Origin of the sequence: Amycolatopsis sp. lyj-112 (assembly GCF_046549055.1) — a bacterium.
In the GTDB taxonomy this organism is placed as follows: domain Bacteria; phylum Actinomycetota; class Actinomycetes; order Mycobacteriales; family Pseudonocardiaceae; genus Amycolatopsis.
In genome coordinates this window covers 1-111,068 of the sequence record NZ_JAJPWS010000006.1, presented here as the reverse complement: position 1 = coordinate 111,068, position 111,068 = coordinate 1, and the positions used below count along the sequence as shown (strand labels likewise).

Annotated in this window: 117 protein-coding genes, 1 tRNA gene and 1 pseudogene (1 of these 119 running past the window's edge); 78 read left to right on the top strand and 41 right to left on the bottom strand. The window is 68.5% G+C overall.

The features are described from left to right. The 4 genes in view from ACLJRL_RS21675 to ACLJRL_RS21660 are tightly spaced (at most 2 nt apart) and all read left to right on the top strand, a layout consistent with a single transcriptional unit that may run on beyond the window. Positions 1–708, top strand: the 3' portion of a protein-coding gene (locus ACLJRL_RS21675; protein WP_410658062.1) for a GNAT family N-acetyltransferase. It extends 330 nt beyond the left edge of the window; the window shows 708 of its 1,038 coding nt (coding positions 331–1,038); its start codon lies off the left edge, out of view; the stop codon is at positions 706–708. Between the two features lie 2 nt (positions 709–710). Then, entirely contained in the window at positions 711–1,808 is a 1,098-nt protein-coding gene (locus ACLJRL_RS21670; RefSeq protein WP_410658061.1) for a hypothetical protein, read from the top strand. Further along, complete coding sequence (locus ACLJRL_RS21665) at positions 1,805–2,848, top strand: GNAT family N-acetyltransferase (protein ID WP_410658060.1); 1,044 nt, start codon at positions 1,805–1,807, stop codon at positions 2,846–2,848. The genes ACLJRL_RS21670 and ACLJRL_RS21665 overlap by 4 nt, the downstream gene beginning before the upstream one ends. Next, on the top strand, positions 2,842–3,864 hold the full coding sequence (locus ACLJRL_RS21660; RefSeq protein WP_410658059.1) for a GNAT family N-acetyltransferase: 1,023 nt from the start codon (positions 2,842–2,844) through the stop codon (positions 3,862–3,864). The genes ACLJRL_RS21665 and ACLJRL_RS21660 overlap by 7 nt, the downstream gene beginning before the upstream one ends. A 211-nt stretch (positions 3,865–4,075) precedes the next feature. Here the strand turns inward: ACLJRL_RS21660 and ACLJRL_RS21655 are convergent, their stop codons facing one another. Continuing rightward, positions 4,076–4,750 (bottom strand): TetR/AcrR family transcriptional regulator, encoded by a 675-nt coding sequence (locus ACLJRL_RS21655; RefSeq protein ID WP_410658058.1) that lies wholly within the window; start codon positions 4,748–4,750, stop codon positions 4,076–4,078. Positions 4,751–4,860: 110 nt separating this feature from the next. Between ACLJRL_RS21655 and ACLJRL_RS21650 the strand changes: the two genes are divergently transcribed. From ACLJRL_RS21650 to ACLJRL_RS21630, 5 genes are all read left to right on the top strand, one after another. Further along, the gene (locus ACLJRL_RS21650) at positions 4,861–5,271 is read left to right on the top strand and encodes an SgcJ/EcaC family oxidoreductase (protein ID WP_410658057.1); all 411 of its coding nucleotides are present in this window, start codon (positions 4,861–4,863) and stop codon (positions 5,269–5,271) included. Between the two features lie 5 nt (positions 5,272–5,276). Then, positions 5,277–5,624, top strand: coding sequence for a hypothetical protein (locus ACLJRL_RS21645; protein WP_410658056.1), 348 nt, complete (start codon positions 5,277–5,279; stop codon positions 5,622–5,624). Between the two features lie 36 nt (positions 5,625–5,660). Next, positions 5,661–6,461, top strand: a complete 801-nt coding sequence (locus ACLJRL_RS21640) for a siderophore-interacting protein (protein WP_410658055.1) — start codon at positions 5,661–5,663, stop codon at positions 6,459–6,461. Between the two features lie 10 nt (positions 6,462–6,471). After that, the gene (locus ACLJRL_RS21635; protein WP_410658054.1) at positions 6,472–7,707 is read left to right on the top strand and encodes a serine hydrolase domain-containing protein; all 1,236 of its coding nucleotides are present in this window, start codon (positions 6,472–6,474) and stop codon (positions 7,705–7,707) included. Positions 7,708–7,802: 95 nt separating this feature from the next. After that, a complete protein-coding gene (locus tag ACLJRL_RS21630) occupies positions 7,803–9,032 on the top strand; it encodes a styrene monooxygenase/indole monooxygenase family protein (RefSeq protein WP_410658053.1) in 1,230 nt (409 codons plus the stop codon). Here the strand turns inward: ACLJRL_RS21630 and ACLJRL_RS21625 are convergent. Next, positions 9,008–10,483: an alpha/beta hydrolase gene (locus tag ACLJRL_RS21625; protein WP_410658052.1), complete on the bottom strand. Its 1,476-nt coding sequence runs from the start codon at positions 10,481–10,483 to the stop codon at positions 9,008–9,010. The two genes, ACLJRL_RS21630 and ACLJRL_RS21625, sit on opposite strands and share 25 nt — an antisense overlap. Positions 10,484–10,658: 175 nt before the next feature. Here ACLJRL_RS21625 and ACLJRL_RS21620 point away from each other — a divergent pair, with 175 nt between their 5' ends. Next, positions 10,659–12,173, top strand: coding sequence for an FAD-dependent monooxygenase (locus ACLJRL_RS21620; RefSeq protein WP_410658051.1), 1,515 nt, complete (start codon positions 10,659–10,661; stop codon positions 12,171–12,173). Positions 12,174–12,240: 67 nt separating this feature from the next. On the opposite strand, the gene ACLJRL_RS21615 is transcribed toward ACLJRL_RS21620, so the two are convergent. The 4 genes from ACLJRL_RS21615 to ACLJRL_RS21600 are packed head-to-tail and all read right to left on the bottom strand — an operon-like array spanning position 12,241 to position 17,005. Continuing rightward, complete coding sequence (locus ACLJRL_RS21615) at positions 12,241–13,230, bottom strand: TIGR03842 family LLM class F420-dependent oxidoreductase (protein ID WP_410658050.1); 990 nt, start codon at positions 13,228–13,230, stop codon at positions 12,241–12,243. A gap of 10 nt (positions 13,231–13,240) precedes the next feature. Further along, entirely contained in the window at positions 13,241–14,626 is a 1,386-nt protein-coding gene (gene hydA / locus ACLJRL_RS21610; protein WP_410658049.1) for a dihydropyrimidinase, read from the bottom strand. Then, positions 14,626–15,468, bottom strand: a complete 843-nt coding sequence (locus ACLJRL_RS21605) for a nitrilase-related carbon-nitrogen hydrolase (RefSeq protein WP_184901468.1) — start codon at positions 15,466–15,468, stop codon at positions 14,626–14,628. The genes hydA and ACLJRL_RS21605 overlap by 1 nt, the downstream gene beginning before the upstream one ends. Beyond that, complete coding sequence (locus ACLJRL_RS21600; RefSeq protein WP_410658048.1) at positions 15,461–17,005, bottom strand: NCS1 family nucleobase:cation symporter-1; 1,545 nt, start codon at positions 17,003–17,005, stop codon at positions 15,461–15,463. Before ACLJRL_RS21600 ends, ACLJRL_RS21605 begins: the two co-directional genes overlap by 8 nt. A gap of 241 nt (positions 17,006–17,246) precedes the next feature. Here ACLJRL_RS21600 and ACLJRL_RS21595 point away from each other — a divergent pair, with 241 nt between their 5' ends. The 3 genes from ACLJRL_RS21595 to ACLJRL_RS21585 all read left to right on the top strand — a co-directional run bounded on the left by ACLJRL_RS21595 (position 17,247) and on the right by ACLJRL_RS21585 (position 20,643). After that, positions 17,247–17,930 carry a response regulator transcription factor gene (locus ACLJRL_RS21595; protein ID WP_410658290.1) on the top strand — a complete coding sequence of 228 codons (684 nt, stop codon included), beginning with the start codon at positions 17,247–17,249 and terminating at the stop codon, positions 17,928–17,930. Next, on the top strand, positions 17,927–18,973 hold the full coding sequence (locus tag ACLJRL_RS21590; protein WP_410658047.1) for an ATP-binding protein: 1,047 nt from the start codon (positions 17,927–17,929) through the stop codon (positions 18,971–18,973). Before ACLJRL_RS21595 ends, ACLJRL_RS21590 begins: the two co-directional genes overlap by 4 nt. A gap of 74 nt (positions 18,974–19,047) precedes the next feature. Continuing rightward, entirely contained in the window at positions 19,048–20,643 is a 1,596-nt protein-coding gene (locus tag ACLJRL_RS21585; RefSeq protein WP_410658046.1) for a DUF4153 domain-containing protein, read from the top strand. Positions 20,644–20,762: 119 nt separating this feature from the next. Here the strand turns inward: ACLJRL_RS21585 and ACLJRL_RS21580 are convergent, their stop codons facing one another. Both ACLJRL_RS21580 and ACLJRL_RS21575 read right to left on the bottom strand, forming a co-directional pair. Continuing rightward, positions 20,763–21,128 carry an SSI family serine proteinase inhibitor gene (locus ACLJRL_RS21580; RefSeq protein ID WP_410658045.1) on the bottom strand — a complete coding sequence of 122 codons (366 nt, stop codon included), beginning with the start codon at positions 21,126–21,128 and terminating at the stop codon, positions 20,763–20,765. Positions 21,129–21,187: 59 nt separating this feature from the next. Then, entirely contained in the window at positions 21,188–22,810 is a 1,623-nt protein-coding gene (locus ACLJRL_RS21575; RefSeq protein WP_410658044.1) for a PucR family transcriptional regulator, read from the bottom strand. Between the two features lie 138 nt (positions 22,811–22,948). Between ACLJRL_RS21575 and ACLJRL_RS21570 the strand changes: the two genes are divergently transcribed. The 22 genes from ACLJRL_RS21570 (at position 22,949) to ACLJRL_RS21465 (ending at position 41,407) form a co-directional block, all read left to right on the top strand. Beyond that, entirely contained in the window at positions 22,949–24,457 is a 1,509-nt protein-coding gene (locus ACLJRL_RS21570; protein WP_410658043.1) for a CoA-acylating methylmalonate-semialdehyde dehydrogenase, read from the top strand. Between the two features lie 236 nt (positions 24,458–24,693). Continuing rightward, a complete protein-coding gene (locus ACLJRL_RS21565) occupies positions 24,694–25,557 on the top strand; it encodes an aldo/keto reductase (RefSeq protein WP_410658042.1) in 864 nt (287 codons plus the stop codon). A gap of 67 nt (positions 25,558–25,624) precedes the next feature. After that, positions 25,625–26,650, top strand: a complete 1,026-nt coding sequence (gene hrcA / locus ACLJRL_RS21560; protein ID WP_410658041.1) for a heat-inducible transcriptional repressor HrcA — start codon at positions 25,625–25,627, stop codon at positions 26,648–26,650. Positions 26,651–26,692: 42 nt separating this feature from the next. Continuing rightward, a complete protein-coding gene (gene dnaJ, locus ACLJRL_RS21555; RefSeq protein ID WP_410658040.1) occupies positions 26,693–27,862 on the top strand; it encodes a molecular chaperone DnaJ in 1,170 nt (389 codons plus the stop codon). Between the two features lie 2 nt (positions 27,863–27,864). Beyond that, positions 27,865–28,617, top strand: a complete 753-nt coding sequence (locus ACLJRL_RS21550; RefSeq protein WP_410658039.1) for a 16S rRNA (uracil(1498)-N(3))-methyltransferase — start codon at positions 27,865–27,867, stop codon at positions 28,615–28,617. A 616-nt stretch (positions 28,618–29,233) separates the two neighbouring features. Further along, on the top strand, positions 29,234–29,584 hold the full coding sequence (locus ACLJRL_RS21545) for a histidine triad nucleotide-binding protein (protein ID WP_410658038.1): 351 nt from the start codon (positions 29,234–29,236) through the stop codon (positions 29,582–29,584). A gap of 112 nt (positions 29,585–29,696) precedes the next feature. Beyond that, positions 29,697–30,782: a PhoH family protein gene (locus ACLJRL_RS21540; RefSeq protein ID WP_410658037.1), complete on the top strand. Its 1,086-nt coding sequence runs from the start codon at positions 29,697–29,699 to the stop codon at positions 30,780–30,782. Then, positions 30,779–31,333: an rRNA maturation RNase YbeY gene (gene ybeY, locus ACLJRL_RS21535; protein ID WP_410658036.1), complete on the top strand. Its 555-nt coding sequence runs from the start codon at positions 30,779–30,781 to the stop codon at positions 31,331–31,333. Before ACLJRL_RS21540 ends, ybeY begins: the two co-directional genes overlap by 4 nt. A 14-nt stretch (positions 31,334–31,347) precedes the next feature. Continuing rightward, positions 31,348–32,700: a hemolysin family protein gene (locus ACLJRL_RS21530; protein ID WP_410658035.1), complete on the top strand. Its 1,353-nt coding sequence runs from the start codon at positions 31,348–31,350 to the stop codon at positions 32,698–32,700. Further along, positions 32,693–33,019, top strand: a complete 327-nt coding sequence (locus ACLJRL_RS21525) for a cytidine deaminase (protein WP_410658034.1) — start codon at positions 32,693–32,695, stop codon at positions 33,017–33,019. The genes ACLJRL_RS21530 and ACLJRL_RS21525 overlap by 8 nt, the downstream gene beginning before the upstream one ends. Further along, positions 33,019–33,918 (top strand): GTPase Era, encoded by a 900-nt coding sequence (era, locus tag ACLJRL_RS21520; protein WP_410658033.1) that lies wholly within the window; start codon positions 33,019–33,021, stop codon positions 33,916–33,918. Before ACLJRL_RS21525 ends, era begins: the two co-directional genes overlap by 1 nt. A gap of 157 nt (positions 33,919–34,075) precedes the next feature. Then, positions 34,076–34,414 carry a CD225/dispanin family protein gene (locus ACLJRL_RS21515; protein WP_410658032.1) on the top strand — a complete coding sequence of 113 codons (339 nt, stop codon included), beginning with the start codon at positions 34,076–34,078 and terminating at the stop codon, positions 34,412–34,414. A 25-nt stretch (positions 34,415–34,439) separates the two neighbouring features. After that, on the top strand, positions 34,440–34,790 hold the full coding sequence (locus ACLJRL_RS21510; protein ID WP_410658031.1) for a CD225/dispanin family protein: 351 nt from the start codon (positions 34,440–34,442) through the stop codon (positions 34,788–34,790). After that, entirely contained in the window at positions 34,787–35,236 is a 450-nt protein-coding gene (locus ACLJRL_RS21505) for a DUF2752 domain-containing protein (RefSeq protein WP_410658030.1), read from the top strand. Before ACLJRL_RS21510 ends, ACLJRL_RS21505 begins: the two co-directional genes overlap by 4 nt. A 146-nt stretch (positions 35,237–35,382) precedes the next feature. Then, positions 35,383–36,495 (top strand): RDD family protein, encoded by a 1,113-nt coding sequence (locus ACLJRL_RS21500; RefSeq protein ID WP_410658029.1) that lies wholly within the window; start codon positions 35,383–35,385, stop codon positions 36,493–36,495. Positions 36,496–36,549: 54 nt separating this feature from the next. Next, positions 36,550–37,047, top strand: a complete 498-nt coding sequence (locus tag ACLJRL_RS21495; RefSeq protein ID WP_410658028.1) for a CD225/dispanin family protein — start codon at positions 36,550–36,552, stop codon at positions 37,045–37,047. Between the two features lie 38 nt (positions 37,048–37,085). Beyond that, positions 37,086–37,529 carry a CD225/dispanin family protein gene (locus ACLJRL_RS21490; RefSeq protein WP_410658027.1) on the top strand — a complete coding sequence of 148 codons (444 nt, stop codon included), beginning with the start codon at positions 37,086–37,088 and terminating at the stop codon, positions 37,527–37,529. Between the two features lie 49 nt (positions 37,530–37,578). After that, on the top strand, positions 37,579–38,340 hold the full coding sequence (gene recO, locus ACLJRL_RS21485; protein ID WP_410658026.1) for a DNA repair protein RecO: 762 nt from the start codon (positions 37,579–37,581) through the stop codon (positions 38,338–38,340). Positions 38,341–38,381: 41 nt separating this feature from the next. After that, on the top strand, positions 38,382–39,203 hold the full coding sequence (locus ACLJRL_RS21480) for an isoprenyl transferase (RefSeq protein ID WP_410658025.1): 822 nt from the start codon (positions 38,382–38,384) through the stop codon (positions 39,201–39,203). Then, the gene (locus tag ACLJRL_RS21475) at positions 39,200–39,622 is read left to right on the top strand and encodes a hypothetical protein (protein WP_410658024.1); all 423 of its coding nucleotides are present in this window, start codon (positions 39,200–39,202) and stop codon (positions 39,620–39,622) included. Before ACLJRL_RS21480 ends, ACLJRL_RS21475 begins: the two co-directional genes overlap by 4 nt. Before the next feature lie 37 nt (positions 39,623–39,659). Beyond that, positions 39,660–40,676 (top strand): permease, encoded by a 1,017-nt coding sequence (locus ACLJRL_RS21470; protein WP_410658023.1) that lies wholly within the window; start codon positions 39,660–39,662, stop codon positions 40,674–40,676. Then, complete coding sequence (locus tag ACLJRL_RS21465; protein ID WP_410658022.1) at positions 40,673–41,407, top strand: TIGR03943 family putative permease subunit; 735 nt, start codon at positions 40,673–40,675, stop codon at positions 41,405–41,407. Before ACLJRL_RS21470 ends, ACLJRL_RS21465 begins: the two co-directional genes overlap by 4 nt. 67 nt (positions 41,408–41,474) lie before the next feature. On the opposite strand, the gene ACLJRL_RS21460 is transcribed toward ACLJRL_RS21465, so the two are convergent. Together ACLJRL_RS21460 and ACLJRL_RS21455 are read right to left on the bottom strand one after the other, a co-directional pair. Continuing rightward, positions 41,475–41,888: a Fur family transcriptional regulator gene (locus tag ACLJRL_RS21460; protein ID WP_410658021.1), complete on the bottom strand. Its 414-nt coding sequence runs from the start codon at positions 41,886–41,888 to the stop codon at positions 41,475–41,477. 2 nt (positions 41,889–41,890) lie between these two features. After that, positions 41,891–42,274 (bottom strand): ArsR/SmtB family transcription factor, encoded by a 384-nt coding sequence (locus ACLJRL_RS21455; RefSeq protein WP_410658020.1) that lies wholly within the window; start codon positions 42,272–42,274, stop codon positions 41,891–41,893. A 268-nt stretch (positions 42,275–42,542) separates the two neighbouring features. Between ACLJRL_RS21455 and ACLJRL_RS21450 the strand changes: the two genes are divergently transcribed. The 13 genes from ACLJRL_RS21450 to ACLJRL_RS21390 all read left to right on the top strand — a co-directional run bounded on the left by ACLJRL_RS21450 (position 42,543) and on the right by ACLJRL_RS21390 (position 56,067). Further along, entirely contained in the window at positions 42,543–43,613 is a 1,071-nt protein-coding gene (locus ACLJRL_RS21450; RefSeq protein ID WP_410658019.1) for a hypothetical protein, read from the top strand. Between the two features lie 6 nt (positions 43,614–43,619). Next, complete coding sequence (locus tag ACLJRL_RS21445; RefSeq protein ID WP_410658018.1) at positions 43,620–44,249, top strand: class F sortase; 630 nt, start codon at positions 43,620–43,622, stop codon at positions 44,247–44,249. A 165-nt stretch (positions 44,250–44,414) separates the two neighbouring features. Further along, complete coding sequence (locus ACLJRL_RS21440) at positions 44,415–45,089, top strand: class F sortase (protein ID WP_410658017.1); 675 nt, start codon at positions 44,415–44,417, stop codon at positions 45,087–45,089. 92 nt (positions 45,090–45,181) lie between these two features. Beyond that, complete coding sequence (locus ACLJRL_RS21435; protein WP_410658016.1) at positions 45,182–46,570, top strand: glycine--tRNA ligase; 1,389 nt, start codon at positions 45,182–45,184, stop codon at positions 46,568–46,570. 158 nt (positions 46,571–46,728) lie between these two features. Further along, positions 46,729–47,652 (top strand): ABC transporter ATP-binding protein, encoded by a 924-nt coding sequence (locus ACLJRL_RS21430; RefSeq protein ID WP_410658015.1) that lies wholly within the window; start codon positions 46,729–46,731, stop codon positions 47,650–47,652. Beyond that, positions 47,649–48,377 (top strand): ABC transporter permease, encoded by a 729-nt coding sequence (locus tag ACLJRL_RS21425; RefSeq protein ID WP_410658014.1) that lies wholly within the window; start codon positions 47,649–47,651, stop codon positions 48,375–48,377. Before ACLJRL_RS21430 ends, ACLJRL_RS21425 begins: the two co-directional genes overlap by 4 nt. A 13-nt stretch (positions 48,378–48,390) precedes the next feature. Continuing rightward, the gene (locus ACLJRL_RS21420) at positions 48,391–49,584 is read left to right on the top strand and encodes a sensor histidine kinase (RefSeq protein WP_410658013.1); all 1,194 of its coding nucleotides are present in this window, start codon (positions 48,391–48,393) and stop codon (positions 49,582–49,584) included. After that, the gene (locus ACLJRL_RS21415; protein ID WP_410658012.1) at positions 49,581–50,186 is read left to right on the top strand and encodes a response regulator; all 606 of its coding nucleotides are present in this window, start codon (positions 49,581–49,583) and stop codon (positions 50,184–50,186) included. Before ACLJRL_RS21420 ends, ACLJRL_RS21415 begins: the two co-directional genes overlap by 4 nt. A gap of 32 nt (positions 50,187–50,218) precedes the next feature. After that, positions 50,219–50,854 (top strand): YdcF family protein, encoded by a 636-nt coding sequence (locus ACLJRL_RS21410; protein WP_410658011.1) that lies wholly within the window; start codon positions 50,219–50,221, stop codon positions 50,852–50,854. A gap of 45 nt (positions 50,855–50,899) precedes the next feature. Next, positions 50,900–52,171 carry a deoxyguanosinetriphosphate triphosphohydrolase gene (locus tag ACLJRL_RS21405; RefSeq protein ID WP_410658010.1) on the top strand — a complete coding sequence of 424 codons (1,272 nt, stop codon included), beginning with the start codon at positions 50,900–50,902 and terminating at the stop codon, positions 52,169–52,171. A 54-nt stretch (positions 52,172–52,225) separates the two neighbouring features. Continuing rightward, positions 52,226–53,302, top strand: a complete 1,077-nt coding sequence (locus ACLJRL_RS21400) for a serpin family protein (protein WP_410658009.1) — start codon at positions 52,226–52,228, stop codon at positions 53,300–53,302. 9 nt (positions 53,303–53,311) lie between these two features. Next, positions 53,312–55,114, top strand: a complete 1,803-nt coding sequence (locus ACLJRL_RS21395; RefSeq protein WP_410658008.1) for a glycosyl transferase — start codon at positions 53,312–53,314, stop codon at positions 55,112–55,114. A 386-nt stretch (positions 55,115–55,500) separates the two neighbouring features. Then, on the top strand, positions 55,501–56,067 hold the full coding sequence (locus ACLJRL_RS21390; RefSeq protein ID WP_410658007.1) for a carboxymuconolactone decarboxylase family protein: 567 nt from the start codon (positions 55,501–55,503) through the stop codon (positions 56,065–56,067). 69 nt (positions 56,068–56,136) lie between these two features. Here ACLJRL_RS21390 and ACLJRL_RS21385 read toward each other — a convergent pair whose 3' ends face one another. Next, a complete protein-coding gene (locus tag ACLJRL_RS21385) occupies positions 56,137–57,075 on the bottom strand; it encodes a sigma-70 family RNA polymerase sigma factor (protein WP_410658006.1) in 939 nt (312 codons plus the stop codon). 218 nt (positions 57,076–57,293) lie between these two features. Between ACLJRL_RS21385 and dnaG the strand changes: the two genes are divergently transcribed. Genes dnaG through ACLJRL_RS21370 form a run of 3 tightly spaced genes read left to right on the top strand, consistent with a single transcriptional unit; the run spans position 57,294 to position 60,519 of the window. Next, a complete protein-coding gene (dnaG, locus tag ACLJRL_RS21380; protein ID WP_410658005.1) occupies positions 57,294–59,192 on the top strand; it encodes a DNA primase in 1,899 nt (632 codons plus the stop codon). Positions 59,193–59,198: 6 nt separating this feature from the next. Continuing rightward, positions 59,199–59,720, top strand: a complete 522-nt coding sequence (locus tag ACLJRL_RS21375; protein WP_410658004.1) for a hypothetical protein — start codon at positions 59,199–59,201, stop codon at positions 59,718–59,720. Between the two features lie 34 nt (positions 59,721–59,754). Further along, positions 59,755–60,519 (top strand): trans-aconitate 2-methyltransferase, encoded by a 765-nt coding sequence (locus ACLJRL_RS21370; RefSeq protein WP_410658003.1) that lies wholly within the window; start codon positions 59,755–59,757, stop codon positions 60,517–60,519. 68 nt (positions 60,520–60,587) lie between these two features. On the opposite strand, the gene ACLJRL_RS21365 is transcribed toward ACLJRL_RS21370, so the two are convergent. After that, on the bottom strand, positions 60,588–60,767 hold the full coding sequence (locus tag ACLJRL_RS21365) for a hypothetical protein (protein WP_410658002.1): 180 nt from the start codon (positions 60,765–60,767) through the stop codon (positions 60,588–60,590). Positions 60,768–60,928: 161 nt separating this feature from the next. On the opposite strand from ACLJRL_RS21365, the gene ACLJRL_RS21360 reads away from it, so the two are divergent. Further along, positions 60,929–61,001 (top strand) — tRNA-Asn (locus tag ACLJRL_RS21360). A gap of 967 nt (positions 61,002–61,968) precedes the next feature. On the opposite strand, the gene ACLJRL_RS21355 is transcribed toward ACLJRL_RS21360, so the two are convergent. Then, entirely contained in the window at positions 61,969–63,015 is a 1,047-nt protein-coding gene (locus tag ACLJRL_RS21355) for a hypothetical protein (protein WP_410658001.1), read from the bottom strand. Between the two features lie 118 nt (positions 63,016–63,133). On the opposite strand from ACLJRL_RS21355, the gene ACLJRL_RS21350 reads away from it, so the two are divergent. Genes ACLJRL_RS21350 through ACLJRL_RS21335 form a run of 4 tightly spaced genes read left to right on the top strand, consistent with a single transcriptional unit; the run spans position 63,134 to position 64,889 of the window. Next, positions 63,134–63,793, top strand: a complete 660-nt coding sequence (locus ACLJRL_RS21350; protein WP_410658000.1) for a TetR/AcrR family transcriptional regulator — start codon at positions 63,134–63,136, stop codon at positions 63,791–63,793. After that, the gene (locus ACLJRL_RS21345) at positions 63,790–64,014 is read left to right on the top strand and encodes a hypothetical protein (RefSeq protein ID WP_410657999.1); all 225 of its coding nucleotides are present in this window, start codon (positions 63,790–63,792) and stop codon (positions 64,012–64,014) included. The genes ACLJRL_RS21350 and ACLJRL_RS21345 overlap by 4 nt, the downstream gene beginning before the upstream one ends. Positions 64,015–64,044: 30 nt before the next feature. Further along, positions 64,045–64,356 (top strand): cupin domain-containing protein, encoded by a 312-nt coding sequence (locus ACLJRL_RS21340; RefSeq protein WP_410657998.1) that lies wholly within the window; start codon positions 64,045–64,047, stop codon positions 64,354–64,356. After that, entirely contained in the window at positions 64,353–64,889 is a 537-nt protein-coding gene (locus ACLJRL_RS21335) for a cupin domain-containing protein (RefSeq protein WP_410657997.1), read from the top strand. Before ACLJRL_RS21340 ends, ACLJRL_RS21335 begins: the two co-directional genes overlap by 4 nt. Positions 64,890–65,035: 146 nt before the next feature. Here ACLJRL_RS21335 and ACLJRL_RS21330 read toward each other — a convergent pair whose 3' ends face one another. After that, positions 65,036–66,208: a serine hydrolase domain-containing protein gene (locus tag ACLJRL_RS21330; protein ID WP_410657996.1), complete on the bottom strand. Its 1,173-nt coding sequence runs from the start codon at positions 66,206–66,208 to the stop codon at positions 65,036–65,038. A gap of 152 nt (positions 66,209–66,360) precedes the next feature. Between ACLJRL_RS21330 and ACLJRL_RS21325 the strand changes: the two genes are divergently transcribed. The 3 genes from ACLJRL_RS21325 (at position 66,361) to ACLJRL_RS21315 (ending at position 70,472) form a co-directional block, all read left to right on the top strand. Further along, positions 66,361–69,507, top strand: coding sequence for a BTAD domain-containing putative transcriptional regulator (locus ACLJRL_RS21325; RefSeq protein ID WP_410657995.1), 3,147 nt, complete (start codon positions 66,361–66,363; stop codon positions 69,505–69,507). Between the two features lie 397 nt (positions 69,508–69,904). Then, positions 69,905–70,255 carry a hypothetical protein gene (locus ACLJRL_RS21320; RefSeq protein WP_410657994.1) on the top strand — a complete coding sequence of 117 codons (351 nt, stop codon included), beginning with the start codon at positions 69,905–69,907 and terminating at the stop codon, positions 70,253–70,255. Further along, a complete protein-coding gene (locus ACLJRL_RS21315; RefSeq protein ID WP_410657993.1) occupies positions 70,221–70,472 on the top strand; it encodes a DUF742 domain-containing protein in 252 nt (83 codons plus the stop codon). Before ACLJRL_RS21320 ends, ACLJRL_RS21315 begins: the two co-directional genes overlap by 35 nt. A 391-nt stretch (positions 70,473–70,863) precedes the next feature. Here ACLJRL_RS21315 and ACLJRL_RS21310 read toward each other — a convergent pair whose 3' ends face one another. The 4 genes from ACLJRL_RS21310 to ACLJRL_RS21295 all read right to left on the bottom strand — a co-directional run bounded on the left by ACLJRL_RS21310 (position 70,864) and on the right by ACLJRL_RS21295 (position 73,920). Beyond that, positions 70,864–71,337, bottom strand: coding sequence for a hypothetical protein (locus ACLJRL_RS21310; protein WP_410657992.1), 474 nt, complete (start codon positions 71,335–71,337; stop codon positions 70,864–70,866). Positions 71,338–71,407: 70 nt separating this feature from the next. Next, entirely contained in the window at positions 71,408–71,653 is a 246-nt protein-coding gene (locus ACLJRL_RS21305; RefSeq protein WP_410657991.1) for a hypothetical protein, read from the bottom strand. Positions 71,654–72,022: 369 nt separating this feature from the next. After that, positions 72,023–72,739, bottom strand: a complete 717-nt coding sequence (locus tag ACLJRL_RS21300) for a response regulator (protein ID WP_410657990.1) — start codon at positions 72,737–72,739, stop codon at positions 72,023–72,025. Continuing rightward, a complete protein-coding gene (locus ACLJRL_RS21295; RefSeq protein WP_410657989.1) occupies positions 72,736–73,920 on the bottom strand; it encodes a sensor histidine kinase in 1,185 nt (394 codons plus the stop codon). The genes ACLJRL_RS21300 and ACLJRL_RS21295 overlap by 4 nt, the downstream gene beginning before the upstream one ends. Before the next feature lie 202 nt (positions 73,921–74,122). Here ACLJRL_RS21295 and ACLJRL_RS21290 point away from each other — a divergent pair, with 202 nt between their 5' ends. Further along, the gene (locus tag ACLJRL_RS21290; protein WP_410657988.1) at positions 74,123–74,701 is read left to right on the top strand and encodes a hypothetical protein; all 579 of its coding nucleotides are present in this window, start codon (positions 74,123–74,125) and stop codon (positions 74,699–74,701) included. Positions 74,702–74,785: 84 nt separating this feature from the next. Here the strand turns inward: ACLJRL_RS21290 and ACLJRL_RS21285 are convergent, their stop codons facing one another. The 5 genes from ACLJRL_RS21285 to ACLJRL_RS21265 all read right to left on the bottom strand — a co-directional run bounded on the left by ACLJRL_RS21285 (position 74,786) and on the right by ACLJRL_RS21265 (position 78,879). Continuing rightward, positions 74,786–75,217, bottom strand: coding sequence for a CocE/NonD family hydrolase (locus ACLJRL_RS21285; RefSeq protein WP_410657987.1), 432 nt, complete (start codon positions 75,215–75,217; stop codon positions 74,786–74,788). Positions 75,218–75,709: 492 nt separating this feature from the next. Further along, positions 75,710–76,207 (bottom strand): NUDIX hydrolase, encoded by a 498-nt coding sequence (locus ACLJRL_RS21280; RefSeq protein WP_410657986.1) that lies wholly within the window; start codon positions 76,205–76,207, stop codon positions 75,710–75,712. Between the two features lie 70 nt (positions 76,208–76,277). Further along, a complete protein-coding gene (locus tag ACLJRL_RS21275) occupies positions 76,278–77,117 on the bottom strand; it encodes an endonuclease/exonuclease/phosphatase family protein (protein ID WP_410657985.1) in 840 nt (279 codons plus the stop codon). Beyond that, positions 77,108–77,764 carry a dTMP kinase gene (gene tmk / locus ACLJRL_RS21270; RefSeq protein WP_410657984.1) on the bottom strand — a complete coding sequence of 219 codons (657 nt, stop codon included), beginning with the start codon at positions 77,762–77,764 and terminating at the stop codon, positions 77,108–77,110. Before tmk ends, ACLJRL_RS21275 begins: the two co-directional genes overlap by 10 nt. Continuing rightward, positions 77,761–78,879 (bottom strand): radical SAM protein, encoded by a 1,119-nt coding sequence (locus ACLJRL_RS21265; RefSeq protein WP_410657983.1) that lies wholly within the window; start codon positions 78,877–78,879, stop codon positions 77,761–77,763. The genes tmk and ACLJRL_RS21265 overlap by 4 nt, the downstream gene beginning before the upstream one ends. A gap of 221 nt (positions 78,880–79,100) precedes the next feature. Here ACLJRL_RS21265 and ACLJRL_RS21260 point away from each other — a divergent pair, with 221 nt between their 5' ends. Next, positions 79,101–80,159 carry a LysR family transcriptional regulator gene (locus ACLJRL_RS21260; protein WP_410657982.1) on the top strand — a complete coding sequence of 353 codons (1,059 nt, stop codon included), beginning with the start codon at positions 79,101–79,103 and terminating at the stop codon, positions 80,157–80,159. A gap of 365 nt (positions 80,160–80,524) precedes the next feature. Here the strand turns inward: ACLJRL_RS21260 and ACLJRL_RS21255 are convergent, their stop codons facing one another. From ACLJRL_RS21255 to ACLJRL_RS21245, 3 genes are all read right to left on the bottom strand, one after another. Further along, the gene (locus ACLJRL_RS21255; protein ID WP_410657981.1) at positions 80,525–80,758 is read right to left on the bottom strand and encodes a hypothetical protein; all 234 of its coding nucleotides are present in this window, start codon (positions 80,756–80,758) and stop codon (positions 80,525–80,527) included. A gap of 713 nt (positions 80,759–81,471) precedes the next feature. Further along, positions 81,472–81,687, bottom strand: coding sequence for a DUF397 domain-containing protein (locus tag ACLJRL_RS21250; RefSeq protein WP_410657980.1), 216 nt, complete (start codon positions 81,685–81,687; stop codon positions 81,472–81,474). Continuing rightward, a complete protein-coding gene (locus ACLJRL_RS21245; RefSeq protein WP_410657979.1) occupies positions 81,684–82,547 on the bottom strand; it encodes a helix-turn-helix domain-containing protein in 864 nt (287 codons plus the stop codon). Before ACLJRL_RS21245 ends, ACLJRL_RS21250 begins: the two co-directional genes overlap by 4 nt. A gap of 176 nt (positions 82,548–82,723) precedes the next feature. Here ACLJRL_RS21245 and ACLJRL_RS21240 point away from each other — a divergent pair, with 176 nt between their 5' ends. After that, positions 82,724–83,500 carry a hypothetical protein gene (locus ACLJRL_RS21240; RefSeq protein WP_410657978.1) on the top strand — a complete coding sequence of 259 codons (777 nt, stop codon included), beginning with the start codon at positions 82,724–82,726 and terminating at the stop codon, positions 83,498–83,500. A gap of 103 nt (positions 83,501–83,603) precedes the next feature. Beyond that, positions 83,604–83,798 (top strand): hypothetical protein, encoded by a 195-nt coding sequence (locus ACLJRL_RS21235; protein WP_410657977.1) that lies wholly within the window; start codon positions 83,604–83,606, stop codon positions 83,796–83,798. Here the strand turns inward: ACLJRL_RS21235 and ACLJRL_RS21230 are convergent, their stop codons facing one another. The 3 genes from ACLJRL_RS21230 to ACLJRL_RS21220 all read right to left on the bottom strand — a co-directional run bounded on the left by ACLJRL_RS21230 (position 83,799) and on the right by ACLJRL_RS21220 (position 84,618). Then, complete coding sequence (locus ACLJRL_RS21230; protein ID WP_410658289.1) at positions 83,799–83,882, bottom strand: hypothetical protein; 84 nt, start codon at positions 83,880–83,882, stop codon at positions 83,799–83,801. Between the two features lie 25 nt (positions 83,883–83,907). Then, positions 83,908–84,216: a GAF domain-containing protein gene (locus tag ACLJRL_RS21225; protein ID WP_410658288.1), complete on the bottom strand. Its 309-nt coding sequence runs from the start codon at positions 84,214–84,216 to the stop codon at positions 83,908–83,910. Positions 84,217–84,327: 111 nt separating this feature from the next. Further along, on the bottom strand, positions 84,328–84,618 hold the full coding sequence (locus tag ACLJRL_RS21220; RefSeq protein ID WP_410657976.1) for an iron-sulfur cluster biosynthesis protein: 291 nt from the start codon (positions 84,616–84,618) through the stop codon (positions 84,328–84,330). A gap of 322 nt (positions 84,619–84,940) precedes the next feature. Here ACLJRL_RS21220 and ACLJRL_RS21215 point away from each other — a divergent pair, with 322 nt between their 5' ends. Together ACLJRL_RS21215 and ACLJRL_RS21210 are read left to right on the top strand one after the other, a co-directional pair. After that, positions 84,941–85,996: a fatty acid desaturase family protein gene (locus tag ACLJRL_RS21215; RefSeq protein ID WP_410657975.1), complete on the top strand. Its 1,056-nt coding sequence runs from the start codon at positions 84,941–84,943 to the stop codon at positions 85,994–85,996. Between the two features lie 165 nt (positions 85,997–86,161). Then, positions 86,162–86,707 carry a DUF5994 family protein gene (locus tag ACLJRL_RS21210; RefSeq protein WP_410657974.1) on the top strand — a complete coding sequence of 182 codons (546 nt, stop codon included), beginning with the start codon at positions 86,162–86,164 and terminating at the stop codon, positions 86,705–86,707. Positions 86,708–86,833: 126 nt separating this feature from the next. On the opposite strand, the gene ACLJRL_RS21205 is transcribed toward ACLJRL_RS21210, so the two are convergent. After that, positions 86,834–87,664 carry a helix-turn-helix domain-containing protein gene (locus ACLJRL_RS21205; protein ID WP_410657973.1) on the bottom strand — a complete coding sequence of 277 codons (831 nt, stop codon included), beginning with the start codon at positions 87,662–87,664 and terminating at the stop codon, positions 86,834–86,836. 119 nt (positions 87,665–87,783) lie between these two features. Between ACLJRL_RS21205 and ACLJRL_RS21200 the strand changes: the two genes are divergently transcribed. After that, the gene (locus ACLJRL_RS21200) at positions 87,784–88,470 is read left to right on the top strand and encodes an SDR family NAD(P)-dependent oxidoreductase (RefSeq protein ID WP_410657972.1); all 687 of its coding nucleotides are present in this window, start codon (positions 87,784–87,786) and stop codon (positions 88,468–88,470) included. Between the two features lie 102 nt (positions 88,471–88,572). Here ACLJRL_RS21200 and ACLJRL_RS21195 read toward each other — a convergent pair whose 3' ends face one another. Further along, positions 88,573–89,322, bottom strand: coding sequence for an SGNH/GDSL hydrolase family protein (locus ACLJRL_RS21195; protein WP_410657971.1), 750 nt, complete (start codon positions 89,320–89,322; stop codon positions 88,573–88,575). A 111-nt stretch (positions 89,323–89,433) separates the two neighbouring features. Between ACLJRL_RS21195 and ACLJRL_RS21190 the strand changes: the two genes are divergently transcribed. Genes ACLJRL_RS21190 through ACLJRL_RS21180 form a run of 3 tightly spaced genes read left to right on the top strand, consistent with a single transcriptional unit; the run spans position 89,434 to position 91,984 of the window. Continuing rightward, positions 89,434–90,108 carry a response regulator gene (locus ACLJRL_RS21190; RefSeq protein ID WP_410657970.1) on the top strand — a complete coding sequence of 225 codons (675 nt, stop codon included), beginning with the start codon at positions 89,434–89,436 and terminating at the stop codon, positions 90,106–90,108. Further along, positions 90,105–91,514: a sensor histidine kinase gene (locus ACLJRL_RS21185; RefSeq protein ID WP_410657969.1), complete on the top strand. Its 1,410-nt coding sequence runs from the start codon at positions 90,105–90,107 to the stop codon at positions 91,512–91,514. Before ACLJRL_RS21190 ends, ACLJRL_RS21185 begins: the two co-directional genes overlap by 4 nt. After that, entirely contained in the window at positions 91,511–91,984 is a 474-nt protein-coding gene (locus ACLJRL_RS21180) for a hypothetical protein (protein WP_410657968.1), read from the top strand. The genes ACLJRL_RS21185 and ACLJRL_RS21180 overlap by 4 nt, the downstream gene beginning before the upstream one ends. Before the next feature lie 16 nt (positions 91,985–92,000). Here ACLJRL_RS21180 and ACLJRL_RS21175 read toward each other — a convergent pair whose 3' ends face one another. From ACLJRL_RS21175 to ACLJRL_RS21145, 7 genes are all read right to left on the bottom strand, one after another. Further along, positions 92,001–93,215 carry an acyltransferase family protein gene (locus ACLJRL_RS21175; protein ID WP_410657967.1) on the bottom strand — a complete coding sequence of 405 codons (1,215 nt, stop codon included), beginning with the start codon at positions 93,213–93,215 and terminating at the stop codon, positions 92,001–92,003. Positions 93,216–93,294: 79 nt separating this feature from the next. Further along, complete coding sequence (locus tag ACLJRL_RS21170; RefSeq protein ID WP_410657966.1) at positions 93,295–94,569, bottom strand: APC family permease; 1,275 nt, start codon at positions 94,567–94,569, stop codon at positions 93,295–93,297. Further along, the gene (locus ACLJRL_RS21165; protein ID WP_410657965.1) at positions 94,566–94,946 is read right to left on the bottom strand and encodes a VOC family protein; all 381 of its coding nucleotides are present in this window, start codon (positions 94,944–94,946) and stop codon (positions 94,566–94,568) included. Before ACLJRL_RS21165 ends, ACLJRL_RS21170 begins: the two co-directional genes overlap by 4 nt. Continuing rightward, positions 94,943–95,716: an ArsR family transcriptional regulator gene (locus ACLJRL_RS21160; RefSeq protein WP_410657964.1), complete on the bottom strand. Its 774-nt coding sequence runs from the start codon at positions 95,714–95,716 to the stop codon at positions 94,943–94,945. Before ACLJRL_RS21160 ends, ACLJRL_RS21165 begins: the two co-directional genes overlap by 4 nt. Before the next feature lie 76 nt (positions 95,717–95,792). Next, entirely contained in the window at positions 95,793–96,137 is a 345-nt protein-coding gene (locus tag ACLJRL_RS21155; RefSeq protein WP_410657963.1) for a hypothetical protein, read from the bottom strand. 101 nt (positions 96,138–96,238) lie between these two features. Beyond that, positions 96,239–97,225 carry a hypothetical protein gene (locus tag ACLJRL_RS21150; protein WP_410657962.1) on the bottom strand — a complete coding sequence of 329 codons (987 nt, stop codon included), beginning with the start codon at positions 97,223–97,225 and terminating at the stop codon, positions 96,239–96,241. 199 nt (positions 97,226–97,424) lie between these two features. Beyond that, complete coding sequence (locus ACLJRL_RS21145; protein ID WP_410657961.1) at positions 97,425–97,835, bottom strand: ATP-binding protein; 411 nt, start codon at positions 97,833–97,835, stop codon at positions 97,425–97,427. Positions 97,836–97,951: 116 nt separating this feature from the next. Here ACLJRL_RS21145 and ACLJRL_RS21140 point away from each other — a divergent pair, with 116 nt between their 5' ends. From ACLJRL_RS21140 to fahA, 3 genes are all read left to right on the top strand, one after another. Next, positions 97,952–98,485: a MarR family winged helix-turn-helix transcriptional regulator gene (locus ACLJRL_RS21140; RefSeq protein ID WP_410657960.1), complete on the top strand. Its 534-nt coding sequence runs from the start codon at positions 97,952–97,954 to the stop codon at positions 98,483–98,485. Between the two features lie 79 nt (positions 98,486–98,564). After that, positions 98,565–99,404 (top strand): hypothetical protein, encoded by an 840-nt coding sequence (locus ACLJRL_RS21135; RefSeq protein WP_410657959.1) that lies wholly within the window; start codon positions 98,565–98,567, stop codon positions 99,402–99,404. Next, on the top strand, positions 99,401–100,576 hold the full coding sequence (gene fahA, locus ACLJRL_RS21130) for a fumarylacetoacetase (protein WP_410657958.1): 1,176 nt from the start codon (positions 99,401–99,403) through the stop codon (positions 100,574–100,576). Before ACLJRL_RS21135 ends, fahA begins: the two co-directional genes overlap by 4 nt. Positions 100,577–100,632: 56 nt before the next feature. Here fahA and ACLJRL_RS21125 read toward each other — a convergent pair whose 3' ends face one another. Continuing rightward, positions 100,633–101,391, bottom strand: a complete 759-nt coding sequence (locus tag ACLJRL_RS21125; protein WP_410657957.1) for a nucleotidyltransferase domain-containing protein — start codon at positions 101,389–101,391, stop codon at positions 100,633–100,635. Positions 101,392–101,618: 227 nt separating this feature from the next. On the opposite strand from ACLJRL_RS21125, the gene ACLJRL_RS21120 reads away from it, so the two are divergent. After that, complete coding sequence (locus ACLJRL_RS21120) at positions 101,619–102,095, top strand: TspO/MBR family protein (protein WP_410657956.1); 477 nt, start codon at positions 101,619–101,621, stop codon at positions 102,093–102,095. 31 nt (positions 102,096–102,126) lie between these two features. On the opposite strand, the gene ACLJRL_RS21115 is transcribed toward ACLJRL_RS21120, so the two are convergent. Further along, positions 102,127–102,819, bottom strand: coding sequence for a hypothetical protein (locus tag ACLJRL_RS21115; RefSeq protein WP_410657955.1), 693 nt, complete (start codon positions 102,817–102,819; stop codon positions 102,127–102,129). 59 nt (positions 102,820–102,878) lie between these two features. Further along, positions 102,879–104,183, bottom strand: coding sequence for a type VII secretion protein EccE (locus ACLJRL_RS21110; RefSeq protein WP_410657954.1), 1,305 nt, complete (start codon positions 104,181–104,183; stop codon positions 102,879–102,881). Between the two features lie 179 nt (positions 104,184–104,362). On the opposite strand from ACLJRL_RS21110, the gene ACLJRL_RS21105 reads away from it, so the two are divergent. The 5 genes and pseudogenes from ACLJRL_RS21105 to ACLJRL_RS21085 all read left to right on the top strand — a co-directional run. Continuing rightward, entirely contained in the window at positions 104,363–106,495 is a 2,133-nt protein-coding gene (locus ACLJRL_RS21105; protein ID WP_410657953.1) for a fibronectin type III domain-containing protein, read from the top strand. After that, the gene (locus ACLJRL_RS21100) at positions 106,492–107,445 is read left to right on the top strand and encodes an AAA family ATPase (protein ID WP_410657952.1); all 954 of its coding nucleotides are present in this window, start codon (positions 106,492–106,494) and stop codon (positions 107,443–107,445) included. The genes ACLJRL_RS21105 and ACLJRL_RS21100 overlap by 4 nt, the downstream gene beginning before the upstream one ends. A gap of 2 nt (positions 107,446–107,447) precedes the next feature. Next, complete coding sequence (locus ACLJRL_RS21095; protein ID WP_410657951.1) at positions 107,448–108,575, top strand: DUF58 domain-containing protein; 1,128 nt, start codon at positions 107,448–107,450, stop codon at positions 108,573–108,575. Continuing rightward, a complete protein-coding gene (locus ACLJRL_RS21090) occupies positions 108,572–110,740 on the top strand; it encodes a DUF3488 and DUF4129 domain-containing transglutaminase family protein (RefSeq protein WP_410657950.1) in 2,169 nt (722 codons plus the stop codon). Before ACLJRL_RS21095 ends, ACLJRL_RS21090 begins: the two co-directional genes overlap by 4 nt. Positions 110,741–110,848: 108 nt before the next feature. Beyond that, positions 110,849–111,068, top strand: a pseudogene (locus ACLJRL_RS21085) (HNH endonuclease); the annotation flags it as partial.

Genomic DNA, 111,068 nt, shown 5'->3' with positions numbered 1-111,068 from the left:
GAACGTCGTGCCGTGCTCCGGGAATTCGAACGCTCCCTGCGGCCGAGGCTCGGCCCCGGGCTGCTCGGTGTCCTGTACCGGGCGCTCGGGGAAGACCTCGCCCGGGATCTCCGCGGCCGCGGCAGGCTGGTGAAACTCGTCGACACGGTCGCGGTGCTGGACAACTGCTTCGGCTCGGAAGACGAGTGGATCGCTTCCCTGGGCAAGTCCCGGCGTGGCGGGCTGCGACGGCAGCGGCGCAGGCTGGCCGACGATCCGGACGTCGTGGTCAAAGGCGGTCCGGGACGCGACGACCTCGACAGCGCCGAGGTCGCGACGCTCCTCCAAGCGCACCGGGAACGGCACGGCGTCCTCGCGCTCGACACCCGCACGATGCCGACGGCGGCGTTCCTGCACAGGTTCCTGCGGCGGCCGGACGTGCACACGCTGACCTACACCGACGCCGGCGGCAGGCTGCTCGCGGTGAACACCCTGCTGGATCATCCGGACAGCCCGGTCAAACAGCATTGGGGCACTTTGCCGGAGAGCGAAGGCGGGAAGCAGGGGCTGCTCTTCGACTCCTACATCCGTGCCATGCGCTACGCCACCCGCCGCGGTGTCAAGGAACTCACGGCCGGACGAGGTCTGCCCGAACTCAAGGCGACGCTGGGATTCCGGGCGCGCCCGGTGTACTCCGCGGCCGTGCCGAGACCGGTACTGGGAGGGTGACGATGAGCGTGACCGAGGTGCCGGTGACCGCGTTCGAGGTCGAGGTGCTCGATCCGAGGAGCGCGGCCGAACCCGCGGGCTGGCGGGAATTCCTGCATCGGGCGAGGTTGTTGCCGGTCTGGGACTATGAGGTCCTGCGCCGGGAAGCCTGGCTGGCGAAGAACCCCGCGGTACTCGCGGTGCTCCGCAGAGGCGAGCAGGTCGTCGGCGCGTTCACCGTGATGGTGTGCCGGAGCTGGCGGGCGGACGACTTCGCGCCGCTGTCCGTCCTCGGTGGACGGTTCCGCCCGCGCTGGGCCGAGGCCTATCTCTGGCAGCTCAGCGGCTATCCCGCCGGGGTGCTCGACGAGCGGCTGGACGCCGTCGAGCGGAGGGAAGTGGTCCGCCGGTTCGAACGGGCACTGTGCGCTCACCTCGGCCCTGGGCTGCTGGGCGTGATCTACCGTGCGATGAACCCGGAACTCCTCCCGGCGTTGGCAGGCCGAGGCCGGATCTCCCGGAAGATCGACCCGGCCGCCGTGCTGCCCAACGACTATTCCACTGTGGACGACTGGGAACGGTCACTCGGCGACGAGATCCGGAAGACACTGCGCGACCTGCGCGAGGACGGGGACCTGCGCACCGAGGCGGCCCCCGCCCGCCAGGACCTGGACTGCCACGAACTCGCCGTCCTGCTCAACGCCCACCGCGCCAGGCAGGACGAACGGGCTTGGGCCGGGGGGCAGCGGTCGCGCTTCGGCGGGCTGCACATGGACACCCGGAGCCCGATCGCACCGTCCTACCTGGACGCACTCGTGCGTCGCCCGGACGTCATCACCCGTACCTACCGTGACGGATCCGGGCGGCTGCTGGGATTCGGCACGCTGTTCGATTCCTTCGGCGAATGCGTGCTGCACCAGTGGGCCGCGCTGCCGAGTGCGGGCGGTGGGCGGAAAAGCCTCTATGTCGACTTCTACGCCAGGGGAGTGGAGCACATGATCACGCACGGGCGCCGCGAACTGACGGCCGGCCGGGCGATGCTGGAGAACAAGACCGCGCTCGGCTTCGGCACCAGGTCCCTGGTCTCGGTCGCCGTGCCGAGACCGGTGCTGGGCCGATGACCTGGGAAGTGCGGGTGCTCGACCCGCGAACCGATGCCGAACCCGAGGGCTGGGCCGCGTTCCTCGCCGCCCAGCAGGCGCCGGTCCCGTGGGACTACGGGTTGCTCCGGGTGGAATCGCGGTTCTCCCGCAGCCCCAACGTCCTGACCGTGATCAGTGACGGGGGAGAGATCGTCGCCGCGGTGCTGGCGATGCTGTGCGCACCGGTGTCCCCGGACGGGCCCGGCGCGGTGCGCGGTGTCGCGCGGCTGGGACCGCGCTGGGTCGAGGTGCAGCATGCGTGGCTTTCCGGATATCCGCCGTGGTTGTTCGCGGACGAGGTCGACGCCGCCGCCCGACGGGAGATCATGCGCCGGTTCGAGCGGGCCGTCTGCCGCTTCACCGGTCCCGGCTGCCTCGGCGTCGTTTACCGCACTGTAGAGCCGGAATCGATCCACATGCTGTCCGGGCGGGGACGGCCCGTTCTCGACACGCAGCCGACATCGGTGCTGGAGAACAGGTTCGTCGATGTCGAAGGATGGCTGGCGTCCTTGCGCCGCAGCAGGCGGCTGAGCCTGCGCGGGCAGGTGAAGAAGGTCGCCGCGGACCCGGGAGTGGTCGTTCGCACCGAAGCCGCCCGCACCGACCTCGACGCACTGGAGCTGGCCACGCTGCTGCGGGTGCACCGCGAGCGGATGGGGCCGGTGAAGTTCGACCGGCGTGGTCCGGTCACCGCCGAGTACCTTGCCGAACTCGTGCGCAGGCCGGACGTGATCACCTCGACCTACCACGACGCCGACGGCAGACTGCTCGCGTTCGGCACCGTGCTCGATCACCCGGTGGCGGCACTGCACCAGCATTGGGCCGCGGTGGCGCCGGAAGAGGGACGGCCGAAGCATCTCTACTTCGAGACTGTCGTCCGTAACGTGCGCTACATGATCGAGGGCAACCGGAAGTCCCTCTCGATGGGGCGGGGGCTGACCGACCTGAAGGCGACGCTCGGTTTCCAGCCGGTCCCGCTGCTCGGGGTCATCGTGCCGAGGCCGGTGACCCGATGGTGATCGAGGTGCTGGACCCCCGGCGCGATCCGGAGCCCGCGTACTGGAAACCGTTGCGGGCCAAAGCCGGTCTGCGCGCGGACTGGAGCTGGGAGGTGCTCACCACCCAGGCGTGGGCGGCGCGCACCCCGCAGCCGGTCACGGTTCTGCTCGAGGACGGGGAGCCGCGTGGCGTGGTCAGCTCCGCGTGGGTCACCGGACTGACGCGGCGGCACCGGTTCGCCCGCCCGGGGAGGCGTGGCTGGTTAGGTGGGCTCGACGTCCGTGCCCCCGGTTCGTCCTCGATGCCGGGCTGGTGGTTCGACGACGAGGACGGTGACGGTGGCGTCGGCAGGTTGCTGGACCAGTTCGTCCCCGCCATGCGCGAGGAACTCGGCTTCGGCCTGCGCGGACTGCTGGTGCGCCAGATCGGTGAGTCCGGAGTGGACAGTGTCCGCGGCGGGCTGAAGACGGTGCGCCGGACCGAGGACCTCGCCGTCCTCGACGTCACGCCGTTCTCGAGCCGGGACGACTGGGTGAACTCACTGGCCAAGAAACGGAAATACAACCTGCGCAAGATCTTCCGCACCTTCGAGGCCGATCCTTCGATCGAGGCGCGGGTCGTGCCCGGTATCGACGCCGATCCGGTCGAGATCGCGGAATTGTTGCGGCACAACGAATCCAAACACCACGATGTGCCGATCGTGCCGCTTCCGGCGTTCGTGGGCTACTGGAGTGCCCTTCTGCGGCAGCCCGACGTGCACCTCATCACCTACCGCGAGACCGCCACCGGCCGGGCGATCGCCATCACGACCCTTCTCGATCACCCGACCCTGCCGATCGTCCGCAACTGGGCGGCGCTCCCGCCGGAGCTGGGCGGACGTACCAACCTGTATTTCCACTTCTACGGCGAAGTGGTGCGTTGGGCGTTGGAGACCGGGCGGCCTCGGGTGATGTTCGGCAAGAAGATGGCGGAGACGAAGGTGTCCCTGGGGGCGCGGCTGGTGCCGCAATACGCGGCCGCGGTCGCTCTGCTCTGAAGTAAGCCGCAGCACTGTGTGGATTTTGGGACGTCAGATGATGCTGTTGGCGAATTCGTGGCCACGCGAAAGGATCCCCCTGGTTGTCGCGTGATCTTAGGGAGGACACGCGTGACTGGAGGGAGATCACGCGTGTCCAGCCGGAGAACTTGCGTGAATGGACGCGGAACACGCGGTGGAACTTGCGACGCGAGACTAACGACTCGCGACACTAGGTTTTCAGCTGTGCCAGACCGGTCAGGAACAGGTCGATGGCGAACTCGAAGCGTTCCTGCGCGGTCTCTTCGTTGAAGAACTCGCCCGAGGCCAGCAGGTTCGGGAAGGTGCCCGGCGGGAACGACGTCATGTATTCGACCATCTGCTTGCCGCGCTTCTCCTGCTCGGCCAGGTCGATGTCGCCGTGCTGCCAGCCGGCGCCCTCATAGGCGAAAGCCTTGGCGTAGAGCCATAACGCGTCGGCGGCGAAGAGTGCCCGCTTCTGGTCCAGACCGCCCGCCCGCAGCACCGCGAGCATCCCCTCCGCCTGGTTCAGCGCGTTCGCGCCGACCGGAACAGGGATGCCCCAAGCGATCTTCGCGATGCCAGGGACCGCAGTCAGCGCGCGCACGTTCCCGCGCAGCAGTTCCTTCGCCTGCTCCACCCACCGGTCCGGGTCCGGTTCGGGGACCGGGCTGAAGTCCAGCACGTGGTCGACCATCAGCTCGTGGAGCTCTTCCTTGTTCGCGACATGGGCGTAGAGCGACGCCGGGCCGGTCTCCAGCGCCTGAGCCACCCGCCGCATGCTCACCGCCTCCAGTCCCTCGGCGGCGAGGAGGTCCAGTGCCGTCTTCACCACGAGCTCCTGGGACAGCACGGGTTTCTCGGCGCGACGCCGGGGCCTGCTCACTGGTTCGCCTCCTGATCCGGGATTCGAGCGCACTCTACTTGACGCGAACGCCGTTCGCCTGTAGAACGGTGTTCGTCAAACGAACACCGTTCGTCTAGCTGGAGGAAGTCATGAGCATCGAACGCCAGAACGAGGTCCTGTCCGTGCTGAGCCGCCTCACCGACGCGTGGAACGACGGCGATGCCGCCGCCTACGCGCGGCTGTTCACCGAGGACGCCGACTACGTGACGTTCTTCGGGATGAACATGCCGGGCCGCGTGGTCATCGAAAATGCCCACCGAGCCCTGTTCGAAGGCCCGCTGAAGGGGTCGAAGCTGGTGGGCGGCGGGAGCGAGCCCAAAGTCCGGTTCGTCCGGCCGGATGTCGCGATCGTGGTGATCGGCGGCGGCTCCTCGCTGAACGGTGACCAGCCCGAACCGGGCCGGACGTCGACGCTGACCTACGTGCTCGTCGAGGAATCCGGTGGCTGGCGCGTCGCGTCGTTCCAGAACACCCGGGTGAGCGATCCGGCCGCGGCGTGAAACCGATGGTCGAGGTGTCCGGCGTGGTCCCCGCGCCGGCCGCCGAGGTCTTCGCCCGGCTCGCGGCGAGTCTGGAAGCGCAGCAGTACAACCCCGGCTTCGAGGTCGACCCGGAGCGGCGCATGGTCGCCCAACAGGGTGGCTGGTGGTATCGCGGCGAATACCTCGTCGAGGATGATCAAGGGGGAGCCCGGGTGATCCACCGGGTGTACAACGTCGCTTCCCGTGGACGCTGGGCCGTACCGCTGGCCAACCGGTTCTTCATCGGGTTCCCGGCGAAGGTCCAGGAGGCCTTTGATCGGATGATGGGAGACCTCCACCGGTCAACCGGCGAGAGGCGTAGGCTCGATTAGGTTCACCTAACTTAGACTTTTCGAGAGGAGCCGCGGATGGCCGAGGCGCGAAAGGCGGCGTCGGCGACCCGGTTGCGGGTGCTGCGCACCGAGCGGATCACCCCGCATATGGTCCGCATCGTCGCAGGCGGCGAGGAGATCGCCTCGTTCCAGCCCAACGGATTCACCGACGCCTACGTGAAGGTGCACTTCCGGGTGCCCGGCGTCGCCTATCCGGAGCCCTTCGATCTGGCGCAGGTCCGCGAAGAACTGCCGCGCGAGCAGTGGCCGCGGATGCGTTCCTACACCGTCCGCGCTTTCGACCGGCATCTCGGCGAACTCGTGCTCGACTTCGTCCACCACGGTGACGAGGGCATCGCCGGTCCGTGGGCCGCATCCGCGAAACCGGGCGACGAGGTGCTGATCTCCGGTCCTGGCGGGGCGTACGCGCCGGGCGAAGAGGCCGACTGGCATCTGCTCGCCGGGGACGAGAGCGCCTTGCCGGCGATCGCCGCCTCGCTCGAGGCGATGCCGGCGGGGGTTCCCGCGCACGCGGTCATCCTCGTCGAGGACGCCGCCGAGGAGCAGACGCTGACCACCAAGGCCGAAGCGCGGATCACCTGGCTGCACCGCAGCCGGGGTGACGACCTGGCGGCCGCAGTCCGCGCGCTCGACTGGCACGACGGCGTCGTCCAGGCCTTCGTGCACGGTGAAGCCGCGTTCGTCCGCGACCTGCGACGTTATCTGCTCGACGAGCGGGGGATGCGGCGCGATCTGCTTTCCATCTCCGGATACTGGCGCGCCGGGAAGTCCGACGAGGCTTGGCGAGAAGAGAAAAGGGCCGAGCGGAACGCGTAGCCTCGGGCTCATGATCGAGCTGAAGGTGGACGTCGACCCGGCCGAAGTGGGATTCGACGCGGAACGGCTGCGACGGATCGATCGGCATTTCGACCGCTATCTGGAGAAGAACCTGCTCCCCGGGTATCTGGCCGTGGTGACCAGGAACGGGAAGGTCGCGCACGTCGCGGCGAACGGGCAGCGGGACATCGAGGCCGGGCTGCCGGTGGAGACCGACACGATCTGGCGCATCTTCTCGATGACGAAGCCGGTCACCTCGGTCGCCGCGATGATGCTCGTCGAAGAGGGGCTCATCGACCTCAACGATCCGATCGCCCGCTGGCTGCCCGAGTTCGCCGAGCCCCGCGTCTTCACCGGGGGCTCGTTCGTCCGGATGGCGACCGAGGCCGCGACGGAGCCGATCCGGCTCTGGCATCTGCTCAGTCACACCGCGGGCCTGACCTACGGTTTCCACCGCACGCACCCGGTCGACGCGGTCTACCGCGAGGCCGGGTTCGACTGGAGCACGCCGCCGGGCCTCGACCTCGCGAGTGTCTCCGAGGCGGTCGCGCGGCAGCCGCTGTTGTTCCAGCCCGGGACGGAATGGAACTACTCGGTCGCGACGGACGTCCTCGGCAGGCTCGTCGAGGTCGTGTCCGGTCAGTCGCTGGACACCTTCTTCGCCGAACGCATCTTCACTCCGCTCGGCATGAACGAAACCGGTTTCCAGGCAGGCTCCGACGTCCTCGACAGGCTCGCCGCGCTGTATGTCCCCCATCCTCGGACGAAGGCGCCGTTGCGGCACGACGAGATGGGCAGCGTCGGCCGCGTGGTGCCGTCGTGCTTCTCGGGTGGCGGGGGCTTGGTCTCGACGGCGGGCGACTATCACCGGTTCACCCAGATGCTGCTCCGCGGCGGCGAACTCGACGGCGTCCGGCTGCTGAGCCCGCGCACGGTGCAGCTCATGGCGAGCAACCACCTGCCGGGTGGTGTGGACCTGGAGGAGTACGGGCGGGGCTCGTTCTCCGAGGCGCCGTACCACGGCTTCGGCTTCGGGCTGGGCTTTTCCGTGCTGCAGGACCCGGTCAAGGCGAAAACTCCGGCCAGCGAGGGAGAATTCGCCTGGGGCGGCGCGGCGAGCACCGCGTTCTGGGTCGATCCGGACGAGGACATCACGGTGCTGTTCTTCACGCAGTTGCTGCCGTCGTCGTCTTATCCGATCCGCGTCGAACTGCGCCAACTGGTCTACCAAGCGCTCGTCGGCTGACGCCCCTTGGGGCAGCTCATCAGGCGATTCCTTTGCCCCGCAGCGAAAATCCGGCGAGACTGAACCGTCGGGAAAGCTCGGGGGAAGGGGAATCCATGCGTCGCATCGTGGTGGCCGGGGCCGGTCAGGCCGGACTGGTCCTGGCGCTGGGACTGCAGAAGCGCGGATACGCCGTCACCGTGGTCACCGACCGCGACGCCGGGACGATCCGCGCGGGCAGGCTCATCTCGAACCAATGCGTGTTCGAACCCGCGCTGCGGCGGGAACGCGCGCTGGGCATCAACTTCTGGGACGGCCACGCGCCCCGGATCCTCGGCGCTTCGTTCGGTCTCGCCGGGGATTCGGCGGAACCCGCGATCTCGTGGGAGGCGAGGTTCGACCATCCCGCGCAGTCGGTCGATCAGCGCGTCAAGGTCTCCGACTGGCTGACCGCGTTCGCCGAGCGCGGGGGAGAGGTGCGGATCGGCAAGGTCACGCCCGAACTGCTCGACGGCTATGCCCGCGAGTTCGACCTGGTGCTCGTCGCCGCCGGCCGCGGTCCGCAGTTCGACAGCCTGTTCCCGCGCGACGACCGGCACTCGCGGTATCGCGAGCCGCAGCGGACCATCGGGATCACGTACCTGGTCTCCGGTCGGGACGAGCCGCTTCCGGTCTACCCGGGCCTGACGTTCGGGCTCTCCCCGGCCGGTGAACTGTTCGGGCTGCCGATCCAGTCCGTACGCGGCCCCGTCTTCGGTCTCGGGTTCTTCGGCGTGCCGGGCGGCTCCTTGGACGTCTGGGACGACGTCACCGATCCCGGCGAGCATTTCGAACTCGCCATGACGTTGCTCCGCAAGCAGTTCCCCTGGGTCGCGGAATCCCTCGCCGATGCCCGGCCGAGCGGGCCGCTGGACGTCCTGCGCGGCCGGGTCCTGCCGATCGTGCGCGAACCGGTCGGGACACTGCCGTCGGGAGCGAAGGTGCTGGCGATGGGGGACGCCGCGGTGACGAACGACCCGGTCGCCGGGCAGGGCGCGAATATGGCGGCTCACGCGGCCGCGGTCTACGAGCAGAGCATCCTCGACCACGGCGACCGGCCGTTCGACGAGGAGTTCCAGCGCCGTACTTTCGCGGAATACTGGGAAAAGGCACAGCACGCGACCCGGCTGAGCAACGATTTCCTCGCGCCGCCGCCGGATCACGTACTGGCCACTTTGGAAGCCGCGCAAACGGTGCCCGAGGTGGCGCACCGGTTCGCGCATATCTTCGAGAATCCCGCCGACTACGCCGCGTGGCTCACCGACGAGAAGGTTTCACTGGACTACCTGGCGTCGAAGGGTTCGTGATCGGGGGCGCAGACGGTGTCGCGCGCCGGAAGACGTCCGTAGGTCAGGTAGCCGTCCAGCGCCGCGTTGACGCAGGCACTGCGGTTCGCGGCGCCGTGCCCCCACGCGTCCAGCGTCAGGAGGCGGGCATTACCGAGGATGCGCTCTGTCCGCTTCGCTCCGGCGTACGGCGTCTCGGGATCGCCCTTACCGTTGGCCAGCAACAGGATCGGTGCGGTCGGGCGGTTCCACGGCCCGGCGTAGCGCGCCGAGCCGGAGGCAGGCCAGAAGGCACACGGCAGGGAAAGGTAGGTGTCATAGGAACCGAAGCCGCGTCCTTCCCGGTCGGCTTCGCGCGCGGCCTTCGACCAGGCGGCCGGATCGCGCGGGTTCGTCGTGTCGGCGCACAGGGTTCCGCCGCCGCCCAGTGCGGAGTCGTACGGTGTCACGATGGCCTTTGAGGACACTGTCGCCGGTTTCGCCGCGGCCTGAAGGAACTCCGCCAGTGCGGGGGAGTTGGCTTCGTCGGTCAGCGCGTTGTGCGTGCGCCGGATGACGTCCTGGTAGGTGATCGCGCCCGGCGAGGCTTCGAGCCGGTCGAGGATGGCGTCGTACTTGGCCCGCAGATCCGTGCCGGGTTCACGGAACACGCACCGGACGTCGGCGGCGCACGTGTCGAGGAATGCCTGCAGGGCGCGATCCGCGTCCCGGAAGCTGCCGAGCCTGGTGCTGAACGGGACGTTCGCGTCCTCCGGACGGTAACCCGTGGACCAGGCGATGGGATCGTCGACGGCGTCGAGTGCCAAGGCGCCGACGCGGTGCGGGAACAAATTGGCGTACGTCTCGCCGAGGTACGTGCCGTACGAAAGGCCGTAGTACCGCAGGCGGGGCTCGCCGGCGGCCTCGCGGAGCCGGTCGAGATCGCGGGCGACGTTCGCGGTCGGCAAGTGCTCCAGCAGAGGTCCGGCGTTGCGGCCGCAGGAAGCGGCGACCTCGCGGACGTCGGCGACGTGTCGTGTCTCCTGCTCGGCGGTGATCGGGAACTGGCCGAGGATTCGCTTGAGCGGTTCGATTTCCGCGTCGTTCGCGAAGCAGCGGACCGGAGTGCTGGCCCCGACCCCACGCGGGTCGAAGCCGACGATGTCGAACTGCTGGTGCAGTGAAGGGGTCTGGAACTTGGTGAAGCGGCCCGGGTTTCCGGGGCCGCCCGGGTTGGTGAAGATCGTGCCGCGCTTGTGTTTCCGGTCCGCCGCGGGGAGACGGCCGAGCGCGATGGTGAGCTTCGGTCCCCGTGGATCCTGATACGACAAGGGGACCTCGAGTTCGGCGCAGTCGTAGCCGGGTGGTGATCCTTCCGGACAGGGACCCCAGGCGATGCCCTTCGGCGCGGCCGAGACCGCGGGCGCGATCGTGACGGCGGCGAGAGCGGTGAGGGTGATCAAAGCAGCGGTGCGGACTCTGATGGTGTTCACCCGGTCCAGCGTTCCGTCTCGCGATCACGCGGTCCCTGGTGCGCGTACCCGGAACGATGGTGGGGCACGCCCCTCCATGTTCAACATATAGCGCACCCGGGGGCTTGCGGCAAGACCCCGGTGATGCCGCAGAATCCTCCGCCGTAGCCAAAAACAGGGAAACAGGGGTGACGATTTGTCGGACGTCGACGTGATCATCGTGGGTGCGGGCCCGACCGGGCTGATGCTGGCCGGGGAACTTCGCCTGGCCGGTGTGCGACCGCTGGTCCTGGAACGGCGGCCGGAACAGGGAAAGACGCCGAAGGCCCACGGCCTCAGCGGGCAGATCCTGGACCTGCTGAGTTACCGGGGCCTGCTGGAGCGGGTGCAGGAGGCCGTCACGGACCCCGTCCCCGTCGACCGGTTCCCGTTCGGCGGGGTGCACGTGGACCTCACCCGGTTCGACGAGCCGCCGCTGAAGGCGGTGCCGCTGCGCCAGCCGCTGCTGGAGCGCCTGCTGGAGGACCACGCCGTCGAACTCGGCGCGGAACTGCGCCGCGGGCACGAGGTCGTCGGGCTGACCCAGGACGCCACCTCCGTGACGGCTCAGGTTCGCGGGCCGGACGGGACCTACGAGGTGACCGCGCCGTACCTGGTGGGCTGCGACGGCGGCCGCAGCCCGATCCGCGGGCTGGCCGGGATCGGGTTCCCCGGCACCACCTATCCCGAGGTCAACCGGATCGGGCAGGTCAGTGTCCCGGACGGGCTGACCGTGCACGAGAACGGCGACATCGAGACCCCCGAGCTGGGCCGGGTCAAAGCGGGCTTCACGCGCACGGACGGCGGGGTGTTCGCCCTCGGCTCGCTGACCCCCGGGATCCTGTTCATCCAGACCACCGAAGAGGATCCCGGCGAGGTCGACGACGACGTGCCGATGACCCTGACCGAACTCGGCGACAGCATCCGCCGTGTGCTCGGCGGGGACGTCCCGCTGGGCGACCCGGTCCGGCTTTCGCGCTACCAGTTCTCCGCCCGGCAGGCCGAGCGCTACCGGGACGGACGTGTCCTGCTGGCGGGTGACGCGGCCCATCTGCTGCCGTCCACGGGCACGGCGATCAACGTCGGGATGTCCGACGCGGTGAACCTCGCCTGGAAGCTCGCGGCCGATCTCCAGGGTCGGGCGCCGGAGGGACTTCTGGACACCTACCACGGCGAACGCCACGCCGCGGGGGCCCGCGCGTTGCTGCAGTCCCAGGCTCAGGTCGCGCTGCGACGAGGGCAAGACCCGGCCGCCGAGGCGCTGCGGGCGGTGTTCGAGGAACTGCTCGGCGACGAGCAGCCCGCGAAACGGCTGGCCGCCCACATCGCCGGGACGGACCTCCGCTATCCGATGCCCGGCGGCGGTGACCACGCTCTGACCGGCACCTTCGTTCCGGACTTCGCGTTGGAGACCGATCAGGGCACGACGAGTGTCGGGGAACTGCTGCGCCTCGCGCGGCCGGTGCTGCTCGACCTCGCCGACCGTCCCGAACTGCGGGAACTCGCGCAAGGAGGTCTCGTCGACGTCCATCTCGCCAAGGCCAAGGCCGAGGACCGGCCCGCCGACGTCCTCCTGATCCGTCCGGACGGGTACATCGCCTTCGCGGCGAGCGCCGAAGACACCGCCGCGGACGGTCTGCGAGAAGCCCTTTCCGCCTGGTTCGGCGGCTGACCTGACGCGTTTCGTCCTCTCCTTGCGGTAGTTGCGTGTGCATGGACCGCAAGGAGAGGACGAAACGCTACTTGCCGATGACTTCGGACCCGTACCGCTTCAGCGTTTCCTCCCGCTGATCGTGCATCAGGTAGAGCGCGAACTGGTCCACGCCCAGCGAAGCCAGTTCCGCCAGCCGGTCCACATGCGCCGACGACGGCCCCACGAGGCAGAACCGGTCCACGATCTCGTCCGGCACGAAGTCGGTCGACGGATTCCCCGCCCGCCCGTGGTGCGAGTAGTCGTAACCCTGCCGCTCACGGATGTAATCGGTCAGTTCGTGCGGCACCGGCCCGGAATCGCCGTACCGCGACACGAGATCCGCGACATGGTTGCCGACCATCCCGCCGAACCAGCGCAGCTGTTCCCGTTGGTGCGCCAGGTCGTCGCCGACGTAGGCCGGGGCCGCGAGACAGATCGTGATCCCGCCCGGATCCCGGCCCGCCGCCCGGGCCGCCTCGCGGACCGCGCCGATGGTCCACCGGGCGATCGCCGGATCCGCGCACTGCAGGATGAAGCCGTCGGCGTGCTCACCGACCGTCTTCAGGGCCTTGGGCCCGTACCCGGCCATCCACATTTCGAGCCGCCCGTTGCGGATCCACGGGATCTGGACGGGCTTGTCCCGCAACAGGACTTCCCGGCCCTCGGCCAGTTCCTTGACCACGTGCATGCAGTCGCGCACGGTGGCCAAAGTGGACGGTGCCATGCCGACGACCCGGTGCGCCGAATCGCCCCGGCCGATCCCGCACACCGTCCGGTTGCCGTACATGTCGTTGAGCGTGGCGAAGGTCGACGCCATCACCGACCAGTCCCGGGTGGCCGGGCTGGTCACCATCGGGCCCACGATCATCGACGACGTCGCGGCGAGGATCTGCGAGTAGATGACGAACGGTTCCTGCCACAGCACGCACGAATCGAACGTCCAGCCGTAGCGGAAACCCTGGTCCTCGGCGGCCTTCATCAGCCGCACGAGGTCGCGCGCGGGCGGGTCGGTCTGGAGAACTATCCCGAAATCCACGGCCCCCGCCTCAATTCAGGTACTGGTTCAGGTCGCGCGAGAGGAATTTCCCGTGCGTCGTACTGCCCGAGAAGCCCGACGGCGACACCACCACGCGGCCGCGCGAGAGCACGGTCTCGACCTTGCCGGTGATCTCCAGGCCTTCGTAGGCCGAGTAGTCCACGTTCATGTGGTGCGTCTCGACCGACAGGGTCTGTTTCGCGGCCGGGTCGTAGATCACGATGTCCGCGTCCGAACCCGCCGCGATGACACCCTTGCGCGGGTACAGCCCGAACATCCGCGCCGGGGTGGTCGAACAGGTCTCGACCCAGCGGCCGAGCGTCAGCTCACCGGCGACGACACCCTGGTGCAGCAGGTCCATCCGATGCTCGACACCGGGGATCCCGTTGGGGATCGCGCGGAAGTCGCCGCGGCCGAGTTCCTTCTGGTCCTTGAAGCAGAACGGGCAGTGATCGGTCGACACCACCGAGAGGTCGTTGGTGCGCAGCCCTCGCCACAGGTCCGCCTGATGCGATTTCTCGCGCAGCGGGGGAGAGGCGATGTACTTCGCGCCTTCGAAATCCGGTTTCGCCAAGTCCTCGATGGACAGATAGAGGTACTGAGGACAGGTCTCCGCGAAGACGTTCTGGCCGTCGTCGCGCGCCTCCGCGACCGCTGCCAGCGCTTGCGACGCGGAGAGGTGCACGATGTACAGCGGCGCCCCGGTCACCTTCGCCAGCTGGATCGCGCGCGACGTCGCCTCGCCTTCCAGCTCCGGCGGCCGGGTGAGCCCGTGCTGGACCGGGTCGATCTTCCCGGCGGCGAACGCCTGCGCGGCCAGCTGGTCGATCGCGATGCCGTTCTCCGCGTGCATCATGATCGTGGCGCCGATCTCGCGCGCCTTCTGCATGGCCAGCAGGATTTCGCCGTCGGTGGAGTAGAACACCCCCGGGTACGCCATGAACATCTTGAAGCTGCCGACCCCGCCGTCCACACAGGCCTGCATCTCCTTCAACGACGAATCGTTGACGTCGGAGACGATCATGTGGAAGCCGTAGTCGATGGCGCAGTTGCCGTCGGCCTTCTCATGCCACTTGTCCATAGTGGACAGCAGGGAGGTGCCCTTGGCCTGGACGGCGAAGTCGATGATCGTGGTCGTGCCGCCCCACGCCGCCGCCGTCGTCCCGGTGCCGAACGAGTCGACGGAATGCGTGCCGCCGAACGGCATCTCCATATGGGTGTGCGCGTCGATCCCGCCGGGCAGCACGTACTTCCCGGTGGCGTCGAGGGTCTCGTCGGCCGGTCCGAGGGTGCCCGGTGCGCCGACCGCCACGATCGTCTCGCCGTCGACGAGGACGTCCGCCACGGACGCGCCGGCCGTGGACAGCACCTGCCCGCCGCTGATGAGGGTGGTCATCACGCCTCCGCGAGGGGTCCGTAGCTGTCGGGACGGCGGTCTCGGTAGAAGGCCCACAGGTCACGGACCTCGGCGAGCTGCGCCATGTCGAGGTCGCGGATGACGATCTCCTCCTCGGTGTCGGAAGCGGCCTCGCCGATCAGCTGGCCACGCGGGTCCGCGAAGTAGGACTGACCGTAGAAGTCGTTGTCGCCCAGTGGTTCCACGCCGACGCGGTTGATCGTGCCGACGAAGTACTCGTTCGCGACGGCGGCCGCGGGCTGCTCCAGCCGCCACAGGTACTCCGACAGGCCGCGGCTGGTCGCCGACGGGTTGAACACGATCTTCGCCCCGGCCAGGCCCAGCGCGCGCCAGCCTTCCGGGAAGTGCCGCTCGTAACAGATGTAGACGCCGATGCGGCCGACGGCGGTGTCGAACACCGGGTAGCCCATGTTGCCGGGCCGGAAGTAGAACTTCTCCCAGAAGCCCTTCACCTGCGGGATGTGGTTCTTGCGGTGCTTGCCGAGGTAGGTCCCGTCGGCGTCGATCACCGCGGCGGTGTTGTAGTACACGCCGGGCTGTTCGACCTCGTACATCGGGACGACGAGCACGACGCCGTGGCGTTCGGCCACTTCCTGCATGAGCTTCGTCGTCGGCCCGTCGGGGATGCCCTCGGTGTAGGAGTAGTAGTCGGTGTCCTGCACCTGGCAGAAATAGGGGCCGTAGAACAACTCCTGGAGGCAGATGACCTGGGCCCCCTGCGAAGCGGCCTTCCCGATGGCCTCGACCGCTCCCGCGATCATCGACTCCTTGTCACCCGTCCACCGCTGCTGGATCAATCCGGCTCGGACCAGGTCACTCACTCGCGTACTCCTTGCTTTCGACGGTGCCGGTATCGGCGGTGCGGTTGCGCGCGGTCTTGGTCAGCAGCAGGAAGACGACGAAGGCGCCCGCCAGTCCGACGACCCAGTTGTAGTCGTAGAGCGGTTTCAGGAACGGGATCAGCCCGTCGGCGGGGAATGGCCCGCCGTATGCGCCGCCGACCGACAGCACGGCGCCGACCAGCGTCGCGACCAGCGCGCGCCAGTTCCAGCCGCCGTTGAACCAGTAGACGCCGCGTTCGGTGTAGAGGTCCCGCAGGTTCAGTTCGGTGCGGTTGACCACCCAGTAGCCGGCGACGAGTACTCCGGCGACGGCGCCCAGGAGCCCGCCGTAGAAACCGAGCCACGCGAAGATGTAGATGTTCGGGTCGGAGTAGAGCCGCCACGGCTGGATGGCGATACCGATGATCCCGGTGATCAGCCCGCCGACGGCGAAGGTGATCTTCTTCGGGAACGCGTTGGAGAAGTCGTAGGACGGGCTGACCACGTTGGCCGCGAGGTTCGCCGACACCGTCGCCAGCACCAGCGCGATCAGCGCGACCACGACGACGACCGGGGAGTCGAACCGGTCGGCCAGTTTCGCCGGGTCCCAGATCTGCTCGCCGTAGAGGACGCTGCCTCCTGAGGTGGTCAGGATCGCCACGATCGCGATGAAGGTCATCGTGGTCGGCAGGCCGAGGAGCTGACCGCGGACCTGCTTGCCCTGGCTGCCGCCGAAGCGGGTGAAGTCCGGCATGTTGAGCGAAAGCGTCGACCAGAACGCGATCATCGCCATCAACGCCGGCGCGAACACCTTCCAGAAGTCCGGGCCCCAGCCGAGTTTCCCGGGCTCGGACAGGATCGGGCCGAGCCCGCCCGCCTTGACCAGCACGTAGCCCAGCAGGATCAGGAAACCGACCGACACCAGCGGCGCCGTCCAGTTCTCGAACTTCCGGACCGCTTCCATGCCGCGCCAGATGATGAGCATCTGGAACAGCCAGAACAGGCCGAACGAAAGCCACAGCGTCCAGTGCTGGCCGAGGACGATCGTGGAGTCCTTCCAGGCGGAGCCCGTCAGCCGTCCGACGATGATGTAGACGGCCTCGCCACCGACCCAGGTCTGGATGCCGAACCAGCCGCAGGCGATGAACGCCCGGAGCAGCGCCGCCAGGTTCGCGCCGCGCATCCCGAAGAAGGCGCGGGCGAACACCGGGAACGGGATGCCGTACTTCGTCCCGGCGTGGCTGTTGAGCAGCATCGGGACGAGCACGATCAGGTTGCCGATGGTGATCGTGAGCAGCGCCTGCACCCAGTCCATACCGAGGGCGATCAGCGACGCGGCGAGCGCGTACGAGGGGATGTTGTGCGCCATCCCCATCCACAGCGCGAAGTAGTTGTAGGTGGTCCAGGTCCGTTTTTCCACCGGGACCGGGGCGAGTTCCTCGTTGAAGAAGCGGCTGTCCTTGAGGGACTCGACCTCGCCGAGTTCGACCCGGCCATCGGGATGCACGAGCTGTGTTCCGCGTGCCGTCGGCTCCATTGCGGAATCGTGCTCGTCCTCGCCGCGCGGGTGGGACTGGCAGACTGTTCACCGTTGGTCGCGTCGGAACGCACACTGTCGATTGCGTTCGGCGGCCCCTGGTGCATGACCTGCGTCACACACACGGTCGTAGCAATCCGGCAAATTGGCTGAAACATCTCCACAAGATCTCCACAGCTCACCCGAATGGTCTCCACGCCCGGTGCTTAAAGTCATCGCCATGGAACTGGGAGGACGCCGGGTGCTCGTCGTCGAGGACGACGTGACGATCGCCGAAGCCCTCGCCGCGCGCTTGCGGGCCGAGGGCTTCACCGTGGACCTGGCGCACGACGGCCCGACGGGGGTCGAAGCCGCCGTCGCGCAGGAGCCGGACCTCGTGGTGCTGGACGTGATGCTGCCGGGGTTCGACGGGCTCGAGGTCTGCCGCCGGATCCAGGCGCGCCGCCCGGTCCCGGTGCTGATGCTGACCGCCCGTTCGGACGAGACGGACATGCTGATCGGGCTCGGCGTCGGCGCCGACGACTACCTCACCAAGCCGTTCTCCATGCGGGTGCTCTCGGCCAGGGTGCACGCGCTGCTGCGTCGCGTCGAGCGCTCCGCCCGGGCCGACGTGACCGACGCGGGTACGAAGATCGTGCTCGGCGACCTCGAGATCGACATCGAACAGCGGCGGGTCTCGCGGGCGGGCATCCCGGCCCAGCTGACGCCGATCGAGTTCGATCTGCTCGTCCACTTCGCGAAGCGCCCGAGGGCGGTGCAGCCGCGGGAACGGCTGCTGAGCGAGGTCTGGGACTGGGACGTCGCGGGCACCGGCTCGGGCACCCGCGCCGTCGACAGTCACATCAAGGCGCTGCGCCGCAAGCTGGGGGCGGACCTCATCCGCACCGTGCACGGCGTCGGCTATGCCCTGGAGGTGGGATCGTGAAGCTGCGCCCGCTGCTCGGCCGGATCATCGACGCGCTCCCGAGACCGCTCGACCCGGTCCGCTCCATCAAGCTCAAGCTCGCGATCCTGCTGGTGTCCTCGGGCGGTATCGCGTTCGCCTTCTTCAACTGGCAGATCGGCTGGCTACCGCCGCGCACCACGATCGCCGCGATGGTGCTCGCCGTGGTCACCTCGCAGATCCTGGCGCACGGGATGACCAGGCCGCTGCGCGAGATGACCGCCGCCGCCCGCGCGATGGCCAAGGGCGACTACACCCGCCGGGTCCGCGCGACCGCGCGGGACGAGGTCGGCGAGCTTTCCCACGCCTTCAACCAGATGGCCGCCGACCTCGACGCCTCCGACCAGCGGCGGCGCGAGCTGATCGCGAACGTCTCCCACGAACTCCGCACGCCGATCACCGCCTTGAACGGGGTGCTGGAGAACCTGGTCGACGGGGTCGCGAAACCCGATCCGGCGACGCTGAAGACCGCGCTGCAGCAGACCGAACGGCTCGGCAAGCTGGTCTCGGAACTGCTCGACCTGTCCCGGATCGACGCCGGCGCGTTCCCGCTGCAGCTGGAGGAGTTCGACCTCGAACTGCTCCTGGACGAGGTCGCCGCCGAGGCGGGGGTGACCTCCGCCGCGACCGGCCGCGGCGTGCGGTTCGCCGTCGACGTCCAGCCGCCCGGCGCGATGGCCGTCGCCGACCGCGGCCGGCTCTACCAGGTCGTGGTGAACCTCCTCGACAATGCCGTCCGCCACGGACCGTCCGGTGGCGAGGTCCGGGTGCGGGCTGTTCGCCGGGAGGGCGAGGACGGCGCTGTCGTCATCGAGGTCGAAGACGAAGGACCCGGGATCCCGCCGGGGGAGCGGGACAGCGTGTTCGAGCGGTTCACCCGCGGCGAGCGGGCGGGGGGCGGGGGCACCGGCCTCGGCCTCGCGATCGCCCGATGGGTGGTCGACCTGCACGACGGCAGCATCGCCGTGGTCACCCCGGAAGAGCAGCCGGGCTGCGTCATCCGCGTCGTCATCCCCGTGCCCTAACGCCGCTTCGGTCTTCTTCGGCGGCTCCCCACACCCTGCGCTATGTGCATTCGCAAACGTACTGAGAGGAAATCATGAGCGAAGAAGAAGAGGAAAAGCAGGCGCACGCCACGCCGCCCGCGACCACGTCAACGACCACCCTGCCGACTGCGCCGACTGCACCGCCGGTGCCGTCAGCGACGCGGGCGCAGGTGCCGGTGCTGATGCGGCCGGTGGCGCCGCCGAAGTCGGCGATCGTCCCGCTGCCCGGTTCGGTGCTGCCCGCGGCGGTCGCGGCCGGGCTGATCACCGCCGTCGCGCTGCCGCTGGACCGGCCCGGCGTCGGCTGGTTCGTGGCCGGGCTGGCCTTCGCGGTGGCCGTCTACTTCGCCGACAGGCGGGCCCGCTGCGATGCCGAACCGCACTTCGGCGTGGGCAGCGCGTTGTGGGCGGCGGCCGCGCTCGGGCTGCTCGCGGTCGGCATGATCCGCGGGTCGCTGTGGCTGAACGTGTTGTGCGTCCTGGCCGCCTGCGTCGCGGGTTCCCTCGCCGTGGTCGGGAAACGCACCATGAACACGATCATCTACGACGTCTTCGCGGTCCCGATCGAAGCGATGCTCTCGATCCCGTGGATCGGACGCGGTGTCGCGAAACTCGGCAAGAAGCCGGGGAACCGTTCGAAGCCGAGGTTTCTGGTCCCCGTGCTGGCGAGCGCGGTCTTGCTGCTGGTGTTCGTCCCGCTGCTGCGCGGTGCGGACGCCGCGTTCGCGAGCGTCGTCGACGCGGTGATCCCCGACCTGAACCCGGATACCTTCGTGCGCTGGGGTTTCCTCTTCACCGTGGCCGCGTTCGCCGTCGCCGGGGCCTGCTACCTGCTGGCGGCGCCGCCGCTGCCCGCGGACGACGAGGTGCCCCGCAAACGGCTCGCGCACCGGCTGGAATGGGCACTGCCGCTGGGGGTGCTCGTCCTGCTGTTCGCGAGTTTCGTCGCGGTCCGCCTGGTCGTGTTGTTCGGTGGTACCGAATACGTCCTGAAGACGAGCGGCCTGACCGCGGCCGAATACGCCAGGAGCGGGTTCTGGCAGCTGTCCGCCATCACCGTGCTGACCCTGCTGCTGGTCGCGGCGGCGCTGCGATGGGCGCCGAAGTCCTCGGCGGCCGATCGCGGATGGCAGCGCGGACTGCTCGGCGTGCTGAGCGTGCTCAGCCTGGTGCTGGTCGCGTCCGCGTTGAGTCGCATGTGGACATACCAGCAGGCGTACGGGTTCACCGTGCTGCGGCTGCTGGTCGAGGTCTGTGAACTCTGGATCGGCGCGATCTTCTCGCTGGTCCTGGCTTCGCTGATCCCGTTGCGTTCGGCATGGCTGCCGCGCGCGGCCATCGGTGCCGCCGTCGTGGCCCTGCTGGGGCTGGCCGTGCTCGACCCGGAACGGTTCATCGCCGACCGCAACATCGACCGGCTCACGGCGGGCCGGACGCTCGATACCGACTACCTGTCAGGGTTTTCCACCGACGTCGTACCGGCGGCGGACCGGCTCCCGGAGCCGCTGCGGTCGTGTGTGCTCGGGCCGGTCGTGATGAGGATCTCCGAAGATGATTGGCGTGAATGGAACCTGAGCCGGTCCCTCGCGCGTCAGAGCCCCGTTGCCACAGCGGACGGGGCGAGGTGTTCCTTCCCGGCCCGTCGCTGAGCCGCGGCACCACTGCCTTGATCGCCCTCCTGGGGGTGAGGGCGATCAAGGCGGTGGTCGAGTGCGGCGGCGACCGCCGGGCCACCGAGGGGGAGGCCCGGCGGCCGCGTCAGGGCCGGTCAGAAGGTGAAGACGCCGTCCGACTCGGTGTCGGCGACGCAGCGGTTCGCGTAGGACGTGCGGTAGGTGACCGGTTCCCCACGCCACTTGCCGACGGCGGAGACGTCCACCGGGGCGTATTCCAGCGTGCAGGCCCGCGGCTCCCCACGGAGCCGGTCGAATTCTCCGTCCACTTTGGACAGACTGTCGCAGGCGTCGCCGCGCTTCGGGTGCGAGCCCCCGAGAGGCTGGCAGCTGAGCGAGACGGTGCCGGTCCGGCCGCTGGGCTCGTGGCTGGTCAGCTGAAACGTGGACTCGGCGGGCTGTGCCGGGGTGAGGCAGGCCAGCGCGAGCATGCAGGCGCCGATCGGTTCGAAGAAAGCCATACCAACGCTATCGGCTGACATGACCCGGTGACTGTGTTCCACGCTTGGGTGAGATTTGCTCACCCGGACGTGTGGTCGTCGTCCGCTCGAATGTCGTGTGCGAGCAAGGCGACGTAGAGGGAGAGCATCGATTCCGGGTCTTCCAGCCGCACCCCGAGCACCTGCTCGATCCGGGCCAGCTGCTGGTAGTAGGCGGTGCGGGAGGTGTGCGCGGCCGCCGCCGCGGCCGATTTGTTGCCCCCGTGCTCGCAGTAGTGACGCAGCGCTTGCACCAGCCGGCTGCCCTGCGCGGCGTCCCGGCTCAGCAGCGGGCCGAGCTCCCGCGCGGCGAACGCGGTGATCCGCTCGTCCCCGGCCAGCAGATGCAGCAGCCCGCGCAACCGGACGTCATCGAGGCGGTGGACCACCCGGTCCTTGTGCTCGGTGAGCGCGGCGGCCGCGACCTGGGCGGCTTCGACGAGTGTCCGGCGCGCCTCGGCGGGCCCGGTGCCCGTGGTCCCCGCCGCGACCACGGCGGGCGCACTGGAACGGGCTTCGTGGACGTCGGTGGCCAGCCGCTGCAGCACCGTGTCGACCCCCGCCTCCGGCGACAACGCGATCAGCGCGCGCACCAGGGTGTCGTCGGCGGCCACCAGCGCGGACACCTTGGCCCGCCGCGCGGCGAGCGCGGTCGCCTCGGCGAGCTCCCGCAACAGCACCGGCGTCGACAGCGCGGTCCTGGAGGTCGCGGTGATCCGGGGCCGCACGGCGACGCCCACCAGAAGCCGTCCCGTCAGCGGGACGCCCAACGCGGAGGCCCGCGCGGTCAGTTCGGCGGGCGGCACCGGGTTCGCCAGCAGTTCGGTCAGGATCGCGCGGTGTGCCTGGCGTTCGAGGCTGTCGGTGTCCTTGGCGACCAGCCGGTGGACCGCGAGCGCGGACGCGGCGCGTTCGGCGACCACCACGTGCCGGTGCGGTGGCGGATCCCCGCACACCACGATCAGCCGTCCCCAGTCGTGCCCGCGCGCGCCGACCACGGTGACCAGCCAGCCCGCGCCCGCGTGGAACCCGGTCCGCTCGCCGACCTGCACCGGTCGTGACCGGGACGGCCAGCCGGGCAGCAGTTCGCCGGCGTCGGTGCCCGCCGTGTCGTAGGCCAGTACTTCGTGCGAGAGCGTCTCCAGCACGACGGGATGTTCGGTGAGCCGGGCGACCTCGCGCAGGATGTCGCCGGGTTCGGCGCCGGCGACCGTCAGCGCGGTGAAGGTCTCGTGGACCCGTTCCGCCGCCCGGAGTTCAGCGACCTGGGCGTCGACGATCAGCCCGTTCACCGCTTCGGTGACCGACACGAAGCGCGTTTCCCGCGAAAGGGTCACCAAGGGGACTCCGTGGTGGTCCGCGGCGTCGACGAGCGCGGACGGCAGCTTGTCACTCCAATGACGGACGAGTTCGACCACGAGCCCGGCCACCCCGACCCCGGCGAGATCGGCGACGTAGCGGGCGAGCGCGGCGCCGTCATCGGGCAGCGCGACCCCGGTGGTCAGCACGAGTTCCCCGCCCCGCAGCAGATGGGCGATGTCCGCGACCTCGGCGACGTGCGCCCAGCGGACCGGCGTGTCCAGCCCCGCCGCACCCGCCACCACATGGGGCCTGCCCTGGCGCAGCACCGGCAGCGCGAGCACCTCGGCGACGGTCGGGTACATCGGCCTCCCACCTGGTCGGAACGCAGGAGACAGACTGTACGGCCGGGAACGCGAGTCCGTACACGTTGCCGATGGCGTCGGTGTGGCGTGCGCACCCAGACTCGACCGGAGCAGTCATCCCGGACCAGGAGGGCACCCGTGACCGACCGCACCACCGAACGCATCAACCACTGGATAGACGGCAAACCGTTCGAAGGCGTGAGCGAACGATCCGGTGACGTGTTCGATCCGGCCACCGGACAGGTTCGGGCGAAGGTCTCCTTCGCCGGCCAGGACGACGTCGAAACCGCCGTCGCGGCCGCTTCCCGGGCACTCCCGGGCTGGCGCGGGACGTCGCTGGCCGGGCGGACGCGCGTGCTGTTCGCCTTCCGCGAGCTGCTGACGGCCCGGCGCGACGAGCTGACGAAGATCGTCACCAGCGAGCACGGCAAGGTCGAATCCGACGCCGCCGGCGAGATCGCCCGGGCCATCGAGAACGTCGAGTACGCCTGCGGCGCGGCGCAACTGCTCAAGGGCGGCTTCAGCGAGAACGCCTCCACCGGCGTCGACGTCTACTCGATCGCGCAGCCGCTGGGCGTGGTCGGCGTGATCTCGCCGTTCAACTTCCCGGCCATGGTCCCGTTGTGGTTCGTGCCGAACGCGCTCGCCTGCGGCAACACCGTCGTGCTCAAGCCGAGCGAGAAGGACCCGTCCGCGGCGGTGTTCATCGCGGAACTGTTCGCCGAGGCGGGCCTGCCCGACGGCGTCCTCAACGTCCTGCACGGTGACAAGGTCGCCGTCGACGGCCTGCTGGAACACCGCGACGTCAAGGCGATCTCGTTCGTCGGGTCGACGCCGATCGCGAAGTACGTCTACGAAACCGGGACCAGGAACGGAAAGCGCGTCCAGGCGCTCGGCGGGGCGAAGAACCACATGGTCGTGCTCCCGGACGCCGACCTCGATCTCGCCGCCGACGCGGCCGTCTCCGCGGGCTTCGGCTCGGCGGGGGAGCGGTGCATGGCGGTGTCGGTCGTGGTCGCGGTCGACCCGGTCGGCGACGAACTGGTGGCGAAGATCGCCGAACGGATCACCCGGCTCCGCGTCGGCGACGGCAGGCGGCCCACGTCGGAAATGGGCCCGCTGGTCACCGCCGCGCACCACGAACGCGTCGAGTCCTATGTGGACGCCGGTGTCGAGGCGGGCGCGAGGCTCGTCGTCGACGGCCGCGGTGTCGAGGTCGACGGCGAGGACGGTGGGTTCTGGCTCGGCCCGACACTGTTCGACCACGTGACCCCGGAGATGTCCGTCTACACCGACGAGATCTTCGGCCCCGTGCTCACCGTCGCGCGCGCCGAGGGCTACGACGCGGCGCTGGACCTGATCAACGCCAACCCCTACGGCAACGGGACCGCGATCTTCACCAACGACGGCCGGGCCGCGCGGCGGTTCCAGAACGAGGTCGAGGTCGGGATGGTCGGCGTCAACGTGCCGATCCCGGTGCCGGTCGCCTACTACTCGTTCGGCGGATGGAAGGACTCACTGTTCGGGGACAGCCACGCCTACGGTCCGGAAGGGTTCCACTTCTTCACGCGGACGAAGGTCGTCACTTCACGGTGGCCGGACCCTTCGCAGGGCGGAGTGAACCTCGGATTCCCGCGCAACAGCTGAAGTCGCGCTTCCGGCCGAGTGTTCCGAGTCCGTGAAGGCCTCCTTGAGGGACTCAGAGTCCCTCAAGGAGGCCTTCACGGACTCGCGGTACCGACCCAGCTCGACGTGCCTCCGCGCAACAGTCTGAAGTCGCGTGAGGGCCACCCGCAGGGACTCAGAGTCCCTGAGGGTGGCCCTCACACGCGTTCGGGAGGCAGGGTGGACGGAGTCAGCCGACGCAAGCTTCAGGAGGCGCCATGTCCGCACAGCCCGCACGCAGCTCCGGAACGTTCGCACTCGGCGGTGACCTGCCCGTCGTCCGGCTGGGTTACGGGACGATGCAGCTCACCGGCTCCGGGGTCTGGGGCGACCCGAAGGACCCTGACGAGGCCGTACGCGTCCTTCGCCGCGCAGTCGAGCTCGGGGTCACGCTGATCGACACCGCCGACTCCTACGGCCCGTTCGTCACCGACCACCTCATCAAAAAGGCACTTCACCCGTACGCCGACGACGTCGTCATCGCCACCAAGGCCGGCTTCACCCGGCAAGGACCCGGCCAGTGGACCGTGGTCGGCAGGCCGGAGTACCTGCGCCAGCAGGTCGAGCTGAACCTCCGCCACCTCGGCGTCGAGCGCATCGACCTGCTTCAGCTGCACCGCATCGACCCGCAGGTGCCGGTCGCCGATCAGCTCGGAGTGCTCGCCGACCTGCGGAAAGAGGGCAAGATCCGGCACATCGGGCTGTCCGAGGTCAGCGTCGCCGACGTGGCCGAGGCGCAGAAGACGGCGCCGATCGTGTCCGTGCAGAACCTGTTCAACCTGGGCGACCGCGGCGCCGAGGCGCTGCTCGACCACTCCACCGAGCACGACATCGCGTTCATCCCCTGGTTCCCGCTGGCCACCGGCGAGCTCGCGGGGAAGGACAGCCCGCTCACCGCGCTGGCGAAGGAACACGGCGCCTCGCCGTCGCAGCTCGCGCTGGCTTGGCTGCTGAAGCGTTCGCCGGTCGTCCTGCCCATCCCGGGGACGTCGTCGGTCGCGCACCTGGAGGACAACGTCGCCGCCGCCGAGATCGAGCTGACCGACGCCGAGTTCGAGGCCCTTTCCGCGGCCGTGAGCTGAAGGGGACCATCCTCGGGCACCATGCCTTCCGTAAACTCGTTGTGAGGACGAGCCGAGGGAGGTGCGGGTGGCCAACGCGGAAGAGCGCCGCTTCGAAGTGCTGCGCGCGATCGTCGCCGATTACGTGTCGAATCAGGAGCCCGTCGGTTCCAAGGCGATCGTCGACAGGCACAACCTCGGTGTGTCCAGCGCCACCGTGCGCAACGACATGGCGGCGCTGGAAGAAGAGGGCTACATCACACAGCCGCATACCAGCGCGGGCCGGATCCCCACCGACAAGGGGTACCGGCTCTTCGTCGACCGCATCGCCGAGGTCAAACCGCTGAGCACGGCCGAACGCCGGGCCATCACGATGTTCCTCGACAGCGGCACCGACGTCGACGACGTCCTGCGCCGGTCCGTGCGGCTGCTCGCGCAGCTGACCAGGCAGGTCGCCGTCATCCAGTACCCGATGATGACGAACTCCGCGGTGCGTCACCTGGAAGTGGTACCGCTCACCCCTGCCCGGCTGATGCTGGTGCTGATCACCGACTCCGGCCGCGTCGACCAGCGCACGGTCGACCTCGGCGACGTCATCACCGAGGAGAACGTCGGCAGGCTGCGCACGGTGCTGAACGGCGCGCTCGCCGGCCGCCGTCTGACCGAGGCAGCGGCCTCGGTCGCCGAACTGCCCGAAAAGGCACCCGGCGAACTGCGCGACAACCTCACCCGGGTCTGTACCGTGCTGGTGGAATCACTGGTGGAGCACCCCGAAGAGCGGCTGGTGCTGGGCGGCACCGCGAACCTCACCCGCAACGTCTCGGACTTCCCCGGATCATTGCGTCAGGTGCTGGAGGCGCTCGAGGAGCAGGTCATCGTGCTCAAGCTTCTCGCGGCCGCCCGCAACCCCGGTGCGATCACCGTGCGCATCGGTGAGGAAAATGAGGACGAGCAGATGCGCAGCACCTCGGTGGTGTCCATCGGCTACGGCATGGACGACATGCTGCTGGGCGGAATGGGTGTCGTCGGACCGACCAGGATGGACTACCCGAACACCATCGCCGCGGTGCGCGCGGTGGCGAACTACGTGGGGCAGATCCTCTCCGGCCGCTGAGCGCGGCGGTGAGGTCGAAGTCAGAAGGAGAAGGCGAAGACGGTGGCGAGGGACTATTACGGCATTCTCGGGGTGGCGAAGAACGCGTCTGATCAGGAGATCAAGCGCGCCTACCGCAAGATGGCCCGAGAACTGCACCCCGACGTCAACCCGTCGGAGGACGCCCAGCACCGCTTCGGTGAGGTGACCACCGCCTACGAGGTGCTGTCGGATCCGCAGAAGCGCAAGATCGTCGACCTCGGCGGCGACCCGATGGACAGCGGTGCCGGACGCGGAAGCGGCAGCGGAGACCCGTTCGCCGGCTTCGGCGGTCTCGGCGACATCATGGACGCCTTCTTCGGCGCCGCGGGCGGCGGTGGCGGCCGCGGCCGTGGACCGCGCAGCCGCGTACAGCCCGGTTCGGACGCGCTCATCCGCCTCGGCCTGACACTCGAGGACTGCGCCACCGGTGTCGACCGCGAGATCACCGTCGACACCGCCATCGTCTGCGACCTGTGCCGCGGCGCCGGCGCGACCGAAGGCACCAGCACCTCGACCTGCGACACCTGCGGCGGCGCCGGCGAGGTCCAGTCCGTGCAACGGTCGTTCCTCGGCCAGGTCGTCACCGCCCGCCCCTGCCCGGTCTGCCGCGGCTTCGGCGAGGTCATCGCCGACCCCTGCCGCCAGTGCGGCGGCGACGGCCGCGTCCGCGCACGCCGCAACGTCACCGCGAAGATCCCGCCGGGCGTCGGCGACGGCATGCGGATCCGGCTCTCCGGCCAGGGCGAGGTCGGCCCCGGCGGCGGCCCGGCAGGCGACCTGTACGTCGAGATCGACGAGACACCGCACGAAGTGTTCGTCCGGCAGGGCAACGACCTGCACTGCAACTTCCGCATCCCGATGACCACCGCCGCCCTCGGCGCCACAGTGCCCATCGAGACCCTCATCGACGGCGACTACGAACTCGACATCGAGCCGGGCACCCAGCCCGCGACCGAACTCGTCCTCACCGGCAAGGGCATGCCGCGCCTGCGCTCCTCCGGCCGCGTCGACGGCCGCGGCGACCTGCACGTCCACATCGACGTCGTCGTCCCGACCAAACTCGACGACGCGCAGCGCGACCTCCTCATCGACCTCGCCCAGCAGCGCGGCGAGGACGTGCCCTCACTGTCGTCCAACGGAGCCAAGCCAGGCGGGCTGTTCTCCAAGCTGCGCACCAAGAACCACCGGTAACCATGCCCGACACGACGCTGCCGGTCTTCCTCACCGACACCCTGCCCGGCTCCGGGCACACCACGCTCGACGGTGAGGAAGCCCGGCACGCCGCCACCGTCCGGCGCCTGCGCGTCGGAGAACGCCTCGTGCTCTCCGACGGCGAAGGCGGCATGGCACGCTGCGTCGTCGAAGCCGTCCAGACAGGCCGCGACGCCACCCTCACCCTCACCATCGAAGAACACTGGACCGAGGAACCCCCCGCACTACGCGTCCTCATCGCCCAAGCCCTCGCCAAAGGCGACCGCGGCGAACTCGCCGTCGAACTCGCCACCGAAGCCGGCGCCGACGCGATCATCCCCTGGCGCGCCACCCGCAGCATCGCCCGCTGGGAAGAAGGCACCCGCGGCGACAAAGCCCTCGCCCGCTGGCGCGCCACCGCCCGCTCCGCCGCCAAACAAGCCCGCCGCGCCCACACCCCCGAAGTCACCGAACCCGCGAACACCCGCGAACTCGCCGGACTCATCCAGACCGTTTCCCGCGCCCTCGTACTCGAATCCGGCATCACCACCCGCCTCACCGAGATCGAAATCCCGCCACAAGGCGACATCCTCCTCATCGTCGGCCCCGAAGGCGGCATAACCGACGACGAACTCGCCACCCTCACCGACGCCGGCGCAACCGCCATCCGGTTGGGCCCCACCGTTTTACGCACCTCCACCGCCGCCGCCGTAGCCCTCGGCGCACTAGGAGTTCTCACAGACCGCTGGAAGTGAAAAAACACCCCACAATTTTGCGGCGAGTTATGGCGCGATCACACAAACAGCCGTTACTCTCGTTAACTGACGCGCAACACACGGTTTCGGTGCGCCACTGGGGAGAACAACACCGGTCGGCGCGCGTGAATCCCCGCCGGGCACCTCCCCCCTCGGTCCGGCGGAGCCGCGGCGACGGTGGAGCGACCCCCAGGCTCCACCGCGCCGCGGCGTCTTCATTTGGGGGCTTCGCATACTTCGCTTCGCTACGTTGCTGCGCCCCAAATTTCGCGCCGCGGCGCGGTTCCGCGTATCTCCCGGGGGGCCGAGCCCCCCGGACCCCCACGGTGCGTCCGGCGGCGGTTGGCAGGTGGCGAACGGCGTAGGGCCTGGCGGCCCTCGCCTCCGAAGCGAAGCGTAGGGCCTGGCGGCCCTCGCCTGGTGAGTGGTCGGTCCGGTCCGTCTTCCGCGGTCGCCCCTACTCCGGCGCTGTGCGCCGTCGTGGGCTCGTGAGTGGGGCGGTCGACTCTCGCAAGTAGTCCTCTAATGGCGGTGGTGCGTAGTGCGAACGAACGCCATTAGAGGACTACTTGCGGCGGTGCAAGTCGTCCTCTGGTGGCGGGGATAGGGTGGGGGGATGAGTGACGCGGAGACGTTGTTCGAGCGGATCATCGCGGGCGAGATCCCGTCCGAGAAGGTGTACGAGGACGCGACGACGTTCGCGTTCCGGGATATCGCGCCGCAGGCGCGGGTGCATGTGCTCGTGGTGCCGAAGAAGCGGTACCGGAACTTGGCGGAGGTGGCCGCGGGGGACCCGCAGGTGCTGGCCGATATCGCCTTCAGCGCTCGCAAGGTCGCGGAGATCGAGGGGATCGCCGAGACCGGGTACCGGGTGGTGTTCAACACCGACGGTGACGCGGGACAGACCGTGTTCCACGTGCACGCGCACGTGCTCGGCGGCGAGCAGCTGGGTCATTTCGGCCGCTGAAGGTCACGGCCAGGAGAAACCGGACTGCGTGCCGACACCCGCAACCAGTAGCATCGGCTTTGTCAGAGTCGTTGAAAATCGCAGCGTAAGCAGGAAGAAGGCCCGACGCCACGTGGCCGGTACCGTACCGGGTGAAGCCGCCCGTCCCGACGTTCCCGAGGACGTCACCGCAACGAAGGCCGAAGAGGCCACCGTCAGCGAAGCGGCCCAGTCCCGATTCCCCATCCCCGACGCCGCCGCGCTCAGCCTGCTCGGGTCGAGGGACGAAAACCTCCGCGTCGCCGAGGAACTCCTCGCCGCCGACGTCCACGTCCGGGGCAACGAAGTCACCTTGACCGGCGCCCCGGCCGACGTCGCCTTCGCCGAGCGCGTCTTCGCCGAACTCGTGACACTCGCCGGCAAGGGCCAGCAGGTCGACCCGGCCACCGTCCGCCGCACCGTCGGCATGCTCTCCACGGGCGATCACGAATCGCCCGCCGAAGTGCTGAGCATGAACATCATCTCCCGGCGCGGCAAGACGATCCGGCCCAAGACGCTGAACCAGAAGCGCTACGTCGACGCGATCGACAAGAACACCATCGTGTTCGGCGTCGGCCCCGCCGGAACCGGCAAGACCTACCTCGCCATGGCCAAGGCCGTCCAGGCCCTGCAGGCGAAACAGGTCACCCGCATCGTGCTGACCCGTCCCGCGGTCGAAGCGGGCGAGCGCCTCGGCTACCTCCCGGGCACGCTCAACGAGAAGATCGATCCGTACCTGCGCCCGCTCTACGACGCGCTGCACGACATGGTCGAGCCCGAGTCGATCCCGCGGCTCATGCAGGCGGGCACCATCGAGATCGCGCCGCTCGCGTACATGCGCGGCCGCACCCTCAACGACGCCTTCATCATCCTCGACGAAGCACAGAACACCACGCCGGAACAGATGAAGATGTTCCTCACCCGGCTCGGGTTCGGCGCCAAGATCGTCGTCACCGGCGACATCACCCAGGTCGACCTCCCCAGCGGCCAGAAGAGCGGCCTGCGGGTGGTCAAGGACATCCTCGAAGGCGTCGAGGACGTCCACTTCGCCCAGCTCACCAGCCAGGACGTGGTGCGGCACAAGCTCGTCGGCGACATCGTCGACGCGTACGAGAAGTGGCAGGCGCTGCAGGACAGCCAGGGCCAGGGCAGCGGCTGGAAAGGGCAACGCCGTTCATGAGCATCGAGATCGCCAATGAATCGGGCGTGAACGTCGACGAGACCTCGATCGTGTCGGCCGCCCGGTTCGCGCTCGACAAGATGGAGGTCAGCCCGCTCGCCGAGCTGTCCATCCTGCTCGTCACCCTCGAGGTGATGGAAGACCTGCACGAACGGTGGATGGACCTGCCCGGTCCCACCGACGTGATGGCCTTCCCGATGGACGAGCTCGACTCGTCACGCCGCCCGGACGCGCCCGACGCCTCACCCGCGCTGCTCGGCGACATCGTGCTCTGCCCGGCGTTCGCCAAGGACCAGGCCAAGACGGCCGGGCACGGGCTGATGGACGAGCTGCACCTGCTCACCACGCATGGCGTGCTGCACCTGCTCGGCTACGACCACGCCGAACCCGCCGAGGAACGCGAGATGTTCGGCCTGCAGAAGCGGATCCTCGCCGAGTTCCAGGCGGCCGTCGCCGCGGTGAACCGGCGCGACGCGCAGCGCACCGCGGACGACAGGCTCCTCGGCACGGCCGGTCTGGACATCGTGCCCGCCGAAGAACCCCCCGCCTAGGCGGTTCGCGGAACATGGGAAGTCCCACGGCACTGCTGGTCATCGCCATCGCGCTGATCCTGCTGGCCGGGGTGTTCGCGGCTGCGGACGCCGCGGTCAGCACGGTCTCCAAGGCCCGCGCCGACGGTCTCGTCCGGATGGGCCGTCCCGGCGCCAAGCAGCTCGCGCTGGTCATCGCCGAACGCCGTCGCCACATCAACCTGATCCTGCTGCTGCGGATGACCTGCGAGCTGACCGCCACCGTGCTGGTCACCGTGGACATCCTCGGCTGGATCCGGCCACTGTGGCTCGCCGTCCTCGTCGCCGGTGGCGTGATGGTCGTGGTGAGCTACGTGCTCATCGGCGTCGGCCCGCGCACCCTCGGCCGCCAGCACCCGTACCGGATCGGCCTGGTCGTCGCCGGCCCGGTCCGGATCCTCGGCTCGGTTCTCGGCCCGCTCAGCAGGCTGCTGATCGTCCTCGGTAACGCCATCACCCCCGGCCGCGGTTTCCGCGAAGGCCCGTTCACCTCCGAAGTCGAGCTGCGCGAACTGGTCGACCTCGCCCAGGAACGCGGCGTCGTCGAGGAATCCGAACGCGAGATGATCCACTCGGTGTTCGAGCTCGGCGACACCGTCGCGCGCGAGGTCATGGTGCCGCGGACGGAGATCGTCTGGATCGAGCACGACAAGACCGTGCGCCAGGCGCTCGCGCTGGCCCTGCGCACCGGGTTCACCCGGCTGCCGGTGATCGGCGAATCCGTCGACGAAGTGGTGGGCGTGGTCAACATCAAGGACCTCATGCCCGCCTATATGGCCGAGGGCGGTGCGCAGCGCCGGGTCGAAGAGCTGATGAACCCGGCGAGTTTCGTGCCGGATTCGAAGCGGCTCGACGAGCTGCTCAAGGAGATGCAGGTCTCGCACAACCACATGGCGATCGCGGTCGACGAGTACGGCGGCACCGCGGGCCTGCTCACCATCGAGGACGTCCTCGAGGAGATCGTCGGCGAGATCACCGACGAATCCGACACCGACGAGCGCCCCGAGGTCGAAGAGCTGGAGAACGGCGCGGTCCGCGTCTCGTCCCGGCTGTCGGTCGACGACCTGGGTGAACTGTTCGGGATCGACCTCGAAGACCACGACGTGGAGACCGTGGGCGGGCTGCTCGCCGAGCGACTGGGTAGGGTCCCGCTGCCGGGGGCCGAAGCCGAGGTCGCCGGACTTCGGCTGTTCGCCGAAGGCGGTAAGGACCGGCGCGGGCGGATGCGGATCACCACGGTGGTCGTCCACCCCGCCGACGCGGACGCGGTGAACGACGCAGCCCAGGGCAGGCGTCGCACCCGGGTCCCCCAGCCCGATGAAAGTGACAGGAGTGTCGAACATGCCTGAGCTGGACGCCGAGGACCAGAAGCTGGTGACGCTGGCCCGGTCCGCGCGAGCCCGCACCCAGGCAGCCGAGGGCGCCGCGCTCCGCGACACCGACGGCCGCACCTACGCGGCGGGCACTGTCGATCAGCCGTCGTTCAAGCTCACCGCGCTGCAGGCCGCCGTCGCCGCCGCCGTTTCGAGCGGAGCCGAAGGAATCGAAGCCGCCGTCGTCGTCAGCGCCGAGGGCCTGCTCAAGGAGGCCTCCGTGCACGCGGTACGCGATCTCGCCGAAAGGGCGCCCATTTATCTCACCGATCCCAGTGGCAAGGTGCTGAACTGATGGCCGAGCCGCATCGCTCAGGATTCGCCTGTTTCGTCGGCAGGCCGAACGCCGGGAAGTCGACGCTCACCAACGCGCTCGTCGGCAGCAAGGTGGCGATCACCTCCAGCAAACCCCAGACCACCCGCCACGCCATCCGCGGCATCGTCCACCGCGACGACGCGCAGCTGGTGATCATCGACACACCGGGCCTGCACCGGCCGAGGACGCTGCTCGGTGAGCGGCTCAACGACATCGTCCACTCGACATGGTCCGAAGTGGACGTTGTCGGGCTTTGTGTGCCCGCCAACGAAAAGGTCGGTCCCGGTGACCGGTTCATCGCCGCCGAGCTGAAGAAGATCGCCCAGCGCACGCCGGTGGTCGGGATCGTCACCAAGACGGACCTCGTGCGGCCCGAGCAGGTCGCCGAGCAACTGCTCGCCCTGCAGGAGGTCATGGAGTTCACCGACCTCATCCCGGTGTCCGCTGTGGACGGTTTCCAGGTCAGCGCGCTCTCGGACCTGCTGGTACGGCACATTCCCGAAGGCCCGCAGCTGTATCCGGGCGGCGAACTGACCGACGAACCCGAGCAGACGCTGGTCGCGGAACTGATCCGTGAGGCCGCGCTGGAGGGTGTCCGGGACGAACTCCCGCACTCGATCGCCGTCACCGTCGAGGAAATGCTGCCGCACGAGGGCAGGGACGACATGATCGACGTGCACGCGTTCCTCTATGTGGAACGACCGAGCCAGAAGGGGATCATCCTCGGGCACAAGGGTGAGCGGCTGAAGGACGTCGGCGCGCGCGCCCGGCAGCAGATCGAGGGGCTGCTCGGCACGAAGGTGTACCTCGACCTGCACATCAAGGTCGCCAAAGAGTGGCAGCGCGACCCCCGTCAGTTGAGGCGACTGGGCTTCTGACTGAACGGTATGTCTCGATTCGGTCGCGGAGACCGGTTGATGATGTGGAACCGGACGGCTCACCTTAGAGTCTCACTCTCGACCCCCGGTGATCGCTGATCGGGCAGTGACGTGCGGGTCGGCTTGCACATCATCATTCGTGAAGGGAAAGCGGTAAATGACCGACAACCAGGGCCTGCCCAACTACTCCGGCGACCCTCAGGGCGGTGGCGGCTTCAACAACCCCGGACCGCCGCCCAACAACAACCTGGTGTGGGCCATCCTCACCACGATCCTCTGCTGCCTCCCCTTCGGTATCGTCGCGATCGTCAAGGCGAACCAGGTGAGCAGCCTCTGGGCGCAGGGACAGCCCGCGGCGGCGCAGGAGGCGGCCGACGCTGCCAAGAAGTGGTCGATCATCGCGGCGATCGTCGGTGCCGTGCTCGGCATCCTGTACGTGCTCCTGCTCGTTCTCGGTGTCTTCGCGGCTTCGACCGACATGAGCAACTACCGCTGATAGAGGCGACCGAGGGGGAGACCTCATGACAGACCAATACCCGAACTACCCGCCTCCTGGCGGGCCTCCGCCGCAGCAGCCGTACTACGGCGGAATGCCGAGCTATGGCCCTCCACCGGACAACAACCTGGTGTGGGCGATCCTGTGCACGGTGTTGTGCTGCCTGCCGCTGGGTATCGTGTCGATCGTGAAGTCGAGCCAGGTGCAATCCCTGTGGGCTCAAGGTTTCCACGCGGAAGCGCAGAAGGCCGCCGACGACGCCAAGAAGTGGGCGATGTGGGGAGCGATCGCCACCGGCGGTCTCTTCGTGCTGTACATCATCTTCGTCGTCGTCATGATCATCATCGGCGCGTCGGCGGGAAGCTTCACGCCGTGACGACCGTCTACACGGGATTCCCGGCGCGCGGGCTCAGAGCACGAGCCCGCGCGCTGGGGCCACCGTTGGCAGTCGCGGCCGGAGCGGGAATCGGCTGCGTCGCCATCTGGCTCGGCGACCCGACCACGCCGGGCGGGCCGCTTCCGATCTGTCCCACCAAAACGCTGCTGGGCATCGCCTGCCCCGGTTGCGGTGGGCTGCGCATGACCTACAGCCTGTTGCACGGCGACATTCCCGCCGCGCTCCACTACAACGCACTGTCCTTTGTGGTCATTCTGCTCTTCGTCTGGAGCACCACCGCCTGGGCGGTCGGCAGGCTCCGCGGCCGAGCGGTCGACAGCTGGCTGCACTGGCGCTGGACACCGATCTCGTTCGGTGTCGCGTTCGTCGTCTGGTTCGTCATCCGCAACCTGCCGTTCGCCCCGTTCACCTCGCTCTACGTCTGAGCACCGGGCCGCGGCCCGGATCGTCGGTGGTACCGAGTACGCTCCCGCGCACCGGCCTGCTCTGGTGCGCCCATGCCGTACATTCAGGCCGGGTCACCGCACGGAACGCGCCGTGTGGCGGGGTGAGAATCAGCGAGGGGATTTCGATGAGCACTCCCTACGGCGAGCAGCCGCCGGGACAGCAGCCACCGCCCGGGTTCGGGCCTCCTCCGGGAGACGGCCAGCAGTCCGCGCAGCCGCAGCAGCCGTTCGGACAGCCACAGCAGTCTTCGCCGTTCGGGCAGCCGGGCCAGCAGCAGCCGCAGGCGCCGTTCACCCAGGCTCCCGGTGGGCCGCCGCCGTTCGGTCAGCCGCAGCCCGCCCCGTACGGCCAGATGAACCCGTACGGGGCGAGCCCGGACGCCTACGCCCACTGGGGCAAGAGGCTCGCCGCGATGCTGATCGACTTCAGCCCGATCCTCCTGATCTACATCATCGGCGGGATCTACTACCTGGTGACCAAGTCCGAAGCCAGCACCGCGCTGGGCATCGCCGGGATCGTCTTCATCGGTTTCAGCATCTGGAACCGATGGATCCTGATGGGCACCACCGGGCAGTCGCTCGGCAAGCGGTACCTGAAGATCAAACTCGTCAAGGAGACCACCGGCGCGCCGCTCGGCATCGGCATGACGATCGTCCGCGAGTTCTGCCACTTCCTCGACAACTTCCTCTTCGGCCTCGGCTACTGGTTCCCGCTGTGGGACCGGAAGCGGCAGACCTTCTCCGACAAGATCGTCGGGACGATCGTGCTCCCCGCCGCCACGAATCCCGACGATGTCCAGCCGTTCGGCGGGCAGCCGGGCTTCCCCGCGCAGCCTTCCCCCTTCGGCCAGCCGCCGCAGCAGTTCCAGCAGCCCCAGTCCGGCGCCTTCGGCCAGCCGCCGCAGCAGCAGTCGCCGTTCGGGCAGCAGCCGCAGCAGTCCCAGCCGTTCGGTCAGCAGCCCCAGCGGCAGTCCCCGTTCGGCCAGCAGCCGCAGCAGGCCCAGCAGAGCCCGTTCGGTCAGCAGCCGCAGGGAACCGCGGCGCCGTCGGCTGAGTCCCAGACTGAACCGGGCTTCGGCGAGGCCGAGCCGACACAGGTCCTCCGCCCGGGTTCGGGTCAGCAGGCCCCGTCCGGGTTCGACGAAGCCGAGCCGACGCAGAAGATCACGCCGGACCAGCTGAGGCAGCAGCTGCCCGGGGCGGACGGGCCGAACCAGCCCGGCACGTCGCAGCACTAGCACGGACCGGCGGGATCCACCCGCCGGGAGCACGACGAACAAGTGGGGAACCCGATGACCAACCCGTACGGCCAGCAGCCCGGTCAGCAGCCCGGCTACGGTCAGCAGCCTGGCCAGCAGCCTTATGGCCAGCAGCCTCCGCCCGGATACGGACCCCCGTCCGGTGCCACGCCCGCGCCGTACGGCCAGCCGTCGGGAGCCACCCCGATGCCTTACGGGCAGCCCTCGCCCTACGGTCAGCCTTCGCCGTACGGCCAGCCCGCGCCCTACGGCGCCCCGGGCGGCATGCCCGGTGGTGGCGGCGACATCAACTCGATCCCGGACTACAAGGGCTGGGCGATCGGCTGCATCTTCCTCTGCTGGATCATCGCGATCTTCGCGATCATGAAGTCCAACGAGGTCAACACGTACAAGATGCAGGGCAACTACGCCGCCGCCATGGACGCGTCGAAGTCGACGAAGACCATGTGCATGATCGCTTCGATCATCGGTGGCGTCGGCTGCCTGTTCTCCATTCTCTGGATCATCCTGGCCGCCGCGACCGCGTTCTAGCCCGGCCGTAAGACGAAAGAACAAAGAGGAAGACTTCGATGACCAACCCCTACGGTCAGCAGCAGCAGCCCTACGGACAGCAGCCCGGCTACGGGCCCCCGTCCGGCGGCATGCCCGCTCCCTACGGTCAGCCCGCGCCGTACGGCCAGCCCGCGTACGGCGCCCCCGGCGGTATGCCCGGTGGCGGCGGCGGTGACATCAACGCCATCAAGGACTACAAGGGCTGGGCGATCGGCTGCATCTTCCTCTTCTGGATCATCGCGATCTTCGCGATCATGAAGTCCAACGAGGTCAACACGTACAAGATGCAGGGCAACTACATGATGGCGGAGCAGGCGTCGAAGTCGACGAAGACGCTCTGCATGATCGCTTCGATCATCGGTGGTATCAGCTGCCTGTTCGCGATCGTGTGGGTCGTCTTCGTCGTCATTTTGGCGTCGTCGGCGTCCACCTACAGCAGCTGCTACGGCAGCTACTGCTGATTTCGGGGCGTACCACCCCGATGTCGTACCCAGGTGGGACGATGTCGGGGTGGTGAACCTCTATCGCGACACCGGAGTGGTGTTGCGGACGCACAAGCTGGGTGAGGCCGACCGGATCATCACCCTGCTGACGCGGCGGCACGGCAAGGTCCGTGCGGTCGCGAAAGGCGTACGCCGGACCTCGTCGCGCTTCGGAGCGCGGCTGGAGCCGTTCGGGCATGTCGACGTGCAGTTCTACACCGGCCGTTCCCTCGACGTGATCACCCAGGTCGAGACGGTCGACGCCTTCGCGCTGCCGCTGGTGGCCGACTACCAGCGCTACACCGCCGCGAGCGCCATCGCCGAGACGGCCGACAGGCTGTCGGCCGAAGAGGGCGAGCCGGTGCTCAAGCTCTACATGCTCGTCGTCGGAGCCCTCCGCGCGCTCGCCGGCGGTGAACGCGACAGTTCCCTCGTCCTCGACGCCTTCTTCCTGCGGGCCATGGCCTACGCCGGCTGGGCGCCCGCGATCACCGAATGCGCCCGGTGCGGCCTGCCCGGGCCGCACAAGGCGTTCAGCGTCTCGGCGGGCGGCTCGATGTGCCCGGACTGCCGGGTGCCCGGCTGCGTCCATCCCTCGCATGACGTCCTGACCCTGCTCGCGGCGCTCCTGCACGGGGAATGGCCGGTGGCCGAGGCCTCGCAGCCGGTGCCACGGCGGGACGCGTCCGGCCTGGTCGCGGCGCATCTCCAGTGGCACCTGGAGCGCCAGCTCAGGTCGCTGCCGCTGGTGGAGAGGCGTGCGCGGGAGAGCACCACCCCGGCGCAGTAGGGTCGCAGGCACAGATTCACTCGATCAGGAGGCTGGCGAAGGTGCTGCGCAGGGGACGCGAGAACAAGGCGTCGCAATTCGAGCTTCGCGCGCCGGAGCCGCACCCGTCCGGAGCGCGGCCGCCGGAGATCCCCCAGGAGCTGCTCCCGAAGCACGTGGCGCTGGTGATGGACGGCAACGGCCGCTGGGCCAACCAGCGTGGCCTGCCGCGGATCGAGGGCCACAAGCGCGGTGAAGCGGTGATGATCGACGTCGCCAGCGGTGCCGTGGAGCTGGGCGTGAAATGGCTTTCGGTGTACGCGTTCTCCACCGAGAACTGGAAGCGCAGCCCGGAAGAGGTCCGCTTCCTGATGGGCTTCAACCGCGACACCATCCGCCGCCAGGTCGACTATCTCGGCTCGATCGGCGTCCGCATCCGCTGGGCGGGCCGCCGCCCGAAGCTGTGGGCGAGCGTCATCAAGGAACTGCAGGTCGCCGAAGAGAAGACCAAGAACAACACGGCGCTGAACATGACCATGTGCGTCAACTACGGCGGCCGGGCCGAACTGGCCGACGCGATGCGCCGGATCGCGCAGGACGTCGCCGACGGGACACTGAAACCGGACAAGGTCACCGAGAAGACCATCGGGAAGTACCTCTACCAGCCCGACATGCCGGACGTGGACCTGTTCCTGCGGCCGTCGGGGGAGCAGAGGACGTCGAACTTCCTGCTCTGGCAGTCGGCCTACGCCGAAATGGTCTACCAGGACACGCTGTTCCCCGACTTCGACCGCACCCACCTGTGGCGGGCGTGCCTCGAATTCGCGAAACGGGATCGTCGCTTCGGCGGCGCTATCGATCAAGCTTCGGAAGGAAGCGCATGACCACCGAAGCGGCGGACACGGCGGCTTTGCTCACCTCCGCGCGGGAAGCTCTCGAGCGCTACCTCGAAGTCCATGTCGACGACGACGGCGCGTTGACCTTCTCGCACGCGGACGTCCCCTGCGTCATCCAGGCGACCCGGCTGGCCGAGGGCCTCACCGTGCTGAGCCTGACGTGCGTGGTGGCCTGGGATCTGCCGGACGACCCGGCGATCGCGGTGTCGGCGGCGGAACGCGCCGGGCAGGGCCTGTTCGGGACGCTCGGGGTGGTCCGCTCGGAGAAGGGGATCGACATCACGCTGCGGTACGCGTTCCCGGCCGAGGGCATGGACGCCTCGCCGCTCGGGACGCTGCTCATGCTGGTCGTGTCCACGGCGTCGCAGCTGCGCTCCGATCTTCTGGGCACCGCACCCGGGGACTGACCGTCTCCACACAGGGTCACCTGGCATCATCTCGCGCATGGAAACCATTTCCAGAAGCGCCCCGGAGAAGAAGCCGGCCCGGCGGTTCAAGGTCACCTCGATCGAGGTGCTCTGCGCGATCCTGCTGATCGCGATCCTCGGGCAGAGCTGGCTCCAGCAGGTGTTCGACGTGCCCGCGCTGCGCACCGGCTCGACGGTCTTCGTGGCCGTCTGCGTGCAGGCGCTGCCGTTCCTGGTGCTCGGGGTGCTGATCAGCGGCGCGATCGCGGCGTTCGTGCCCGCGCGGGTGCTGGAAAAGGTGCTACCTCGGCGAGCGGGCGCCGCTGTCGGCGTCGCGGGTTTGGCCGGTGTCGCGTTGCCCGGCTGTGAGTGCGCTTCCGTGCCGGTGGCGCGACGGCTGATCGGCCAGGGCGTCGCGCCCGCGGCCGCGCTGACGTTCCTGCTCGCCGCGCCCGCGGTGAACCCGGTGGTGCTGGTCGCCACGGCGGTGGCGTTCCCCGGCAACCCGGAGATGGTGTTCGCCCGGTTCGCCGGTTCACTCGCCACGGCGATGGTGATGGGCTGGCTGTGGGCGAAGTGGGGCAAGCTCGACTGGATCGCGGAGCGGGCGTTGCGGCGCCTGCCGGAGGTTCAGCACGGTTCGCGCTGGAAGACCTTCGCCGAGACGGCGCGGGGCGATCTGGTCGAGGCCGGTGGCTTCCTCGTGCTCGGCGCGATGATCGCGGCCGCGATGAACGTGCTGGTGCCCGCCAAATGGTTCGGGGTGCTGGGGGAGCAGATCGTGCTCGGGGTGCTGGTGATGGCCGTGCTCGCCGTCGTGCTCGCCCTGTGCAGTGAGGCCGACGCCTTCGTCGCCGCGTCGCTGACCGCGGTGCCGCTGCTGCCGAAACTGGTGTTCCTGGTGGTCGGGCCCGCCATCGACGTGAAGCTGTTCGCCCTGCAGACCGGCACGTTCGGCAAGTCGTTCGCGCTCCGGTTCGCGCCGGTGACGTTCGTCGTCGCGCTCAGCTGCGCCACCGTCTCGGGCGTGCTCATCCTCGGAGGTGGCGTGTGAAACGCGAGACCCAGAACATCCTGCTGATCCTGCTCGGCGGGGCGCTGCTCAAGATCACCATCAACGGCGACTACCTGCGCTACGTCAAACCCGCGCAGCAGCCGTGGATCATCGCCGGCGGCGCCGTGATGGTCGCGCTGGGCACCGTCGCGATCCTCCGCGACCTGCTGGCCGCGCGGGCCGCCGCCGTCCAGGCCGATTCCGCCGGGGACGTCCACGCGCACGACCACAACACGCGTTCGGCGTGGCTGCTGATGGTGCCGGTGCTGGCCGTCTTCCTGGTCGCCCCGCCCGCGCTGGGCGCCGACTCGGTGACCCGCACCGAGGCCAGGGCGCCGCAGAGCGCCGCGGCCGGCAACGCGGCCGCCTTCCCGCCGCTGCCCGCCGGTGACGTGGTGCCGCTGGAGGTCAACGAGTTCGTCAGCCGCGCGGGCTGGGACAAGAGCGGCACGCTGAACGGGCGCACGGTGAAGCTGTCCGGCTTCGTCGTGCACAACGAGGGCAACACGATGCTGGCCAGGCTCGTCATCGGCTGCTGCGCGGCCGACGCCTTCCCGATCACCGTACGGCTGGTGGGGGAAGGCGTCTCGGGCTTCGGCAACGACACGTGGCTGGAGGTGACCGGCATGGTCGTCCCCGGGACCGCGGTCCGGGAGAACAGCTACATGCCCGACTTGACGCTCACTTCGGTGCTGCAGATTCCGGCGCCGAAGGACCCGTACGAGTACTGACCGGATGCTATGAACGACTCGTTCCTTGCAAAATTTGCAAGGAACGAGTCGTTCATAGCACCGGGGGTCAGTGGTTGGAGCAGGTTCCGACGATCTCCACCGTGTGGCTGATGTCGGCGAAGCCGTGCTCGGAGGCGATCTTCTCGGCCCATCGCTCGACGGCGGGGCCCTCCACCTCGACGGTGCTGCCGCAGATCCGGCACACGAGGTGATGGTGGTGGTGTGAGGAGCACCGCCGGTAGATGGCCTCGCCGGTGTCGGTGCGCAGCACGTCGATCTCGCCGGCCTCCGACAGCGACTGCAACGTCCGGTACACCGTGGTGAGCCCGATGCCGTCACCGCGTTTGCGCAGCTCGTCGTGCAGTTCCTGGGCGGACCGGAAGTCGTCGATCTCCTTGAGCAGTTCGACCACGGCGGACCGCTGTTTCGTCGACCGGCGTCCCGGCACCGGTGCGGAACTGTTGGCCGTGGTGGGGCTCATGCTCACTTTCCCTCCTGAACGTGGGCTACGGCGTCCACCACGATATGCGCAAGGTGATCGTCGACCAGCCGGTACACCACCTCACGGCCGCGTCGCTCACCCTGGACGACGCCCGCGGTCTTCAGCACCCGCAGGTGCTGGCTGATCAGCGGCTGTGCAACGTCGAGGGTGTCCACCAGTTCGTGCACGCACCGATCGGCGCTGCGCAGCTGCAGGACGATGGCGATGCGCACCGGCGCGGCGAGCGCCCGGAGCAGGTCACCGGCGTCCGCGAGGACGGCTGTCGAGGCCGACGCCGCGGGTTCCGCGGGAGGACGGGCGGACGAATGCGGTCCGGAGTCCTCCGTGAAGCCAGGGGCGGCCGAGTCCGGGGTCGCCGTAGCCATCGCCGCCTCCAAGTTCATCATGATTTCCGAAGTCATTGCCAGTAACAGTCCTCGCCATCTTAGTGTTCCCGGCCCCAGTGGTCTGTTCGCCGACCGGGCGACCACCTGGCGGCGTCGTTACTACTCCATTCGGGTGGCTTCGCAAAGAAATGACCATTCCGCTTCGCATGTGGTCGCCAACGATGCAAGGTTGTCGCGGAGCGTTTGGTCGCTTCTCGTACGCTGACGACCGCGCTCGGAGGGCGCCCGGAGAGGCAGTTGGGGAGACATGACTCGTTTCGTGACGAAGCTGGCCGCCGCTACGGCGGCCTTCGCTTTCGTATCGGTTCCGGGGCTCGCCTCGGCGCAGACGACACAGGCCGTGGATGAGAAGACCGGACCCGTGTCGTTCGCGAACATCGCGTCGGTGCGCATCGGGAACTCCGGATCGCTGATCACCGAGACCCAGCGTTCGCCGCTGACGCCCGGACAGTCGAAACTTTCCCCTGATCGCAGCGTCGTCCCCCGGGACGAGGGCGAGAAGAAGACCCTCGGCGCCAACTGGGCCATCAGCCTCGGCCGCTTCGGCGGCCAGAGCCCGTACCCGGCCGGTATCGCCAGCCGTGATCACAACGTGCTCGCTGCGCTTCAGCAGACCACAGTGCCGACGGCGGCCGCCGAGAGCAACTATGCCCTGAGCGACAACGGCCACGGCGGCGCGAAGCCGATCGACAACACCGTGCTGGTGATCGAGGGCGCCAAGAGCGCCGTCGACTGCAACGCGCCCGGCAAGGCGACGACGTCGACCAGCGCGTCCAGGATCTGGGTGCGCGACCAGAACGGCGACCTGAAGCAGTCCGGAAGCTCGGGCGTGGACGTCAAGGGCCTCAAGCTCGGCCCGCCGTCGAGCGTGCAGAACGAGAACGCCAGCAAGGACACCACCACCTCCGACCTGAGCGTGACCAGGGTGACCGCCTTCGACCAGCTGATCCGGCAGGACGGCTGGCGCAACGGCGAGGTCACCGCGGCCGCGGGCTGGAAGCTGGAGATCGTCACGCATGTGCGCGACGCGGCGAACAAGGACCTGCGTGAAGCCCGTACGACCATCGTGCTCGGCGGCGTGAGCTGCTCGATCCCGAAGAACTTCGTGGCGAAGCCCGCCGGCGGAACGGGACCGGGCGCGGCGCCCGAACAGCCGGCGGTGCCGGGGACCGTGCCCGCGGGCGGGATCCCGCCGCAGGTCGACGACCCGACGCGGACCGTGGTCGGGCTCGGGCTGCTGGGCGGCGGCATCGTGATCGGTGCCGCGGCCATGCTGCTCCACCGCCGTCGCAAGCCCGTTCCGGTCCGGGAGAAGTAGCGTTCCGTGCGGAACTGGCCGGCGGGACTTTCCGCCGTCGTGTCCGCGCTCGCCATCGCCGCGGGCGTGATCGTGCTGACCTGGGTGCCGCCCGAACAACCGGTTTCGCAGTCCGAACCCGCCGTCCTGATGGGGGAGGAAGGCGCGCCCTTGGCGCTGCCCGCGGACAGTTCGACGCGCGGACAGCGGCCGGGCACCCTCCGCCTGCCCGAAGGCGGGATGGCGAAACTCATCCGCTCCGAGGTCAACGGGGACGGCGTCCTCCCGATCCCGCGCGGCCTCCAGGACGCCGCCTGGTGGGGTTCGCGGCTCGGCGCCGAGTCCGGGGCGTCGCTGATCTCCGGGCACGTCAACTGGGGCGGTGCCAAAGGCCCGTTCGACGAACTGTGGCGGATCCAGGACGGCCAGGAGGTGACCGTCGCCGACGCGGCGGGCGGGATCTGGATCTACCGCGTGCGCGAGATCGTCACCGTGCACAAGAACGACCTGCCCGCGCAGGCGCCGAAGCTGTTCGCCCAGAACGGGCCGCACCGGCTGGTCCTGGTGACCTGCGGCGGCGACTACCTCGGCGGGACCGACGGCTACCGGGACAACCGGGTCATCGTCGCGACCCCCGTTTCCGGCCCTCCCGCCTGACCCTCCTCTCCCGCGTTTCGTCCTCTAGTTGCGGTACTTGCGCGGGCAACTACCGCAACTAGAGGACGAAACGCGGGAAGTCGGTGCAACCCTCGTCAGCCCGCGTCGCGTGTCTAGCGACACCGGCCGTTCCGGCGGCTTGAAGCGAGCGAGGAGTAATACCCGATGGTGGGACAGTTCGACGTAAAGAACGCTGCGGACGCAGGCGAGGTGCAGTCGAAAAAGCGTTCTGGCCTGGGATGGATCCTCGCGTGCGCCGGAGTCTTCGTGGTGGCGGCCTTGGTCGCGGTGTTCGTGTTCACCGGAAAGGATGACCCGGTCAGCGCGGCCGGCGGCAACCTGGCGAACACGTCGGCGGTAGCGGCACCCGACGCCCCGGCCGCGGACCAGGGCCAGGAGCCCGGCACGGTCAAACTTCCCGGCGGTGGCACGGCCAAGCTGATCCGCAAGGAGCTGACCGCCGACGGGACCCTCCCCATTCCCGAGGGCCTCGACGAAGCCACCTGGTGGGGCTCGAAACTGGGCGCCGAGCAGGGCGCTTCCCTGCTTTCCGGGCATGTGAACTGGAAGGGCAAGAAGGGCCCGTTCGACGAGCTGTGGCGGCTCAAGACCGGACAGGACGTCAGTCTCGTCGACACCGACGGTGGCAAATGGGTCTACAAGATCAGCGAGATCGTCACCGTGCACAAGACGAAGCTGGCCGAGCAGTCGGAGAAGCTGTTCGGGCCGGACGGCCCGCACCGGCTGGTGCTGGTCACGTGCGGTGGCGAGTACGTCGGCGGGACGGACGGTTACGAGGACAACCGCATCGTCACCGCGTCCTTGGTCAGCGGGCCCTGACCCGTTCCAACCTCGCCGGAGGTCGTGCGGGGACGGGCGGATAGGCTTGTCGTTCCAGTCCTTACCCGTCCCCGCATGCTTCGGAGCGTGGAGTGCCCTCCAACACCATTGAGACCGTCGTCAGCCTTTGTAAGCGTCGAGGCTTCGTTTTCCCGTGTGGAGAGATCTACGGCGGTACCAAGTCGGCGTGGGACTACGGGCCGCTCGGGGTCGAACTCAAGGACAACATCAAGCGCCAGTGGTGGAAGACCGTCGTGCAGAGCCGCGACGACGTCGTCGGCCTCGACTCGTCGGTGATCCTGCCTCGCCAGGTCTGGGTCGCGTCGGGTCACCTCGACGTGTTCACCGACCCGCTGATCGAATGCCTCTCGTGCCACAAGCGCTTCCGCGCCGACCAGCTGGCCGAGGACTTCGCCGCGCGTACGGGCAAGGCGACGACCGAGGACGACCTGTCCGACGTCCCGTGCCCGAACTGTGGCAACCGCGGCGAGTACACCGCCCCGCGTGACTTCAACATGATGCTGAAGACCCACCTCGGCCCGGTCGAGTCCGAGGAGGGCGTGCACTACCTCCGTCCGGAGACCGCGCAGGGCATCTTCATCAACTTCCTCAACGTGCAGACGACCGCGCGGAAGAAGCCGCCGTTCGGCATCGGCCAGATCGGCAAGTCGTTCCGGAACGAGATCACGCCGGGCAACTTCATCTTCCGCACGCGCGAGTTCGAGCAGATGGAGATGGAGTTCTTCGTCGAGCCGGGCGAGGACGAGACCTGGCACCAGTACTGGATCGACCAGCGCACCGACTGGTACAAGGACCTCGGCATCAACCCCGAGAACCTGCGCCACTACGAGCACCCGAAGGAAAAGCTCTCCCACTACTCGAAGCGCACCGTCGACATCGAGTACCGGTTCGCGTTCAACGCGGGCCAGGAGTGGGGCGAGCTCGAGGGCATCGCGAACCGCACCGACTACGACCTCACGACGCACTCGAACAACTCCGGCGTCGACCTGTCGTTCTTCGACCAGGCCTCGAAGCAGCGGTTCCGCCCGTTCGTCATCGAGCCCGCGGCCGGTGTCGGCCGGTCGATGATGGCGTTCCTGGTCGACGCGTACCACGAGGACGAGGTCCCCAACGCCAAGGGCGGCGTCGACAAGCGCGCCGTGCTGAAGCTGGACTACCGGCTCGCGCCGTTCAAGGTCGCCGTGCTTCCGTTGTCCCGCAACGCGGATCTCACGCCGAAGGCGCGCGACGTCGCGGCGACGCTGCGCAAGCACTGGAACGTCGACTTCGACGACGCCGGCTCGATCGGCAAGCGGTACCGGCGCCAGGAAGAGATCGGGACGCCGTTCTGCGTCACCGTCGACTTCGACACCCTCGACGACCTCGCGGTGACCGTGCGGGAGCGCGACACCATGGCGCAGGAGCGGGTCGCGATCGACAAGCTCGAGGCTTACCTGGCCGGTCGCCTGATCGGCTGCTGAAGTCGCTCGGCCAATGCTATGAACGGCCCGTTACTTGCAAAATTTGCAAGTAACGGGCCGTTCATAGCGTTTCCGGGACCCCACCCCTGACAACTGTCACCCTCAGGTCGTGACGCGCGGCCCACGGCCCGAAGGCCTCGCCGCGTCAAGCTCGAAGCATGCGAGAACAAGACATCGCCGCTGGGGCGGCAGTACACCTTTCGGAGCTGCGTAAGCACTACGGCGACGTCCACGCCGTCGACGGCGTGGACCTCACGATCGCGCCGGGCGAGGTGGTCGCGCTGCTCGGCCCGAACGGTGCCGGCAAGTCCACCACCGTCGACATGATCCTGGGGCTCACCAGGCCCGATACCGGCACCGTGACCGTCTTCGGACGGAAGCCGGGTGACGCGGTCGGCGACGGGATGATCGGCGCGATGCTGCAGGGCGGCGCGCTCGTCGAAGACCTCACCGTCGCCGAGACCGTCGGCATGGTCGCGGCGTTGCACCGCAAGCCCATGCCCGTCCGTGACGCGCTGCGCCGCGCCGGGGTCGAGGACATCGCGAACCGGCGTTCCACCCGGCTTTCCGGTGGGCAGAAGCAGCGGGTGCGGTTCGCCGTCGCGCTGGTGAGCGACCCCGACCTGCTGGTCCTCGACGAGCCGACCGCCGCGATGGACGTCGGGACGCGCCGCGAGTTCTGGAAGTCGATGTACGAGTTCACGAATTCCGGCCGCACCGTCCTGTTCGCCACCCACTATCTCGAAGAGGCCGAGGAATTCGCCGATCGTGTCGTGCTGATGCGGTCGGGGCGGATCGTGGCGGACGGTTCGGTCGCGCAGGTCCGTGCGCTGGCAGGGGGACGCACGGTCCGCGCGGTCGTGCCCGCGGCGGCGGAGGCGGTGATCGCGGGGCTGCCCGCGGTCACCGGGTTCGAACTTCGCGGCGACCGCGTCACCATTTCCACGTCCGATTCCGACGCCACGCTCAGGGCGTTGATGACCCGGATTCCCGAAGCGCACGACATCGAGATCAGCGCCGTCGGCCTCGAAGGCGCCTTCCTTTCGCTGACCACAGACAAGAACGAGGAATTCGCCCGATGAACCCGACCTATCTCAAGATCGAGGTCGTCCGGACCTTCCGCTCGACGCGGTTCGTGCTCTTCGCGATCGCCTTCCCGGTGGTCATGTTCCTGTTGCAGTCCAACGTCTTCGGCTCCGCCGAGATCAACATCGCCGCGGTGATCATGGTCAACATGATGGTCTTCGGCACCTTCTCGGCGGCCATGACCAGCGGCGGGAAACTCGCGCTGGAACGCTCGATCGGCTGGCAGCGACAACTGCGGCTGACACCGTTGAGCGGGGCCGGATACCTGGGCGGCAAAGCGCTGTCGGCGATGCTCGTCGCGCTTCCGTCGCTGATCCTCGTGCCACTGGCCGGCGTGTTCCTGCAGGACGTCCACCTCGGCCCGGCCGCGTGGCTCAGGCTGGTCCTGGGCATCTGGCTCGGTGCGATCCCGCTGGTCCTGCTCGGCCTGCTGCTGGGCCAGTTCGGCACGCCGGACTCGATGCAGCCGGTGTCGATGGTCGTCACGATGACCATGGGTTTCCTCGGCGGCGTCTTCATCCCGATCGACGCGATGCCGTCCTGGATGAGCGACCTCGCCCAGCTGACCCCGACGTACTGGCTGATCCAGCTGGTCCGCCCGGCCGTCACCGACCATCTGACGGTGAGTTTCCCGGCCGCGCTCGGCGTGCTCGCGGCGTGGACGGCGGTCCTCGGGGCGCTGGTGATCAGGCGTTACCGTAAGGACAGTGCGCGGGTCTGAGAAGGGTGAACCGGTGAGCGACTACCCGGGCAGGGTCAAGACGGGCTTGAACAGCCGCGAGAACTGGTGGTCGGACATGCCGCCGCGCACCGGCCGGGGACCCAGGCCGGTGCCGTGGGCCGCCCTCAGCATCGCCTTCCTCCTGCCGGTCCTGGTCCCTGCGGCGCATGACCTCTTCACCGCCGGGGCGACCGGGAAAGAGCTGGTGATCGCCGGTCTCCTGGTCGTCTACGGTGCCTGCTACGTGCTGTTCCCGGTCGTCCTGCGGCCTTCCCGGCGCCGGATGACCTACGTCCTTTCGGTGGGGATGCTGCTCATCGGCATCTCCCTGACCTTCCTGCACGGGGGCAACCCGTACGTCCTGATCTACGCGACGGCGGTGCTGGCCTTCACCCTGCCACCGGCGTGGGCGGTGATCCTGGACGGCGGGACCCTGCTGCTGGTGCTGGGTGTCCAGGTGCTCGGGAACCAGGACTTCGGTGACGTCGTGGCGGTCGCCTCGATCACGGCGGCCATGTTCTTCATGGCGAACCTGGTCCGCGCGGTGCGGAAACTGGAGGCGGCGAACCGGGAGATCGCGACGCTCGCGGTGGCGGGCGAGCGGGAGCGCCTGGCGCGCGACCTGCACGACATCCTCGGCCACAGCCTCACCACCATCACGGTGAAGGCCGGGCTGGCCCGCCGGCTGCTGGAAAGCGGCCAGGACGACGGCCGCGCGATCGAGGAGATCCGCGAGGTCGAAGGCCTGACCCGCAGCGCGTTGTCGGATATCCGCGCGACCGTGTCGGAGTACCGCGAGGTGTCGCTCTCGGCAGAACTCGCCGGGGCGCGGGCGGCGTTGCGGGCGGCCGAGATCGACGCCGACCTGCCGCGTGCGGTGGACAACGTCGATCCCGGCCTGCAGCGGACCTTCGGGTACGTCCTGCGCGAGGCGGTCACCAACGTGCTCCGGCATTCCGGGGCGAAGCGGGTGAAGGTCCGCTTCGGCCACACCTGGCTGGAGATCGAGGACGACGGCCAGGCCGGTGAGGCTCCGGCCGGGAACGGCCTGCGCGGGCTCACCGAACGCCTGGAGGCCGTCGGAGGGACTTTGAAGGCCTCCGCGCGGCCTGACGGAGGATGGCTCGTCCGGGCCGAGGTACCGGCCACCACTGTGGCGGGCGACGCGCGTGCGCCGTTCGCCGAACCCGCTGGAGGCTGCGCGTGATCCGGGTCCTGCTCGCCGACGACCAGGCGATGGTGCGCGGCGCCCTGGCCACGGTGCTCGGCCTCGAAGCCGACATCGAAGTGGTCGCCCAGCTCGGTTCGGGCGACGAAGTTCTGGCCAAGGCCAAGGAGACGAGCCCGGACGTCGCGTTGCTCGACGTCCAGATGCCGGGCAAGGACGGGCTCGAAGCGGCCGCCGAACTGCACCGCGCGCTGCCGTCGTGCCGGATCATCATCTGCACCACCTTCGGCAGGCCCGGCTATCTCGCGCGGGCGATGGCGGCCGGGGCCGCGGGATTCGTGGTCAAGGACGCCCCGCCGGAGCAACTCGTCGACGCCGTCCGGAGAGTCCACAGTGGACTCCGGGTGGTCGATCCCGCGCTCGCCGCCGAATCGCTCGCCACCGGCGCCAGCCCGCTCACCGGACGCGAACACGACGTCCTCAAGGCGGCCGAGGACGGCAGCACGGTGGCCGACGTCGCCCGTGCGCTGCACCTCTCCGAAGGCACCGTGCGCAACCATCTTTCCGCCGCGATCGGCAAGACCGGCGCCAGGACCCGGGCCGAAGCGGTGCGGCTCGCGGAAGAACACGGCTGGCTCTGAGATCACTCCGCGCTTCTGAGAGAATCACTTCCGTGAGTAACGCCGAACGGACGAAACCCACACGCGCGCACTGGGTGCGCCGGATCGTGGCGGGCGTCCTGCTGGTCGTCTTCGCGGTGATCGGCGGCACGGCGTTCCGCGTCTGGCAGGTCGCTCGCGAGGACGTGCGCGATCAGGCCGACGTCATCGTGGTCCTCGGCGCGGCCCAGTACAACGGCAGGCCGTCGGAGATCTTCCAGTCGCGGCTGGCCAAGGCGAAGTCGCTCTACGACCAGGGCGTCGCCAAGACGATCGTCACCTCGGGCGGCAAGAAGGCCGACGACAACTTCACCGAGGCCCAGGCCGGCGCGCTGTGGCTGCGCAAGCGCGGGGTCCCCGAGTCGGCCACTCTCGCGGTCGGTGAGGGCAGCGACACGCTGCGCAGCCTGAAGGCTGTCGCCGAGCAGGTGCAGAAACGGGGCTGGAAGACGGCCGTGCTGGTCAGCGACCCGTGGCACTCGTTCCGCGCCCGGATCATGGCCGACGACCTCGGCCTGGAGGCCTGGACCTCGCCCACCCATCGCGGCCCCATCGTGCAGGCCCGCGAGACGCAGGCCCGCTACATCGTCCGCGAGACCGGGGCGCTGCTGTACTACCGGCTCACGAAGTCCCCGGCGGACGCCCTGTAGGTCTGAGTGGCGGTGAGTGTCGGTGCTCACGCTTAAGCTGGCACCGTGAGCGACACCTACACCGAGGCCGACCGGGCGCGGCTGCTGCCCGAGCGGCCCAAGGGCGCCGCGCTGAAAGGCGCGGAAGACGGGCGGAGTCCCTTCGCCCGTGATCGCGCGCGGGTGCTGCACTCGGCGGCGCTGCGGCGGCTGGCCGGCAAGACCCAGGTGGTCGGACCGGGTGAAGGTGCCGAGGTCAGCGGCGTCCCGCGCACGCGGCTGACACATTCGCTGGAGGTCGCGCAGATCGGCCGGGGGATCGCCGACGAACTGGGCGCGGACCCGGATCTGGTCGACACCGCCGGGCTCGCGCACGACATCGGGCACCCTCCGTTCGGGCACAACGGGGAGCGCGCGCTGAACGAGGTCGCGCAGTCGTGCGGCGGCTTCGAGGGCAACGCGCAGACGTTGCGGATCCTGACCAGGCTGGAGCCCAAGGTCCTGCTCGAAGGCGGGCCGGTGGGCGGGCTGAACCTGACCCGCGCCTGCCTCGACGCTTCGACGAAGTACCCGTGGCAGCGCGAAGAGGGCAATCCGAAATACAGCGTCTACGCCGACGACGCCGAGGTGTTCGCGTGGGTCCGCGAGGGGGCGCCGGAGCGTCGCACCTGCCTCGAAGCGCAGATCATGGACTGGTCCGACGACGTCGCGTATTCGGTGCACGACGTCGAGGACGGGGTACTGGCGGGCCGGATCTCGTTGCAGGTACTGGCCGATCCGGAGGAGCGCGCGGCGATCGCCGAGGCGGCACTGCGGTTTTCGGACCAGTCGCAGTCCACTTTGGAGGGTGCGGCGAAGGAACTGCTCGACCTGCCGGTGGTCGAGGAACTCACCAGGCCGGGGCTCGACGGGTCGCTCAAGGCACAGGTCGCCTTGAAACGGCTGACGAGCGAACTGGTCGGCCGCTTCGCCACGGCGGTCGTCGGCGCGACGCGGGCGGTGTACGGCGAGGGCCCGCTGCGTCGCTACGCCGCGCAGCTGGTCATCCCGGAGCAGGTCGCGGCCGAGGTCGCGCTGTTCAAGGCACTCGCGCTGCGGTACGTGATGAGCGACAGGCGGCGGCTGGCGATGCAGGACGGCCAGCGCCAGACGGTCTCTGAACTGGTCGAGGCCCTCTGCCGTCGCGCGCCGGCGTCGCTGGACGGCCTGTTCCTGCCCGCGTGGGAGGCGGCCCCGGACGACGCGGCCCGCCAGCGCGTGGTCGTCGACCAGGTCGCGTCGCTCACCGACGCCCAGGCCCACGCGTGGCACGCCTGGCATACGGGCCGTCACGGCTGAAACGGAACTTTCGGACAGGAGACGGACAGGCCCGTGCACGGTACGGTCTGCGGCATGGGCGCTGTCGAAAGCCACCTTCGGTTTGGTCTGGACCTCTACCGGGTGCTGGCGAGCCGCGCGGAGAACGCGTGCTTCTCGCCGTACTCGATCGCGAGCGCGCTCGGCCTGGTCACGCAGGCCGCGAAAGGCAAGACCAGAGACGAACTGGTCGCGCTGCTCGGTGACCCGGACGAGCTGGCCGACCTGCTGGGCAAGGCCTCGTCGCTGCTCGACGACGGCCCCGAACTCGCGGTCGCGAACACGCTCTGGGCTTGGGACGGCCTCCCCCTCGAAGACTCCTTCCGTAAGGAACTCGCGACCTGGCCCGGCGGCAAGGTCGCGAGCGCACCGTTCGGCGACGATCCGGAAGCCGCCCGGCGGCTGATCAACGCCGACGTCGCCGAGGCGACCCACGACCTGATCCCCGAACTGCTGCAGCCGGGCACGGTCGCGCCGGACACCGTCGCCGCGATCGTCAACGCGCTGTATCTCAAAACCGCCTGGAACAACCCGTTCTCGCGTGACAACACCGCGCCCGCGGACTTCCACGCGCCGTCCGGAACCCGTACGGTGCCGACGATGTGGCTCGAAAAACAGCTCGACCACACCCACGAGGACGGCTGGCAGGTCGTCCGGCTCGGCGCCGAGGGCGGGGTGGAGGCGATCGTCCTGCTCCCGGACGGCGACCTCGACGACGCGGACCTCGATGCCGGGAAACTGGCCGGTCTGCTGGAGAACACGCGTTCCAAGACGCTCAGCCTCTCGCTGCCGAAGCTCGAGCTCGACGTCGCCAGCCCGCTGACGGAGAAGCTCCAGGAACTCGGTGTGCGCACCATGTTCACCGCACGCGCGGACCTCACCGGGCTCGCCGACGACGACCGCCTGGAAGTGTCGGAGGTCGTCCACCAGTCGGTGCTGCGCATCGACGAACAAGGCCTCGAAGGCGCCGCCGCGACGGCGGTGCTGATGCGGCTGACGTCGATCATGGTCGACGAACCCCTCGAGGTCGCCGTCGATCGCCCGTTCCTCCTGCTCGTGCGGCATGCCTCCACGGGTGTGATCTACTTTCTCGCCCGCGTAGTCGAGCCGTGAGGATGGTCAGTGAGTCTTTTCCAGGCTGAGGCGGCGGCCGTGGAGGCCGAGGAGACTCCCGTGAGACCTCGCCGGTTTTCCGGTGCCGACGCCGCCATCATGGGCGGCTTTCTGCTGTTCGCGTTCCTGCTCTACAACGGGCTCTGGCTCGATCTCGAAGAGGGCTATCTCTGGAACAGCGCTTCGGATCAGAATCTGTGGGAGTGGTTCTTCTCCGTCACCGCGGACAACGTGCTGCACCTGAACAATCCGCTCACCACGCACTTCCAGAACCATCCGCTCGGCGTGAACCTGATGGCCAACACGGCCATGCTCGGCATCGGCATCCCGCTGGCGCCGGTCACGCTCACCTTCGGCCCGACAGTCACCTGGGCGATCGCCCTCACCGGCGGCCTCGCCGGCACGGCGGCGGCCTGGTACTGGGTGTTCTCACGGCACCTGGTCACCCACCGGGTCGGCGCGGCGATCGGCGGCGCGTTCTGCGGGTTCGCCCCGCCGATGATCTCGCACGGCAACGCGCACCCGAACTTCGTCGCGTGGTTCGTCCTGCCGTTCATCGCGCTGCTGGTGTTCAAGATCGCCCGCGGCGAGCGCCCGGTCCGCAACGGGATCTTCCTCGGCCTGCTCGCGGCGTATCAGATCTTCCTCGGCGAAGAGCCGCTGCTGATCTTCGCGATGGCGTTCGCGTTCTTCGCCATCACCTACTTCGCGACGAACCACCGCGAATTCCGCGCGATGGCGAAACCGCTCGGCGTCGGCATCGGGATCGGCGTCGCGGTGGCGCTGGTCCTGGCCGCGTATCCGTTGTGGTGGCAGTTCTTCGGCCCGCAGAGCTACCAGGCGATCGAACACGGCCCGGTCGGCAACGACACGGCCGCGTTCACCCGGTTCGCGACGCAGTCGGTCGCCGGGCAGGCGCAGGCGGCCGCGGACGTTTCGATGAACCGCACCGAAGAGAACGCCTTCTTCGGCTGGCCGCTGATCGTGCTGATGGTGATCATCACCGTCTGGCTGTGGCGCGAGGTGTTCGCGCGGGCGCTGGCGGTCTCGATGTTCGTGATGGCCTGGCTTTCCCTGGGTGTGCAGCTGATCGTGGTGCACGAGGAGACCGGGGTCCCGGGGCCCTGGAAGCTGTTTTCGGAACTGCCGCTGTTCGAATCGCTGCTGGAATCCCGACTGGCGATGGGGTGTATCCCGCTCATCGGCGCCCTGCTCGCGCTGGCCACCGAGCGCGTCTACACCGCCGCGTCGAAACTGCCCGAAGTACCGGGGGAGCGGCGATTCCCGTTGCGGCTGCTGTGGATCGGCGTCGTCATCGCGGTCCTGCTGCCGATCGCGCCGACCCAGCTGATCGTCAAGGACCGCCCGCCGACGCCGCGCTTCCTCGCCGAGGGCACCTGGCGGACCTACGTCGCGCCCGGCGGCACCGTGGTGCCCGTGCCGTTGCCGAGTTCCGGCGAATCCGAGCCGCTGCACTGGCAGATCGACGCGGACCTCGGCTACTCGATGCCGGAGGGCTACTTCGTCGGCCCGAGCGGCCCGGACGACAAACGCGGCCGCTACGGCGCCATCCAGCGGCCGACGTCGATCATCTTCGACCAGATCAAGCAGACCGGCGTCCCGGCCACGATCACCGAGGCACAGCGGATCCAGGCGCTGGAGGATCTGCGCTACTGGAACGCCGACGTGCTCGTCCTGATCCCGCGCGAACACCAGGACGCCTTCCGCACCACGGTGGACCTGCTGCTGCGGAAGCCGGGGGAGTTCATCGACGGCGTCTGGATGTGGGACGTCCGGACCATCACACCCTGACCCCGCGCGGCTCGTCGCAGTCCGTGAAGGCCCCCTTCCCTACCTTGAGGGTAGTGAAGGGCCTTCACTACCTGGAAAAGCGTGAAGGACCCCTTCCCTTCGCTGAGCCGAGTGAAGGGGTCCTTCACGCGGCGAAGGTGTGGTTCCTGGTGACGGTGTGACGAACGTGGCGATCGCGCAGTCCGTGAAGGCCCCCTTGAGGGACTCTGAGTCCCTCAAGGGGGCCTTCACGGACCACAGGGACAAGGCGCACGTCTTGACCAGTAGCAAGTAGAGGACTAATCGCGGGACGATTCATGCCCTGAGAGGCGAGATCGGCGTCACTGTCACGTCCGCGCGAGCGGTCTCGTCCTCTTCGTGAACGCACCTTTCACGAGGAGGACATCATGCCGCGCATTCCCGCCGTCAAGACCGCCGAAGCCGGCTTCCTGCTGAAGCTGATCTACAAGTTCGCCGGGAAGCGCTTCGGTGCCGTGCCCGAGCCGATGGCGGTCTCCGCGCACCACCCGGCGTTGTTCCGGGCCAGCGGCGTGCACGAACTGTTGGTGGAGAAGGCGAGCAAGAGCGTGCCGGCGAACGTCCGCGAGCTGGCCGTCTACCGGGTCGCGACGCAGCTCGGCTGCTCGTGGTGCATCGACTTCGGGACCATGTTGCAGGTGCACGAAGGGCTCGACATCGAGCGGCTGAAGAACATCGACGACTACGCGAAGTCGCCCGCCTTCACCCACCAGGAGCGGCTCGCGCTCGCTTACGCCGACGCGATGACCGTGAGCCCGGTGACCGTCACCGACGAGCAGGTCGCCGAACTGGAACGTGAGTTCGGCCGCAAGGGCGTAATCGAGCTGACCTACCAGATCGGGCTGGAGAACATGCGCGCCCGCGTGAACAGCGCGCTCGACATCACCGCGCAGGGCTTCACCTCGGGCGACGCCTGCCGCGTCCCGCTGCCCTGACCCTGAGCAATTAGTCCTCTAGTTGCGGTAGTTGCGCGTGCATCTACCGCGACTAGAGGACGAAACGCGTCAGGGGCCGACGCGGGTCTTCGCGTCCGTCAGCTTGTCCGGGTTCGCCATGTCGTAGATCGCGACGATCTGCCCGTCCCGGATGACGAACGCGTCGACGTGCTCGTCGAGCGCCCGGTATTGCCCCGAAGCCGCCTGAGGCGGGAGGTACATCCCGACGTCGCCGTTGACCAGCGCGAACCGCCCCTGTTCGAGCCCGGCCGGGTCGTACATCCGCATGAGGCCCTGGAACAGCCGGGTGACCTTGTCGAAGCCGGAGACCGTGTGCACCGCCGTGCGCGCCTTGCCGCCGCCGTCGCCGACGAGGACGACGTCCGGGTGCAGCACCTCGGCGACGGCCTGGATGTCGCCGGTGAGCATCGCGGCCATGAACTTCTCGATGATGCGCTGCTGTTCGGCCAGGGCCGTGCGGGGCGGCGGATCGGCGTCGGCGACCGCGCGGCGGCCGCGGGAACCGTGCTGGCGCGCGGCTTCCGGGGTGCAGCCCAGGATCTCGGCGATCTCACCGAAAGGCACCGAGAACGCGTCGTGCAGGACGAACGCGACACGCTGCTCGGCGGTCAGCCGGTCGAGCACGACCATCGCGGCCATCCGCATCCCGTCGTCGCGGACGACGACGGCCAGCGGGTCTTCCGACGACGGCGAGCCCAGCGGGCCGAGGACCGGTTCGGGCAGCCATTCCCCGACGTACCGCTCGCGCCGCACCACCGCCGACCGCAACCGGTCCAGGCAGATCCGGCTGACGACCGTGGTGAGCCACCCCTTGTGGTCCTCGATCGCCGAACGGCGGGGCTCGTCCATGCCGCTGAGCCGCAGCCAGGCCTCCTGGACCGCGTCCTCGGCGTCGGTCAGCGCTCCGGTGAGCCGGTAGGCGACCGAGACCAGGTGGGGGCGCAGGGCGGCGAAGCCTCCGGCGAGTTCGTCGAGAGCGGTGCTCATTCCCCGAGTGTGCCGCACAGGGCTCCGGGACGAAGAACTAGTGGTCACCATCGGAAGTCCTCCGAGGGTCTCGACGGCCCAGGTTCCCGCTGGCCGCCCGGCCGCGAGGCCCGAGTACAACCCCGGTACGAGGACCTCGCGGCCGCACGCCCCAGCGGAAACCTGGATCCGCCGAATACCCCCGAAGGACTTCCGATGGCAACCACTAGAGTGGGGGTGTGGCAGGACTGATTCGGGAGAGCGACATCGCGGAGGTGCGCGAGCGTAACCGAATCGACGAGGTCATCGGTGACTACGTGGCCCTGCGCAGCGCCGGCGGCGGCAGCCTGAAGGGGCTTTGCCCGTTCCACAACGAGAAGACCCCCTCGTTCAACGTGCGCCCCACCCACGGGACCTTCCACTGCTTCGGCTGTGGCGAGGGCGGCGACGTGATCAAGTTCATCCAGAAGATGGACCTCATCTCGTTCGTGGAGGCCGTCGAGCGGCTCGCGGACCGCGCCGGATTCCGGCTGACCTACGAAGGCGGCGGCGGAAGTGTCCAGCGCGACCGCGGCACCCGGGCCCGGCTGATCGAGGCGCACCGCGCCGCCCAGGAGTTCTACGCCGAGCAGTTGCTCACCCCGGACGCGCGCGCGGCGCGGGACTTCCTCTCCGAGCGCGGTTTCGACTCCGCGGCCGCGAAGACGTTCGGCTGCGGCTACGCGCCGGGCGGCTGGGACAAGCTCACCAAACACCTGCTCACCCGTGGCTTCGAGGTCAAGGAACTGCTCACGGCCGGCTTGTGCAAGGAGGGCCAGCGCGGCCCTATGGACCGGTTCAACCGGCGGCTGCTCTGGCCGATCCGCGACGTCGGCAACGAGGTCGTCGGGTTCGGCGCGCGCCGGTTGTTCGACGACGACCGCGTCTCGGCGAAGTACCTGAACACCGCCGAATCGCCGATCTACAAGAAGTCGCACGTGATGTTCGGCCTCGATCTGGCCAAACGCGAGATCGCGAAACGGCACCAGGTCGTGGTGGTCGAGGGCTACACCGACGTGATGGCGATGCACGCCTCCGGGGTTCCGACGGCCGTCGCGTCGTCGGGAACGGCGTTCGGCGAGGACCACATGAAGGTCCTCCGGCGGCTGATGATGGACGACGACGCCTTCCGCGGCGAAGTGATCTTCACCTTCGACGGTGACGAAGCGGGCCAGAAGGCGGCGCTGAAGGCTTTCGAAGGCGACCAGACCTTCGCCGGGCAGACCTACATCGCGGTCGCTCCCGACGGCATGGATCCCTGCGAACTGCGGCTCGCCAAGGGCGACGGCGCGGTGCGCGACCTGGTCGCGCGGCGGATCCCGCTGTTCGAATTCGCGATCAAGAGCATGCTCAAGGCCTTCGACCTCGACTCCGTCGACGGGCAGGTCGCGGCGCTGCAGAAGACCGTGCCAATGGTCGCCGGCATCAGGGACCGGGCCAGCCGTGACGGCTACGCGTCGAAACTCGCCTGGTGGGTCGGCTGGCAGGATGCGGCTCAGGTGGTCAACCGGGTTCGCGGCAGCGCGGGCGCGGTGGCGAAACGTTCCGCCAACGCCGAGGCCCGCCGCCCCGCTCAGGCGGCGACTCCCGCCATGGAAGAGGACCTGCCGCGGCCCGCTCCCGGCGATCCGCGGTTCATCGCCCAGCGTGAGGCGCTCAAGGCCGCGCTGCAGCAGCCGATCCTCGCCGGGGCGGAGTACGACGCGCTGCCCGAGGACGCGTTCACTCACCCGGTGTACGCCGCCATCCACAAGGCGCTGCTGTCCGCCGGTGGCGCGGGTTCCGGGCTGACCGGAGCCGCCCTGCTCGGCGCGGCCACCCCGCACTGTCCACAAGGGACCGTACGGCGGGTGCTCAGTGAACTTTCGGTGGAACCGTTGCGCGCCAAGGGCGAGGTCGACTCGCGCTATATCTCCGCGCAGCTCGCGGCCGTGCAGGAGAGTCTGGTCGGCCGCCAGATCAACGAGATCAAGTCGAAGCTCCAGCGGCTTTCCCCGGTCGAGGCGCCCGATGACTACCGTGCGCTGTTCGGCGACCTCGTCGCCCTCGAGCAGTACCGGAAGGCGCTGAAGGAACAGGCCATCGGCGGATCGGACTGAGTGCTCATGGGCTGGCTGCGTCACCTGTTCGGCGACCGTGTCCCCGCGGATTTCGAGGGTGAACTCGACGACGGCGAGCACGTCGTCGGAAGCGCCCCGGTCGACGGCGGCGGGTATCTGCTCGTCACCCAGTTCGGCCTGTGGATCCCCGCCGAGGCGGGGCCGCGCCGGGTCGGCTGGCATCTGGTCGGCAAGGCGGCCTGGGCGGACGGGACGTTCACCCTGACCGAGTCCGAGGAGGCAGGCGTCGCCGGGAAGGCCGTGCTGCTGGCGGACAAGAACCCGGTGCGGTTCAAGCTGCCCCGGCCGGGCAAGGTGCCGTTCCTGGTGCGCCAGCGGGTCGACGGTTCGGTCCGTGAACGGCATCGGAAGGACCTCGGGACCGGGGGAGCGTGGTTCGTCGAGCGCAAGGTCCCGGGCCGGGACGGCACGGTGCTGCAGGTGCGCTCCGATCCGGGCACCGACGTCGAGGTGATCAAGGCGATCGCCGAGGAAGCGGCGGAGAAACTGGCCAACCCCCGCGGCTAGCAGTACGCTCGTACTGTATCGCTTGGGAGGCGCCATGTGGGATCCGGTCAAGTACCTCGACTACGCCGACCTTCGGGCGCGGCCGTTCTACGACCTCATCGGGCGGATACCGGCCACCGCGCCGCGCCGGGTGGCCGACCTCGGCTGCGGCCCTGGAAACCTGACCGCGGACCTGGCGCGACGCTGGCCGGACGCGATCATCGAGGCGAGTGACAGTTCACCCGAAATGGTCGAGGCCGCGCGCTCGCGAGGCGTCGACGCGCGGGTCCTTGACGTCAGCGACTGGGTGCCCGAGCCGGACACCGACGTGGTCGTCTCGAACGCCGTGCTCCAGTGGGTGCCGGAGCATCGTGTCCTGCTGCGCCGCTGGGTGGACCTCCTGCCGTCCGGGGCGACGCTCGCGATCCAGGTCCCGGGCAACTTCGACGCCGCTTCGCACGCCCTGGTCCGCGAACTCGCGCGGACCGAGGAGTGGGCTCCGCGCCTCGCCGACGTCGTCCTGCGGGAGAACGAGGCCGTCGACAGCCCTCTCGGCTACGGGAACCTGCTCGCCGACGCCGGATGCGCCGTCGACGCCTGGGAGACCACCTATCTGCAGCGGCTGTCCGGGGAGGACGCCGTGCTGGAGTGGATCACCGGAACCTCGCTCCGGCCGGTCAAGGAGGCGCTGCCCGGGGCCGACTGGGACCACTTCCGGGTACAGATCGCCAGGGAGCTGGACGAGGCCTACCCGCCGCGCCGTGACGGGACCACCTGGTTCGAGTTCCGGCGCGTGTTCGTGGTCGCCACGGTGCCCTGACGGCCCGAAGGGGCCCTCTGCCGCGTCGTATGCGGCGAAGGGCCCCTTCGGCTCGATCAGGGCACTGGTCAGCGCTGAGACCGCCCGAACGTCTCACCGACCTTGGCACGGGCGACCCCGGCTGCGCCCTGCACCATGGGGTGGTCGGCGATCTTGCGGTAGGTCCGCACGATCTGCTCGTACCGCCCCCGGCCGGCCTTCGCGCCCAGCACATAGCCCGCGGCCGCGCCCAGCAGGAACATCTTCATCCGAGTCCACGCCTCCGTTCGATCTTGCTCCGGCTGTCATTGTCCCTCAAAAACCGACTTTGACGAGGTCGCTCCGAAACTGGGGGGTGGGTGCACGGTCGGCGGAGGCCATCGGCTAAAGTTCTCTCATCGGTCGGAGCGATTGGCCGGTGCGAGCACGATCCCCTGTAGCTCAACTGGCAGAGCATTCGGCTGTTAACCGGAGGGTTCTTGGTTCGAGTCCAAGCGGGGGAGCAAAAGCCCAGGCCACAGGCCTGGGCTTTTTCGTGTCTGGACGCTAGGGGCGATTTAGTGTCGATTTTGACGTTCGTCCAACGACAGCCTGTCGACCTGTTGACCGCGCAGTTGGCGTGATCGCTGATGGGCTGGCCCGTCACGACTTCTGTAACCCGTGCGTCGCCTTCGTAGGGCTGGTCGCTGCCAGGCGCGACACGCTGGAGTGTTCCGGCTTGATGATCAGTGGCCGACGTAGCCTGCGGAGGCGGAGCAGGGTGCCAGTCGTCGACCTGGCAACTCCGACGAGTTCATCGGGCGCGCAATACAGGCCTGGACTGGTGGCGAGCCCTCTGACGTGTCAACTTCCTACCTGGCTGTTGCTCGTCCGTTTGACGCATCGCGGCTCAACCCTGCCGATTCCTCGACACCGCGGTGAACGGATCCGCTGTACCACCTGATCGCGCATGTCGGGCTCTGGTGTGGGGAGGCCAGCGGGCAGCGCCGGTCGGACATGTATCTGGACGCGGCGACGCTGGAGGGGCGAACCAGATCGTGCAGTACGGGTGGGAGACCGGCCAGCCGACGCTATAAGACCACCTGGTCGGAAGGGCTCGACGCGAACACGGGCCTCGTTCCGAGGCAGCACATCGTGCGCCAGGACGCTGATAAGGAACGCCTCGGCAGTGCCTGGGGTCGACAGCGGTCTGCTCTTCACACAGTCAGACGGGAGCCCGCTGAACCCGGCCGATGTCACCGAGCGGTTCTCTCAAGATGGCTGCGCGTTGAAGATTTCGGTGTAGGTCATCCGGTCATAGAGTGACCGCAGCCGTTGCTCCCGTGCCGTAAGAACCGCGCTGTTCGGATCCTCGTTCTTGGTGCCTCTAGCTATTTCTGAAGCCTCGTGCTGCCCCGAGGCCGCGAAGAACTGATCATGGCTGGGAACCACGATCCCTTCCCGCACTGACCCGGCCGACGCCCTCAGGTGTCACCGGGGTTCGCGGTTCCGGTGTGGGTCATGTTCGCGGTAGTAGTCGGCGACGGCGGTGAAGGCGGTTTTGGGCTCCCAGGTCATTGTCGGATAGGTGGTGCCGTAACGGTTTTCGAGCACTTTGACGATGCCGTAGCTGGCGAGGTCGAAGTCCTCACGCGGATCAGTGTGGTGGGGTAGGTCGTAGCGGGCGAAGGTGTTGACGAAGGCGGAGTCGACTCCTTCGGCGGTGAGGATGTCGAGAGTGTCGCGCAGGGCGTTGGCCTGTTCCGCTTCGTCCCGGATGTACTCGGCGGTGAGCCGGGACGGTCGTCCATCGGGGTGCCATTCGATGATCGCGTCGCCGCGGCCTCCTTTGTCCGCGGCGCCGCGGTAGGTGGTGCAGCCGAATTCAGTGATGGCGACCGGTTTTCCCGATGCGACAAGGGTGCGGATGCCGTCGCGGTAGTGGTCGGCGACCTCGATCGAGTGGTAGCCCGCGTCGGTCGCGAGAACGTCGAACGGTGTCCAGTCGACGCCTTCGAACGGCAGTGAGGCGTAGCTGACCTTGCCGTGGAAGCGCTCGCGGACCTGCTCGACGGCTTTGCCGAGGAATTCGTTGATATGGGCGGATAGCGGCGCGAGGAGTGGCCGCAGGCGGTGTGGTTCGGCCAGCAGGGCGAGCCGGTCGGTGAGCGTCGCCCCTGGCAAGAAGCCGATGGTGAAAATGCTTAGCTCGGAGCCGGTGAGGAACACGACTTCGGCCCCTCTTCGCCGGATCCGTTCGGCACGGTCGGCGCAGTCGGCGATGAGCACGAGCAGGTCGTCGGCGGTGAGGTCGCTGGTGAACGGTGAGAACCAGACTTCGAGGCCGGCTTCAGCGGCGTACGTGGCGGCGATCTCCAGGCGGTCGGGGTCGCCCCCGGTCACGCGGACGGAGGTGCAGTGCAGGTCGTCGTGGATGACCCGCATCTCGTGGCGCACGGTTTCGGGGTCGAAGAGCCTGCGGGTGTTCGCCGCGGCATGGCTGAAGCCGGTGTCGTAGGTGATGCCTTTGCCTCGCATGACGTTCTCCCTTGGCCAGCCGCGTCGAATTAGAGTACTGAACGTACCTTACTAGAACATGGAGTCTGCTGATGGGAAGACTGGTAAGGTACGGCTCGTACCGGAACAAGGGGGAGACGTGGCTGACCACCCGCAGTCGCTGGACGGTCCCGCGCGGAGCCGCCGGCGCGGTGCCGTCCTGGAACAAGCCATTCTGCGCGCCACGATCGAAGAGCTGGCCGAATCCGGCTACTCCGGGTTGACCATGGACCGGGTCGCCAAGCGCGCCGGCACCAACAAGAACGCGATCTACCGTCGTTGGCCCCATCGCGCCGCGCTCGGCGTGGCCGCCTACCGGCAGCTGGTCGAAGACACCCTGCGGCCGCCGGATACCGGCGAGCTCCGTGAGGACGTGTTGTCCTTGCTGCGCCGGATCAATCGCGATCTGTCCTCGCCGCGCGGCGAGATCCTCCGCGGCTTGCTGGCCAGCGTGAACGACGAACCGGAACTGCTGGCGCGGCTGCACGAAGAGGCGGCCACCGGTGGAGCCGCTCTGTGGCTGACGATTCTGGGACGCGCCGTGGCGCGAGGTGAGGCCTCACCGGAGGCTCTTCACCCGCGGGTGGCCACCGTGGCCATCGTGTTGCTGCGCAACGAGTACCTCATCGGTGGCATCGCCGCCATACCCGACAGCGTCCTTGTCGAGATCGTCGATGAGGTCTACCTGCCGCTGGTGTGCCGGCGGGAACCCGCGCCGGACTCCAGTTCGGACATAACGCGCTCCGGGCGGCTTTCATGACCACGCTGTCCGACCCGCCGCGCAACGCCGTCGCCCGCATCCTGGACATGATCGGGTCGCTCGTGCACTACCGGGCCTTGTTCGATCACGCCCCGATCGGCGACCTCGAGGTCGAACGCGCGGTCGAGGCGCTGATGCGCGGAATCGCCACTGACTACCCGGTACTGCTCGCCCACAGCCGCCGGCTTTCCGCCGCGCCCGCGGTTCGTCCCCACGACTGAAGCGTCACCCCAACGAATTCAGGGAGCACCGTGGAACACGATTTCGAGGGCCGCGACATCGGGGCCGGGATCACGATCATCCGGCTGCGCACGGACGAGGTCGGCGCCGGCCCGAACCTCCACCAGCATCCCTATCGGGAGACCATCGTGATCCTGCACGGCAGCGCGCGGTTCACGATCGGCGACCAGGAGCGCGAAGGTACCGCGGGCGACGTCCTGGTCATCCCGGCGAGCACCCCGCACAAGTTCGCCGTCCTCGGGCCCGGAACCTACGAGGCCGTGGACATTCACGAGAGCGACCATTTCATCACCGAATGGCTCGAGCGAGACGACGCATCATGACCGACGACGTTGGGCCGCCGCTCAGCATCATTCAGCCAGGTGAAGGACACACCGGTGATCTCTCGGCGACTCTCGGCGTGGTTTTCAAATGGGCGGGCCGGGACACGGGCGGCGCTTTCGCCGTGGTGGAACATCCCTTCGCGGTCGGGGCGGTCACACTGCCCCACACGCACACCCGCGAAGACGAATACTCCATCGTGCTGGAGGGGGAGATCGGGTTCCGCTCCGGCGACCGCGAGGTCGTGCTGGGGCCCGGCGGCTACATCACCAAGCCACGTGGGGAAATGCACGCCATGTGGAACGCCGGCGACAGCCCGGCGCGCATGATCGAAATCATCAGCCCGGCAGGGTTCGAGAACTTCTTCCGGGAACTCGCGGACCTGAACCAACAGGGCGGCCCGACGCAGAACCAAGTTGACCGGATCGCCCAGCGATACGGCGTCACGTTCGGCGAACCCGACTGGTTCCCCGACATCATCAGGCGCTACCACCTCATCACCCCGCACCGCGACGAACACGAACCCGGCAGCTGACCGCGGCAGACCCGAACACGACGCGCAGGAACACGACGCGCGCCGCCCTGCCGCGACGAGCGGTCAAGGCCGACTCGTTCCCTTGCTCGGCCCAACGCCGAGACACCCCGATCTGGTCGTTCGGGGTGTCTCGTTTTGCGGACCGGTCACCGGGAGCGCGGCGGGCACAGCTCCGCCTCCAGCACCTTGGTGAAGATGCCGATCGGGTTGCCCCAGTCGCCGTTGATGTTGGTTACGACCGTGTGCCTGCCGTCAGCGGTGCCCATCGCGTTCGTCCAGGAACCGTGGATCATGCCGCCTCCACCCCAGGCCGTCACTCCGCAGGACAGCGTCTGGGAGAAGACGCCGAGCCCGTACCTGGCGTTCGGGACCGGCCACCCGCTGCCCTCGGTCGAGACCGTGGTGAACATCTCCTTCTGCTGCGAGGGCGGCAGCAGGCGTCCGCCCAGCAGCGCCCGGTAGAAGTTTTGCAGGTCCCCGGCGGTCGAGACCATGCCACCGGCTGCCCAGGCCCAGGACGCGTTCATGTCGGTGACGTCGTAGACGTCGGCGCCGGGCTCGGTGACCCACAGTGTGGAGTACGCCCGTCCGTGCGGTCCGCGCAGCTTCGTCTCGCGGAAACCGGGTACGTAGGTCGCGGTCAAGCCCAGCGGGCGAGTGATCCGCTGCTCGACCTCCTCGGCGTACGACCTGCCGGTGGCCTTCTCGATGATGATTCCGGCGAGCGCGTAGTTGGAGTTGGAGTATGCCCAGGCCGTGCCGGGGGCGAACATGGGCGGGTGTGCCACGGCGAGCTTCACCATCTCCTCCGGACGCATGGTGTCGAAACGGTGATCGAGGAAGGCGGGCGTGAAGTACTTGGGCACCACACTCTCGTCCGAGGTGTAGGGGAACAGGCCGCTGGTTTGGTTGAGCAGATTCCGGATGGTGATCTTGGTGCCGTCGTTGCCGTTGCCCCGGACCTCGCCGGGCAGCCACTTCTCCACGGTGTCGTCGAGACTCAGCCGGCCCTCGGCCGCAAGCTTCAGCATCACGGTCGAAGTGAACGTCTTGGTGGCGCTGCCGATGCGGAAGCGGTCCTGCCGGCGGCGCTCGCGTCCGGTCTCGGTGTCGCCCGCGCCCGCCGTGCCGAACCACGGCTCGCGCCCGTCGCGAATGTCGCTGAGTATGCCGGGCAGGCCGTCATCGGTGACGGTCTGGTCGAGTATCTGCTGGACCTTGGCGTGGCAGTCGTCGGCCAGCGCCGGCGACGCGCTCACGGTCACCGCCAGTCCGGCGGCGAGCAGGCAGACAGCGCCTCGGAGGGTTCTAGTCGTCATGGTCGTTCGGCCTTTCAGTTCGTGTTGGCTTTCCGTACGTCCGCCACGCTTTCCGACTGCGCTTACAGGCGTCTTGGAACGCTCTTTCAGTGGCACCGGCCGCTGTAAGGGGTTGGGCATGGTGGCGGGCACGACTCGTTAGCCTGGTGCGCATGCGGATTGAGGTGCTGGGGCCGGTCCGTGCCTATGCCGACGACGGTGCGCCGATCGATGTCGGCGGCGTCATGGTTCGCGCGTTGCTGGCCCGGCTGGCCCTGGCCGAAGGCGAGATAGTGTCGGTCGACGCCCTCGTCGACGGCCTGTGGGGTGGTCACCCGCGCGGGGGCTCCGTCAATGCGTTGCATGGGCTGGTGCATCGGCTGCGCAAGGCTCTACGCGAGGCCGAACTCGTGGAGAGGGCAGTCGGCGGGTACCGCCTGCACGTACGCGTCGAGAACGTCGACGCCTATCGGTTCGAGGAGAAGGCGAAGCGGGGCGGTCGCGAACTGGCCGCGGGCGCCGTGCAGCGAGCGGGCTCGCTGCTGGACGAGGCGCTGGGGCTGTGGCGGGGAGACGCGCTGGCCGATGTGCGCGACACTCCGTTCGCCGCTACGGCCGGGGCGCGGCTGGACGAGCTGCGCGCCGCGGCCAGGGAAAATCGGTTCGAGGCGGAGCTGCGACTGGGCCGCCATCACGAGATTCTGGGCGATATGGCTGCGGTGGCCGTCGGCCACCCGTTGCGCGAACGGCTGGCAGGACTGCGGATGCGAGCCTTGCACGCGGCAGGGCGCCAGTCCGACGCGCTGGCCGTCTTCGAACAGGTCCGCGGCACGCTCGCCGAGGAACTGGGCGTCGACCCGTCCGAGGAACTCCGCAAAACGTACCTGGCTGTGTTGCGGGGCGAGCTGGAGATCCCCGAGGTGGAACACGCTCGGCCGGAGGCGGTGCCGGGACGCCTGCCGGCCCAGTCGACCAGCTTCGTCGGCCGGGCGGAGGAGCTGGGACTGCTTGCCGGGTTGCTGGAGACTTCCCGGCTGGTCACCATCGTCGGTCCCGGAGGCGCGGGAAAAACCCGGTTGGCCGTTGAGGCGGCGAGCCGGCATCGAACCCATCAGCGTGGGCGGCTCTGGCTCGTCCCACTGGCCGGAGTGACCACAATGGACGGGTTGCCCGAGGCGGTGCTGGGCGCGCTCAGCCTCGCCGACGCTCAGCCGTCCGGCACACCGCTCGAGAAAGTGGTCAATCTCCTCGCCTGCGGTGAAGGTGTGCTGGTGTTGGACAACTGCGAACAGATCTCCGGCCATGTCGCGGAGTTCTGCGGGCAGCTGCTGGAGCGCCGGCCGTACCTGACGATCCTGGCCACCAGCCGGGAGTCGCTGGAAGTCGTGGGTGAGACGTTGTGCCGTCTGGGCCCGCTCGAACTGCCACCGCCACATGCGGGTCCCGCCGAGGCCGCAGAGTCGGCCGCAGTGCGGCTGTTCCGGGATCGCGCGGCAGCCGTACAGCCGGACTTCGCACTGGACGCGCCGACCACGGCCACGGTCGTGGACATCGTGCGCCGACTGGACGGACTGCCACTGGCACTGGAGCTGGCCGCGGCGCGACTGCGGACCATGAGCGCCGACCAGATCGCTCAACGGCTCGACGACCGCTTCCGGTTGCTCAGCACCGGCAACCGGTCTGCCCAGCCGCGGCAGCAGACGCTCCACGCGGTCATCGAATGGAGCTGGGACCTCCTCACCGATCGAGAACGAACACTGGTCCGCCGAATGTCGATCTTTCCGGCGAGAACCGGGATCGCCGCGATCGAGGCGGCCTGCTCGGACGACACGCTCCCCACAGCGGAAGTCGTCTACGTGCTCGGCTCCCTGGTCGGCAAGTCCATTGTGGAACGAGCCGGCGAAGGCTACCGGATGCTGGAGACCATCCGGGCCCATTCGGCGGACAAGCTTCGCCTCGCGGGGGAAGCCGAAGCCGTCCTGCGCAGGCTCGTGCGGCACTTCGCCGCCCTGGCCGAGGAACATGAACCGCTGCTGCGCTCGGGCAAGCAGGTGGAGTCGCTGCGGCTGTTCCAGGCCGAGTACGACAACCTGATGTTCGCCCTGCAAACGGCCATCGAAACCGGCGACGCCAAGGTGGCGGCCCGCCTCCTCGGCCCGCTGTACTGGTACTGGGTCATGCTCCGCTACGACGCTCGGGCCGATGCCTACGTCGCCAAGGTCGCCGAGTTCGGTGACGCGCTGCCCGCGGACGCCCGGGCCGCGTTCACCGCGATCCACCTGGTAGCCGGAGAGGGCGGGCCGGTCACCGACCCCGAGCGACTGCGCGCGCTCATCGACGACTGTGCGCACACAGGCGCGCTGCGGCGCTATCCGATGCTGCTGACGACGGTGCTGGTGACGGCGGCGACACTCGGGCTGGACGAGCTGGTCGACCAGGAGATCGCCCGGGTGCGCAGCGGCTCGGACCGCTGGGCGATCGCCTGCGCCAGCATGATCGAAGCCATGAGGTATCGCCAACGGGGCGACCGGGAAAGCTCCGCGACCGCGATGGCAGCGGCGCTGCACACGTTCGACGAGGCAGGCGATCGGTGGTGGACGGCGAAGACGCTGATCGGCTTGGCGCAGGTTCACGCCATCAGCGGCGAACACGACGAGGCGATCGCCGCCTACGAGCGCAGCGTCGCGATCGCCACCGACCTCGGCTCACAGGACGAGGTCTCCACCCGGCTCCAGCTCGCCACCGAACGCATGCGCGCCGGCGACCTGGCCGGTGCCCAGCACGACATCGAAACCGCCCAACGAGCGGCATGGGAGCGCGGCCAGCCCTTGCTGGAGATTGAGGTCCTAGCCAGGCTGGCCGAGCTGTATCGCCGCTCCGGCGAGATCGAACGGGCCAACCGAGAACTCGACCGGATGGAGACACTCGCCCGCCGACTGCCCCTCAACGCGGAGACGATCGAGAACCTTCTGGTGCCCGCCAGGATGGCGAACCTCCTCACCGCCGGGGACGCCGCACCCGCGCGCGAGCTGCTGCCCCGTACCGTGCAGGCGGCGCAGGCGGACATGGACACCCCTTGGGCCGCCCAGCTCCTGGCCCGGCTGTTGTTACTGGAGGGTGATCCGGCCGGCTCGGCCACCGCGCTCGGCCTGAGCCAGGCCATCCGCGGCGCCTTCGACCACGGCGACACCGAACTGCGCTCCCTTGCGGAGGTGCTCGCGGAGCGGCTCGGCCGCATCGACTTCGACATCGCCTACCAGCGGGGTGCCGACATGACACTCCAAGAGGCCACCGACCGGCTCGCAAAGCTGCGCGCATAAGGCCGCGGGCGGGAATCCTTGTGGGCCAAGCAATCGCGATCTCCCTGCAGCCCGAAAGATCGTCGCCCTCGCCTGGCGCCCCTCACTTCCTCGAACTCCTGAACTATGACTGTGTGAAGCACCCCCCAAGGCACTCATCCGCCGCCGATCGAGCGTCCTGAGCGGGTCGGGTGTGGTGGCGAGCTTGCTGACGATCATGACGTCGAGCTCACCGAGGGCATGACGGGGGAAGGCCACGGCGTACCGGCGTTGGTGAAGGCATCCGCAGGATTTGACACACTCCTTGATCAACTCGAAGAAGCGACCCGCCCCCTGCTTGACGTCACCCGCCAGTAACCGGGAGACCACGCTGCAGAAGAAATGCTGGCGATTTCCGTCGGCATTAGAGCTGCCGAGCGTGATCCCTGTCTGGGAGCACGCCGGCCGTTCGCGGTCCGCCGTGGTCGTCAGTTTCCATGCCTGCCGGGTCTTCGACGTCGCGAACGGGCTGGCGGACCTGCGTGCCCGTACTGCCCTCGACGCCCTCGATATCGAGCGGCTCGGCACGCCGGTGTCGCTCGTCATCGACACGGCTGCGGACGACGATGCCGATGTCGACTTCGATGATTTCGCCGTCGCCAACCCGCTCGTCCGGCCTTACGCCAGGACCGGCGGGCGGACCCCGGTCCGCGCGGGAGCTTCGGCTCGAGGCCCTGGTCACCACCGCCGAGGACTTGCAGGACCTCGACCTCGACGGCGACGGTACTGACGAGCTGCTGATTGTCGAACTGTGCGAGCGGTCGGTGGCGCTCGCGGAGATCGCCGCCATCCTGCGTATCCCGATCGGCGTCATCCGGTTCCTCGTCAGCGACCTCGCCGAGCGCGGTGTGGTGCACATTGGGCACCCCGACGACCACGACGACGGCGGCGGCCCGAAATTCGCCACGATGGAACGCGTCCTAGAGGGACTACGAGCGCTCGAATAGGGCCCGGTAGCAAACCGGGCCCTGCCCCTGAACAAGGAAGATCGGAAGAACGCCAGGAGACTGACCACACCGACCGCCACCACTCAAGGCGCGGGGCTCCGGGCCAGCGTCGCTACACCGACGCCTCGACTTCCTCGTGGATACGACGTCCCGCTCCACCGAGGGTGTGTCATCGCGCGGCGGCGGCTGAATGAACTTCCCCTGATACACCGTGGGACAGGCATTGTGACTCGGTCACTGACCGCCATGTCGCAGCAGCTTCTCCCTGCGACATGGCAGAAGGTGGGAGCACCCCGAAGTGCTCGCGGGCGCCGCGAAGATACTCGCCGCCGATCGGCGGCGAGGTCAGGCCATGGTCAACGTCGAGGTCAGTCCTGTCAGCTGCGCTCCGTCACCGAAGACCCGGGCCTGCACCGGTGACGTCTTGCCGACTGTCAGTTGGGCTCGCCGGGCTGCCCGCGCTTGGTTCAGAGCTCCGGGAGGTTGTCAAAGGCCGCAGCGCCTCTGCGGCGGCAGAGAGCTCGGCGGGCCACCGTCGTGTGATCGCGTCCCACGCTCGCCGTAGCGATACCTGCTCAGCGAGGACGACGTACGGGGTGTTGCCCCAGCGGGTCGCGATCACAGTGCCGACGCGGTCTGGGCCGTCGGGCTCGGGAGCGCCGCCCGGCAGGAAGTCCAGCGTGTACTTCGCCCCGGTCAATCTCAGATCGTCATCCAGCCCCGCCCCCGCGCAGGTGTAGCTGCGCAGCGTGTTGCGGACGTCCACGCCATCGGGGATCGCCGCGTCCGGATAGGCGGAGTTGTACCGCCGCGCTGAGACGAAGACCGGATAGCTGGACGCGTCGCCGCCGGAGGGGAGAGCCATGCCATGGATCTTAAAGACCTTGGCCCATGTGGGTGGTCGCCCGGGGCAACGGTTGGTGACAGTGGATCACTCAGCCTGAGGTGATGGGTTCGCTACGGAACCGGGTGACGTCGTCGAGCAGGTGCCGGGACACTGTGTCTTCACGGTCGGCCAGTAGACGAGCCAGCGGGGCGAGCCGGTCTTTGGTGCGGGCGGAACCGAGGGGGCGAGCGAGTCCGACGGCTGCCTGCCCCGCGCGTGCCGCTTCGGCGAGATCGCCGAGCAGAGCGTGGTTCTGGGCGAGCATGATCATCGTCAAGGCCCGGCTGCGTGCCATGGTGGTGGTGTAACCGTCCGTGGCTGCAGAATCTCTGGCGGACGAAAGTGGTTCCCGTCGAATTAGTCCTTCAGCTGCTCGGCGGCTGACAAAACACGATCGGCATGGGGAAGAAGCTCTCTTCCCGAGCAGACCCCGCCAACCCCAGCTTTTGAGCGGCATCGTGGCCGCTCGGATGGACTTGTCTAAGTGAACAGCCGACCTGCGACGAACCAGGGCTTCGTCAAACCCGGTCAGGTGGTCCGGTGCACGCTCAGCCCGGTGCAGGCCGACGTGGCGACCTTCGGCTGGGCGCTCGCGGAAGGATCCGAGAACACCGTCCTGCCGATCAGCTTTTCGGGCGCTAGCTGGTGTTGCGTTTCTGGAGCGTCAACGAGGCGGGTCTGCGGACCGAGGTGTCCGAGTGGAACCTCTACGTTCGGTAGCCGTTTGTCCGTCCTCGGAGTTCGTCAGCAGTCCGTGGTCGCGGGCGTAGATCGCCGCCTGGGTGCGATCTCGCAGTCCGAGGCGGCCGAGGATGCGGGAAATGTGGTTCTTCACCGTTCCCTCGCTGAGGTACAGCCGGGCCGCGATCTCGCGGTTCGTCGAGCCCTCCGCGACGAGCCGCAGCACCGCGGTCTCCCGGCCGGTCAGGACTTCGGCGGGTGCCGTTCTCGCGGGTTCGGCTGCCGGAGCCGCCGCGGCCAGGCGCCGCGCCACCGCGGTGTCGAGCTGGGTGATCCCGGCGTGCGCCAGCCGGATGGCGTCGGCCAGTTCGTCGGCGGGAAGATCCTTGAGCAGGTAACCGGCGGCACCCGCGCGCAACGCCTGCACGACGTATTCGTCGTCGTCGAAAGTGGTCAGCATGACGACCCGGCAGCCGGGCGCCTTGTGCCGCAGGATCGCGGCGGCCTCGACACCGTCCATCCCGGGCATCCGCACGTCCATCAGCACCACGTCGGGTTCGAGGGCGAGGACGCGGGCGACGGCTTCCTTCCCGTCCGCGGCCACGCCGAGCACCTCGATGCCCGGCTGGATGCCCAGGAGCGAGGCGATGCCGTCCCTGATCAATCGCTGGTCGTCGACGACCAGCACGCGCACGCTCATCGGGCGGGAACTTTCCCGCACGGCACCGTCACGGTGATCCGGGTGCCCGCCCCGGGACGGCTCTCGACCCGCGCGAGCCCGCCGACCAGCGCCGCGCGCTCGCGCAGGCCGAGCAGCCCGAACCCTTCTCCGGACTCGGTCGCTCCGGTGCCGAACCCCCGGCCGTCATCGGCGACGACCAGCCGGGTCTCGGTCTCGGCGAAGGTCAGTGACACCGAGACCCGCTCGGCCTGGGCGTGCCTTCGCGCGTTGGTCAAAGCCTCCTGCGCCGCACGGAAAAGCGCGCTCACCGTCGCGTTGTCCACGGTGCGCTCCTCGCCGTCCACGGCGAGGCTGACCTGGAGCTGGTCGTCCCCTGCTTCGTCGACGAGCTCGGCCAGCGACGCGGACAGGGTGTGTCCCTCCCGTTCGTCACGCAGTGCCCCGACAGACCGGCGGACTTCGTCGAGCGCGCGTCGTGCCGAAGACCGGGCGTCGGCCAGTGCCTGGTCCGCGGCCCGTGGATCGCGGTCCCGAAAGGCGGACGCCTTCTCCACCTGCACCGCGATCGCGGTCAGGTGGTGGCCGAGGCTGTCGTGGATGTCTCTGGCGAGGCGGTTGCGCTCCGCCGCCGCCGACAGGTCCGCGACCTGGGCGGCGTAGGAGGTCACCTCGCGCAACGACTCCTCGAGCCGGGATCGGGCCTGCTGCTCGCGGACCGCGATCCCGGCCATGGCGATGGCGAGAACCAGGCCGATGACGAACATCAGCACATCGGCGACGTAGTTGGCGCTGGTGTACCAGCCGGGAACCCACAAGGCGTAGGAGACGACGAGCAGCACCAGGCACAGCGCGCCGAGCGCGATACTCACCGTCCGGCCGAACGCGAGGTAGGCCGCGAACGGCACCAGCACGAACAGCGCCCGCGACAGTCCCGAGTCGTCCAGCGCGGCGACCGCGACGAACAGCGAGAGCCGGACGAGCAGGAACGCCAAGGCGGTGCCGCGCCCCGCGCCGAAGCGCCGTTCGGCGGGCTCCAGCGCGAACAGCGCCGCGACGCCTACGACGAATCCGGCGGTCCGAAAAGGATGGACGTCCCCGCCGAGCCCGGCGAGGACGTAGTAGAGGCCCGCGAGCAGCACGATCCCGTAGACGACGGCCGACACCCACGGCACCGGTGATTCCTTCCGCACGAGCGTCATGCCGGCACCTCCCAGTAGGGAGAGTACGGCCGATCCGGCGGTATTCCCCCCGAGTCGCGAAACCATGGCCGAACGGCACGTGCCGTTCGGCGGTGATCGGTGAGCGCGATCGGCCCGGTCGGCACTTCCGGGCCGCGGTGGTCCTTCGTAGCGTTCGACCCTGTCATCGACACTAACGCTTGCGCCACAAAGGAGTTCTCATATGCTGTCGCCCACGTTGATCCGCCTCGGCGCGCCGTGCGGCATCGTCGCCGGACTGTTCATCGCGGTTCCCGCGGCCTTCGAAACGGTACTCGGGGAGACCGCGGCCACCAGCTTCGTCCTCGGCCTCGCCCCGGCCATGGCGACGCCCGTGCTCGTGGCGCTCTACGCGCGTCACAGCGAGGCCGCGGGCCGGTTCGGCGCCATCGCGTACCTGGTGAACCTGATCGGTCTCGGACTGTTCGGTGGCGCCGCGTTCACGCTGAACATGGCGCTGTTCTACCTCGACGGCCCGGTCGTCGCCGAACTTCTGCGCGGCCCGACCAAACTGGCCCTCACGGCGAGCGCGAGTGTGTTCGCCCTCGGTTCGGTGCTCTTCGGCCTGTCCCTGCTGCGCGCCAAGATCCACCCACGGCTCCCGTCGGGCCTCTATGTGGTGGTGCCTGCCGCGTTCGCACTTGCCGCCCCCCTGCCGGACACCCTGTTCACCAGCGGGTTGCACATCCTGTTCGGCCTCACGCTCGGGTGGCTCTCGATGGCGGTGTGGCGAAGCGAGCGCGTCAGCCCGGTCTCGGCCTAGGTGTCCTGCCCTGAGAGGTCGGAGACGCGGCTGGAGGGACAAGGTGGAGCCACGCGAGTCCACAGCAGACCGGTGAGCCCCCGTCTAGTGGCCGCCTAGATTGAAGTCTGGTTCCACGGGCAATGTCAGCTGTGAGTCTTTACAGAGAACCGTGTAGTGACATGATTCGTCGTTGCGGGCATAGCGCGGGTACGCGCCGCCGGAGATCTGCAGGCGGATCCTGTGGCCGCTGCGGAATTCGTGTGCGCAGGCACTCAAAGGGAGGCTGATTCGCCCTGATCTGGTGGTGAGGCGGGTGAAGGTCTCGGTCACGTTCCATGAGCGGCCGCGGTCGTCGACGTCGCAAAGCCGGACGAACAGGTCTGGTCGAGCGGTGGTTTCGACGGTGAGCCGGAGGTCCAGGTGTGGGTGGCCGAAGACATCGACCGGGGCGGTGAGCGGTTCGGTGGTGAAGGTGACCACATCGTCGCGGTGTTCGAGTGGGCGGTTGTCCTGGCGGCCCGCTTTGGCGGACATGTGACGTCCGCCGAGTGACGGAGTCGGATCGGCTGGGTCCCGCATTTCCGGTCATTGAGATCGACCAGCCAGATTTCGCGTGATCAGGCCGACTCCTACGGATGCCTCGCCGTCGACATCGCGACCACCATCGAACGGCACGTCGAGTTCCCGAAACGTGACCTGCCCAGCTACCCGGTCTCAACCGAAGAAACCAGTGGCCGGGCTCCGGAGGAAGCGGCGTTACTGCTGCGGAAGCAGTGGGAATTCCGCCAGGACCTGTCGGGCATCTCGTCATGCTGGCCGAGAGTCACGGTGGCCTTGTCGTGTTCAGCCCCTTGGACAACGCGTACTCCTTCGACATGCCCGAGTGGCCGATTATCCTTCTCAATCCCTTGAAGGACGACTACTACCGCTAGCGCTTCGACATGGCACACGAGCTCGGGCATTTAAATCGGAGCTCATCGGTGTGCAGCCTGCCTTGCTGAGGTTTCTGTCGGCTACCTAGCGGGGTTACTCGGTGAGGGTCAGGGGTAGTGGGCCTAGCTGGTCGGCCAGGAGGTCGGTGAGGAGTCGTGGCAGTGTCGCTGGTAGGAGTTTGTCGTGGCAGGCCTGTAGGTCCTGGGCTGTCCACCAGCGGCGTTCGATGAGTCCGGCTTTCTCGTTGTCTGTTGGCTGGAGCGCGACTTGTGGCGCTGTGGTCGCTGTGCGGGCGAGGAAGACGTGGTCGATGCGGTGATGCTCGCGTCCCTTGTACTGGAAGCGGGATTCACGCTTCCAGAGTTCGCGGCCTAAGCCGGTGAGGATGATCCCGGTTTCCTCGGCGATTTCCCGGCGGGCGGTGTCTTCGAGGGTTTCGCCGTCGTCCATGCCGCCGCCAGGCAGTTCCCACCAGTGGTGTTCGGGCTGGGTGGGGTCGAGGGCGTGGATGAGCAGGACGCGGTCGGCGGGGTCGAGCAGGAGGACGCGGGCGCCGATGCGGGGTGTGACGGTGCTGGTGGAGGTGGACATCCTGTGGCGGTACCTCGCGGTCGGCTGGCGGTGGTGTTCCGGCAGTCGGTGGCGAGGGGGAACCAGTGGGCTAGAACAGGGTCGGCTCCGGCTCGGCGCCTCTGGCTGCCGTGGCGGGGTCCGAGGTTAGCAGCGGTGTGGTGGCCGTCAGGGTCATGGTTACGGCGAGTCCGGAATGATCCGTCAGCCGTGTGCCTTCTGGGGTGATGTGCCTGGTTTCGTGGACGTAGTCGCAGGCGGCGAGGTGTTCGGCCAAGCCGGGGGAGCCGTGGGCGTGGTCGTAGCGGTAGCCCAGTTCGGGGCGCCGGGCCCAGCTGTGCTCGACGCGGTCGGGGTGCAGGTGGCGGAAGAGGTCGAGCAGGTGGTGCCGGTCGGTCAGGTCGGTGTAGAAGGCGTACTCGAACGGAGCGAACTGGCTCCGGTGTGCGGGGGTGTGGCTGGGTTCGAGGACGTTCAGGTCACCGAGCAGCAGCAGCGGTGCGTCGTTGATGGTGGTGTCGAGAGCGTGCTGGAAGTGCTTGATCCAGGTTTTCTTGCGTTCGGTTTTGTCGGCGGTGGCGTCGCGGGAGGGCACGTAGGCCCCGGCGATGCGCAGGGGTCCGTCGGTGGTGTCCACGACGACACCGGTGGCGCGGGCGGGCAGGTAGGTCAGAGCCGCGCCGAGCGGGTCGGGTGTGGTGGCGAGTTTGCTGACGATCATGACGCCTAGTTCGCCGGGGGCGTGAACGGGGAAGCTGACTGCGTAGCCGGCGTTGGCGAAGGCTTCAGCGAGGAATTGGCTGCCTGCGGTTGCTTTGGTCTCGGTCAGTACGAGCACGTCTTCGGGGCGGCGGGCGAGCCAGTCCAGTTGGCGCCGGGCACGGTCCAGGGATGGTGCGCCGACGTTGACGGTGATCAGGCTCAAAGGCATGCCGGGCTCTTCCTGGTCAGGACGTTTTGGATGTGGGCCACGATGGTCGCGGCGATTGTCTCTGGCGGGCCGGTGGTGGCATCGACGGTGGTCACCGGCCAGCTTTTGTCCCGCAGGTCGGTGACTGCGGAGGTGTACCCGTTGGTCTCTCGTGTGCTGCTGTCGGTGGCGCGTTCGAAGCGGCTGTGTCCGCCGCGGGCGCGGAGCCGGGCGTCGATGATCTGGGGGTCGCCGGTGAGGATGATCGACAGGTCGGGACGGTAGACGCCGTGGTTGAGCTGCCACACCACATCGGCGGGGAGGCCGTCGAGGCCTTGCAGTACCAGGGATGAGGCGACATAGCGGTCACACATCACGATCTTGCCGGTGTTGAGCGCGGGCAGGATCTCGGTGTCGAGCTGGTGGTGACGGTCCGCGGCGCACAGGCACGCGAGCGCCATGCCCCGGTAGGTCTCCGTCCCGTGCCGGGCCAGTTCTCCCAGCGGAGCGCGGGAGGGCTGGCTGGTGGCGTGGACGGGCAGGCCCAGCGCGGTCAGTGTGTCGACGACCAGGCGGGTGGCGGTGGACTTGCCGACGCCGCCAGGGCCGTCCAGGGTGATCAGAGTTCCGGTAAGCCGGTGCTGCACAGCCGCGACATGGGGCTTCATGCGGGCATCAGCGGCAGCAGCCTGCGTTCCGGGACATCAGCGGTGTCGGCGACGGGGCACTGTTCGAGGTCGACGTCACCGATCCGGTTGCCTGCGGCGATGACGGCTGCGGGGCATCCTTTACCGCACGCCGAGTTGATCGAGCATGCAGTGCAGGTGGCGTTGGTGCCGACCTGGTAGCGGTCGTGGAAGCGGTAGTCATCCAGTCGTGCGGCGAGGTCGGGGTCGGTGAAGATGTTGCCGACGATGAACTCGCTGTCGGTGTGCTGGGACTGCGGGGTGCGGGCGGCGAACACCAGATACGGGCACACGGTGACTTCGCCGGGGGTGAACACGTAGATGATCGTCCCGGCTTCGCAGCCGGCCAGGGGACGTTGCTCGGTGTTCGGGAAGCGGATGTGCGCGACGTCCAGTTCCGGCCCGTCGAAGGGTGCGGTCAGCTCGAAGATCTCCCGCATGTGCAGGGTCGTCTTCGCCAGCTTGGATCGGGACTTGACCCCGCGGCCCATGCTGCCCAGCGGGTTCAGCAGTACGTACCGTGCACCGTTGGCGCGGGCGAACGCGCACAGCCGCGCGTATTCCTCGTTCTGTGCCAACGTGTTCGGCGTGCACAGCAGGCCCTGCAGGATCCCGGCTCTGCCGAGCTTCTCCACCGTTGCCACGGTCACGGCGAAGCTGTCCCGGTCGCCCCGGAATTTCCCGTGGGAATCGGCGGCGAACCCGTCGAGGGAGACGTTGCAGTGCACGCCCAGTTCGACCAGCGCTGAGATCTGCACCGAGTCCAGCGTCGTGGCGTTGGTGCAGATCCCGACGTCCATCTCCGCGGCGCGAAACGCGCGCACGATGTACAGGAAATCGGGATGGATCGTCGGCTCACCGCCGGTCAGCGTGACCCGCTGGACCCTGGCGGCGGCCAGCCGCGGAATCACCTTCTCGATCACCTCGACCAGAGGCATCTGCTTGCCAGCCCGCGTCGCGGACACGAAACAGTGAGCGCACCGCAGATTGCAGTCCTCATTGATCTGTACCAACGCTTTCCGGAACGGCTGCTCGACCGTGGTGCGGAAATAGCAGGACGTGGCTACCTCTTCCGAGGCAATGCTGCGAGCAGTCACCAGAGCTCTCCCTTCCAAGGGCGACAGGGCGAGCCCGCCGCGACATGCGGCCGAAAACCCACACCCAGATATGTTCGGCCGAACACTAGTGAGGTCTGTAGTGTTCGAGCGAACATATCTGGAACAATTCCACAGGAACTGCGAGCAACGACAGCTGAACTGTCCGACCAGACAATTCCCTTGGCGGAAGCGCGCTGCCGGTTACAACCAAGGAGACTCGCGTGACGGATGTCAGAGACGATGCGAACCCGGCGGACGCGCTCGCCGCGTTACTGGGATGCCCGCCGGCGATGCTCGACGTCAGCCTCGACCAGCTGCGCACCCTCGCGGTCGTCCATGCCACCGGCACCGCGCAGCAAGCCGCCCGCAGCCTGGACCGCGAGCAATCCAGTGTGCAGAAACAGCTCGACAACCTCAACAAGACCGCGGTCCGCCTGGTCGGCGAAGCCCTGGTGGTGAAACAAGGACGAGGCAAGGACTTCCTCTTCACCCCGTCAGGCGAAGAGTTCGTAGCTCTGGCCGCACAAACCCTCCACGCTGTCACCGACAGCGTCCATCACAGCCGACGGCGAGTCGGATCTACCGTCACCTTCGGCAGCACCGAGTTCACCGTCCAGTTCCTCGGCGCTATCTGGCCTGATCTGCGGGAAGACTTCGAGCGCCGCGGCATCCGCCTCAACATCGAGCACGTCCGCACCCGCGATCTGTGGCGAAAGCTCGACGCCAAGAAAGTCGACCTGGTCTGCGGCAGCTTCGCCGCCGAACGCGGACGGCCTCCCGCCGTGGACTACGACTTCCTGGAATGGCACCGCGAACGCGTCGCCCTGCTGACCAATCTCACCGCCCGCGAACTACCCGACACCCCAGTCGCCGCCGCCCGCCTACCAGAACTGCCGCTGCTCGCCCCGACAGCGGGCCTGCTCTCCCAGTTCCTGAGCCAATGGTTCGGCCCCGACTACCGAGGCGTACTCACCGTCATCGCCGACATCGACTCCCTCAGCTACGGACTCAACCTCCTCACCAGCGAACTCCTCCATGGCTGCCTACTGACCACCGAACGCGTCGCCGACGCCGCCCTCGAAGGACGCCTCCCCGGCCAGGGCCTCCGCAAGATCGACCTTGCCGACGACTACCAGCCCAGCCTCGAGATCGTCACCGGAATCTTCGCCCGCAAAAACGAACGCGACCGCTACGCGCCCGACCATCCGCTGAACCTGCTGTGGGACGGCTTCACCGCAGCAGCACCAAATCAGACCATCACGACCACCTTCCCTGGCTGAGGTAAATTCGGTATTCGTGTGCCTCGCCGGTGTTGGTGGGGCCAGCCCCGCTCGCGCGGGGAGAACGGCGGACTTGTCGCCGTAGATGGCGGTGTGCCAGGACCAGCCCCGCTTGCGCGGGGAGAACACTTCATTGACGTGCGAATTTACTCCGCGGGTGTTGGGTTCTTGTTCACTTTTGATGTGGTGATGCGACTTCGTCATACTCGGTCCAGAAGATGTATGACTATCGACAGTCACCGACTGATGAGCCGTAGAGGTGACTCTGCTTTGCGAGTAGGAACATCCCCGCTTACGCGAGGACATGACCGCCGGAGCTGGCGAATCTGCGTCGGCGCAGCGAGAGCTCGCCGCTCCAGTCCACATCAGGCGTCCCACCGGAAGAGACCTCGGCGGGACGCGTTGCCGATCTGCTGGGAAGTCTTGGTGCCGGTGCCCCTACCACCGATAGTTCGCGGGGAAGGACTGGAGGATGGCGGCCACATCCATCGCGATCCCGCGTCGTCGGCGGCGTTGGGAATCCAGCGGCTCGCGTCCTTCTCGGCGGAGAGCTTGCCGGTCGCGACCGAGTAGCGCTCGCGCCGAAACGCCTCGGCCATGTACTCCCAGACCGGCAGGACCGCAGGGACCTGCTCGAAGCGCGAGCCACTTGTATGAGGTGGTCGTGGTCGAGGGGCGGCGAGGACGCAGCGGAGCGGCTCCAAGACCAGGCCGGTCCGCTTGTCGGAGAACACGGAGTCGACGGATTGGCGGGCTTCCAGCGTCTTTGCGAGCTGGTAAACGGTGTCGAGCGCAGCTCGGCCGCACCCCTACCGGCGGCGGAGAAGGCCTGGCACGGCGGGAACGGGATGAAGCCGGGGACGCGGTCGAAGTTGAGTGGGGACGAGCTCAGCGGCGTGCTGGGCGGCTGTTCGGGATCTGCCGCGTCGGCGGCGTTCGAGGCGCAATGCGGCGTCAGTTGTCGAACTAGGGGCGATTTAAGGGCGATATTGCAGGTCGAACGAGGTTGACTGACATCGACTCAGAGCATGAACGAATGCAAACATCCCAGCTAGAACGACTGAGGACGACTCGAAAGGACTCGAACCACTTAACCGGAGGGTTCTTGGTTCGAGTCCAAGCGGGGGAGCAAAAGCCCAGGCCACTGGCCTGGGCTTTTCGCGTGCTGGGATCTGACTGTGAGTCACGTCTCGCGACGAACGGTGGGCGACCACGTCGACGCCGGTAAGCGTGTCGGTGGTCGTCGCGTCGGGGTCGCCGCCGGACAGCCGATCCGGCATGCCCTGGCGCGACGACATCGACGGCATTCCGGCTACGAAGGTTCTTCAAGAGCCTTCAAAAAGGAGCTCCAGCCTGCAGGCTCGACTTCGATCATCGGCTGATCAACCGTGCGGTCCTTGCTGTCGCGTAGCAGTATGGAATCGCTCAGGAATCGTACTTCCACGCAGCTGCCGGTCGCGCTTGAATAGCTACTCTTGAACCAGCCTCCCTGAAGTTTCGTTGTCGGCGAAGATGTGACGTCGTTCAATCTAGTTCCCTGGCGTATCGGCGAATCATTTCCAGTGATCGTTGCTCATTCAAGGCTTGCCCGAATGCGTCACTGTACGTCAGTGTTATATCGCGGACCCGCAGCGGGTCGTCGATGATATCGTATTTCGTCACCGTCTCCTGCCATGCGACGGTGGGTAATCTCGGGTTCTCGAAATCGATCATATGCACCGTGGACGCACCGAACAGTCCGCACGCTATCGCGGTGAACGGAATAATACGGACTTTGATACTTTCGGGATGTTCTTCGATCATGTCCGCAAGGTGGTCGAGCTGGCCTCGCAAGGTGGCCGGGCCGCCGATCTGCTGCCGAAGGGCGGCTTCGCTGATAATCGCCGTGACATGAAGTGGATTCTCGCTCGCGAGCCGCTGCTGTCTCTGCAGGCGGACATCGACACGCTGATCGACCTCTACTTGGCGAACGACGACGGCCGGTGTCATGATCGCTCTTGCGTAGTCCGCGGTCTGCAACAGTCCGGGAATGATCAGGCTCTCATAGTCGCGGACACCCTGAGCGCCTAGCTCAAGGCCGTACATGCGTTGAATCTCAGGGCCGAGCAAGCCGGAATACTTGGCCCACCACCCTCGCTCCTTGGCCCTTTGTCGCAGATCAAGGAGCTCTTGTCGTTCGCTGTCGTCGAACTCGAGAAGCGCCAGAAGCCTGATCAGGCTCTCTTCGGAGAGAATTTTGCGTTCGTTTTCGACGGCGGACCAGTAGTTGCGCGAGAAGCCCAGTGCGTCGGTGATGGTCTTGACGTCAACGTTCACCTGGTCGCGGCGTTCGCGGAGTCGAAGGGCGAGCTCCCATGCCGCGACCACCGGAGATGTCGGTGGTGGCACTTCTCCTCCCTTCGGGTTCGGTCATCCGTCATGCACGAGCTGGTTCACGTGCATGGTTACGGTAACCACACGATAGTCCAGGCACTGTAGCCGGGCAGTGTAACCCCACCTTATCGTTCGAAGCGACCTGGCAAGCCGGCCGCCGGTCAAGCTGCACGTCAACGGGGAGGAACCAGATGTCAACTCCTGGGCACCACGGGTTCGATGCCCATCCTGAGCCGTCCATCGTGGGCGGCCACTCACTGTCGGCGCTGCGTCTCGACGCCAGCCACTCCGTGGCTCAAGAGACGGTCGGCCGGGCTGCGACCCACTGCACGATCGTCGCGGTCGACATCGAGGGGTTCGGCCAGCTTCACCGCAGCAACGCGAACCGAGTGCGCATACGCCGTGGGCTCTACAAGGCGATGCGGGCGGCCTTCGAAGGCGCCGGAATTCCCTGGCTTTCCTGTCATCGCGAAGACCGTGGTGATGGCATCTTGATCCTCTCTCGCGCCGAGACGCCGAAGGCTCTCTTCGTCGACAGTCTTCCCTATACCCTCGCGCTGGAATTGGCCAGGCACAATGCGACTCATCCGCATGAAGAGCAGATGCGCCTTCGGCTTGTTTTGCACGCGGGAGAGATCAACTATGACGAATACGGCGTCACTGGATACTCGATAATACATGCCTTCAGGCTTCTTGACGCGCCGTCGCTCAAGATGGCGCTCGCGGGCAGCTCCGCGATTCTGGCCATCATCGGGTCTGATTGGTTCTTTGCCGAAGTCATCCAGCACAGCGAATTCAGCAACGCGGCGTCGTATTCCTCCTTGGAGGTCAAGAACAAGGAGATGGAAACGCGAGGGTGGTGGCTTCTCGTCAGTACTTCCACCGCATCTCGCCAGTCAAGCGTGGGTTCGCGAATCTCGCGTCATAGGTCCTGTTCTCGGCCGGTACGACGGGGACCGAGACGATAGACGGTTTCCCTGAACGATCTGCCGCCGCCGCGGCCGTCACTCGTACGGGTCGGTATTGGACGGCGAGGTTACGATCTCCGGTCCGGCTGGGCATCCTGGTCGGGTGACGACTGATGGCGACATCGACGATCCGGAGTGGCGCGCGGTGCTGTGGCGTGAGCTGGCGGAGATCGCGCAAGCCAAGGACGTGCTCACGCGGCGCCATGAGATCGACGGGCGTGCCGCGGCGTCGTTGCTGGCACTGTGTGCCGAGAAGGAGGGCGTCGGGGTCGTCGAGGCCGCGCGACGCTTGAGGTGACTACAGCTCGCGCCGGTGCTCGACGAGCCGGGCGGCGACCTGGTGCAGTTTCAAGTTGGTGACCTGCGAGCACTCGACGAGCATCCGGAACGCCTGAACGGGATCGAGGTCATAGCGGTTGATCAGAAACGCCGCCGTCCTGCTCGGTCTGATCGCTGAACGCGTCGAGCCGGCTGGAGTAGAGGTTCAGCGCGCCGAGGGTGGTCTCGTTGACGAACAACCGGCAGGCCGGCATCGAACGTATCCCGGCCGCGGCGGCCGCGGGGGCGAAGGCCGGCCACCGCGTCTCGATGGTGAGATCCCCGGTTCGGAAGACCTGGTGCTCGGCGATCGCGTCGACACACGGGCCCTGCCCGGTGCGGTACTGCACTTCATCGATCGTGGCCACCACCGCGTCGGTGGGCACGACGGTACGGATCCGGTGGCCGTGCTCGACCAGGGAGATCCCCGCGTGCTCGGCGCCTGAACGCTCGCTGGCCGAGTTCGGGCAGGGTCGGGTTCTGGCGTAACGCGCGGTCGTTCAGCGGCTTCAGCGCGGGGATGCCACCAGGAAGGTGAAGTGTCCGTCGATATCCTTGCGGACATCGAGGATCTTGTCGGCGAGGCGGATCCGGGTTTCGCGCGCCAGGAACACCTGGGTTCCCGCGGCGTCGATGACGTCGTCGCCGGGCGCCGGGTGCGCGGTGATTTCGATGGAGAGCGCGGCACCCTCTTCGGGGAGGCCGTTCAGAGTCATCCGCAGGCCGCCCTGCTTCTCGAGATCCTGAGCGGTGGTGAGCTGGTTGATGGCTTCGGCGGCGGAATCGGTGATGGTGAACATCGAGTGTTCTCGCTCTCTATCGAGTGTTCTCGCTCTCTACCGCACTGACGGCGGATACCGCTCACTGTACGCCCGTCACGGAGCGGTGCCTCGAAATCGAACGTCCCCACTTTCGGAGTACGCTGGCGCGTATCGCCCGATCGGCCGGCTGGAACCGGCGGAAGAGATCGTGGTGTATCGGGTTTCGCCCCTGACCTCGGCGTCACAGGCTCGAAATGCTTGTTCTGCCAAGGAATCGCCATGGCATTCTCGCTCCTGGTGGCGGTAGTGAGCGGTTCCTCTGAACAGGCTGAATCCCTGATCGACAGCGAGGAGCTCGCCCATGACCACGATGACCAAGGAACTCGAGCCGGACCAGGTGGACCGGATCGGGGAACAGCTGGACGAGCTGCGCCGCCGGGTGGTGGCCGACCTCGGCGCGGACGACGCCGACTACATCCACAAGGTCGTGGCGATCCAACGTCTTTGCGAGGTCTCGGGCCGGATACTGCTGTTCGCCGGCTGGTTCCCGCCCGCCTGGTTGGCCGGTGTCGGCGCGCTTTCGCTGTCGAAGATCCTCGACAACATGGAGATCGGTCACAACGTTCTGCACGGCCAGTACGACTGGATGAACGACCCCACACTGAACTCGCGGACCTTCGAATGGGACATGGTCTGTCCGAGCGGGCAATGGCGCCGCTCGCACAACTTCATGCACCACACCTACACCAACATCCTCGACAAGGATCGTGATGTCGGTTACGGCATCCTGCGGATCACCGAGGACCAGAAATGGCATCCGTACTACCTCGGCAATCCGCTCTACGCCGCGGGACAGGCGCTGTTCTTCGAATACGGCATCATGCTGCACGACCTGGAGGCGGACAGGATCGTGCAGGGACGACGATCGTGGGCGGACATCCGGCCGCTGCTCGGTCCGATGCTGGACAAGGTCCGGCGGCAGGCGGGCAAGGACTACGTGTTCTACCCGGTGCTCACCGGTCCGCTGCTGCCGCTGACCCTGGCGGCGAACATCAGCGCGAACCTGATCCGCAATCTCTGGGCCTTCTCGATCATCTTCTGCGGTCATTTCCCGGACGGCGCCGAGGTCTTCACCGAAGAGGAGAGCGAGAAGGAGAGCAAGGGACAGTGGTATCTCCGGCAGATGCTCGGCTCGGCGAACATCACCGGCAGCCCGCTGTTCCACCTGCTGTCCGGGAACCTCAGTCACCAGATCGAGCACCATCTGTTCCCGGACATTCCTTCCCACCGCTATCCCCAGATCGCCGCTGAGGTGCGAGAGATCTGCGAAAAGCACGGACTGCCCTACAACACCGGTTCTCTTTCGAAGCAGCTCGGCTCGGTCATCCGCAAGATCATCCGGCTTGCCCTGCCCTGAGAACGCGGACCGCCGGATGGAATCGCGAGTGTAGTGTTGGTGGGCCGAGAGTATTTCGCCTGTGGGTGGTCGAATCCGCGCCGTCAGTACTTCGGAGATCCCGCTCCGCCAGTAGCGCCTGCTGGTGCATCACACGGCCTTCGCGGCCGAGAACCGGAGCACCGCATGCTGCCACGCCCGCGCTTGGGATCTCTTTCCGATCCGGCCGTCGAGAGGGTGCGGTTGAAGACCCCGATGTCCGCGACCGGTTTCGTCGACGGCGCCTGGTGGCCGCGCTCCCGTGATCTGGTGACCGAGGTGCCCGGCCTCGCCGCGGCACTCGCCGACCGGATCGGCCCCGTGTGGCGGGTGGCGTTCCCTCTGATCGGCTGGGTCGTCACCGAGCCGAGTGTCCTCTTCGACGAACGGCTGGTCCGCCTCGAAGGAATAGCCACGCAGAGTGCGTATGTCGTCCACGTGACCGGTGGGAACATGCGCCGGGTCACCCTGCTGGTGATCCCTCCGCACGTGGAGGTGGCCGCGGCCGAACGGGCGCTGGCGGCGGCCGCGAGATCGGACAACGAGGCGAGCCCGGAGAACATCCTCGAAGGTTCCGGCGCCCTGCCCAGCAAGTGGGTGTTCCCGGCCTGCGAGACCGATTTCGCGCGCTGGGAAACAGACGGCGGGAATCGCGGCGTCGATTCCGCCTGGTGCCGGCCGATCGGTTCGTGACCAGTGGTGGACGATCTGCCGGAGTACTTACCGGCGTGGTGTTCCGACACCAATCGATGTCGACGGTGTTCGGTCTCCGGTTGGCCGAGAACGAATTTCCTTGCGCACGCCCGCTCACGCCGGTCGTCAGGTCGGGCTGGGCAGGCCAGCGGAAGCCAGGAGAGTCAGCTTGTCCGCATCGGTGGACCCGGCGTCCGGGTGATACACGACGAGCATCAGGCCCTCTGTTCCGGCGATGTCGAGCCGCTCTCGGTTGAGGGTCAGTTCCCCGACCTGAGGGTGCATGATCCGGATCGGCCCGCCGCGTTGCCCGCGGACCTCATGGCGGGCCCAGAGCCGGCGAAAACGCGGACTGGCCAGTGAAAGTTCCTCGGTGAGCTCGAGGAAGCGAGGATCGTCGACGTCGTTGCCCGCGGACTGCCGCAAGTTCGCGACGAAGCATTCCGTGACGTCTTTCCAGTCTGGATGCAGTGCCTGCTCCGCCGGATCCAGGAACAAGTCCCTCAGCTGATTGCCCCCTGCGCCGAGGCCGGGAGAGAGCGCTCTCGCAAGGGCGTTCGAGGCCAGGATGTCGTAATAGCGGCCTTCGATGAAAGCAGGTTGGACGAGGGCGTCCAGCAGCTTGAGCGCGCCGGGAGGTGGGATCTCCTGGTGTGGTCGGCGTCCGCGCTGCCGGGGTGCCTCCGAAACCAAGGTCCGCAGATGGGCCTTGTGGTCGTCGTCGAGGTGCAGCACGCGCGCGATCGACTCGAGGACCTGTCCGGAGGGGTTGCGATCGCGGCCTCGTTCCAACCGGAGGTAGTAGTCGGCGCTGATGCCGGCGAGCATGGCGACCTCCTCGCGCCGCAGTCCGGGAACCCGCCGCACACCGACGTCGGGGATGCCCGCCTGCTGAGGCGTCACCAGCTCGCGCCGAGCACGCAGGTACGCGCCGAGGGCCTTCGTCGTCTCGCTCATGCGGCCGGCCGGCGGGGGTCCTGTCACACCCCGGGTTCGAGAGGGCTCTGGTTGAGGCGAGTAGCTGCTCATAGCGTGCTCAACGGTCCGCTCGGGCCGTGTATTTCGAGAGGGAGCACATGACCGTCACTCTGATCACCGGGGCCAACAAGGGCATCGGATTCGAGACCGCCAAACAGCTCCTGGAGCTGGGACACGTCGTCTACATCGGTGCGCGTGACGTCGAGCGAGGCGAGAAGGCCGCGGCGACGCTCGGCGCACGATTCGTGCGGCTCGACGTGACCGACGACGTATCGGTGAGCAGTGCGCTGGAGACGATCGGTGCGGCCGAGGGCAGCCTCGACGTTCTGGTGCACAACGCCGGCATCCTCGGGGACGGCGTCACCGACGGGCCCACGGCTCTGCGGGTCTTCGACACCAACGCGGTGGGAATCGTGCGCGTCACGGAGGCGGCGCTCCCGTTGCTGCGCAAATCCTCCAACCCCACCGTGGTCACCATTTCGAGCAGCGCCGGGTCGTTCTGGGCGGCGAACAACCCCGACCGGCCCGAATTTCACCTGAGGGCCGCGCTCTACTCCGCGTCCAAGTCGGCGGCCACCATGCTGACGGTCCAGTACGCCAAGTCCGAGCCGGGCATCAAGTTCAACGCCCTCGAGCCCGGCTTCACCGCCACCGACATGACCGCGGCGTTCGCGGGCGGACGGTCACCGGGCGAAAGCGCCAAAACGGTGGTGAGGCTGGCGACTCTCGACGCGGACGGCCCGACCGGGACCTTCCAGGACGAAGCCGGGGAACTGCGCTGGTAAGAACGATCGCGACGGCCCTGACCGTCCTGTTAGGACAGACCTAGGTGTTGCCTTTCAACAACCGGCCGGGCGGGGTCACGGGACCGTTGAAGAAGTGAGCGGTCAGCAGCCCTGGAAGTGCTTGTCGCCCGACCAGCCGGTGTTGGCCCAGGTTTCCGGGGCCGGGGGAGTGAAGCCGGGAAGGACCTTCGCCAGCGAGGTGAGCAGCCAGCCGGTGAAGCGAGCGGCGCCCTGCGGACAGGTGTGGATGCCGTCCGCACTGCGGTCGGCTTTACCGTCCCTGGTCTGCTGGTAGGTGCCGGTCCACACTTCGGCGGAATCGAGCACGACGGCCTTGTCGGGCGAGGCCGCCGCGACCGCGCGGGCGACGTCCGGGGTGCGCTCCAGGTCCGCCATATGCGGCTGGTAGAAGTCGTCCGGCTTGATCGGGGGCATGGTGACGAAGACCAGTTTCGCGCCGGCCCCGGTCACCGTCTTCAGCAGCTTCTCGTAGGCGGCCTGCTGCTCCTGCCGGGTACCCCAGTCGTAGGTGGCGATCTGGTAGACGACCACCGTGGGGGCGGCGGACGTGATCTGTTCGGGCAGCTTCTTCCAGTTCTCGTCGGAGAACGGCCCGACGACGTTCCCGCCGCCGGCGGAAGCGAGGGAGGTGAAACCGGCCCCGCCGGCTTTGAACGCGGCGGCCAGCGGAAGCGCCTCGCCCTCCGCGATCGAGTCGCCGAGGAAGAGTACTTTGCGCTGGTCCGCACCGGCCGCCGCCACGGGCGTGTCCGTGGCGGGCGGGGTCGAGCAGGCCGCGGTCGCCAGGGCGAGCCCGGCCAGGCCGAGTGCGAGACTTCGTATCGTGGTCATGGCTTCGACCGTGCCGCCGCAGTGTCCCGGCCGCTGCGCGGCTCTGTCGCAGTTGTGTCGCAGAGGAAGTCCTGGCAGGTGAGACGGCCCGGAATTGTCCATAATGGACAGGTGGTGGCGATTCTGCTCATCGAAGACGATCCCCTGGTCCGGCGCGGGCTCCAGCTGGCGCTGTCCCGGCACGGACACGAGGTGCGCACCGCGGAAACCGGTGAGGACGGGCTGGAACAGTTCCGTGCGTCCACGCCGGACCTGGTGGTGCTCGATCTGATGCTGCCCGGAATCGACGGATTCGAGGTGTGCCGCCGGATCAGGGCGGCGGGCGAGGTGCCGGTGATCATGCTCACCGCACGCGGTGACGACTTCGACGTCGTCGGCGGGTTGGCGGCGGGCGCGGACGATTACGTGATCAAACCGGCGCAGCCCACGGTGCTCGACGCACGGATCCGCGCGGTGCTGCGCCGGAGCAGTGTCTGCACCGACGGCGTCCGTGTGCACGGCGACCTGCGGATCGACACCGCCGCGCTCTCCGTCTCGCTGCGCGGCGAACCCGTGCCGCTCACACCGACCGAGCTGCGGTTGCTGCTGACCCTGTCCCGGGCTCCCGGCCGGGTGTTCAGCCGCAGCCAGCTGCTGGAGGAGGTCTGGGAGCACGACTATCTCGGTGACTCCCGGCTGGTCGACAACTGCGTGCAGCGGTTGCGGGCGAAGGTCGAGGAGGACCCGGCCGGCCCGGTGTACGTGCAGACCGTCCGCGGGTTCGGCTACCGGTTCGGACCCGTATGAAAGCCGGCAGGCTACGGCCGCGGGGGCTTCGCGCCCGGCTGCTGGTCGCCTTCGTGCTGGTGGCCGTGACCGCGGCCGCGGCGGCGGCCTGGTCCAGTGCCGGGTCGGCGAGCGCCGCGCTGGTCACCACCACCCAGGAGCGGCTCACCGAGGCCGTCACGGGCCGGATCACCGCGGTCGCCTCGCAGCTGACCTACCCGCCGGACCAGGACACGCTCGACCGGCTGCGCGTGGCCGTCGGGGCGAACAGCCTGGTGACCTACCGGGACCTGCGTTCCGTGGACGGCGCCGATCTCGTCACCGACTCGCTGCGCACCGCGGTGCGCGCCGAAAACCGCCTGATGACGCAGCGGGTCACCGTGTCCGGTACCCCGTGGCTGCTGATCGGCACCCCGGTCATGGCCACCGCGCCGTCCGGCGCCCGCACCCCGTCCGGCGTCGAGGTGTACTCGGCGCACGATCTCACCGGGGTCGAGCGGCAGATCGACGGTCTCGCCCGGTCCGCCGGAGCCACCGCCGCGGTGGCGTTGCCGCTCGCGGTGCTGTTGGCGCTGCTCGCGGCGGGCAGCGTCCTGCGCCCGGTGCGGCGGCTCCGTGATACCGCACGCCGGCTGGCTTCCGGGGACCTCGACGCCCGTTCGCTCCCGCAGGGCGCCGACGAATTGGCCCAGTTGACGGTCACCGTCAACGAAATGGCCGAGTCGGTTCAGACGTCCATGACGGCGATGCACCATATGCAGGCCGACGCCAAGAGATTCGCCGCGGACGTCTCCCATGAACTGCGGACCCCGCTGAGCACGCTGACCGCGGTCGTGGAGGTGCTGGCGGCCACGGCGGACACCATGGAGCCGGACGCCCGGGAATCCGCGCAGCTGGCGATCACCGAAATCCACCGGCTGGTCCGGCTCGTCGAGGACCTGATGGAAGTGTCCCGTTTCGACGCCGGCACCGCCCAGATGCGGCGGGAAGAGATCGACGTGGCCGCCGCCGTCCGGGATTGCCTGCGTGCCCGGGGCTGGCTCGATCAGGTCGAAGTGGAGGCGGCGGAGGAGATCTTGCTGCGGCCGGACCGGCGCCGGCTCGACGTCATCGTCGCGAACCTGGTCGGAAACGCGCTGCGGCACGGTGCGCCGCCGGTGCGCGTGCACGTCTCGGTTCTTCCCGGCCAGGTGCTGATCGAGGTCACCGACAACGGGCCGGGCTTGCCCGAACATGTGCTGCCGCACGTGTTCGACCGCTTCTACAAGGCCGACGCCGCGCGCACCCGCACCCCGGGCAGCGGACTCGGGCTGGCGATCGCACGCGAGAACGCGCGGCTGCACGGCGGTGACCTCTTGGCGGACAACGCGCGCGGCGGCGGCGCTCGGTTCGTGCTGTGGCTGCCCCGGGATCAGGAGGATCGATGAAACAGATCTGGCTGGTGCTCTTGGTCCTGTTGCTCGCGGGCTGTGGAATCGAGCCCTCCGGACCGGCCGCCGGGGGTGAGGCCCCGACCGGTGTCGCGCCCGGAGCGACGCTGTACTTCGTCGACGCGCAGCACCACCTCCAGCCACAGCTGCGCAGCACCGGGCACCTGGGCACGATCGCCGAGGCGACGTCGTTGCTGCTGACCGGTCCTGGCGGCTCGGAGCTTCGCACGGAGATCGCGTCGACCACGGTCACCACGGTCGGGGTGGACACCGAACCCGGCGTGATCAAGCTGCTGGTGCCGTTGACAATCCACGACTTCACCCCGCTGGGCATCGACCAGCTCGTGTGCACGGCGCTCGGAGTCCACGTGCAGAGCGGTGGCCCGCGGGCCACGAAAGCGCAGGTCCGGTTCACCTTGCCCACTCCCGAATCGGACCGGCTACGGACCTGCCCCCTGATCACGTGATCAGCCCGGCCCGTGATCAGCCCAGCCCGGTGAGGTCGATGGCGGGCGGCGCCGGGGTGGGCAATGCCAGCCACAGCACGGCCAGCGCGGCCATCAGCACGGCGAACGCGATCACCCCACTGCGTCCCCTTGCCCATTTCGCGCGGAACCGGATCGGGTCTTCGATCAGGTACTTCGAAAGCGTGGCCAAGCCGATCGAGATGGCCCACACCAGCAAGGTCCGGGGCCACTCGCCGAGCCCGGTCCACTGCTCGGTGATCAGCACGGAAACAGGCCAGTGCCACAGGTAGAGGCTGTAGGAAATCAGCCCGAACCACCGCAATGGTCGCCAGGCAAGGACTTTGGCGACCGCCGTGTGCGGCGCCCGTACACACAGGCCGATCAGCAGCGCGGCGGCCAGTGAGTGCGCGAAGAGCCCGCCGGTGAACAGCCACGGCGAGTTCGTCCCGTCGGCGAGCCACCACAGCGCGCCGATACCGATGGCCAGCGACGCCGTCACCCCGCCGACCGTGCGGCCGGTCAGCCGGGCCAAAGCGGCCCGCACCGGACCGGTGGCGACCAGTGCGCCCAGCAGCAGGGAGAACGCCCGGGTGTCGGTGCCGGTGTAGACCCGGGTCGGATCCGCCGGGGTGACCAGCGTGATCATCAGTACCAGGGAAACGGCCGACGCCAGGAGCGCGAGCCCCGCGACCCGGCGGTCCACCCGTCGCCCGCTCCAAGTCAGGAGCAGCAGCAGGAACGGCCACAGCAGGTAGAACTGCTCCTCGACGGCGATGCTCCACAGGTGCTCGAACACCCGTGACTGCCCGAACCGGTCCCAATAGCCGGCCGATTCCTCGATCAAATGCCAATTGAGCAGGTTGAGCTGCACCCACGGGCCGTCCGCGAGCGTCGTTCGCACCACGTCCGGCGGCGCCGTCAGCCACACCAGCACGGTGACCCCGGCGAGCATGGTCGCCAACGCGGGCAGCAGCCGCCGGATCCGGCGTCCCCAGAAAGCCGTCAGCGATACCGTGCCGGTGGTCTCGATCTCGCGCAGGAGCAGATCGGTGATGAGGTAACCGGACAACGCGAAGAACAGGTCCACGCCCAGGAATCCGCCGGGCAGGTGCCCGGTGTGGAACAGCAGCACGCCCAGGATCGCGATCCCTCGCAACCCGTCCAGCGCCGGTATCTGTGCCCTGCGCCCGGTGTCGGGGCGAACCGCCTGGGACTGTTCGACCTTGGTCATGAGCCAGACTGTGCCGCCGCTCTGTCGGCCCGCTGTCCCCGCTCTGTCGCGGTCTTGTCGCAACTGCTCGCGGTGGCTTTCACGACCTCGGTCCGCGACTCCGCACTACGAGGAAACGTCCACCGAGCCCGATCGCGAACATCACCGAACCGCCGATCACCGAGGCCGGTGGCAGGGTCGCGGCGAGCGCGACGCATCCGGCGGCTCCGAGCACGTTGAGCGTGCGTGGCCACCGTCGTTGCTCGCGTGGCTGGCTCGCCGCCGACAGGTTCGCGATCAGGTAGTAGACCAGGACACCGAAGGACGAGAATCCGATCACCGATCGCAGGTCGGTCGTCAGCACGAGCACGCTGACAACGACCGCGAGGGCGGCTTCGGCGTGATGGGGTACGCGGTAGCGCGGGTGCACGGCCGCCAGCCAGCTCGGCAGATCGCGGTTGCGGGCCATCGCGAGGCTTGTCCGGCCGATGCCCGCGAAGAGTGCCAGCAGGGCGCCGAGGCTGGCCAGAGCCGCGCCGATACGGACGACCGGCGCGATCTCTCCGGCACCGGCTGCCTGGACGGCCTCGGCCAGCGGGGCGGTGGCCGAGGCAAGCCTTTCCGGGCCGGCCGCGAGGAGCGCGGCACTGCCGACGATGACGTAGACGACGACCGTGACGCCCAGCGCTACCGTGATCGCGAGGGGGATGGTGCGCCGCGGATCTCGGACTTCTTCACCCATGGTGGCGATGCGGGCGTAGCCGGCGAACGCGAAGAACAGCAGTCCCGCCGCTTGAAGCGTCCCGTAGACGCCGCCGTCATCCAGCGCCTGCCAGCCGCCGAGATTGCCGACACCGGCGCCTCCGCCGACGGCGATACCGACCACGATCACGGTCAGGGCGATCAGGGAGCAGGTGACCAGAACGCGGGTCAGGGCGGCGGTTCTGGTGATACCGCGGTAGTTCAGCGCGGCCAGGCCCAGGACGGCGGCGACGGCCACGAGCCGTTGCACCCACCACGGTCCTGGGACCGCGTAGGTGGCGAAGGTGAGGGCCATCGCGGCACAGGACGCCGTCTTGCCGATCACGAATCCCCAGCCCGCCGTGAATCCCCACCACGGACCGAGTTGCTCGCGACCGTAGATGTACGTCCCGCCCGAAGTCGGGTAGGCGGCCGCGAGCTGAGCGGAAGCGGTGGCGTTGCAGTAGGCGAGCACCGCGGCGATGGCGAGGCCGACCAGCAATCCGGTGCCCGCCGCGGCCGCCGCCGGGCCGAACGCGGCGAACACCCCGGCGCCGATCATCGATCCGAGGCCGATGACCACCGCGTCCCCGGTGCCCAGCCGCCGGGCGAGCTGTTGTGAAGGCGGGGTCACCGGCGCGGCTGGAACAGCTCGACGAGATTCCCGGCGGGGTCGATCAGCAGGATCTGGCGGCCGCCGGGCCCGGTGACGACGTCGTTGCGGAAGCGGACTCCGGCCTCGCGCAGCCGGGTGACCTCGGTGTCGAGGTCGTCGACGACGAGGTGGATCCGGTTCCAGCCGCCGGCTTCGGGGACGTCTCCGTCAGGCATGGGGCGCCCGGCGGAGCTCGCCGGACCGGACAGCAGGAGCCGCAACGGTCCGCGCACGACGTCGGCGAAGGCCGGAGCCGCCGAAGAAAGCAGGGTGAACCCGAGGTGGGTGGTGTAGAAGTCGACGGCGGCCTGGACGTCGTCGACCAGGTAGCGGACGTGCGCGAGATCGTCGGTCATGAGGGCGTCTCCGGTGCGTGAGGGCGGGCCAGTTGCCGCAGCAGGAACCCGATCCGTGTCGACAGTTCGCCGGCCGTGCGAACGAACGCGGGGTAGCCGGCTTCGGGGGTGTCACCTGCCGCGGAGGGGTCGGGCATGCTCCAGTGCACGAGGCCGGGGTGGCCGGGGAACTCGGGGCACACCTCCCGGACCTTGTCGCAAAGGCTGATGACGTGGTCGAAGCGCTGCCCGGCGAACTCGTCCAGATGTTTGCCGCGGTGCCCGGACAGGTCGATACCTTGTTCGCGCATCACCGCGATCGCGTGGGGGTGCAACGGTTTCGGATGGCTGCCCGCGCTCGCGACCTCGACGCGGGGCGCACGCCGGCGCAGGAGCGCTTCGGCGATTTGAGAGCGGGAACTGTTGCCGGTGCACAGGAACAGCACCCGGCCCCGCGCCGATTCCGGGTCCGGCGGCTCGGGCGGGACGAGTCCCAACGCCGGATGCAGGCCGTGGCCGGTGTCGGCGAGCAGTTCCGCGCACCGGTCGAGGTCGAGACGGTAATAGGTGTCGCGTCCGTCGGCCGAGCTGCGGCGCCCGCTGACCAGGCCGCCGGAGCGCAGCATGCGCAGGTGGTAGGAAACCAGGTTCTGTGGCCGGTCCACCGCGGTGATCAGGTCGCCGACCCGCTGATCGCTCCGGGCCAGCGCACGCAACAGGTCCCAGCGCAGCTGTTCCCCCGCGAGGCGGAGGAACTGCGGTGCGCCCGGAGCCAGGCTGTCGGAGTTCACGCGTCCGAAAATACATCAAGCGGGATTGATTGACCAGTGCGGACCTGCGGTGATGTGCACCATCAGGCAGGGGAGTTCACTTGCTGAACTCGCGCTCCGCGAGCGCGAAGGTCTCCGGATCGACGAACGGCTTCCCCGACTGCAGCAACCATCGCTCCAGTTCCCGTCCGGAATCGGTGCGATAGCGGGTTTCGCCGTCTTGGGTGACCTGCACGGTCCCGTTCTGCACCAGCGCCGCGATCGCGCTGGTGCGCGTCACGAAGCCGCGATAGCCCAGGTTGTTGGCGATCTGACCGCCGGAAGCCTGAGGCAAGGCTTCGAGCTTGCGCTGGAACTCGGCGGCTTGCGCTTGCCGCAGGGTCCAAGCCGGATTCGGCACCCCGGAAAAGATGTCGAGCTCCACGGTTACGTTCTCGGCCACGGCGGTGTTTCCTCCTGACGTCGTCGGGCCCGGACTGCAGGCACACAGGACGAGCGCCAGGAGGATCCACCGGAGGCCACGGTGCGCGGTGATGGCTGCTCCTAGGCGACGAGGGCTGTGCTGTTGTTCTGGTAGAAGTATCCACAGAAGTCGGTGTAATTTCCCCGGCAACAGTTGTTGGGAGCGTATCCCTGGCCGTTGTACTGGTAAATACTGTGGCCGCAGTCATCGGTGTACTTGGCGGGTGTTCCGCCCGGTTTGTGGCCCCACCACCAGTACGGCGCGTCGGTGACGAGCCGGTAGAAGTGATAGTCGCGGTTCGGCCAGATCACCAGCACGATCGTCAGGCCGTTGGTCTGGCAGCCGTCTTTCCAGCCGTCGGCGTAAAGCCCGTTGGTCACGCCGCCGCAGGTGATGGACGTCGCGGGCTGTCCGCCGCGTCTTCCCGGTAGCGCGTAACGCACACCCGACAGGTGATTGCTGGCGAAGCAGTAGCAATTGTTCCGGCTGACATGCTCGGCTTGGTTGAACAGGGACGCGTTCGCGGTGAAGTAGTTGGAATTGCAGTCCCACCAGGACGCGCCCTCGATATGGACGTCGCCTTTACCCTCGTCGTTGGGCGAGTGCGCGCCTTCGCCGTCCAGAGCGGATATGCCGGTGCCCTCCGCGTGACGGGTGACGAATCCGACGGGATCCACGGCGTCGAAGGACGACTGCACCAGGGCGACACCGCTCGACGCGACCTCGCGCAGTTCGTCATCGACTCCGGAGTCTTGGTAATTCCCGGAGGTCCCCAGGAGCCAGTCGGCGGCCGGTTCCGTCGCGGGCCTGCTGCCGATCCGGAATTCGGTGGGCAGCGGACTGCCCCAGGCGGACGTGAGCTTGTTCCACGGTCCGTCATCGGATTTCGCCACCCGGACGAGCAGGCCCCGGTAACCGAGGCTGAACTGCTCGTCGGGAGTGACCGACGGCGACACTTGGGCCGGGTCCGCCGAGATTCTCTCGATGAGTTCCTGTTCCTCTCGGCCCGAGAGGGTCCAGGTCGGATTAGGCATACCTGAGAAGATGTCGAGTTCGACTTCGAGCATGGCTACACCTCACCTTTGACATGGGTTGTCCACGAAAGGGGGTGTTCTTTCCTCCCCCTCCCCGGATCTTGTTCTACTCCGGGGCGGCAGAGGCCAAATAGGGTCTTAGTGCTCTCGCTGCGATTCTTGGGCGACGCCTTCCCTTTCGGTCGCACTAAAGGGAATGGCGACGTGAGCACTGCCGCGAAAAGTGCCTGCTTTACTCGCGGTCCAAGGCGAGTTCGGCCCAGGTGGTCTTGTGCCCGGTGTGGTTGTCGACTCCCCAGATCGACGAGATCCTGTCGATCAGCAGCAGTCCACGCCCGCCGGAACCGCTCGGGGTACGCAACACCGGTTGGCGCGGTGAGGTGTCGTCGACTTCGATGCGGAGATATCCGCCGTGATGCCCGAGTTCGAGGCGACAGGCGCGTGGCCCGTCCCCGTGCCGATGGGCGTTGCTGATCATTTCGTCGGCCACCAGGACCGCGTCGTCCACCGTGGGCCCGCGGTAGCCGGCCAGCTCTTGCCGGACAGCTTGCCGGATATCCCTGGTGGCGGTCTTGTCCAGGTCGTAGGTCACAGTGGCCGCCGTTGTCTCGCCGCGTTCTGAAATCCTCGACTGCGTTGACATCCGCCCCACCCGCCTTGTTCTGGACGATCGAACTGGAACATCGCGCAATACTGCGAATACCCTTTGATCGCCCTGGGCAAACAGGCGGGCCGCCCGCCGCGGGATAGTGTGCGGTGATGGAAGACGTGGACCCGGCCGGGCTGGATTTCTGGTCGTTCGTGGCGCTGGCCAATCGCCGGCTCGCGCAGGAGTACGGCTTCCGTCATCAGCTGGCGACCGAGGTGCTGCTGACGCTCAACCGGGCTTCGGATCTGGTGACCTACGACCTCGAAGCCGCGGTGCACCGCCCGCGCGGCCGGTCGTGGTCGGGTTTCCGGCTGCTGTTCGTCGTCTGGCTCGCCGGTCCGCTCGAACCGAAGAGCGCCGCCCGGCTGACCGGGATGAGCCGGGCCGCCGTGTCGAATCTGGTCAAGACGCTCGTGGCGGACGACCTGCTCCACCGTGTCCCGGACGCGCACGACGGCCGCTCGGTCCAGCTGTCACTGACCGAGGCCGGGCACGCGGAGATGGTCTCGGTCTTCCGTGAGCACAATGAGCGCGAGTTCGGCTGGACGAACGCGCTGACCGAGGACGAGCAGCGCACTCTCGTGACGCTGCTGGGCAAGCTGATCACGAGCCGTGCGGAGTTCGACACCCGCAGCCGGAGCTAGCCCTTCCCGTGACCCGGTGGCCGGACTACCCTGCTCACCAGTTAGTAAATGTATGAACTAAATCGGCAGGGAGGCGACCATGACGTACCGGATGCCCGTGCTCTTCGCCGGGCTGTGCGACGACGCCGCGGTGTTCCCGCCGGGCCTGGCGCCGCTGCCGGACGCCGTCGCGGCGCACGACGAGTACGTCTCCTCCTGGTACGCCGGACTCGTCGGGCCGCTGGTGGTCGCCGCCACGGCGCTCGGTGAACTGGCCGAAGTGCTCGCGGGGCGGGATAGCCCGCTGCCGGTCGTGGTGACACTGCCCGGCGGTCCGGCCCTGCTCGACGGGGTACTCGAGGCCGTCGCCGATCTGCCGGTCGAGCTCGAAGCGCTCGAGATCGCGGTGCCGGCCGGGATGGGACCGGACGAGGTGGTCGCCGCGCTTTCCGGGGTCACCGCACCCGTGTTCGTCGAGGTCCCGCGTGACGAACGCCGCGTCCCGCTGCTGAACGCCCTTGCCGGCACCGGCCATCGCGCGAAGTTCCGGACCGGCGGTGTCCGCGCCGACCTGTACCCCGATGAAGCCGAACTCGCCGCCGCAGTCCGGGCGGCTGTCGGGGCGGGGGTTCCGTTCAAGGCCACGGCCGGGCTGCACCACGCGCTCCGCAACACCGACCCGGCGACCGGATTCGAGCAGCACGGGTTCCTGAATCTGCTGCTCGCCACGGACGCCGTCCTCCATTCCGACGGCGATCCCGAAGCCCTGCTCGCCGAGCGGGACGGCGCGGTCGTCGCCGCGCGCTTGACCGGGCTGAGCGCGGACCGCGTCGCCGCCGCCCGCGCGGGATTCACCTCATTCGGCACCTGCAGCATCACCGACCCCCTGAACGAACTGGCCGCTCTCGGCCTGCTCGAAGCGCCCCGAGGAGAGGCATGACCACGATCGACATCCCCGAAGGCTCCCTGTTCGGGGTCGACAACCTGCCCTACGGCGTGTTCTCCGTGGGCGGTGACCGCGCACGCGTCGGTGTCCGGGTGGGGGAGTCGGTCCTCGATCTGGCCGTCGCGCTCGGTGACGACGTCTTCGCCGAGCCGACCCTGAACCCCTTCATGGGGCAGGGATACGACCGCTGGGTGGCGGTGCGGGAACGGATCTCCGCGCTCGTCGCCGGCGACGTCCCGGACGACGCCGTGCACCCGGTCGGCAGTGTGACGCCGCACCTGCCGTTCGAGGTCGCGGACTACGTCGACTTCTACGCCTCCGAGCACCACGCGTCGAACGTCGGCAGGCTCTTCCGCCCGGACGCGGAACCGTTGCTGCCCAACTGGAAGCACCTCCCGGTCGGCTACCACGGGCGATCCGGCACGGTCCTGGTCTCGGGCACCGAAATCGTGCGCCCGAGCGGGCAGCGCAAGAGCCCGGCCGACACGGCACCGACGTTCGGGCCGAGCGCGCGGCTGGACATCGAGGCGGAGCTGGGCTTCGTCGTCGGCGCGGGAACACCGCTGAACACCCCGATCACCCCGGATTCGTTCCCCCGTCACGTTTTCGGCGCCGTCCTGCTCAACGACTGGTCGGCCCGCGACATCCAGGCGTGGGAGTACGTGCCGCTGGGCCCGCACCTGGGCAAGAGCTTCGCGACGTCGATCTCGCCGTGGGTCGTGCCGATCCTGGCGCTGGAAGCCGCACGGATCCCGCTGCCCGGCCAGACCGATCCGGAGCCGCTGCCCTACCTGCGGGAGAGCAGTCCGTGGGGCCTCGACATCGACCTCGTCGTCGAATGGAACGGCGAAGAGGTCAGCCGGCCGCCGTTCCGCGAGATGTACTGGTCTCCGGCGCAGATGCTGGCGCACATGACGGCCAACGGCGCTTCGTCGCGCACGGGGGATCTGTACGGCTCCGGCACGATCTCCGGGCCGGAGAAGCACCAGCGTGGCGCGTTCCTCGAATTGTCCTGGGGCGGCAAGGAACCCCTCACCGTCAAGGGCGAAGAGCGCACGTTCCTGCTCGACGGCGACGAGGTGGTGATCACCGGAACCGCGCCCGGCGCGGGCGGTGGCCGGATCGGCTTCGGGGAGGTCCGGGGGCGCGTCCTTCCGGCCGGCTGAGGATTTTTGGTCCGTGAAGGCCTCCTTGAGGGACTCAGAGTCCCTCAAGGAGGCCTTCACGGACATGCGAATACCGACCGGAACAGCGCCTCCGCCTCGTTCAGCGCCCGTGCCAGCGCCTCGGGCTCGGCTTCGAGTTCCGCGACGATCCCGTCGATGTCCCGCAGACCCGCCTGCCGCAGCAGCCTTTTCTCGTTGGTGACCCATTCGCCGCGGGACGCCAGCACCGCGTGCGCCGTCTCCATGGCGGCGGTGGCCAGTGCGCCCGCGACCTCTGTGGCCTGTCCGCGGGGGACGTGGGCGCTCCTGGCATAGCCCAGCGTCATGTTCGCCCGGCCGCGCCACATCGGCGGAGCCTTTTCGCGCAGTGCTTCCGGGTAGGCGGGGCAAGGAAGATCGCCGCGCAGGACCCGGTTGACGGCGAGTTCGGCGACCACCAGATAGCTGGGGACGCCCGCGAGATGGAACATCAACGGCTCCCAGTGGAAGCGGCCTTCGCGGGCTTCGGCGAGGTGATGTTCGACGGCGTCGAGGTCGCGGTAATGGACGTCGACCTGCCTGCCCTCGATCGTGAGCCAGGCGCCGCCGTTGAACACACCTCCGCCCCAAGCACCGATTTCGGAGACCTCACCGTCCCAGCCGGCGGCCCGCAGGTCGGCCGGGGCGAAGCCGCCGCGGTAGTAGACGGCGAAATCCCAGTCACTGTCCGGGGTGTGGGTTTGCTGGGCGCGCGACCCGCCGAGGGTGACGGCGTGCACGGCCGGCAGCGCGGCGAGGGTGTCGGCGACGTGGGTCAGGAAGGTTTCGTCGGTCATGGGTGTCCGATCTCGTGAAGGCGGCGACAAGTCGACGCCGGAGCAGGGCTCGGACGGCGTCAGGCGGGTCAGCGCGCGGTCACTTCACGGAACGGATCGTACCCGGCCACCCCGGGCCGTCGCCACGAATCGGCGACGCGCCCCAGGTCGCCTCGGCACTGCAGGTACCCAGTCCCGGCCTTAGGCTCGAAAGGTCAGCGCTCGAAACCGAACGCGAGGAGCCGAGGATGCCCACGATTCCACGACGTCTCCGCGCACCACTGACCTTTCTCCCCTTCCTGGCCGCCGTCGCGGTGGCGGCGATCGTCGGTGGGCTGGCGGCGGCTGACGCTCGCACTGTCTACAGTGGTCTGGAGCTGCCGCCGTTCGCGCCACCGGCATGGCTGTTCGGTCCGGTGTGGACGGTCCTGTACATCGGGATCGCGGTGTCGGGCTGGCTGTACTGGCGATCGAACGGAGACCGTCGCGCGCTGGTCTGGTATGTCGCGCAACTGGTCTTGAACGCCGCTTGGACTCCGCTGTTCTTCGCCGCCGGCGCCTACACCGTCGCCTTGGTGGACATCGCCCTGCTCGACGTCGCCATCGCCGTCACCGCGCTGCGCTTCCGCCGCACGTCCCGGGTTTCGGCCGCGTTGCTGCTGCCGTATCTCGCCTGGACGTTGTACGCGACCGCGCTCAACGCGGCGATCGTCGTGCTCAACTGAACCACCGGTCGAGAGCAGCCGGACGACCTCGTCACCGCACCTGTTTGGTGCTGAGCCTGCCGATCAGCTTCCAGCACCATTTGCCGCCCGTGCCGGCGAGTGTGCCGGTGGCGGAGCCGGTCCGGCCCCCGATGCTCACCGTGACGGCCACCGTGGCCTCGGTTTCGGAGACCTTCGTGACCTTGCCGACCGAGGCGTTCGACGCCTCGCCGACTCCTTCGATGACCTCGTCGATGTCGTTTTCCGCGTCCGCGCACTTCAGCGCGGTCAGCGCGGCCTTGTCGTGGGCGTTGATGCCGTCGACGATCGCCTGCGCGGTCGCCTCCGGGCTTGCGACCGCGTCGGCCTTGTCGTCGCCGAGGAAGAACCCCGGGGCGACGAACCCGGTGATACCCAGCACGACCAGCACGACGACCGCGGCGGCGACACCGATCAGCAGGCCGGTCTTGCTCTTGTTCGGCGGCGCGGGCGGCCCGCCGAAACCCTGTCCGTACTGCGGGTTCTGGCCGTAGGGCTGCTGGCCTTGGCCGGGGTACTGCTGCTGCTGGGGATACGCGCCGCCCTGCTGCGGGTACTGCTGTCCGGGGTATTGCTGCTCTGGGTACTGCTGTCCCGGGTACTGCTCCGGGTGCTGCTGTCCTGGGTACTGCTGGCCGAACTCACCCGACGGTGGCTGCCCACCCTGGCCGTAGGGCGGCTGTCCTGGCTGAGGTGGGTAGGTCATTGACGGTGCCTTTCGTTGTCTTCTTGATCAGCGGCATTCTGCTACCGGTTCCGCCGCCCTCACGCGCCGACCCCGATCGGCAGGGTGGCGGCCACCCCTCGGGCGTGCCTGCCATCGAGGCGTTCCCAGGTGATTCCGCCCCGCCGGGCGACGAGTTCCAGTTCCCGCACCGCGTACTCCACGGCTTGAGCGCCGGCGGCCGCGACCCGGATCACCGCGGTGATCCGGGGTTCGGTTTCGGTCGCGTTCCGGCGGGCTGTCACGGCGAGCGTCACGGCGGCCCGCGGTGCGGCGGCGAGCAGGCGGCGTGACAGCTGGGCAGCGAGCCCGGGGGAAAGCGGCCAGCCGTCGAGGCGGAAGGTCGCCTGCGAGATCGGGCCGCTGTGCCAGAACCGCCATTCCTCGCGGATACGGGCCCGCCCGGCGGTGACGTGCGAAAGCGACGCGAGGGTGCCGAGGACCTCGTTCTCGGCGAGTGCCCGTACCGGTAGCCCGTCGCGGCGGAGCTGACGCCGTACGCGCCGGACGGTGTTGCCGAGCGTCTGCCGGACGTCGGCGTCACGGTGCACGTCGACCGTGCGCAGTGCCTGCAGGGCGACCCAGACGCGGGGTGGACGGCTTCGGTCCGCGCCGGCGTGGTGGATCACCTGCGCGGCGACCTCCAGCGCCTGGTCCGGCGGCAGCAACGCCCCCGGCGACGGCATCGCCTGCTCGCGCGCGGCCGATTTCGGTTGCAGCACAGCGGTGATCCCGTCGGCGCTGCTGACCATGAACACCGTCTCGTCGCCGATCTCGCCGGTGGTCCCGGCCGCTTCCGGCGAGAGCAGGCTCAGCAGCGCCCGGCCGGCCTCGCCGGTGTTCCGGAGATCCCGGTCCCGGTCGCGCACCAGGTAACCCGACGCCGAGCCGAGCCATTCGTAGAGCCAGCGTCCGCGAACCCGCACGGCGGTCAGCGCCACGATCACGACGGCGGCGGTGACCACCGCGGCGGCCAGCGGCCAGGGCCGCCCGGCCACCAGGACGAGCGCGACGAGCACCAGTTGCCAGCACACGATCTGCAGCATCCCGATCCCGCCGAACCGGCCAGGACGTCGTCCCGGAACAGCCGGTGGGTCGGCCGGAGGCGCAGCGGGCGCGGGGGCGGGAAAAGGGGGCGCGGCAGACCACTGCGAGCGTTGTTCCCCTTGGCGTGCGGCGGCCAGGGTGGCGAGCGCGGCCTCGCGCGCCGCCGCCCGTGACGCGGGCGCCGCGTAGGCGAGGGGATCGGCCACGGTCACCGCCCGCGGGGCGATCGGCGCCGCAAGGGGAACCGCCTGTGGCGCGCTGAACCGCCCGTCGCTCCTGGTCGCGCCAAGATCGGTCATCGTCGAGCCTCCTCTAGCCGTCTCCTGCGCTCAGCCTCGCGGGCGAACATGAGGTTTCGATGACAGGGGGCCGGCAGACCCGGGACAGGGCGTTTCATCGAAATTTCATGGTGCCTCTCTACCTTGATCGGCATGTACGCACTACTCGCGTGTGTCCGCGATTCCCTGGTCGTCGTGGCGTGAGCACGGACGAGAAGGGCTCGAAGAAGTTCAGCGTCATCGCTCGCACCCGGGCGGCCGTGGCGCTGCTGGTCGCGGGCTGCCTGGCGCTGGTCGGGCTCGCCGTCACCGGCCAGGCGGCGACCCCGGAAGGCCTGGAGTTCGTCCAGGTCGGCCACTGGGTCTACAACGACGCGTCCGAATCGGCGTTCCACGTCGACGGCTCGACGAACCAGGTCGACGCGCGCGCGAACGTGCCCGGCGCGGAACGGGGCAGCCAGGTCGTGCAGGGGGACAACTCCGGTTACGTCGTCGAGCGGACGCGGATCACGGAGTTCGACAAGGCGACCCTGGGCGTGGGGGAGACCATGCCGCCGCCGGCGCCGGAAACCCCGTACGTGCTGGAAGTCGTGGGCGGCCCGTACCTCGTCTACCGCAATGCCGGCCAGATCGTCCGGCTCGGCGACCCGACCGCGACGGTGCCCGCAGGGGGGCCACTGTCCCGGCCGGTCGCGACCACCGACGGCACCATCTGGGTGCACCGGATCGACAGCGGCTCGATCTGTGAACTGCCCAAGGGCACCGCCGTCCTCGCCTGCACCGCGCAGCTTCCGCCGGGGCACGCGGGCGCGCTCACGCTGGTCGACGACAGGCCGGCCGTCCTCGACACCACCGGCGACGCTCTCCACCGCGTCGGCCCGGAGGGGCTCGGCGAGGCACTTCCGCTCGGCATCAAACTTTCGCCGTCGGCCCAGGTCGCCAACAGCGCCGTCGGGGACAGGCTGGCCATCGCCGATCCCGAGCGCAATCAGCTCCACCTGATCGACATCGGCGGACTGGACAACGACAGCCCGGCCGCGAAACCCATTTCCGTCGAGCTGACCAAGGGCAGCCGGTTCAGCAGCCCCGTCAGCGGCTCGAACGTCGTCGCGATGGTCGACGAGACCCGCCAGGAAGTGCTGACCTACGACAGGTCCGGCACCCTGAAGTCCACCACGAAGGTCCCCGGCCAGGGGCAGACACCGAGGCTGGCCAAGGGCGAGGACGACCGGATCTACGTCGACAGCTCGGACGGCTCGCACGTGCTGGTCGTCAACGGCCAGGACGGCAAGATCGTCGACGTCGATGTCGACAAAGCGGCCAACAGTCAGACCGCGGGCGCGCCGCCGGCGAACCCGGAACCGCCGCCCGGCAACGCGCCGCCGGCGCAACAGCCCCAGCAGCCGCCCCCGGACACGCAGGTGAAGAAGGCCGCCGCACCGCCGCCGGTGGCGAAGGCGACCCCGCCCGGCGCGCCGCGGAACGTGAGCGCGACCGCCGGGAACGGCACGATCAAGGTGTCGTGGGGTGCCGCGGCGGACAACGGCGCCCGGATCACCGGGTATCGGGTGTCCTGGCCCGGTGGCTCCACGCGGGTCGGCGGATCGTCACGCGGGACCACGGTTTCCGGGCTGGCCAACGGGAGTTCCTACGTGATCACCGTGGTAGCGGAGAACTCGGCGGGCGTCGGTGCGGGGGCCAGCGCCAAGGCGCTCATCCCGGGGAAGGCGGCCGGAGCGCCGGTCGTCACCGCGAACGCCGGCACCGGCGGGAACGTCTCGGTGAGCTGGACGCGGCCCGACCTCAACGGCGGCACGCTGGTGCACTACCTCGTGAGCGCGACGGGCAAGGGCGAGCGCAAGCTTTCGGCGACGTCCACGGAGTTCACCGGCGTCACCGGTACCGCCACCGTCACCGTCCGCGCGGTCACCAAATTCGGCTCGGGGCCCACTCTCACCGGTGCCGCGGGCAGCAAGAAGGTCACCGCGCCGGTGGCTTCGGGGCCGCCGACGATCACCATCACCCAGGTGCGGGGCAAGGACGACAAGCTGCTCGTTTCCGTGAACGCCAACGGGAAGGGCGCACCCGCGACCTGCACGGCGGAATTCTTCGGCGAGACCAAGCCGACGGCCTGTTCCGGGGCCACCACCCTGACCATCTCCGGTGTTTCGTGGATCGGCGCCATCACGATCACCGCCACCATCAAGACCTCCGCGGGCACCGCCTCGGACGAATGGCGGGGCGTACCGACCGTGAACGGCGGGGCGTTCTTCTGGCTCGGCCCGATGGCGCTGGTGGGGCTGCGCCGCCGAAAGGATAAGGAACTGTTGTGACGCTCACACCCAGGGTCGCCTACGAGGCGATCGCCGAGAACGTGCAGTCGGTGGTGCGCGGTAAGCCGGAGGTCGTCCGGCTCGCCGTGGCGGCGATGTTCGCCGAGGGCCACCTGCTGATGGAGGACGTGCCGGGGGTCGGGAAGACGACGGTCGCGCGCTGCATCGCCGCCAGCATCGGCGGCCGCTGGAACCGCATCCAGTTCACGCCCGACCTGCTGCCCGGCGACATCACCGGCGTGATGGTCTACCACCAGAACGCCGAGCGTTTCCAGTTCCACCCCGGTGGCATCTTCGCCAATGTGGTGCTGGCCGACGAGATCAACCGGGGTACGCCGAAGACCCAGGCCGCGCTGCTGGAAGTGATGGCCGAACGCCGGGTCACCGTCGATTCGGTCGCCCAGGCGGTGCCGCGGCCGTTTCTCGTGGTGGCGACCCAGAACCCGATCGAACTCGAGGGCACCTACCGGCTCCCCGAGGCCCAGCTGGACCGGTTCCTCATGCGGATCTCGGTCGGCTACCCGGATCTGGAATCCGAGATGCGCGTGGTGATGGGGGACTGCGCCGGGGTGAACCCGGACGAACTGAAGCCGGTGCTGAGCATCGAAGACGTGCAGCGGGTGATCGACGAGGTCCGGAAATCCCATCTGGCCCCGGAAATCGTCAACTACGCCGTCCGGTTGGCCGCTTCGAGCCGCACGCATCCGGAAGTCCGTTACGGGGCCAGCCCGCGCGGCAGCATCGCGCTGATCCGGGCGGCACAAGCACTCGGCGCCACCTACGGCCGCGATTTCGTCACCCCGGACGACGTCAAGGACGTCGCACATCCGGTGCTCGACCATCGTCTCGTGCTCACGCCCGACGCGGAGCTCAACCAGCGGCAGACCGCCGACATCGTCGACGAACTGCTGAGCGCGACGGCCGCCCCCATGGCCGCGATGGGGCGGTAGGCGTGCGGCTCACCCGCCGCGGCGTCCTCGTGCTCGTCTTGGCCGCCGGGTTCTACGCCCTCGGCGAGCTGGCCGGGTACACGTTCTTCCGTGCCATCGCGGGTATCGCGGCCGGCGCGGTACTGATCGCCTTGGCCACCACCAGGTTCCGGCCGAAGGTGGAGATCAGCCGGACCGTCCGGCCCGATCGGGTCGAACGCGGAAAACCCGCGCTGGCCTCACTCGTCGTGCGCAACACCGGCCAGCGCAGGCACGGTGGTTTCGCCGCGGGGGACGGGATCGGGACCGAAACGCACCGGCTCCGGGTGCGCCCGCTCGCACCCGGAGCGGAAGCCACGTACCACTACGAACTGCCGACGGCGGCGCGCGGACGGCTCCAGGTGGGCCCGCTCGTGGTGAACCGGCCCGACCTCTTCGACCTCGCCCGCGGTGACCAGACCGTCGGCGGCACGGCCTGGTTGTGGGTGCACCCGCGGCGGCACGCCGTGCGGGCGGCGCAGTCCGGGCATCCGCGCCACCACCACGAAGGCCCGATCACCGATCCGCCGCTGCGGGGTTCGGCGGATCTCCGCTCGGTGCGGGAGTACGTGATGGGCGACGAAGTCCGGCACCTGCACTGGAAGGCGAGCGCCCGGACCGGGCGGCTCATGGTGCGCGAGTACGCCGATCCGGCCCAGCCGCGGTTCACCGCCGTGCTCGACACCCGGCGCGCGTCGATGAACCCGGCCGTTTTCGAGGAGGCCGTCGAGGTGGCCGCCTCGCTGTTCTACGCGTCGGCGTCCGCCGGCCAGCATTGCCGGCTGATCACCGCGACCGGAGCGGACACCCCGGTGGACAGCGGTGTCCGGGCGGCCAGGGCGTTGCTGGACGAACTCGCCCTCGTCACGCAGAACGCGGCGGACGACGCCCCGCTGCTGCCCACGGTGCTCGCCGCCGCGCCGCGTCCCGGCGGGGTCCTGATCATGATCACCGGCCCCGACGCCGACCTCGGCCACGCCGCCCGATGGCATCCGGACACCGTGATCCGGCTCGGCGACGGCAGGCCGTCGGCGGGCGCCGGTGGCCTGATCACCGCCGTCGACGCGGCCGGTGCCGCGGCCCGGTGGAACTCCTTGGCGGGTAAGGCATGACCGCCCCGTTCGACCGGATCGCCGTCGCCGGGCTGCTCGGCGCCTGCGGTGTCGCCGGCCTGCTGTTCACACCGGTGTTCGGGTGGGCGTCGTTGCTGGTCCCCGTGCTCGTGGTCGTCGCCGTCGCCTACGGCTGCGTCGAGCTGACCGCACGGCTGCCCAAACTGGCTCCCTACCGGCCCTTGCTCGTGGTGCTGCTCGGTCTGCTCGGCCTGATCGAAACGGTGCTGACCTCGACCACGCTCGCCTCCCTGCCCACGGCGGCCTCGCTGCAGGGGCTCGCGCGCGGATTCACCGAGGGCTGGCAGCTCACCTTGCAGTCCACCTGGCCCGCCAAGCCGGTTCCCGAACAGCTGCTGTTCGTCCCGATGTCGGTGCTGCTCGCCGTCGTCCTCGGGCTGGAGTTGTTGCTTCGCCTGAAAAAGCCACTCCTGGCGTTGCTGCCGAGCCTGGCCGTCGCCGGGCTCGCCCAGACGTACCAGGCGTTGACCGGAATTCCGGCGGTGGCGGCGGCACTGGGCTACGCGCTGCCCGCCGGTGTTCTGCTGTGGGCGGGCCGCCGTGTCCGCCCCACGACCAGAACGCCGGGCGGACCGCGAGTTTCGGTGCGCTCGGCAGCGTTGCCCGCGGTGTCCACCGTGCTGGCACTGGTGGCGGGCGCCGTCGTGCTCGCCGGACTCGATCCGGTGGACCGCGATCCGTACACGCTCAAGGACGGCCAAACCGCGCCGCCGCCGCGGAACCGGCTCGGCAACCCGCTCGACGAGATCGCCCAGCGGCTCACGCGACCCGGCCAGGAGATGTTCCGGTACCGCAGTGAAAGCCCGGTCGACCACTGGCGGTTGATCGTGCTGAACGGTTTCGACGGCGCGAACTGGCTGGCCGATTCACGGTTGCGGCGCCTCGGCGCAGGTCTCGACGGCGCGCCGGGCGGTGCTGCCGGAGGCGCCGAACTGCAGATGCGAGGACTGGCGGGACCGTGGCTGCCGAGCCATCCGGACCTGACCGGCGTCGACGGCGTCACCCCGCTGGTCGACCAGTCGGCGGGCACGCTGATGGCGGAATCGGCCGGCGCGTCACGGAACTACCGGCTCAGCTGGTCTTCGCCCGAGGTCGACGCCGCCGGTCTCGGTGCCGGAGAGGTGAACGCCCAGGCGCCCGGCGGGTTCGGTGGTCTCGGCGCGGTTCCCCCGGACGTCGAGCTTCTGGCCAGGGAGGCCGTGCGCGGTCTGCGTCCGACGTTCCAGTCCGCGCTGCAGCTGGAACGGTTCCTCAGCGAGAACTATCAGGTCGCGGTGGGTGAGGACCTGCCGACCGGGCACGGCTGGCCGCAGCTGCGGCACTTCCTGCTCGAGAGCAAACGCGGGACGAGCGAACAGTTCGCCGCCGCGTACGTGGCTTTGGCGCGGATGAACGGTATTCCGGCCCGGCTGGTCGTCGGCTTCCGCGGCTCGGCCGAGACCGACGGCGGGATGAACGTCGTCCGCAACCGCGATGTGCTGGCATGGCCCGAAGTCGCCGTCTCCGGCATGGGCTGGGTACCGCTCGACCCGACCGCCACCGCGAGTAAGGCGGGGCAGCAGCAGACCGGTCTCGCCAAGACCGTCGCGCGGGCCAGGGCGCAACTGCCCGCCGAACAGGAACTCCGCCCGCCGCAGCTTCCGCCGGGTACACCCCAGGACGCCGCGGACGACCAGACCGCCGACGTCGGTGCGAGCTGGTGGTGGATCGCCTTGGCCGCCGTATTCGTCCTCTTAGGACTCGCCTGGCTCTTCGGTGTCCCGATGGCGAAGGTCATCCGCGCCCGCCGTCGGCGACGCCGGTCGGGAGCCGAGGGAGTGCTCGGCGCCTGGGACGAGATCCGCGACCGGTTGCGCGCACACGGCGTGCCCTTCCGGATCGGCATGACGCCGCGAGATCTCGCGGAATCGGCGGGTTCTCTTGCCGGAGAGGGAATCCGCGAACCGGTCGCCAGGCTGGCCAAGGTGCTGGACGTGACACTGTGGTCCGGTGTCCCGGTGGGCGACGGCGCCGTCCGGCGGGCCTGGCAGGAGGTGCACGAGGTGCGCAAGGGGCTGGCCGCAAGACCGTTCGCGGCTCGGGTGCTGGCGGCACTCGAGCCGCGGACTTTGGTGCCGATCAAGGGATCCCGCCGCGATCGGTAGCAGTGACTCGAAGCCCGTTGCCGGATTTCGGTAACGGGTTTCGAGTGGCTGGAATTGTCGGTGGCCGGTTGTAGGTTTGATCTTGTGGACACACACAGATCCGCCCCCGTGGCGCTACTCGAAGACCTTACCCAGCCGAGTCTTCTGGAGGACATCAACGCATCTCTGAGTTCGTTGGACGACAACGATTCCGTCGCTGTTGCTGTCGCGGCGTCCGCTGGGATCGCGCGTTTGGAAGCCGTCCGGTTCCGCGCGATCGCGCAGTTGAGCCGGCACCGCGATGGCGTGGGCAGTGTCGTCCAGGAAGTCGCGTTCGCGTTGTCTGTTG

Bases quoted from the DNA above. Each gene is read 5' to 3' on its own strand.
- ACLJRL_RS21670 (WP_410658061.1), top strand. From the start codon at position 711: ATGAGCGTGACCGAGGTGCCGGTGACCGCGTTCGAGGTCGAGGTGCTC.
- ACLJRL_RS21665 (WP_410658060.1), top strand. From the start codon at position 1,805: ATGACCTGGGAAGTGCGGGTGCTCGACCCGCGAACCGATGCCGAACCC.
- ACLJRL_RS21660 (WP_410658059.1), top strand. From the start codon at position 2,842: ATGGTGATCGAGGTGCTGGACCCCCGGCGCGATCCGGAGCCCGCGTAC.
- ACLJRL_RS21650 (WP_410658057.1), top strand. From the start codon at position 4,861: ATGAGCATCGAACGCCAGAACGAGGTCCTGTCCGTGCTGAGCCGCCTC.
- ACLJRL_RS21645 (WP_410658056.1), top strand. From the start codon at position 5,277: ATGGTCGAGGTGTCCGGCGTGGTCCCCGCGCCGGCCGCCGAGGTCTTC.
- ACLJRL_RS21640 (WP_410658055.1), top strand. From the start codon at position 5,661: ATGGCCGAGGCGCGAAAGGCGGCGTCGGCGACCCGGTTGCGGGTGCTG.
- ACLJRL_RS21635 (WP_410658054.1), top strand. From the start codon at position 6,472: ATGATCGAGCTGAAGGTGGACGTCGACCCGGCCGAAGTGGGATTCGAC.
- ACLJRL_RS21630 (WP_410658053.1), top strand. From the start codon at position 7,803: ATGCGTCGCATCGTGGTGGCCGGGGCCGGTCAGGCCGGACTGGTCCTG.
- hydA (WP_410658049.1), bottom strand. From the start codon at position 14,626: ATGACCACCCTCATCAGCGGCGGGCAGGTGCTGTCCACGGCCGGCGCG.
- ACLJRL_RS21600 (WP_410658048.1), bottom strand. From the start codon at position 17,005: ATGGAGCCGACGGCACGCGGAACACAGCTCGTGCATCCCGATGGCCGG.
- ACLJRL_RS21585 (WP_410658046.1), top strand. From the start codon at position 19,048: ATGAGCGAAGAAGAAGAGGAAAAGCAGGCGCACGCCACGCCGCCCGCG.
- ACLJRL_RS21580 (WP_410658045.1), bottom strand. From the start codon at position 21,128: ATGGCTTTCTTCGAACCGATCGGCGCCTGCATGCTCGCGCTGGCCTGC.
- ACLJRL_RS21575 (WP_410658044.1), bottom strand. From the start codon at position 22,810: ATGTACCCGACCGTCGCCGAGGTGCTCGCGCTGCCGGTGCTGCGCCAG.
- ACLJRL_RS21565 (WP_410658042.1), top strand. From the start codon at position 24,694: ATGTCCGCACAGCCCGCACGCAGCTCCGGAACGTTCGCACTCGGCGGT.
- ACLJRL_RS21550 (WP_410658039.1), top strand. From the start codon at position 27,865: ATGCCCGACACGACGCTGCCGGTCTTCCTCACCGACACCCTGCCCGGC.
- ACLJRL_RS21545 (WP_410658038.1), top strand. From the start codon at position 29,234: ATGAGTGACGCGGAGACGTTGTTCGAGCGGATCATCGCGGGCGAGATC.
- ybeY (WP_410658036.1), top strand. From the start codon at position 30,779: ATGAGCATCGAGATCGCCAATGAATCGGGCGTGAACGTCGACGAGACC.
- ACLJRL_RS21530 (WP_410658035.1), top strand. From the start codon at position 31,348: ATGGGAAGTCCCACGGCACTGCTGGTCATCGCCATCGCGCTGATCCTG.
- ACLJRL_RS21525 (WP_410658034.1), top strand. From the start codon at position 32,693: ATGCCTGAGCTGGACGCCGAGGACCAGAAGCTGGTGACGCTGGCCCGG.
- era (WP_410658033.1), top strand. From the start codon at position 33,019: ATGGCCGAGCCGCATCGCTCAGGATTCGCCTGTTTCGTCGGCAGGCCG.
- ACLJRL_RS21515 (WP_410658032.1), top strand. From the start codon at position 34,076: ATGACCGACAACCAGGGCCTGCCCAACTACTCCGGCGACCCTCAGGGC.
- ACLJRL_RS21510 (WP_410658031.1), top strand. From the start codon at position 34,440: ATGACAGACCAATACCCGAACTACCCGCCTCCTGGCGGGCCTCCGCCG.
- ACLJRL_RS21500 (WP_410658029.1), top strand. From the start codon at position 35,383: ATGAGCACTCCCTACGGCGAGCAGCCGCCGGGACAGCAGCCACCGCCC.
- ACLJRL_RS21495 (WP_410658028.1), top strand. From the start codon at position 36,550: ATGACCAACCCGTACGGCCAGCAGCCCGGTCAGCAGCCCGGCTACGGT.
- ACLJRL_RS21490 (WP_410658027.1), top strand. From the start codon at position 37,086: ATGACCAACCCCTACGGTCAGCAGCAGCAGCCCTACGGACAGCAGCCC.
- ACLJRL_RS21475 (WP_410658024.1), top strand. From the start codon at position 39,200: ATGACCACCGAAGCGGCGGACACGGCGGCTTTGCTCACCTCCGCGCGG.
- ACLJRL_RS21470 (WP_410658023.1), top strand. From the start codon at position 39,660: ATGGAAACCATTTCCAGAAGCGCCCCGGAGAAGAAGCCGGCCCGGCGG.
- ACLJRL_RS21460 (WP_410658021.1), bottom strand. From the start codon at position 41,888: ATGAGCCCCACCACGGCCAACAGTTCCGCACCGGTGCCGGGACGCCGG.
- ACLJRL_RS21455 (WP_410658020.1), bottom strand. From the start codon at position 42,274: ATGGCTACGGCGACCCCGGACTCGGCCGCCCCTGGCTTCACGGAGGAC.
- ACLJRL_RS21450 (WP_410658019.1), top strand. From the start codon at position 42,543: ATGACTCGTTTCGTGACGAAGCTGGCCGCCGCTACGGCGGCCTTCGCT.
- ACLJRL_RS21440 (WP_410658017.1), top strand. From the start codon at position 44,415: ATGGTGGGACAGTTCGACGTAAAGAACGCTGCGGACGCAGGCGAGGTG.
- ACLJRL_RS21430 (WP_410658015.1), top strand. From the start codon at position 46,729: ATGCGAGAACAAGACATCGCCGCTGGGGCGGCAGTACACCTTTCGGAG.
- ACLJRL_RS21425 (WP_410658014.1), top strand. From the start codon at position 47,649: ATGAACCCGACCTATCTCAAGATCGAGGTCGTCCGGACCTTCCGCTCG.
- ACLJRL_RS21400 (WP_410658009.1), top strand. From the start codon at position 52,226: ATGGGCGCTGTCGAAAGCCACCTTCGGTTTGGTCTGGACCTCTACCGG.
- ACLJRL_RS21390 (WP_410658007.1), top strand. From the start codon at position 55,501: ATGCCGCGCATTCCCGCCGTCAAGACCGCCGAAGCCGGCTTCCTGCTG.
- ACLJRL_RS21385 (WP_410658006.1), bottom strand. From the start codon at position 57,075: ATGAGCACCGCTCTCGACGAACTCGCCGGAGGCTTCGCCGCCCTGCGC.
- ACLJRL_RS21375 (WP_410658004.1), top strand. From the start codon at position 59,199: ATGGGCTGGCTGCGTCACCTGTTCGGCGACCGTGTCCCCGCGGATTTC.
- ACLJRL_RS21370 (WP_410658003.1), top strand. From the start codon at position 59,755: ATGTGGGATCCGGTCAAGTACCTCGACTACGCCGACCTTCGGGCGCGG.
- ACLJRL_RS21365 (WP_410658002.1), bottom strand. From the start codon at position 60,767: ATGAAGATGTTCCTGCTGGGCGCGGCCGCGGGCTATGTGCTGGGCGCG.
- ACLJRL_RS21355 (WP_410658001.1), bottom strand. From the start codon at position 63,015: ATGCGAGGCAAAGGCATCACCTACGACACCGGCTTCAGCCATGCCGCG.
- ACLJRL_RS21345 (WP_410657999.1), top strand. From the start codon at position 63,790: ATGACCACGCTGTCCGACCCGCCGCGCAACGCCGTCGCCCGCATCCTG.
- ACLJRL_RS21335 (WP_410657997.1), top strand. From the start codon at position 64,353: ATGACCGACGACGTTGGGCCGCCGCTCAGCATCATTCAGCCAGGTGAA.
- ACLJRL_RS21330 (WP_410657996.1), bottom strand. From the start codon at position 66,208: ATGACGACTAGAACCCTCCGAGGCGCTGTCTGCCTGCTCGCCGCCGGA.
- ACLJRL_RS21325 (WP_410657995.1), top strand. From the start codon at position 66,361: ATGCGGATTGAGGTGCTGGGGCCGGTCCGTGCCTATGCCGACGACGGT.
- ACLJRL_RS21310 (WP_410657992.1), bottom strand. From the start codon at position 71,337: ATGGCTCTCCCCTCCGGCGGCGACGCGTCCAGCTATCCGGTCTTCGTC.
- ACLJRL_RS21305 (WP_410657991.1), bottom strand. From the start codon at position 71,653: ATGGCACGCAGCCGGGCCTTGACGATGATCATGCTCGCCCAGAACCAC.
- ACLJRL_RS21300 (WP_410657990.1), bottom strand. From the start codon at position 72,739: ATGAGCGTGCGCGTGCTGGTCGTCGACGACCAGCGATTGATCAGGGAC.
- ACLJRL_RS21295 (WP_410657989.1), bottom strand. From the start codon at position 73,920: ATGACGCTCGTGCGGAAGGAATCACCGGTGCCGTGGGTGTCGGCCGTC.
- ACLJRL_RS21290 (WP_410657988.1), top strand. From the start codon at position 74,123: ATGCTGTCGCCCACGTTGATCCGCCTCGGCGCGCCGTGCGGCATCGTC.
- ACLJRL_RS21285 (WP_410657987.1), bottom strand. From the start codon at position 75,217: ATGTCCGCCAAAGCGGGCCGCCAGGACAACCGCCCACTCGAACACCGC.
- ACLJRL_RS21280 (WP_410657986.1), bottom strand. From the start codon at position 76,207: ATGTCCACCTCCACCAGCACCGTCACACCCCGCATCGGCGCCCGCGTC.
- ACLJRL_RS21275 (WP_410657985.1), bottom strand. From the start codon at position 77,117: ATGCCTTTGAGCCTGATCACCGTCAACGTCGGCGCACCATCCCTGGAC.
- tmk (WP_410657984.1), bottom strand. From the start codon at position 77,764: ATGAAGCCCCATGTCGCGGCTGTGCAGCACCGGCTTACCGGAACTCTG.
- ACLJRL_RS21255 (WP_410657981.1), bottom strand. From the start codon at position 80,758: ATGGCCGAGGCGTTTCGGCGCGAGCGCTACTCGGTCGCGACCGGCAAG.
- ACLJRL_RS21240 (WP_410657978.1), top strand. From the start codon at position 82,724: ATGTCAACTCCTGGGCACCACGGGTTCGATGCCCATCCTGAGCCGTCC.
- ACLJRL_RS21230 (WP_410658289.1), bottom strand. From the start codon at position 83,882: ATGCTCGTCGAGTGCTCGCAGGTCACCAACTTGAAACTGCACCAGGTC.
- ACLJRL_RS21220 (WP_410657976.1), bottom strand. From the start codon at position 84,618: ATGTTCACCATCACCGATTCCGCCGCCGAAGCCATCAACCAGCTCACC.
- ACLJRL_RS21215 (WP_410657975.1), top strand. From the start codon at position 84,941: ATGACCACGATGACCAAGGAACTCGAGCCGGACCAGGTGGACCGGATC.
- ACLJRL_RS21210 (WP_410657974.1), top strand. From the start codon at position 86,162: ATGCTGCCACGCCCGCGCTTGGGATCTCTTTCCGATCCGGCCGTCGAG.
- ACLJRL_RS21205 (WP_410657973.1), bottom strand. From the start codon at position 87,664: ATGAGCGAGACGACGAAGGCCCTCGGCGCGTACCTGCGTGCTCGGCGC.
- ACLJRL_RS21200 (WP_410657972.1), top strand. From the start codon at position 87,784: ATGACCGTCACTCTGATCACCGGGGCCAACAAGGGCATCGGATTCGAG.
- ACLJRL_RS21195 (WP_410657971.1), bottom strand. From the start codon at position 89,322: ATGACCACGATACGAAGTCTCGCACTCGGCCTGGCCGGGCTCGCCCTG.
- ACLJRL_RS21185 (WP_410657969.1), top strand. From the start codon at position 90,105: ATGAAAGCCGGCAGGCTACGGCCGCGGGGGCTTCGCGCCCGGCTGCTG.
- ACLJRL_RS21180 (WP_410657968.1), top strand. From the start codon at position 91,511: ATGAAACAGATCTGGCTGGTGCTCTTGGTCCTGTTGCTCGCGGGCTGT.
- ACLJRL_RS21175 (WP_410657967.1), bottom strand. From the start codon at position 93,215: ATGACCAAGGTCGAACAGTCCCAGGCGGTTCGCCCCGACACCGGGCGC.
- ACLJRL_RS21165 (WP_410657965.1), bottom strand. From the start codon at position 94,946: ATGACCGACGATCTCGCGCACGTCCGCTACCTGGTCGACGACGTCCAG.
- ACLJRL_RS21150 (WP_410657962.1), bottom strand. From the start codon at position 97,225: ATGCTCGAAGTCGAACTCGACATCTTCTCAGGTATGCCTAATCCGACC.
- ACLJRL_RS21145 (WP_410657961.1), bottom strand. From the start codon at position 97,835: ATGTCAACGCAGTCGAGGATTTCAGAACGCGGCGAGACAACGGCGGCC.
- ACLJRL_RS21140 (WP_410657960.1), top strand. From the start codon at position 97,952: ATGGAAGACGTGGACCCGGCCGGGCTGGATTTCTGGTCGTTCGTGGCG.
- ACLJRL_RS21135 (WP_410657959.1), top strand. From the start codon at position 98,565: ATGACGTACCGGATGCCCGTGCTCTTCGCCGGGCTGTGCGACGACGCC.
- fahA (WP_410657958.1), top strand. From the start codon at position 99,401: ATGACCACGATCGACATCCCCGAAGGCTCCCTGTTCGGGGTCGACAAC.
- ACLJRL_RS21125 (WP_410657957.1), bottom strand. From the start codon at position 101,391: ATGACCGACGAAACCTTCCTGACCCACGTCGCCGACACCCTCGCCGCG.
- ACLJRL_RS21120 (WP_410657956.1), top strand. From the start codon at position 101,619: ATGCCCACGATTCCACGACGTCTCCGCGCACCACTGACCTTTCTCCCC.
- ACLJRL_RS21115 (WP_410657955.1), bottom strand. From the start codon at position 102,819: ATGACCTACCCACCTCAGCCAGGACAGCCGCCCTACGGCCAGGGTGGG.
- ACLJRL_RS21110 (WP_410657954.1), bottom strand. From the start codon at position 104,183: ATGACCGATCTTGGCGCGACCAGGAGCGACGGGCGGTTCAGCGCGCCA.
- ACLJRL_RS21090 (WP_410657950.1), top strand. From the start codon at position 108,572: ATGACCGCCCCGTTCGACCGGATCGCCGTCGCCGGGCTGCTCGGCGCC.